The 115,343-nt window shown below is 56.4% G+C and carries 97 protein-coding genes and 1 pseudogene (1 of these 98 cut by a window edge); 60 read left to right on the top strand and 38 right to left on the bottom strand.

Features of this window, described 5'->3' with window-relative positions; genetic code table 11:
• The 8 genes from GSQ91_RS14365 to GSQ91_RS14330 form a co-directional block, all read left to right on the top strand.
• Positions 1-666: the 3' portion of a 7-cyano-7-deazaguanine synthase gene (locus tag GSQ91_RS14365; protein WP_158822456.1), read on the top strand. It extends 615 nt beyond the left edge of the window; 666 of the gene's 1,281 nt are visible here — the last part of the coding sequence; its start codon lies off the left edge, out of view; the stop codon is at positions 664-666.
• A gap of 104 nt (positions 667-770) precedes the next feature.
• Entirely contained in the window at positions 771-1,277 is a 507-nt protein-coding gene (locus GSQ91_RS14360; protein ID WP_158822455.1) for a hypothetical protein, read from the top strand.
• A gap of 88 nt (positions 1,278-1,365) precedes the next feature.
• Entirely contained in the window at positions 1,366-2,880 is a 1,515-nt protein-coding gene (locus GSQ91_RS14355; protein WP_158822454.1) for a restriction endonuclease, read from the top strand.
• 152 nt (positions 2,881-3,032) lie between these two features.
• Positions 3,033-4,187, top strand: a complete 1,155-nt coding sequence (locus tag GSQ91_RS14350; protein WP_158822453.1) for a hypothetical protein — start codon at positions 3,033-3,035, stop codon at positions 4,185-4,187.
• A gap of 242 nt (positions 4,188-4,429) precedes the next feature.
• A complete protein-coding gene (locus GSQ91_RS14345; protein WP_158822452.1) occupies positions 4,430-5,242 on the top strand; it encodes a hypothetical protein in 813 nt (270 codons plus the stop codon).
• Between the two features lie 246 nt (positions 5,243-5,488).
• On the top strand, positions 5,489-6,229 hold the full coding sequence (locus GSQ91_RS14340; RefSeq protein ID WP_158822451.1) for a hypothetical protein: 741 nt from the start codon (positions 5,489-5,491) through the stop codon (positions 6,227-6,229).
• An 18-nt stretch (positions 6,230-6,247) separates the two neighbouring features.
• Positions 6,248-7,045 carry a hypothetical protein gene (locus GSQ91_RS14335; protein ID WP_158822450.1) on the top strand — a complete coding sequence of 266 codons (798 nt, stop codon included), beginning with the start codon at positions 6,248-6,250 and terminating at the stop codon, positions 7,043-7,045.
• 2 nt (positions 7,046-7,047) lie between these two features.
• Positions 7,048-9,870, top strand: a complete 2,823-nt coding sequence (locus tag GSQ91_RS14330; RefSeq protein ID WP_158822449.1) for a DEAD/DEAH box helicase — start codon at positions 7,048-7,050, stop codon at positions 9,868-9,870.
• A 139-nt stretch (positions 9,871-10,009) separates the two neighbouring features.
• Here the strand turns inward: GSQ91_RS14330 and GSQ91_RS14325 are convergent, their stop codons facing one another.
• Both GSQ91_RS14325 and GSQ91_RS14320 read right to left on the bottom strand, forming a co-directional pair.
• Positions 10,010-11,824: a UvrD-helicase domain-containing protein gene (locus GSQ91_RS14325; RefSeq protein WP_216845253.1), complete on the bottom strand. Its 1,815-nt coding sequence runs from the start codon at positions 11,822-11,824 to the stop codon at positions 10,010-10,012.
• Positions 11,793-13,820: an ATP-dependent endonuclease gene (locus GSQ91_RS14320; RefSeq protein ID WP_158822448.1), complete on the bottom strand. Its 2,028-nt coding sequence runs from the start codon at positions 13,818-13,820 to the stop codon at positions 11,793-11,795. The genes GSQ91_RS14325 and GSQ91_RS14320 overlap by 32 nt, the downstream gene beginning before the upstream one ends.
• A 291-nt stretch (positions 13,821-14,111) precedes the next feature.
• Here GSQ91_RS14320 and GSQ91_RS26250 point away from each other — a divergent pair.
• The 3 genes and pseudogenes from GSQ91_RS26250 to GSQ91_RS14310 all read left to right on the top strand — a co-directional run.
• A pseudogene (locus GSQ91_RS26250) lies at positions 14,112-14,285 on the top strand (hypothetical protein); the annotation flags it as partial.
• 60 nt (positions 14,286-14,345) lie between these two features.
• Entirely contained in the window at positions 14,346-14,858 is a 513-nt protein-coding gene (locus tag GSQ91_RS14315) for a hypothetical protein (RefSeq protein WP_158822447.1), read from the top strand.
• A 120-nt stretch (positions 14,859-14,978) separates the two neighbouring features.
• Positions 14,979-15,749, top strand: a complete 771-nt coding sequence (locus GSQ91_RS14310) for a hypothetical protein (RefSeq protein ID WP_158822446.1) — start codon at positions 14,979-14,981, stop codon at positions 15,747-15,749.
• A gap of 19 nt (positions 15,750-15,768) precedes the next feature.
• On the opposite strand, the gene GSQ91_RS14305 is transcribed toward GSQ91_RS14310, so the two are convergent.
• Positions 15,769-16,608, bottom strand: coding sequence for a hypothetical protein (locus GSQ91_RS14305; protein ID WP_158822445.1), 840 nt, complete (start codon positions 16,606-16,608; stop codon positions 15,769-15,771).
• On the bottom strand, positions 16,608-17,105 hold the full coding sequence (locus tag GSQ91_RS14300) for a hypothetical protein (protein WP_158822444.1): 498 nt from the start codon (positions 17,103-17,105) through the stop codon (positions 16,608-16,610). The genes GSQ91_RS14305 and GSQ91_RS14300 overlap by 1 nt, the downstream gene beginning before the upstream one ends.
• Before the next feature lie 219 nt (positions 17,106-17,324).
• Here GSQ91_RS14300 and GSQ91_RS14295 point away from each other — a divergent pair, with 219 nt between their 5' ends.
• The gene (locus GSQ91_RS14295) at positions 17,325-17,561 is read left to right on the top strand and encodes a hypothetical protein (RefSeq protein ID WP_158822443.1); all 237 of its coding nucleotides are present in this window, start codon (positions 17,325-17,327) and stop codon (positions 17,559-17,561) included.
• Positions 17,562-17,662: 101 nt separating this feature from the next.
• Positions 17,663-18,985 carry a hypothetical protein gene (locus GSQ91_RS14290; protein ID WP_158822442.1) on the top strand — a complete coding sequence of 441 codons (1,323 nt, stop codon included), beginning with the start codon at positions 17,663-17,665 and terminating at the stop codon, positions 18,983-18,985.
• A gap of 537 nt (positions 18,986-19,522) precedes the next feature.
• Here GSQ91_RS14290 and GSQ91_RS14285 read toward each other — a convergent pair.
• Positions 19,523-19,957, bottom strand: a complete 435-nt coding sequence (locus tag GSQ91_RS14285; RefSeq protein ID WP_158822441.1) for a response regulator — start codon at positions 19,955-19,957, stop codon at positions 19,523-19,525.
• A 145-nt stretch (positions 19,958-20,102) separates the two neighbouring features.
• A complete protein-coding gene (locus tag GSQ91_RS26245) occupies positions 20,103-20,375 on the bottom strand; it encodes a carboxypeptidase-like regulatory domain-containing protein (protein ID WP_254064600.1) in 273 nt (90 codons plus the stop codon).
• Between GSQ91_RS26245 and GSQ91_RS25920 the strand changes: the two genes are divergently transcribed.
• The 5 genes from GSQ91_RS25920 to GSQ91_RS14260 all read left to right on the top strand — a co-directional run bounded on the left by GSQ91_RS25920 (position 20,356) and on the right by GSQ91_RS14260 (position 25,589).
• Positions 20,356-20,520: a hypothetical protein gene (locus GSQ91_RS25920; protein ID WP_254064602.1), complete on the top strand. Its 165-nt coding sequence runs from the start codon at positions 20,356-20,358 to the stop codon at positions 20,518-20,520. The genes GSQ91_RS26245 and GSQ91_RS25920 overlap by 20 nt on opposite strands.
• A gap of 284 nt (positions 20,521-20,804) precedes the next feature.
• Positions 20,805-22,028 carry a substrate-binding domain-containing protein gene (locus GSQ91_RS14275; RefSeq protein WP_158822439.1) on the top strand — a complete coding sequence of 408 codons (1,224 nt, stop codon included), beginning with the start codon at positions 20,805-20,807 and terminating at the stop codon, positions 22,026-22,028.
• A gap of 177 nt (positions 22,029-22,205) precedes the next feature.
• Positions 22,206-23,744: a glycosyl hydrolase family 39 gene (locus GSQ91_RS14270; protein ID WP_158822438.1), complete on the top strand. Its 1,539-nt coding sequence runs from the start codon at positions 22,206-22,208 to the stop codon at positions 23,742-23,744.
• A gap of 2 nt (positions 23,745-23,746) precedes the next feature.
• Positions 23,747-24,094 carry an L-rhamnose mutarotase gene (locus GSQ91_RS14265; RefSeq protein WP_158822437.1) on the top strand — a complete coding sequence of 116 codons (348 nt, stop codon included), beginning with the start codon at positions 23,747-23,749 and terminating at the stop codon, positions 24,092-24,094.
• Between the two features lie 58 nt (positions 24,095-24,152).
• Complete coding sequence (locus GSQ91_RS14260) at positions 24,153-25,589, top strand: arabinose isomerase (RefSeq protein WP_158822436.1); 1,437 nt, start codon at positions 24,153-24,155, stop codon at positions 25,587-25,589.
• Positions 25,590-25,899: 310 nt separating this feature from the next.
• On the opposite strand, the gene GSQ91_RS14255 is transcribed toward GSQ91_RS14260, so the two are convergent.
• The 14 genes from GSQ91_RS14255 to GSQ91_RS14190 all read right to left on the bottom strand — a co-directional run bounded on the left by GSQ91_RS14255 (position 25,900) and on the right by GSQ91_RS14190 (position 42,249).
• Positions 25,900-26,628, bottom strand: a complete 729-nt coding sequence (locus GSQ91_RS14255) for a PP2C family serine/threonine-protein phosphatase (protein ID WP_158822435.1) — start codon at positions 26,626-26,628, stop codon at positions 25,900-25,902.
• Between the two features lie 33 nt (positions 26,629-26,661).
• Entirely contained in the window at positions 26,662-28,821 is a 2,160-nt protein-coding gene (locus GSQ91_RS14250; RefSeq protein ID WP_158822434.1) for a family 16 glycoside hydrolase, read from the bottom strand.
• Entirely contained in the window at positions 28,818-31,568 is a 2,751-nt protein-coding gene (locus GSQ91_RS14245) for an ATP-dependent Clp protease ATP-binding subunit (RefSeq protein WP_158822433.1), read from the bottom strand. Before GSQ91_RS14245 ends, GSQ91_RS14250 begins: the two co-directional genes overlap by 4 nt.
• 27 nt (positions 31,569-31,595) lie before the next feature.
• Positions 31,596-33,386, bottom strand: coding sequence for a type VI secretion system baseplate subunit TssK (locus GSQ91_RS14240; RefSeq protein WP_158822432.1), 1,791 nt, complete (start codon positions 33,384-33,386; stop codon positions 31,596-31,598).
• On the bottom strand, positions 33,383-34,384 hold the full coding sequence (locus tag GSQ91_RS14235) for a type VI secretion system baseplate subunit TssG (RefSeq protein WP_158822431.1): 1,002 nt from the start codon (positions 34,382-34,384) through the stop codon (positions 33,383-33,385). The genes GSQ91_RS14240 and GSQ91_RS14235 overlap by 4 nt, the downstream gene beginning before the upstream one ends.
• Positions 34,375-36,066, bottom strand: coding sequence for a hypothetical protein (locus GSQ91_RS14230; RefSeq protein ID WP_158822430.1), 1,692 nt, complete (start codon positions 36,064-36,066; stop codon positions 34,375-34,377). The genes GSQ91_RS14235 and GSQ91_RS14230 overlap by 10 nt, the downstream gene beginning before the upstream one ends.
• 35 nt (positions 36,067-36,101) lie before the next feature.
• A complete protein-coding gene (locus tag GSQ91_RS14225) occupies positions 36,102-36,464 on the bottom strand; it encodes a hypothetical protein (protein ID WP_158822429.1) in 363 nt (120 codons plus the stop codon).
• A gap of 77 nt (positions 36,465-36,541) precedes the next feature.
• A complete protein-coding gene (locus tag GSQ91_RS14220; protein ID WP_158822428.1) occupies positions 36,542-36,991 on the bottom strand; it encodes a hypothetical protein in 450 nt (149 codons plus the stop codon).
• A 67-nt stretch (positions 36,992-37,058) separates the two neighbouring features.
• On the bottom strand, positions 37,059-37,535 hold the full coding sequence (locus GSQ91_RS14215; RefSeq protein ID WP_158822427.1) for a hypothetical protein: 477 nt from the start codon (positions 37,533-37,535) through the stop codon (positions 37,059-37,061).
• 45 nt (positions 37,536-37,580) lie between these two features.
• Positions 37,581-38,036, bottom strand: a complete 456-nt coding sequence (locus GSQ91_RS14210; RefSeq protein ID WP_158822426.1) for a hypothetical protein — start codon at positions 38,034-38,036, stop codon at positions 37,581-37,583.
• A 23-nt stretch (positions 38,037-38,059) separates the two neighbouring features.
• The gene (locus GSQ91_RS14205; RefSeq protein ID WP_158822425.1) at positions 38,060-39,400 is read right to left on the bottom strand and encodes a hypothetical protein; all 1,341 of its coding nucleotides are present in this window, start codon (positions 39,398-39,400) and stop codon (positions 38,060-38,062) included.
• Positions 39,401-39,403: 3 nt separating this feature from the next.
• A complete protein-coding gene (locus tag GSQ91_RS14200) occupies positions 39,404-39,904 on the bottom strand; it encodes a hypothetical protein (protein WP_158822424.1) in 501 nt (166 codons plus the stop codon).
• A gap of 10 nt (positions 39,905-39,914) precedes the next feature.
• The gene (locus tag GSQ91_RS14195; protein ID WP_158822423.1) at positions 39,915-41,390 is read right to left on the bottom strand and encodes a VWA domain-containing protein; all 1,476 of its coding nucleotides are present in this window, start codon (positions 41,388-41,390) and stop codon (positions 39,915-39,917) included.
• A 1-nt stretch (position 41,391) separates the two neighbouring features.
• Positions 41,392-42,249, bottom strand: coding sequence for an FHA domain-containing protein (locus GSQ91_RS14190; RefSeq protein WP_158822422.1), 858 nt, complete (start codon positions 42,247-42,249; stop codon positions 41,392-41,394).
• A 284-nt stretch (positions 42,250-42,533) separates the two neighbouring features.
• On the opposite strand from GSQ91_RS14190, the gene GSQ91_RS14185 reads away from it, so the two are divergent.
• From GSQ91_RS14185 to GSQ91_RS14165, 5 genes are read left to right on the top strand one after another with little or no spacing between them, the layout of a single operon-like run.
• Positions 42,534-43,622, top strand: a complete 1,089-nt coding sequence (locus GSQ91_RS14185; RefSeq protein WP_371417112.1) for a ThiF family adenylyltransferase — start codon at positions 42,534-42,536, stop codon at positions 43,620-43,622.
• Positions 43,622-44,350: a hypothetical protein gene (locus GSQ91_RS14180; RefSeq protein ID WP_158822420.1), complete on the top strand. Its 729-nt coding sequence runs from the start codon at positions 43,622-43,624 to the stop codon at positions 44,348-44,350. The genes GSQ91_RS14185 and GSQ91_RS14180 overlap by 1 nt, the downstream gene beginning before the upstream one ends.
• A 38-nt stretch (positions 44,351-44,388) precedes the next feature.
• Positions 44,389-44,649 carry a hypothetical protein gene (locus tag GSQ91_RS14175; RefSeq protein ID WP_158822419.1) on the top strand — a complete coding sequence of 87 codons (261 nt, stop codon included), beginning with the start codon at positions 44,389-44,391 and terminating at the stop codon, positions 44,647-44,649.
• Positions 44,650-44,652: 3 nt separating this feature from the next.
• The gene (locus GSQ91_RS14170) at positions 44,653-45,198 is read left to right on the top strand and encodes a ubiquitin-conjugating enzyme E2 (RefSeq protein ID WP_158822418.1); all 546 of its coding nucleotides are present in this window, start codon (positions 44,653-44,655) and stop codon (positions 45,196-45,198) included.
• On the top strand, positions 45,195-46,172 hold the full coding sequence (locus tag GSQ91_RS14165; RefSeq protein WP_158822417.1) for a serine/threonine-protein kinase: 978 nt from the start codon (positions 45,195-45,197) through the stop codon (positions 46,170-46,172). Before GSQ91_RS14170 ends, GSQ91_RS14165 begins: the two co-directional genes overlap by 4 nt.
• Before the next feature lie 427 nt (positions 46,173-46,599).
• Here the strand turns inward: GSQ91_RS14165 and GSQ91_RS14160 are convergent, their stop codons facing one another.
• On the bottom strand, positions 46,600-47,355 hold the full coding sequence (locus GSQ91_RS14160) for a hypothetical protein (RefSeq protein WP_158822416.1): 756 nt from the start codon (positions 47,353-47,355) through the stop codon (positions 46,600-46,602).
• 234 nt (positions 47,356-47,589) lie between these two features.
• On the opposite strand from GSQ91_RS14160, the gene GSQ91_RS14155 reads away from it, so the two are divergent.
• From GSQ91_RS14155 to GSQ91_RS14130, 6 genes are all read left to right on the top strand, one after another.
• Positions 47,590-49,089, top strand: coding sequence for a hypothetical protein (locus tag GSQ91_RS14155; protein WP_158822415.1), 1,500 nt, complete (start codon positions 47,590-47,592; stop codon positions 49,087-49,089).
• 498 nt (positions 49,090-49,587) lie between these two features.
• Positions 49,588-52,959: a carboxypeptidase regulatory-like domain-containing protein gene (locus tag GSQ91_RS14150; RefSeq protein WP_216845252.1), complete on the top strand. Its 3,372-nt coding sequence runs from the start codon at positions 49,588-49,590 to the stop codon at positions 52,957-52,959.
• A gap of 231 nt (positions 52,960-53,190) precedes the next feature.
• Positions 53,191-54,648, top strand: coding sequence for a hypothetical protein (locus tag GSQ91_RS14145; RefSeq protein WP_158822413.1), 1,458 nt, complete (start codon positions 53,191-53,193; stop codon positions 54,646-54,648).
• Positions 54,649-54,821: 173 nt separating this feature from the next.
• On the top strand, positions 54,822-55,967 hold the full coding sequence (locus tag GSQ91_RS14140; RefSeq protein ID WP_158822412.1) for a glycoside hydrolase family 27 protein: 1,146 nt from the start codon (positions 54,822-54,824) through the stop codon (positions 55,965-55,967).
• A gap of 9 nt (positions 55,968-55,976) precedes the next feature.
• On the top strand, positions 55,977-57,446 hold the full coding sequence (locus GSQ91_RS14135) for a hypothetical protein (protein ID WP_158822411.1): 1,470 nt from the start codon (positions 55,977-55,979) through the stop codon (positions 57,444-57,446).
• A gap of 387 nt (positions 57,447-57,833) precedes the next feature.
• The gene (locus tag GSQ91_RS14130) at positions 57,834-60,245 is read left to right on the top strand and encodes a glycoside hydrolase family 2 protein (protein ID WP_158822410.1); all 2,412 of its coding nucleotides are present in this window, start codon (positions 57,834-57,836) and stop codon (positions 60,243-60,245) included.
• A 355-nt stretch (positions 60,246-60,600) separates the two neighbouring features.
• On the opposite strand, the gene gnd is transcribed toward GSQ91_RS14130, so the two are convergent.
• On the bottom strand, positions 60,601-61,623 hold the full coding sequence (gene gnd / locus GSQ91_RS14125; RefSeq protein WP_158822409.1) for a phosphogluconate dehydrogenase (NAD(+)-dependent, decarboxylating): 1,023 nt from the start codon (positions 61,621-61,623) through the stop codon (positions 60,601-60,603).
• 402 nt (positions 61,624-62,025) lie between these two features.
• Here gnd and coxB point away from each other — a divergent pair, with 402 nt between their 5' ends.
• Genes coxB through GSQ91_RS14085 form a run of 8 tightly spaced genes read left to right on the top strand, consistent with a single transcriptional unit; the run spans position 62,026 to position 69,992 of the window.
• Complete coding sequence (gene coxB / locus GSQ91_RS14120) at positions 62,026-63,030, top strand: cytochrome c oxidase subunit II (protein ID WP_174240693.1); 1,005 nt, start codon at positions 62,026-62,028, stop codon at positions 63,028-63,030.
• A gap of 14 nt (positions 63,031-63,044) precedes the next feature.
• Positions 63,045-64,727 (top strand): cytochrome c oxidase subunit I, encoded by a 1,683-nt coding sequence (ctaD, locus tag GSQ91_RS14115; protein ID WP_158822407.1) that lies wholly within the window; start codon positions 63,045-63,047, stop codon positions 64,725-64,727.
• Complete coding sequence (locus GSQ91_RS14110) at positions 64,724-65,329, top strand: heme-copper oxidase subunit III (RefSeq protein ID WP_158822406.1); 606 nt, start codon at positions 64,724-64,726, stop codon at positions 65,327-65,329. The genes ctaD and GSQ91_RS14110 overlap by 4 nt, the downstream gene beginning before the upstream one ends.
• A gap of 33 nt (positions 65,330-65,362) precedes the next feature.
• Entirely contained in the window at positions 65,363-66,220 is an 858-nt protein-coding gene (locus GSQ91_RS14105) for a hypothetical protein (protein ID WP_158822405.1), read from the top strand.
• Between the two features lie 23 nt (positions 66,221-66,243).
• The gene (locus GSQ91_RS14100; protein ID WP_174240692.1) at positions 66,244-66,957 is read left to right on the top strand and encodes a c-type cytochrome; all 714 of its coding nucleotides are present in this window, start codon (positions 66,244-66,246) and stop codon (positions 66,955-66,957) included.
• A 49-nt stretch (positions 66,958-67,006) separates the two neighbouring features.
• Entirely contained in the window at positions 67,007-67,675 is a 669-nt protein-coding gene (locus GSQ91_RS14095; protein ID WP_158822403.1) for a ubiquinol-cytochrome c reductase iron-sulfur subunit, read from the top strand.
• On the top strand, positions 67,663-69,162 hold the full coding sequence (locus GSQ91_RS14090) for a cytochrome b N-terminal domain-containing protein (RefSeq protein WP_158822402.1): 1,500 nt from the start codon (positions 67,663-67,665) through the stop codon (positions 69,160-69,162). Before GSQ91_RS14095 ends, GSQ91_RS14090 begins: the two co-directional genes overlap by 13 nt.
• Positions 69,162-69,992 carry a cytochrome c oxidase assembly protein gene (locus GSQ91_RS14085; RefSeq protein ID WP_158822401.1) on the top strand — a complete coding sequence of 277 codons (831 nt, stop codon included), beginning with the start codon at positions 69,162-69,164 and terminating at the stop codon, positions 69,990-69,992. Before GSQ91_RS14090 ends, GSQ91_RS14085 begins: the two co-directional genes overlap by 1 nt.
• On the opposite strand, the gene rbsK is transcribed toward GSQ91_RS14085, so the two are convergent.
• Both rbsK and GSQ91_RS14075 read right to left on the bottom strand, forming a co-directional pair.
• On the bottom strand, positions 69,982-70,932 hold the full coding sequence (gene rbsK / locus GSQ91_RS14080) for a ribokinase (protein WP_158822400.1): 951 nt from the start codon (positions 70,930-70,932) through the stop codon (positions 69,982-69,984). The genes GSQ91_RS14085 and rbsK overlap by 11 nt on opposite strands.
• Before the next feature lie 19 nt (positions 70,933-70,951).
• Positions 70,952-71,944, bottom strand: coding sequence for an AcrB/AcrD/AcrF family protein (locus GSQ91_RS14075; protein WP_158822399.1), 993 nt, complete (start codon positions 71,942-71,944; stop codon positions 70,952-70,954).
• A gap of 132 nt (positions 71,945-72,076) precedes the next feature.
• On the opposite strand from GSQ91_RS14075, the gene GSQ91_RS14070 reads away from it, so the two are divergent.
• Positions 72,077-73,123 carry a LacI family DNA-binding transcriptional regulator gene (locus tag GSQ91_RS14070; RefSeq protein ID WP_158822398.1) on the top strand — a complete coding sequence of 349 codons (1,047 nt, stop codon included), beginning with the start codon at positions 72,077-72,079 and terminating at the stop codon, positions 73,121-73,123.
• On the opposite strand, the gene GSQ91_RS14065 is transcribed toward GSQ91_RS14070, so the two are convergent.
• The 4 genes from GSQ91_RS14065 to GSQ91_RS14050 form a co-directional block, all read right to left on the bottom strand.
• The gene (locus GSQ91_RS14065; protein WP_216845251.1) at positions 73,120-74,430 is read right to left on the bottom strand and encodes an amidohydrolase family protein; all 1,311 of its coding nucleotides are present in this window, start codon (positions 74,428-74,430) and stop codon (positions 73,120-73,122) included. The two genes, GSQ91_RS14070 and GSQ91_RS14065, sit on opposite strands and share 4 nt — an antisense overlap.
• Positions 74,431-74,677: 247 nt before the next feature.
• On the bottom strand, positions 74,678-78,169 hold the full coding sequence (locus GSQ91_RS14060) for a TonB-dependent receptor (RefSeq protein WP_158822396.1): 3,492 nt from the start codon (positions 78,167-78,169) through the stop codon (positions 74,678-74,680).
• Positions 78,170-78,477: 308 nt separating this feature from the next.
• Positions 78,478-79,584, bottom strand: coding sequence for a nucleoside hydrolase (locus tag GSQ91_RS14055; protein ID WP_158822395.1), 1,107 nt, complete (start codon positions 79,582-79,584; stop codon positions 78,478-78,480).
• Positions 79,585-79,646: 62 nt separating this feature from the next.
• Positions 79,647-80,774: a nucleoside hydrolase gene (locus tag GSQ91_RS14050; RefSeq protein WP_254064591.1), complete on the bottom strand. Its 1,128-nt coding sequence runs from the start codon at positions 80,772-80,774 to the stop codon at positions 79,647-79,649.
• 480 nt (positions 80,775-81,254) lie between these two features.
• Here GSQ91_RS14050 and GSQ91_RS14045 point away from each other — a divergent pair, with 480 nt between their 5' ends.
• The 6 genes from GSQ91_RS14045 to GSQ91_RS14020 all read left to right on the top strand — a co-directional run bounded on the left by GSQ91_RS14045 (position 81,255) and on the right by GSQ91_RS14020 (position 88,226).
• Entirely contained in the window at positions 81,255-82,844 is a 1,590-nt protein-coding gene (locus tag GSQ91_RS14045) for a TolC family protein (RefSeq protein ID WP_158822394.1), read from the top strand.
• Positions 82,841-83,101 carry a YtcA family lipoprotein gene (locus tag GSQ91_RS14040; protein WP_158822393.1) on the top strand — a complete coding sequence of 87 codons (261 nt, stop codon included), beginning with the start codon at positions 82,841-82,843 and terminating at the stop codon, positions 83,099-83,101. The genes GSQ91_RS14045 and GSQ91_RS14040 overlap by 4 nt, the downstream gene beginning before the upstream one ends.
• 9 nt (positions 83,102-83,110) lie before the next feature.
• On the top strand, positions 83,111-84,310 hold the full coding sequence (locus GSQ91_RS14035) for a biotin/lipoyl-binding protein (RefSeq protein WP_158822392.1): 1,200 nt from the start codon (positions 83,111-83,113) through the stop codon (positions 84,308-84,310).
• A 4-nt stretch (positions 84,311-84,314) separates the two neighbouring features.
• A complete protein-coding gene (locus GSQ91_RS14030; RefSeq protein WP_158822391.1) occupies positions 84,315-86,387 on the top strand; it encodes an FUSC family protein in 2,073 nt (690 codons plus the stop codon).
• Between the two features lie 140 nt (positions 86,388-86,527).
• On the top strand, positions 86,528-87,439 hold the full coding sequence (locus GSQ91_RS14025; RefSeq protein WP_158822390.1) for a helix-turn-helix domain-containing GNAT family N-acetyltransferase: 912 nt from the start codon (positions 86,528-86,530) through the stop codon (positions 87,437-87,439).
• Between the two features lie 262 nt (positions 87,440-87,701).
• The gene (locus GSQ91_RS14020; RefSeq protein ID WP_158822389.1) at positions 87,702-88,226 is read left to right on the top strand and encodes a DinB family protein; all 525 of its coding nucleotides are present in this window, start codon (positions 87,702-87,704) and stop codon (positions 88,224-88,226) included.
• 98 nt (positions 88,227-88,324) lie between these two features.
• Here GSQ91_RS14020 and GSQ91_RS14015 read toward each other — a convergent pair whose 3' ends face one another.
• Positions 88,325-89,095 carry a hypothetical protein gene (locus GSQ91_RS14015; protein WP_158822388.1) on the bottom strand — a complete coding sequence of 257 codons (771 nt, stop codon included), beginning with the start codon at positions 89,093-89,095 and terminating at the stop codon, positions 88,325-88,327.
• 47 nt (positions 89,096-89,142) lie between these two features.
• Between GSQ91_RS14015 and GSQ91_RS26075 the strand changes: the two genes are divergently transcribed.
• Both GSQ91_RS26075 and GSQ91_RS14010 read left to right on the top strand, forming a co-directional pair.
• Positions 89,143-89,271 (top strand): hypothetical protein, encoded by a 129-nt coding sequence (locus GSQ91_RS26075; RefSeq protein WP_256370384.1) that lies wholly within the window; start codon positions 89,143-89,145, stop codon positions 89,269-89,271.
• 543 nt (positions 89,272-89,814) lie between these two features.
• On the top strand, positions 89,815-90,720 hold the full coding sequence (locus GSQ91_RS14010; protein ID WP_158822387.1) for an undecaprenyl-diphosphate phosphatase: 906 nt from the start codon (positions 89,815-89,817) through the stop codon (positions 90,718-90,720).
• A 149-nt stretch (positions 90,721-90,869) separates the two neighbouring features.
• On the opposite strand, the gene GSQ91_RS14005 is transcribed toward GSQ91_RS14010, so the two are convergent.
• Together GSQ91_RS14005 and GSQ91_RS14000 are read right to left on the bottom strand one after the other, a co-directional pair.
• The gene (locus GSQ91_RS14005; RefSeq protein ID WP_158822386.1) at positions 90,870-92,420 is read right to left on the bottom strand and encodes a fumarate hydratase; all 1,551 of its coding nucleotides are present in this window, start codon (positions 92,418-92,420) and stop codon (positions 90,870-90,872) included.
• 14 nt (positions 92,421-92,434) lie between these two features.
• On the bottom strand, positions 92,435-92,974 hold the full coding sequence (locus GSQ91_RS14000) for a Uma2 family endonuclease (RefSeq protein ID WP_158822385.1): 540 nt from the start codon (positions 92,972-92,974) through the stop codon (positions 92,435-92,437).
• Positions 92,975-93,069: 95 nt separating this feature from the next.
• Between GSQ91_RS14000 and GSQ91_RS13995 the strand changes: the two genes are divergently transcribed.
• The 3 genes from GSQ91_RS13995 to GSQ91_RS13985 are packed head-to-tail and all read left to right on the top strand — an operon-like array spanning position 93,070 to position 95,945.
• Entirely contained in the window at positions 93,070-94,026 is a 957-nt protein-coding gene (locus tag GSQ91_RS13995) for an ABC transporter ATP-binding protein (RefSeq protein WP_158822384.1), read from the top strand.
• 18 nt (positions 94,027-94,044) lie between these two features.
• The gene (locus GSQ91_RS13990; RefSeq protein WP_158822383.1) at positions 94,045-94,902 is read left to right on the top strand and encodes an ABC transporter permease; all 858 of its coding nucleotides are present in this window, start codon (positions 94,045-94,047) and stop codon (positions 94,900-94,902) included.
• A 50-nt stretch (positions 94,903-94,952) separates the two neighbouring features.
• Positions 94,953-95,945 (top strand): NHL repeat-containing protein, encoded by a 993-nt coding sequence (locus GSQ91_RS13985; RefSeq protein ID WP_158822382.1) that lies wholly within the window; start codon positions 94,953-94,955, stop codon positions 95,943-95,945.
• Between the two features lie 7 nt (positions 95,946-95,952).
• Here the strand turns inward: GSQ91_RS13985 and GSQ91_RS13980 are convergent, their stop codons facing one another.
• A complete protein-coding gene (locus GSQ91_RS13980; protein ID WP_158822381.1) occupies positions 95,953-96,942 on the bottom strand; it encodes a YpdA family putative bacillithiol disulfide reductase in 990 nt (329 codons plus the stop codon).
• Positions 96,943-97,042: 100 nt separating this feature from the next.
• Between GSQ91_RS13980 and GSQ91_RS13975 the strand changes: the two genes are divergently transcribed.
• The 3 genes from GSQ91_RS13975 (at position 97,043) to GSQ91_RS13965 (ending at position 100,111) form a co-directional block, all read left to right on the top strand.
• Positions 97,043-98,365, top strand: a complete 1,323-nt coding sequence (locus GSQ91_RS13975) for a hypothetical protein (RefSeq protein ID WP_158822380.1) — start codon at positions 97,043-97,045, stop codon at positions 98,363-98,365.
• Positions 98,366-98,429: 64 nt separating this feature from the next.
• A complete protein-coding gene (locus GSQ91_RS13970; protein WP_158822379.1) occupies positions 98,430-99,227 on the top strand; it encodes a lipopolysaccharide assembly protein LapB in 798 nt (265 codons plus the stop codon).
• Between the two features lie 56 nt (positions 99,228-99,283).
• Positions 99,284-100,111: a lipopolysaccharide assembly protein LapB gene (locus tag GSQ91_RS13965; RefSeq protein WP_158822378.1), complete on the top strand. Its 828-nt coding sequence runs from the start codon at positions 99,284-99,286 to the stop codon at positions 100,109-100,111.
• Between the two features lie 50 nt (positions 100,112-100,161).
• Here the strand turns inward: GSQ91_RS13965 and GSQ91_RS13960 are convergent, their stop codons facing one another.
• Positions 100,162-102,924, bottom strand: coding sequence for a DNA translocase FtsK (locus GSQ91_RS13960; RefSeq protein WP_158822377.1), 2,763 nt, complete (start codon positions 102,922-102,924; stop codon positions 100,162-100,164).
• Between the two features lie 203 nt (positions 102,925-103,127).
• Here GSQ91_RS13960 and GSQ91_RS13955 point away from each other — a divergent pair, with 203 nt between their 5' ends.
• The 4 genes from GSQ91_RS13955 to GSQ91_RS26130 all read left to right on the top strand — a co-directional run bounded on the left by GSQ91_RS13955 (position 103,128) and on the right by GSQ91_RS26130 (position 107,171).
• Positions 103,128-104,225 (top strand): alginate lyase family protein, encoded by a 1,098-nt coding sequence (locus tag GSQ91_RS13955; RefSeq protein ID WP_158822376.1) that lies wholly within the window; start codon positions 103,128-103,130, stop codon positions 104,223-104,225.
• Between the two features lie 270 nt (positions 104,226-104,495).
• Positions 104,496-104,975 carry a PA2169 family four-helix-bundle protein gene (locus tag GSQ91_RS13950; RefSeq protein ID WP_158822375.1) on the top strand — a complete coding sequence of 160 codons (480 nt, stop codon included), beginning with the start codon at positions 104,496-104,498 and terminating at the stop codon, positions 104,973-104,975.
• A 115-nt stretch (positions 104,976-105,090) separates the two neighbouring features.
• On the top strand, positions 105,091-105,471 hold the full coding sequence (locus tag GSQ91_RS13945; RefSeq protein WP_158822374.1) for a DoxX family membrane protein: 381 nt from the start codon (positions 105,091-105,093) through the stop codon (positions 105,469-105,471).
• A gap of 161 nt (positions 105,472-105,632) precedes the next feature.
• Positions 105,633-107,171 carry an OmpA family protein gene (locus GSQ91_RS26130; protein WP_158822373.1) on the top strand — a complete coding sequence of 513 codons (1,539 nt, stop codon included), beginning with the start codon at positions 105,633-105,635 and terminating at the stop codon, positions 107,169-107,171.
• A gap of 357 nt (positions 107,172-107,528) precedes the next feature.
• Here the strand turns inward: GSQ91_RS26130 and GSQ91_RS13935 are convergent, their stop codons facing one another.
• Positions 107,529-108,320 carry a hypothetical protein gene (locus GSQ91_RS13935; RefSeq protein ID WP_158822372.1) on the bottom strand — a complete coding sequence of 264 codons (792 nt, stop codon included), beginning with the start codon at positions 108,318-108,320 and terminating at the stop codon, positions 107,529-107,531.
• A 115-nt stretch (positions 108,321-108,435) separates the two neighbouring features.
• On the opposite strand from GSQ91_RS13935, the gene GSQ91_RS13930 reads away from it, so the two are divergent.
• Together GSQ91_RS13930 and GSQ91_RS13925 are read left to right on the top strand one after the other, a co-directional pair.
• Complete coding sequence (locus GSQ91_RS13930) at positions 108,436-108,936, top strand: nuclear transport factor 2 family protein (protein WP_158822371.1); 501 nt, start codon at positions 108,436-108,438, stop codon at positions 108,934-108,936.
• A 95-nt stretch (positions 108,937-109,031) separates the two neighbouring features.
• Positions 109,032-109,808, top strand: a complete 777-nt coding sequence (locus GSQ91_RS13925; RefSeq protein WP_158822370.1) for an SDR family NAD(P)-dependent oxidoreductase — start codon at positions 109,032-109,034, stop codon at positions 109,806-109,808.
• On the opposite strand, the gene GSQ91_RS13920 is transcribed toward GSQ91_RS13925, so the two are convergent.
• From GSQ91_RS13920 to GSQ91_RS13910, 3 genes are all read right to left on the bottom strand, one after another.
• Positions 109,805-110,065, bottom strand: coding sequence for a hypothetical protein (locus GSQ91_RS13920; protein WP_254064590.1), 261 nt, complete (start codon positions 110,063-110,065; stop codon positions 109,805-109,807). The genes GSQ91_RS13925 and GSQ91_RS13920 overlap by 4 nt on opposite strands.
• Before the next feature lie 56 nt (positions 110,066-110,121).
• Positions 110,122-110,862, bottom strand: a complete 741-nt coding sequence (locus GSQ91_RS13915) for an outer membrane protein (protein WP_158822369.1) — start codon at positions 110,860-110,862, stop codon at positions 110,122-110,124.
• Between the two features lie 174 nt (positions 110,863-111,036).
• Complete coding sequence (locus tag GSQ91_RS13910; RefSeq protein ID WP_254064588.1) at positions 111,037-112,188, bottom strand: DUF481 domain-containing protein; 1,152 nt, start codon at positions 112,186-112,188, stop codon at positions 111,037-111,039.
• A gap of 206 nt (positions 112,189-112,394) precedes the next feature.
• Here GSQ91_RS13910 and GSQ91_RS13905 point away from each other — a divergent pair, with 206 nt between their 5' ends.
• Positions 112,395-112,862, top strand: coding sequence for a hypothetical protein (locus GSQ91_RS13905; protein WP_254064586.1), 468 nt, complete (start codon positions 112,395-112,397; stop codon positions 112,860-112,862).
• A 61-nt stretch (positions 112,863-112,923) separates the two neighbouring features.
• Positions 112,924-114,087, top strand: a complete 1,164-nt coding sequence (locus tag GSQ91_RS13900) for a lactonase family protein (protein WP_158822367.1) — start codon at positions 112,924-112,926, stop codon at positions 114,085-114,087.
• A gap of 86 nt (positions 114,088-114,173) precedes the next feature.
• Here the strand turns inward: GSQ91_RS13900 and GSQ91_RS13895 are convergent, their stop codons facing one another.
• Complete coding sequence (locus GSQ91_RS13895; RefSeq protein ID WP_158822366.1) at positions 114,174-115,220, bottom strand: NAD(P)-dependent alcohol dehydrogenase; 1,047 nt, start codon at positions 115,218-115,220, stop codon at positions 114,174-114,176.
• Between the last annotated feature and the right edge of the window lie 123 nt (positions 115,221-115,343).

The raw sequence follows: 115,343 nt of genomic DNA, 5'->3' as shown, positions 1-115,343 counted from the left end.
ACTCGCTCCTTCCTTTTCCTGACGCTTGCGGCCATCACCGCAAACCGCTTGGGTCGACGAGAGATTGTGGTGATTGCCGAGAATGGACAGATGGCCATTCACCTTCCCCTCAGCTCGGCGCGGATTGCGGCTTTTTCCACGCACACGGCACATCCGGACGTTCTGGCCGAGATGCAGCGCTACTTGCGGGGCGCATTCGGCATCGATTTTGTTATTCAAAACCCCTATGTTCTCAAGACAAAGAAGGAAGTCATCGAGCCAATCGTCAAGAACGCCCCGGAGACGATTCCCCACTCGAACAGTTGCTGGAAGAACTCGCGGATCAAGAAGGGTGCAACTCATTGCGGAGAATGCATCCCGTGTTTTATTCGGCGCATTGCAATTGAAAGTTACCAGCCCGACAAGACAGCGTACGGCAGAGATGTATTCAAGATGAAATTTGGCAGCCTCCAGCCGGCCGACGAAGGCCGCCGCAACCTCGCCGACCTTGCCGAACTCACATTGAAATTCGAGAAGATGTCGAATACCGAGTTATACGATGAATGGCCAGAGCTCTATTCGGAAAATATCGACGCTCCGGCAACAATCGAGATGTACAGGCGCGCGGCGGCCGAAACAAGAGCTGTTCTCTCCAAGTACCCCGCCTCTGCCGAGGTCTTGACATGAAAATCAGCCACAAGCAACTCGAGTCATGCCGCATAAGCCCGAAGAGCTGGGTGGCCTCCCGGCAGCCCGGAGCAGGGTGGGCCAGCTTCGGCTACAGACAAGCCTTGAACCTGGCGATCTCTGCTTTCCACAGTACGAACAATATCGGAACGGCCAAAGCCAAAGTCGACGGGTACGTTGCCAAGAATTTCAAAGACGCCAAGCGCATTGCCGATCTCTACGGGTACCTGGACGAATATGCAAAATGGTTTGCGACATCTGGAATTATCTCGGCTGATTCCAACGTATTGCTTGCCTACCCATTAACGAGCAACTGGCAGCTCGGCGGTCTTATCTCGAGAGTTGACTATCTCCAGTCGGGTTATCGAGCGGTACTGTTCGAAGGCATTGCTCCTGGGTGGGAAGACCAGCTTCGGATGCCTTTGATCCAAACGGCCATCGCCGTCCGTTACGGCCGTCCCGCTACAGAGGTCAAAGTTGGCTTCCAGGAATTAGACGGGAATACACTGACCGATACGCGTTACAACATCGCGCAGCGCAGCTCGGCCGAAGATGAATTCAAGAAAATTGGAGCCCAGGTTTGGAAGCTCTTGCCGAATCTATCTCCCTAGTTAGTAATTCCAGAGCTCGCTTTACGCCGTAGTCTGAAGCTCCACTTCCTCGCCGTAGCCATCATGGAAGTAGAATCACCTCTCAAGCATGAGACACATTGCAAAAACGCGCGAGCTATTCGAGCGTCTGCTCGAAAGTGAGGATGCTGCCGGCCGCGGGCTCGCGTTTGAGAGACTTCTCGGCGCGCGACTCACTGCCGATGGATTCACGGTGCACTTCAATCCAAAAACGGCTCGGCCACGACAGACCGATCTGGTCGCGATCCGCGAGTCCCAGCATTTCCTGATCGAGGCGAAATGGCGCAAGCGGAACATCGATGTTGGGGATGTAGATAACCTGCGGATGCGATTGAATCGCATCCCGTCCGACATCGTCGGTTGCATCTTCAACATGTCCGGCTACGGTTCCGGTGCGATCAAGCAAGTGGAGAGCGATCGCACGCGAGAGATCCTGCTCTTCAATGCAGCTGAGATCAATTCGATCTTCGCCGACCGGTTTGACGTCCACGAGCTCATCCGGCGCAAGCGCGAAATATTGCGTGTCGAAGGACGGGTATGGTTCGACGACCCGAGGCCTGAGTCGTCCGCCCGCCGCAAGAACTTCCCGCCGACTTGCCGGGAGTTCCGCACCAAGACCGGCGCCGCTCCTCTAGTCGCGTTTCCCTCCGATAACGACGAGACAACTTTCTTCCTCGATATTCCGGAGACCGGGGCGATCGATACATTTGTTTCCATGGAACTCCGGCTGGCCCTTCACGATACCGCCGAACTGGCCGATGTTCTCGAAACGATTCAAGAGACGGTGGGGCTTTCGGATCAGGGAACCTTCAGCATTCAGCAACTCTCGCACGCGTGGTACGGCTTCGGGGCCCAAAATTTCCTCGACGCGATTGGAAACTGGGAACGGCGCTATTCGGATGCGAGGCTGAAGTCCCCGCACCACTCGGAAGCTCTCGTCTTTCTCGATCGCTCCGGCGGTGCACTGATCGCGCTGACATCACGACAGAGAGTAGGCGACTCGACGTTCCTGCATGCCTCGGAGCTCAAGATTCAGCTGCCGGGCGTCCCGGTCGACTTATCGAAGATTCAGGAACTGGCACGCAAGACGGGCAATCCTGATGCTCTTTTTCAGACAAGTTTGGGAAGCGGACTGCACTCAGCCCATTTCAAGACCGGACAGATAAAGCTAGTGCCTCATTCGAAGATAGTCAGCGCAGACCATGGAGAGGAATGGGTCTCCGGGATCGTGGCAAAGAATCCATTCACGGCGAGCCGGATCAAGCGGCTTGCCGGAGGCCTCGGTGAGATTTTCCTGCGGCATCTCTCCGAGCCCAAGCACCTGCTTTGCGCCGTAGGCGACTGGTACCCGCTTCGCGACGAAGTCTCGAATTTTTCGGTGCGCAGTGTTTTCGGAACCAGTATCGGGCATGTGCCGGTTCTGAATGTTCGCTGCACCTGGGAAGAACATGTCCTGCGTTCGAAAGATACATCCGTGAATGAGGCTCTGCTCGCCGAGATCCCGGATGTGATCGAGCCGAATGACGAACCGGTCGATCGACTCAGTCACGACGCGCCGAAGCCCCCGAAGAAAAAGAGGCGATGAATGGCTCAACTCTGGTCGAAACCTCTCCATTGAGACATTGTTTTCGTCGGGCACCCCGGCCGAGAATGGTTCGGGTCTGCCATTTGCGCCTGAGCGCCTGGTCTACATCTTGAAGGCGTAGGCTAGAGTCATCCGAAATCAAGGAGCCATCCGTGCCGCAAATCAAGACCCAGCTCGCTGAACTGCTTCTCGAGTGCCGCTTCCATCAGCCGGCAGACAAGTTTCGCTCGCAGCGGCCATTTTTACCGGATATCGAGGCGGTTCAGGCTATCTTATTCAACCCGAAGCAAAGCCGCCAGGTAAAGATCGCGGCCTATCGCGGATGGCTCGAAAAGAACCAGCCCTGCGTTTTCGGCAAGACGGCTGCGACCAATAAAGGTGTGTACATCTGTCTCCTGGAAGAGCAGGAAATCCTCCGCATGGCGCGGGGAGACGCCGACGTCGAGGATACGATTCAGGATCACCGGCAGGCCTGGAAGAGGCTGGCGCTCGAAGGCCGCGTCTCCTCCTTCCTGATTCTGTTGACCAGCAAACAGCTCGTCTTGAAGGAACCGAACGACGCACTTAAGGAGATTTGCCGCCGGCTTCTCGAGCTCTACATGCGGATCAAAGTTCCCGACGACTCCTTCCAGACCGAGCGCGAGTATGTGTTTCTGCGAAGACCGGACAACACGCTTCTCAAATTCTCGACGCTCCCCAATATCTTCTGCGCCCAAGGGGATGGCCGTTGGTGGCACGACCACCGCACGCCGGGCGGAATCATGATCACCTCAAACGCGCTGGGCCACTTCGTCTATGCTCGCTCGAAGAAGACTCAGTTGGATGAGACCGCTTGTGCGTCGGCTCTGGAGCAAGCGATGCGCACGATCGCTAACGCGCGCAAGGACCCTTCAGACGGGAAGACGAAGTTCGCTCACTGTCCGGCGACGATGCTCGTCCCCAGAAACGCAACTGACCCCACGCCGCTGCGTCCGACCTCGGAGTTTAGCGGGTTTTCGACCGACCACTATGCTGGATACTTTCACACCGACCATCTGATTCCATCCGTCTTCTTCCAGAAAGAACGCGATCCCAGGACTCTCCATCGTTATGAGGATCTCGGCTTCCGCTACATCTTTGATCCCGCCGCAGATCCCGTGGGGCATGCCGAACTGATGGCCGGTATTCCCGCAAAATGGTTCGAAGCGCAACAGAGCATGGATCGGATTCCTGACTTCGCCGATCCGGAACATACCTCGATGACGGATTCCCGGCTGCGGGGCCGTTTGACGAGCTGGCTCGAAGATCGGATTCGTTCTCGATGTTGAATGTTGCGGAGTCGGGAGTTAGCAGTTTCGAGCGAATCATCATCTTCGCTGCGCGATTATGGGCTTAGGATCACCCCCCTCAATCGGCTCCCCGTATTGACTGGTCACATTTGAAATAAGAGTTCGTCTGATTCTCGGTCAGGAGTCGAGCCCCGTTCACGGATCCTGGGCTCCGCTTCAACGCGAGGCCACGACTGATCGGCTATCCGTTTTTCTAAGTTAGGCAGGTGTACGATTCCGTAATGCCCGACACTTGCATCTTCTGCGACAACGAAGCTGATAGCGACGAACACCTCTGGCCGGATTGGGTGCATGAGTTCATCAGGAAGAACGGCATCGAGCTGGGTGGCCTTCGAACGCAGATAGGCAATGGTCCTGAGGTCATCGAGTACGACCTCGAGAAGAAGATCGACACCGTTTGCCACAAGTGCAACAACACATGGATGAGCCAGTTCGAGCAGAAGAATCGACCCCGGTTCCTCAAGATGCTCCAGAACGAGCCGTTCACTCTCGACGCCGGTGGAATGAAGATCATTACCGAATGGGCTGTCCTGAAGTCCATGGTTTTGGAGTCAACAAAACCCCGACATGGCAATGATCCTTTCTACACACGGGAAGAGCGCATTGCCTTCCATGAACATCATGAGATTCCGGCACGAACGCGAGTATGGGTTGGTGCTCTCGACGGGTTCCATATCGGCGGCCACACCACGGATTTCACGATCAACGGCGATGGTGGGAAGACGAGGATTGGCACAGGCTTCGTCAGTACGATCTACATGGGTTATTTTGTCTGCCAGGTCGCCACGGAACATTTCTATCCGGGCGTTCCCGTTGACCAGATTCCACCGATAGACCCACCGCCCGGAAGCAGCAACTCAAAGCTCATTCAGATATATCCGCAGGTTTCAAAGAAAGCGGATTGGCCACCGGCGCCGTTCACAAATGGTGGACCGAATGGTATCGCGTACCTGATGCAGCGTTGGCGACAGGGCGAGAAGGTTTCGATGGTCACGAAGGACGGCGTTGTGAGATTGCCCGATCCTACTTCTTGAGTCGGTAAAGACCACGATCAAGCTTGATGAACAGAACCGAGTTGTTCCCCGGATTACCGTTGCAATGCTTCGGCAAGAACGTCCCTGCAAACCGCATTCCAAGCGTGTTGTTTACATCGGCCGCACGGAACTGCACAGGGATTCGGCCAGCGGCGACGGCATCACGGATCAGGCAGATCGTTTGGCCTTCGACCTTAGGTTGATTGTCTCAGATGAGATACTTAGCCTGCGCAGACGAGGCAAAGCATGGCTATTGATGACGAGATAGACGCCGCCCGGTCACAGATCGAGTTTGGGAAGACAGGTACCGCCCCGAAGGTCGTCACCACTGCGCTTGAGGGATTGGCAGCAGTTGGCATCCCCGGAACGAAACCGGCTGCCTATTTCATGAAGAAGGTGCTTGAGCAGCGAGAGGAAAATACTGCCTATCTCCTTGACGCCACCATTTTAAGGCTCCGTGGTCTCGAGGAGCAGGTCAAGACGCTATCTGACGCTCACAAACAATTCATCGCCGAACAGCTTCCTCTACTCTTGGCCGATGCGATGAGCAAATCGGAACGAACGGGATCGAAAGAAAGGATTGATCGCCTGAGCCTCATCGTTGTCCATACCGTGATGGGAGGACCAACGGCTGATTTGAAAGAAGCAGATGAGATGATGCGCGTCACTGTAGACCTGACCGACGCCGACATCGACATCCTCGCCAAAATCTATACGGTTCAGGGTGCTGAGCTGAGACGGACGGCTTTCCAGCCCGAGACGAACCTAGCAAACAACACCTGGCGGGAACTTCAGTCCGAAGACCCCATCTTCAAAACGTCTGAGATTCATAGCATCTGCGCCAAGTTGCAGAGCCTTGGTTTGGTAACGCAGGTTTCACCAATAGGGACTGTTCTCGACCTGACATCGATACCGTATGCCGTCTTGCGAAAAGGGGCCGACTACCTTGAAGCGGTCGGACGTTTCTCAAACAAGCAAGAGAGTTGAACCCACTGAAGTGAGATTGTGGCCCATTTTCACTTGCGGGCTGTGAACGCAATACACGGTTGGACCAACGATCAGGACCGCTGGAGTGGTACGTTGCTGACTTGGCAGACGCAATCCGGAGTTGTGCTGTGGAGCGGTGTGGACCCGTCGTGCCTTGCTCTCTACACCCATCTGCAAGCGTTCTTGCGTTCGCGCCAAGCGACTCTTCTCCCGGCGGGCGCAACGCTGAGCAATTCACAGAGGGGCAATCTCGGTGAATTCATTGCGTTCGTGATCGGTCACCAAAATGTCTTCGCCAGCCCATCCCACCGCATCGTGACCAACAATGCGTATGACCCTCTCAGTGGCATCTCTATGAGCGGACTGGATATCGCCTACGTTCATTTTCATCCGACTGACCCTCAAGGGGACATGCTCTTTATCCAGGAGGTGAAGACGACGGGAGATTCCTCCCTCGCGTATGGAGACGCACTCGTCGCCGATTACCAGAAGCTGTACGAGGGCGACGGCAGGACCGTCTTGGTGAATCGAGCGGCTGCCATCAAAAACCGGCTTGAGTTTGAACATCAGCTGTCGGACGACCTTCTGGCCCGAGTCGACGATCTCGTCGGTACTTCGCCGCAGAATAGCTCTCAAGTTCACCTTGTGCCTACCCTCGTTCACGAGGCTGCGGGTGCCGATCCGGTGACCAAACTCATCGCCGTTCGGACTCAGATCGCCGGGTTTGGCTGGGCCCACAATCAAATAACTGCCTGGAGCATCGCACTTGCTAATTTAGACACGAGCCTTGTGAAGCTCGCTACAGGAGGGTTTTAGCAATGAAGCTCGTGGACATCGATTTTCTGGGGGCCGCAGCGCGTTCGACCGCTGTCGCCCGCCTGTGTCCGATGCCAGAGTATTCAGTCGCAGAAACGCTGGCAATCGCCCGAAAGGCTGCTCTCCACTTCCAACAAACTCGCGGCCAGTCAGGGATACAGGCTCTGCACAATGAGCAGGCGACGCTTCCGCTGATCGCATCAGCGCGCACCTTGTTTTCTGTGGGATCGTATCTGCGCCGGCTTCCAGAAGGGGTCAGGTATGGGAATGCTAACGAGCTTCTCCTATCGGCGGCCGTTGCGTTTGCCATGTATGGCAATTTCCCCAGCGCCCACTCGTCCATCAGGCTTGTTGAGCCCGAATATATTTCCGGAAACGATGATCGTGTCGTGGCCGCGGCGCTGGCAGATCCCAGAAGCGTCAGCACGCTTCTTCAATATTCCATGCGTCCCGCGACAGCAGAACTACTGTTGACCTGGGAACGCTTTCTCCGAACGGGCGATGAGCGCATTGCTGAAACGGTAAAGGTGGCGCTCGAAAAGATCATGCTCCATTCCGATCTTTCGGAAGCCGCACTTCTCCGTAACGCGCGCGTCGCCATGCAGCAGGCAGTCGTTCTTTCGGTTGCGAGATCGTTGCGTAGGCCGGATGTGGGTCTTCCAGATGCTTTTGTTGAGGGCCTGCTCGACGACAACGTGCTCACCCTTTTACCTCCCCAACATCGCTTGCTCTCGGACGGACAATTCGCTTCTCGGACCGAGAATGCGCTTCTTAACCTGCCGACAAGTACCGGGAAGACACTTCTGGCCGAGTGCTGTGTAGCAGCCGTGTTGAGGAATGGGCCAGGACTGGCAGTGATCGTCGTACCGTACGTGGCGCTCGGGAACCAGATAACCGCAGCGCTCAAACGCCACCTGCATAAAACCGATATTCGGGTGACGGGAATGTTTGGTGGTTTCAAACTGGATTCCGCTCTTCAGCCGGCCCTCCGCCGCGAGGTGTTGGTGGCAACCCCGGAACGGTTCGACGCATGGCTGCGATATAACGGCACCGACGATTCGCTGAAACTTGTCGTCTTCGATGAAGCCCACAGTATTGCGAATTCAGCGCGAGGTGCGAGGCTGGAAGGCATCATTACGCGGTTGCGGCTCCGGCAGACTCAGCGCGGTGGCTTCAGAATGATCGCACTCTCTGCCGTGCTCGCGGACGCAAGTGCGTTTCTCGAATTTCTTGGCGTCGATGCCGCGAACTATTTCGTTGACAGTTGGAGGCCCACAGCGCGGCACCTTGCCATCTGGAGCACCACTGGCGACCTGATTTGGGTCTTCGGAAACGACTCCCTGCGACCGTCGCAACTGACTCCTCTGTCTACCTTGGGTTCACACATGGTTCAGTGGCCTCATTCAATCGAGGCACCACCGACCTGGCAGAAACCTGAGGCCCAGCCGAAACGAGAAGTGACGGTAGCTTCTCAGGACAACGTCGCATATTTGGCGCAATATCTTCTTCGTCTCATCGGCGGACCGATTTTGGTCATCTGTATGACGCGTGAGTCAACGCGTCTGATAGCGAATGCCATTTCGCTTCGCCTCCCGGATGACCCGACCAAGGCTCTCAGCAGGTCCCGACTCGCCCAGGTTGCCGCAACACTTGCGCCTTGGTATCCAACATTACCGGCAATGATTCTGAAGGGAGTGGCGTTCCACAACGCCAGCGTTCCCCCCGAGTTGAGGAGACACATTGAGGAGGCGGTGGGGCGTCGCGAACTCGATTTTGTTGTCTCTACGACGACACTGGCCGAAGGATCGGATCTGCCATTTCGAGTCACGTTGGTGGAGAGCTGGATTGTCGGTTTCGGAGCAGACGCCCGTCCGCTCGACGCACTGATGTTCAGGAACATCGCTGGACGATGCGGAAGGGCGGGCATGTTCACGGAAGGTGACACTGTCCTCTATGAAAACGTACTCGGTCCAGCTCACCTAACTAGCCAGCAAGCGACGCGAAGATCCGTCATCGCGTCGATGATTGGGAGTCCGCCCGCACTGCAATCAGCTCTTCCCATCGACGGTTTGAAGCACGATCACGACGCGCGATATGCAGCGTTATCGGCGCAGGTCATTGCAGCGATTCCGGAGAACCCAAGTGATGAGGCACTGGCTCAGCGGTTGTCGCAGTTCAGCTACGCGCGAAAGGTACTATCCCCTCAGCGAGTAGACCAACTCTTCGCCACCATTGTGGCCGACATGCTGAGCGAATCGGACGGAGAGCCACTCGCGAAAGCCGCAAGCCCTATTCGTCTCACTGATCTGGGGGCCGCAGTCAATCGAACGGGGTTGTCAACGACAACGGCACGTTCTTTGCGTTCCTTTCTGCGGAGAGAAACAACACCTTCCGGGTTTTACGAGTTGATTGTCGACATCATCCTCGAATTCGCCGCAGCTCCAGAACAGACCGATAGCTATTTGCAGAAACTGGTCGGCTCGAAAAAGCAAAAGGGATTTGCAACCATTGAAGACCTTCCTGCTATAACCGCAGGGTGGCTCGAACAACGCGATGCCATCACGATATTTCAATCAATGCCGCGTTATAAGGCTTCAAAAGCCAAGGAAGAATACAAACAAAGGCAGTTCGATAAATTCGTTCAAACGCTCGACAGCGTTTACGGAAACTTTGTGCCATGGCTCATGAGGGCCGCTAATCAACTTGCACCGTTTGGCGCGGAATGGTCACGCGCCGTTCGCTGGATGGACCTGGCCGAAAGCCTTGAAAAGCGGGTTGCTCCGGACAGTTTTGAGCAAAGCGAAGAAGCACTGGACCTCGCGTAAGACGGCTGTCACCTCTCTCTGACTCGATCTTCTTGCACGCCCGCTCATTGGCCCCAAGCATTTGGGGCGGGCTTCCATTTCAAGGAGGCCACCCGCATACGTCTGGGAGCGCGAGTCGCCTCGGTCGGTGAGTTCTCCCCTAGTCCAGACGATTCGTGACTGGAAATTGACCGCCGCCAACGTCGTGAACGTGATCCGCTCCAAACCATGCCCGTAAAACCTGCAGCGAGGGATTGGACAACACCTGTGTGAAGAGCAGTGCTAATCGAGTTGTCGGACGGGAGCAACAGACATAGAAGAGATTACGGTTGCGTTCGAAGAAGTCGCGTTTCTCAGCGGATATATTCGCGGGTGAAGCGGACAACTCCAAAAATTGATCGAAGTTGTATTGGTTCCAGCCACGGCCAAGTACCACCAGAACGTTCTCGAATTCGTCGCCCTTGACGCTATGCTTCGTGGCGAATGGGGTGTGGCCGTCAAGATACTTTACGAGTGCGATCATTTCAGAATAGGGGCGAGCCCTTATCCCTCGGACACGCGTAATGATTTCAGGTATTTCCTGACCGGCCTCGTCATGCCAAGCTTGCGCTTCCCGTTCCTGACGATAAACCTTCTCAGACAGACGGGGATATCCGGTGGCCATCAAATAGTCAACGACATCGCCGATGGTGCCAGTTTCGCGCAATCTCATGAGAGAGTCCATCGCGGCGGACCATCGGTCTTTCTCCGAATGGGACGACATGCGCGGTGCTTCGTCGCCGAGGATGTCAAACATTTCGCCGTAGCGCCGCCCCTGATAGGCAACGGACGCAGGCTCAAGCTTGTCAGCGAAGAATGCGACATGATCGTCTGTCTTCTTGGCGAAGAGGTCGTTATAGCGAAACACACGGGCGAGTTCGCCATATCCTTGCTCAGCGGCAAGTCCGTTATGCGTCAGCAGTAGTACCTTAGTCTTCTCTGGCGCGAAATCCCATCCCGACGCCTTTAGACTGTCAATACAGCCGCCAAGATATTGATGTGCGACTTCTGGTGGCAGATCACCTTTCCAGTGACCACCACCCGCACCCGTACGGCGCGTACCGACCCAGCTATTCGTATGGAATACATCAGCGACTCCAATAAAGCTTTCGTCTCTGAAAGCCTGCGGTAATTCCGGCCGAAGATTATTTAGGACCTTGACTACTGCAGTCGCGGAGCGAAAATTGGCTTTCTTGCCAATCTCCAGAAGCGTTTCGGCTGCGACGTGACCGCAGGTTTCGTCATATATCCGTTGCCAGTGGTCACCAAACAAGCCAACCAGCGGTCCACCGGCACGCGGAAAAAGATGGGTCTTGATACCCGCCATCATCTCGGAACTTGTGTCCTGATATTCGTCGATGAAAATGTATGGATAACGCCCGGCAAGGATGGACTGAAACTTCACATTTGGCAGAAACGTAGCCATCAACGTCAGCACATCGTCATGATGGATCGATATCACATCGTCCATGATTTTTCGATAGCCGAGGTCGTATTCGATAGCGCGAAGACCGAGGTCGGCAACTTCAGCAATCTTTTCTTGCCATGCCGGAATGTTGTGTAGACCTTTCCGCAAAGCAGGTTGGAAGGGCCTGATGACCGACCAACAGAATGCGTGAATGGTGCTGACAGCAACCAACTTGTCTCCATCGATGCGGCTGGTGATAACGGCAGTAGCTGCGTTTGTATAGGTAATGCAGGCAATCTGCTGATTGTTCTTGCGAAGTGTATTGCGCTCTGTCTTCAGAAGTTGTTTGAGCGCTTCGATAAGCGAGTAGGTCTTTCCAGCACCAGCACCGGCTTCCAGCAGAAAGTGATGCTTTTCCTCAAGGCAACGTGCAACCTGTGCTTCAGCCTGTTGCGCTGCCAAAAGGGCGGGGCTAGGAACAGCAGCTTGAGAAGCTCTAGGCATTTGATCCTCCGGCTGCGGGCGCAACGGTTACATCTGTCGCCCCGTCAGCGGCGAGCCAGACCAAGCCTTCCCGGATGTAGCGCGGAATGATCCAATCCGTATCACTGATGGCATGTTCAAGAGCAAAGTTTGATTTCTTGACGTCCCCGGCCATGTCGCCGGCCTCAACTTCAAGCGTATTTGCGGTCGTGGCCGTCATCGGAAACATTACAGGGTTCGCCAGCATATAGGCATCCTCAAAGCTCCGGCCGCAGGGACCTCCGGCTAGCTCGGGAACTTGATAGGCAATCCGCCTGTGTCCCGCTACTTTCTGATCGTCGAGGATGAGTGTTAGTTGCGCAGGGGTAGGGAGGGTCCCGCCGTTCGGAATCCATGTGTTGATGCAGCTATTGCTCGACCTTGTACCAGCATGAACCGGGCAGGCAGCATAGCGGTTTTTTGCATTGAGAGCCACTGAATCGATATCGGAGATGATGAGCGTGCGCAGCTCCAAGAACTCGATCAGGTCGAAGAAATGCTGGGCGTAGGCGCCACCCACCTCCACAACCGATAGATACTGGGTTCCCAATTGCTGGTCGGCCGCTTGTGTCTTGTCCAGAATTTCGATAATGCGAGGCATCAGAATCCGCTCGGTTGTGCCTTCAATCAAAATCGCTTTGTCAGCAAAGAAGAGATCACAGCGTGTCAGTGTCAGATACTGATGCAGAAAATCACGACTTGGCTGAGGTTTTCCCGCAAGGCCATCACGTAAATCTTTAACAACGGTTTTCAGTTCACCTGTTCCGTCATCTGGGGCGACCATGAAATAGCGAATGGTCTCAAAATGCGCTTCGTTCGCAATATGCGACGAATGGGTGGATACGACGAATTGCACGGGCCAGGGCGAAGCAATCTCTGTGCTGAATTCGTCCGCAATCTCGCCTAGCTTGCGAATAAAGACTTCCTGCATCTGCGGATGCAAATGCACTTCCGGCTCCTCAATAAAAATCAGATGGGCCGCCGGTTTGGGGTCGAGGGCGGTGAAGTCCTTAAAATACTGCCGTAGTTGCAGGAGGATCAGGATGATATTTCTCGCTCCGAGTCCGTTGTAGGACTCAGGCAGGTTTATGCCGTTTGAACCGGAATATCGCACCTTGGTGTGATTGGTCAGAAGGCGTTCAACATCAAGGGTGGTTTCGGTCAGAAGATGCGGGTCTGGAAGCCCGGGATAGCCAAAGAGCGATAGAGCTGGCAGCAGTTCGTTCAACTTGGTATTGAAATCGACGCCGATCTTTTCCTGAATCTCCAACACGGCCTGTTCAAGCTCTTCCGCGAGCGAATGGCCCGCAACATCGGCTTCATTCACTTTGGCAGTCGTGAACAGCTTTTCCAGGACCTTCCCTATGACGACGCGCTCTTTCTGGCTGACATCGTCAAGCCCACGCTGGGCGTGAATGCAGTTATTCGCACAGGCTGCACGAAGAGCTACGCTGGATATCGAACGCTGATTGGTTTCGTCATTCGGATCGACTGCGGCAATCCGGGTCGTGTAAAGCGCAGGGATGCGTTCACGCAAGGCGCGATAAAAAGCGGGTTTGGTTGCTTCGTCGGTGTCAGTGAGTTCGTTGAACAAGTCGTCAATTCTGCCCGCTTCAATTTCATAACGGATAACAACGAGAGCTTCAGTGCAATCCACATCGAAATCAAGAACGAAATCAGTCAATGTCCCCAGTTGTTCTTCGGTTCCATATTCGAAGGATAGACGGACTTCGATCGCCGGTAGCATGGGCCGCACTTCGTCGGCGGGCGTGCTATCGAGCTTTGCGAGGTAAGCATCCCAAAAGCAGCGGTGAGCGGCGCAGGAAAAATCTTCCAGCCTGAATATCGGATTCCCCTCGGTCAGGAGCCGGGTCATCACTTCGCTTAGTGAAGTCTTGCCGCTGTTATTGCGACCAACGATCACTGTAGTCTGCTTTTCGAGGAGAAGAGACGCTTCATGCAGCAGGCGGAAATTCTTAACTATTATTTTCTTCAAATGCATTACATATCCTCAATTCCACCGACAGGACGGACTCAGCGAGGTACAAGGCCCGGAATTACACAGAGATCAATAGATTGGAAGAGGTAACGCCCCACTCTAAACGATTGATAGCAAATCGGCCTATTGCTAAGCACTCGGACGGCGCATGACGGAACGGGCTCCTAAGCCGCGATATCGCGTCGTGGGTGCAGCACACTTCCGACCGTCTGGATCTGAAGGGGGCATTACTGAACAAAGCCGTCTGCAGCAGTCATCAATCCGGATTTCGTATAATGTAAATTGTCATTTGACGTGTCAGATTTCCCATTCTATTCTTGCAGTGTGGCTCTATTACGAGTATCCGAACTACGACCGTGGCTTCTCCAACGGTACGGGTCTGCAAGCGCCTTAGCCGCAGCTTTGGGGGTTACCCGTCAAACCGCACACAATCTTCTCACGGGGCGGACACTCCCCAGTCAGGAGAACTGCGAAAAGCTCGGGCTCAGCCCGGCCTTTCTGGTGCGAGAGACAGAGGGGACCAATGAGATGGCAAATTTGAATGACTTTCTGATGCAACGTGATCAGATGAGACAGTCCGAGGGTCTGGTATCGGAGGCGCAGTTGAATGCAGCATTGGTCGGAACACGAGGCGTTTCCATGATCAGAGAGTTGATGCGGGCCACGCACACTACCGCAGCACACGTCGGAATGATCGATAACATCCCTTTCGAATGGGACGATGGAGAATCTGGAGGAAGCTCTTCGCCGCTCTTGAAGCTGCAACCAGTGGGCGCGCAGTTCAAACCCGTCACGTCTGCGCCGCTAGGGGGTTCACTGCGTGGCTACCGCGTTGTCTTCGGCTGGGTTACGACTGTTTCTGACATGGGAAAGAAGGACCTGCCCGATTGCGTTTGGAATTTGACGCTTTCATCCAATGCCGGGATCCTAGCCTGGAACGTGAATCGTAACGAAATCATCGGCGCAACCTCGATCGAGCTGGCGGAGCAGGTTGTAAAGCGGCTGATCGAATATCGGGACGAGTACGGAAAAACCAATTAAACATGATGGGGAAATCACCGTAGACGTTCAGTGCTGGAAATCACTGGTATCGTCTGCGCCCTTGCCTCAAGAACCAAAAGAGGTTGCGCGACAATGTCAAAGCAGGAGCGTGAATCGGGTATGGCAAGCAGCGACAAGACAAAGACTCGGCAAGATCGGGTATACGGCAGAGTGAATATTGGCGAAGACCGAACGTTGACCGTCCACTATGATCCGGAGACAGACCAGGTCGAAATCGAAGGGGCCGAGCCTGGCTCGACGCGCACCGAACGAAGCTATGCTCGCGAAAGCGGAAAGCCGAAAATCGTTGCATCGGTTCCGTCTGCTGGGAAGAGCGCCTTCGCCGCGAAGGATGCATTGTTTGCCTATGAATGGGTTGTAGCCGTTGATACCAACACGAAGCCTCTCTTCGGCAAGAAATGTGGTCTCTGCGTCTCCTACTTCACGCCGAAGCCGCCCGCGTCATGCGACCGCGCTGTGGGAGTTCCCTTTGCCCATCTCGCTTCTTACCTCATGTTCGGTATTCGAGAAGGCGTAAATCCCGAACAAATCGGCTGGCACCTCACCATGACCAGGAACCTGGGTGCTCCTATCCCTAGTAGTCATCAAATAGCGTTCGTGGTTGACAGCGAGCTCGGTTCTCACCCCGATATCAATGCGCGCAAGATCGGCTATTACCGCGATCACTTGCTTCCGCCCCAGTTGACGATCGGCTACTCATCCTCCGATACAGACAACGAAACGCTGGGAGGACAGATGATCCGCATGTGCGATCAGGTGGCCTCAAAGCTCCTTCTCGAAGTCGAAAGACTCGGTGTGCTTCCATCGAACCATCTGCCGGGAAACGACGATTTTGAAGCACTGTATGCCGTCTCGGGGCGAAGGCAATAGCTCAAGACAGTTCCCCTCTTCACTTCAGCATGGGAACACGTATCTGTGTTGGGCAAACGGCCTTTGCAATCTTCACCCATCGCTTGTCACGCGTAACTAGCACCGTGCCGGGCTGGAGATAAGCAAAAGATTCGAAATCTCCAAAATCGTTAGCTTGGGGTGCCATTTCTGTTGCGCACCGAATGATGTACTCGCCGTACGCACCAATATAGGGGGCGAGCAGAATTTCTAACCGAGAAGCAACCTCCGATGCCGGCGATATCGGTCCGTTGTGAAGCCAACGAGTCCGCTCATACGTGGCCATCATCGTCATCACTTTGATTTCGCGAGATCGCATCGCGTCTCTGAATGGCACTCTAGCTTCCTTCGCCAATCTCACGAACCTGCCTTGGGCCCGTGCATCGGCATAGCCTGGTATCTGATCATTCAGAGCGTCGATTACGTCAGTCTGGAAGCCGCGCCAATGCTCTTCTCGCCAGTCGTGGACAAGCCCGACCTTCACAGTGCGTCGCGTTCGGGATGCAATGTCATCGACACCACTCTCCAGCTCCTGCTGTGTCGAAGCGCCAGCGATTGCCCGGAACCCGTCGATCCAAGGGAGGGATTCGCTATTGACGGCGGCTTCCCACAGCTTTGCTAGATGCGTCTCGGTATCGTCAGTCACACCTGTGCAGTAGCGGATAACCGCATCCGCGGCCCGCTTTCGCTCATCGAGGGCATGGTCATCAATCCCGGATGCGATCTCTAACAGGGAGATTGGTGTCGCAAACAGTCCCGTCTCAGCTTCGGAAAATTGCAATGGATCGATAATCCCGTTGCCGATGTCGTACCAGACGTTGGTGTCAGCAATTAACTTCATCAGTCACCCTCCGAGGGTCGCGAAAGCGCTGGGCCCTGTTCCATCTCCCACCCCTCGATAGCTCTCACGACTTCACCTTCGAATTCGCTTTGAGTTGCGAAGGAGTCAAACATGAGAACGCCATCAACGATTTCTAGAAGTCCCACTGTCTTGAGACTATGGACAATCGCTGCGAACGATTCACCATCGGTGAGATCGGCATCGGAATGCTCGTCGCTCAATACGTAAGAGCATTCGGAGATGATTTCGTCCAGATTCAGGTCCCACTCGATTTCAGGTAGGTATCGCGGCTCAGCTGCGAATGCAGTCGTGAACCTGTCCCGCGCAAACCATATCGCTGTTCCTGCGAGCGAGGCGATGACTGCCTGGACACTGGTATTGAATGCCCGCGTGTTCTCCTCGCTATTCGTTGTTAGTACCTGTAGCGCGAGCTGATTCCTAATTTCGATCAGCGACGAAGTGTCCGCGGGGACCCATTGAGAAGCGTCAGGTCGCACTCCACAAATCGTAAGAACTGGCATGAAGACAGGTTAGCAAACAGGCCATTCCAACTTCCGGATGGAGCTGCCGAAAAGGGCCGTCAATGATTCGCGGTGGACGATACCTCTTCGGTTTATCCCTGCCCCCTGTTCCCGCTTGCGTCCTGCCCCGCACGTCGGGTGCACGGATTTCTGTCCTAGTCCCCGTACTCACGACCTTCCATTAGACTCGGCCATATGAGTAATCTGGCCCTCGTCGCGAAACGTATCAATAATGGACAGTCGGAGATCTGGTTCGACCACAAGCCCAATCATCGCAGCATCGTGCCAACGAACGGGATCTTGTACCCCATCCGGACGATCTGCTCTCTGGAGGAGTCGGATGCTTTTCGCGAAGCATTTAACGACGGAATAGCGACGATTCCGCAGGCGGCTACAGACCAGCTCGCTGCGGACTTTGGGCTTGACGCCTAATTGCTGCTTCATCGAGTTGAATACGGCGACGATCTTCACCGCCGCCGGCGATGTACTCTTGAGTCCTGATGCCAATCTTCGGAAGACGGCAGTTACAGAGGATGTTCAATGAACTGGGACCTTGGCTGGACCTTGGCAAGGCCAAAGACCTTCTGAACCGTCTCGAGAATGTGAGGCCAAACCAAGCCCTTCCAGCGGAATATGAACTGGCAATCACTTGGGCGGTCTCAAAGATCGCCACTCTTGAAATCGACAAAATATCAGGATCAAGAACGCCAGATATCTATTCGCCCGATCTCCTTACGACCGGCCCTATGATTGCCGACGTCGCAGCACTTGATGACCTCTCGCTGTCGGGTGCTGATTCGATGAGGAGAGCCTGCAACATCATCAATGCGGAAGCAGACCGCATCGTATCAGGCAGTTCCGCCTACCTCCACTTCACCTTCGGTGAGAGAAGCGGTTACGAGAGATCAAGGAACGGGAAGAGATCATTCTTTCGTCACAGACTTGTGCGGCGAGACTTCCAACTCGATGAAGAACTCCGCAGCGCGCTCAAGAGTTGGCTTACCAATGGACAGCCCAATCAACCACTCGTGTTGAGGAACACGGTGATCAGTGTGGTGCTTGAACGTCGCTCTTATGTCCATCCCTTGGCCAATTACTTCTGCACCATGCCCTCCCTCGCCTACGACCTAAAGGACAACCCGCTGTACGCTGCACTGCGTTCGAAGTCCAAACAACTACGTTCGGCAGAAGGTGGAGTTCGTCGCGTCGTAATCCTTGGTGATGCGGGTTGCGGTCTGCTGAGGGAGCTCAAAACCCAAGGATCAACGTCTGACCACTTCACCGGGGGGCAGATCATTCTAAAGTTTTTGGACGATTATCCGGCGATCGACTTCGTGATTGTAATCTCTGCAAACCGGGACCGCAGCAATTCGGGAGGGAAGAGTAAGAGGTTTTGGCGAAGCCACGCTTTCGCCAGGCCGGGAAGAATATCCGACGACGATGCCGAGCGTCTGAATCGTATCCTGGAAACGATGTTGCCGCCTCAGCTCAGCGGCTACACGGCCTATGCGTGGCATGAACAAGGCATGTGCGAGGCGGATGCAATCGGAAATTATGTCCCAACAGAGATGGGGATTGGAGGGGAAAGAATGACGCTAAGGATTTCAGCGAGAGCAGTTCAGGACTTGATTGCAGGCAAATTGTCCTTCGAAATGTTTCAGAATCGGACGATGGGCAAAGACAACCAGGTGCGTCGCGAACTCGATGAGGGTCGAACGATTACTTCAGCCCGTTTTGAGCCTCAAGGAGATGACGAGGACGACGACTACCTCGTGCTCGAATTTCTGGACGACCCAGCCGCCAGAAAATTGAAGTTGCCTGCGCAGCTGAAGGGTAACCCTATGCCGAAGGGATGATTTAGATCGACACTGCAGTCGCCGAGAAAACGAACCGGCCACCATTACTTCAGAGAAGGCCACCACTGACGCCAACATCGATCCTCACCGATCCCCGACAAACAATACGCATTTGCCAAGAAACAAGCCTCATTTCATCAATGACTTATGGTCAGCTCAGCCGCGATATCGAGACGAGGATTCAGTACGATCCCGGTTGTCGGAACTCGGAAAGGGGTGTGTAGCACTGACCAAAGCCGTCTCTGGCCACCATTTATCTACTTTATAAATCCTAAACTTGCGGGAGGTACAGCAGAGCTGTACCAATTTTGTACCGCCATCAGAGTGAACCTTCTTGCATGGAGGTTTGGTCCGATGCCCACATCTACACCGCCCTCCGTCGGCGATGATCACGCCGATAACACACTCAACGGCGGCGCTGCCGCTGCCCAAATGGGTTGGGAGCGTTCTGTCCAATGGAGAGAACGTCCTTGAATCGGACGGAACAAAATCGACTCCCTCGCGCCCGGGGTAGCCGATTTTTGTTAAGCGGACAAGTCATCTATTGGCTACAGAGCTTACCTCTTCGACAACAAACGAACCGAGGATGAGGTGCACAGTAGCCAGCAGTTCAGGCAGAGAAAAAGGCTTTGCCAAGAATCGCCATCCCTGATGCTGCAACTGATCCCGGTGCGCAGGATCGAGGAAGCCTCCCGAAATCATCAATATCGGAAGATCCTGGCGCAACGCCTTTAAATCCTGTGCTAATTGCATGCCGGAACGCTCCGGCAGGTACAAATCGGTGATGAGCAGATCAATTTGCGGAGCGCTTCGAAAGACGCGAGTGGCACGCTCCGCATCGCCAGAGGTGAAAACACGGTAGCCTTCGTGCACGAGAAAAGTCCGGGCGAGCGAGCGTATATCTGGATCATCGTCCACCAGCAAAATGGTACCGTGCGGGGACGGGTGAGAGGTGTCTGAATTCAAGGGCATCAATCGATCATCCTGCGTGGGCCCGGTTGTTCGGGATCTAGCCTTGCTCGTTCTCTCCGGTCGCTGCGGCTTGAGAGAAGGTCTTGTGTTGCGTATACGTCCTGTGCCTTCCTCTATGGAGTGCATTGTTCCGTGCGGAGTTGCCTCACCCTCCTGCGAGGCGGTCGATGTTTGAGACAGTAGAGGTTGCACATCCTTCCTTGAATACAGAGACGCTGTAGCGACCCGGCTTCAATTGGGCAAAAAGATAGTTGCCATCACTGTCGGAGATCGCTTCAGCCTTAATTCCCGTATCTGTCGCTGTAAGGGTGACTCTGGCCCCTGGTACGACGGCACCACTCGCATCGCGCACTGTTCCTGGGATGTCACCAGTGATCGATTGAGCAAAGAATAATGGTGTGACCGCCAAGCACAACATGACGATCAAGGACAGCGCGACGATAACAGGTGACCTCAAGAATGAGGATCTTACCGAAGAACGCTTCAATGGCATTGGGGAGGCCTCGCTTTTTCAAACAGATTTTTTGAAGATCTTTCGCCGGAGATATTCGTTCCTCGGTTAGGCCCGAGAAGTTGATCACTCTTTGAAAGAGATTCACTGAGTCGAACCGGGTGCTGAGAGGCGTTTCTTGTTTTTGTCAAGGAAATTATTATTTCATTCAATGAAAATTGAAAGTAGCTTCAATTTTGTATGGAGAAATATTTATTGCGTTGAATAAAATTGACAAGCATTGAGAACAGACCCTATTCTCCTGACAATCGAGGATGATTAAGCCGATTCGCTGCATCAGGCGAATGCAGTCGGTAGAAGTGGATCGCGAAACAACCGACCAAAGGAGCAGCAGGTATGAAAGCTAGAAGTAAGGAAACACGCCCGAAAGAAAAGCAACTTCCTGCTGGAAAACCTTCAGAGACGAAGCGCGCTCCAGCTCAGTACCACGTCGACGTGCTAGGTAAGGGACTCGATGTTCTCGACAGTCTGCGAGGGTCCTCCGTCGAGTTGCGATTGACGGATATTGCGGAGAAAGTCGGACTGGACATGAGCACGACTTTTCGCATGCTTCATACCTTGGAAGCACATGGCTACGTCGTGCGGGACAGTGCCACCAAGAAATTCAGGCATACGCTGGGCCACAGGAGCTATCGTGTTGGCTATGCCCAGCTCTCCAACGAACAGCCTTTTGTTCGGAAGGTGACTCAAGGGTTGGTCAATGCCGCGGCGAAAGCTCAGGTGGAACTGCTGGTGGTCGATAACAAGGACAGCACCGAACAAGCCCTGAAGAATGCGGAATGGTTGATTGCGCAAAAGGTGGACTTTGTTATTGAGTATGAGTTCCATTCGGGAGTGGGACCCGCACTTGCCGATATGTTCCGCAAAGCAGGCATACCCTTGCTGGCGATCGATATCCCGATGCCCAGTGCGATTTACTTTGGAGTCGATAACTATGAAGTAGGCAGGTTAGGCGGAGAGGCGTTGGCACAGTTTGCCGTTGACCGGTGGAAGGGTCTCGTAAGCCGCGTCCTGCTGCTGGAACTGCCCGAAGCGGGTCCTATCCCCCAAGCACGAGTGCTGGGAACAGTCGATGGAATACGAAGCGTATTGCCCAATTTGAATGAGGGCAATGTGCTTCACAAGGATGGCAAGGGAACCGAAAAGGGAGGGTATGCAATTACCCGCCACATCGCCCAATCCTTAGGGCGGAAGGAGCATTTGCTGATAGCGGCCTCCAATGACAATTGCACTCGAGGGGCCCTTCGTGCAATTCGAGAGCTTGGGCGGGAGCGGTCTACAGCCATCATGTCGCAGGGGTGGGGACCGGACAAAGATCTTGAGGCCGAGTTGCAAAGCACCGATAGCCCTCTCATCGGTGCCATAGCCTACTTCCCCGAAGAGTACGGTGAGAAAATCCTACCGATCGTTCTTCAGTGCTTGAAGAGGCAACCAGTCTCTCCGTCTTACTATTGCGAACACAAGCTGATCCTGCCGGATCGGCTCTCCACTCGTCATAGTTCAAGAGGAGTCCCGGCAAATGATGAAGTGTTCGCTGCAGGCGCAAGAGTTCCAGGATGACTGCCCATCGACGCGTTCCCGCCAGGATTCGTCTAGGGAAAAGATATTCATCTCTAGGCCGTTCGTTTTCCTGTTGAAGTTTTCATCCCGCGATGATCTGGCGTCTCTGTTCAGGTGGAGACGCCAAGCGCAGTGCAATCGCCTAAATACACATGTTGTTAAAGAGGAGCGTGCTCTATGGGCATAGGATTTGTGACCAAACATCTGTCTCAGAATCACTGGATTGCAGGCCGATTCGGCCGGCTTTTTGTCGCGGGCTTCGCCTGCGTTGCGACGTCTGCTGCACTACAGGGTCAGCAGCCGCTTCAACTGACGATTCACTGGGACAAAACCTCGGTGGTCTCCAAGTCAACGCCTACGTTTCAAGTGGTAGTTAACCCACCTTTGCGGCGAGGTGAGCCGCTGAGCGCCGCATCCTACAAGGCAGTGAAAGAACTGGGCGCGGATTACGTACGTTATGTACCCTGGCTCCCCTATCCCAAGCTGGCAGTAGCCGAGCTGGAACCGCCTACGCAGCAGAAGACCTCGTGGGACTTCAGCCTCATTGACCCCATGACCATAGACTTTCTGAACGCGACCGAAGGTCATCCGACAGTCATGAATTTCAGCACTATGCCGACATGGCTCTTCAAGACCGATAAACCCGTAACCTATCCGGCCGATCCCAATCAGCCGGTCTGGAACTACACGCAAGGCACGGAATTGCGCGATCCCACCGGCAAGGAGATGGGCGACTACTACGAGCGGCTAGTGAGCTGGTACGTAGATGGTGGATTCACTGATGAGAATGGAGTGCGGCACGAGTCTGGATATCACTACAAGTTTCCGGTGTGGGAGGTGCTCAACGAAGTGGAAGCAGAACACTCCATGACGCCCGAGGATTACACGAAGCGCTACGACGCCATCGTTGAAGGGATTCATCGCGCCAGCCCGGATACAAAGTTCATGGGCATGGCATTAGCCGCACCGAGAGATCACCCAGAGTTTTTTGAATACTTTCTCAATCCAGCCAATCACAAGCCCGGCATACCGGTGGATTACATTTCCTACCACTTTTACGCATCTCCAACCCGCTCGCAGACTATCTCCGATTGGCAATACACGTTCTTTGACCAAGCGGATGGCTTCTTGAGCACGGTGCGCTATATCGATAACATCCGCAAGCGACTCTCGCCGAAAACGAAAACGGATCTCGACGAATTGGGTGTAATTCTGCCGACAGATAACACTGCAGCAGATAAGGTGCCCCCACCAGCCGCCTACTATAACCTGGCTGGGTCGCTGTATGCGTATCTCTATATCCAGCTTTCGCGGCTACAGATCGACCTCGTCGGCGAGTCGCAGCTTGTCGGCTACCCGACTCAGTATCCAAGCGTGAGCATGATGAACTGGACCAACAACAAGCCAAACCCACGCTTCTGGGTGCTAAAACTAATTAAGAACAGCTTCCATCCCGGAGATTCTCTGGTGGATACAAACCTGGGTGGTTCGGGCTCGGGTGACGTAGAAGCGCAGGCATTCGTCACGCCTACAGGCCGGAAAGTGCTACTCGCCAATAAGCGGGATCATGCTATCGAGGTGAAGCTACCGGATGCACAGAAGGCGAGCGCGCTGACAGTGGATGAGTCGACAGGGGATGAACCGGCCCGCAACGTAAAGCTGACCGACGGCTACATAAGATTGGAGCCCTTTGCTGTCTCGGTGGTCAGTTGGTGAATATGAACCCGGAAAGTGTCGAAGATCAGACGCTGAAGCGCTTCGCATTCATACTTCGACTACGCGAAGGCGCCGCCGAAGCCTATGAACAGGCGCACCAAGAAGTATGGCCCGAGATGCAAGATATGCTAAAAAACGGAGGGATCAGCGAATACTCGATCTTCCGCCGAGATAACTTGCTATTCCTCACCTTTACGGCGCCGGACTTCGAGACCACCTGGAGTCAGTTCGACAATCATCCTGTGAACCTACGCTGGCAGCAGGTCATGGCTCCGCTCTTCGTGCCGAATGAGGACTTACAACCCGGAGAACGATTCCCAATGATGAAAGAGGTCTTCTATCTGCCGTAAGACCAGCTATTCACTCAGGGCCGCGAAAGATTCAACATAATTAGAGGGAGGAAAGAAAGTGGCAAGGAGAAGCGAGCTACCGTTGCGCGTCGGCCTATGTGGGATTGGTCTGGATACTTATTGGCCGCAGTTCGCAGGACTGAAGGAACGTCTGGAAGGATACGTGGCACAGGTGGGGGTGCGGCTCTCACGATCAGGGGTGGAAGTTGTCAATCTTGGGTTGGTGGATTCTCCTGAGCGTTCACAGGAGGCTGGTCACCAATGCCGACGGGAAGACATCGATGTCCTGTTTCTCTATGTCACCACGTATGCGCTCTCGAATACGGTTCTGCCGCTGGTGCAGCGAGCTGGCGTGCCGTTGGTAGTCCTGAATCTACAGCCCGAAGCGGCCATCGATTACAGATCTTTAAAGCAACTAGAAGATCGCACGGCAATGACCGGCCACTGGCTGTCTTACTGTTCGGCATGCCCTGTGCCTGAAATCGCTAATGTGATGACCCGCGCCCGGATTCCTTTTCATCAGGTGACAGGTGTACTCAACGATGCAGCGACTTGGCAGGAGATTGAAGAATGGTTGGGAGCAGCTCAGGTGCGTGCCACATTGGCTTCTGCGCGGCTTGGGCTCATGGGCCACTACTACAGCGGAATGCTGGACATTATGACCGACGTAACATTGGTTTCGATCGTCTTTGGAACACATATAGAGATCGTTGAAGTAGATGAACTGAGTGCGCTAGGCACCGAGGTCACGGAGAAGACATTAGAGCAGCGGCTGAAGGACTTTTCTACGAGTTTCGATGTGCAACCGGATTGCTCTTCCGAAGAGTTGCGCAGAGCCGCGCGAACGTCAGTAGCTCTAGACTCATTTGTCGAGCGTTACAAACTTAACGCCCTGGCCTACTACTACAAGGGTTCCGGCAATGCAGCCAACGAGGACACCATGAGTTCGATCATCCTCGGGAGCTCGCTACTGACGGCACGGCACATTCCAGTGGCGGGCGAGTATGAGGTTAAAAATGTCCTGGCCATGAAGATAATGGACATCCTAGGCGCTGGAGGATCTTTTACCGAGTATTACGCCATGGATTTCAATGACGACCTAGTGCTGATGGGTCACGATGGACCGGGGCATATCGCCATCTCCGAGGGCAAAACCAAGGTGAGGCCGCTCGAGGTTTACCACGGCAAAGTGGGGAGTGGCCTTTCAGTAGAGATGAGCGTGAAGCACGGTCCGACAACGCTGCTCTCGGTTGTGGAAGACACGGAATCGCGCTTCAAGCTGCTTGTTGCAGAGGGTGATTGTGTGGCGGGTGAGATCCTCGAAATTGGCAATACCAACAGTCGTTACCGCTTCCCCATTGGTGCGCGTGGTTTCGTAAACGCATGGAATGCGCAGGGTCCAGCGCATCACTGCGCCATAGGGGTAGGGCATGTGGCGAGCAAACTAAAAAAAACGGCTGAGTTGATGGGTATCGGCTTCCACCAGGTATGCTGAGGTGAGAAAAGGTCATACACCGAGGTGCGGTTATGTACGAGCGTACTTTTCCAAGATCTTTGTCCCTCTAAGAGTTCAAGATCATCGGACTTTGCGCGTTGCCAATGAAAGCTTTCCATTCTCCATCACTCTGTTGCCTCCGCGCGGTGTTGATCTCCTTGGAGGGGTGCTGAGTCAAAAAGAATTGGAACCAGGCTCTCAGTAGGTTAGATGGAAAGTCTGTTCGGCCGAAGCTTGCTTCCGGTGATGCTTTTGTGAGGCAGAGATGTAATTCTGTGGGTTGCGCCTACGCAACATTGGATCAGTTTCACTAATCGATCTCCACTACGACACAGGTAGCGTTGTCATGCCCGCTGGCTCGATTGGCCGCATCTACCAGTTGCTGGCAGGCCTGCTCGGGAGTTGAAGTAGCTAACAGCAGCGCAAGCATCTCGCCATTGGAAAGAGCTTTGCAAACACCGTCTGTGGCGAAAAGAAAACAGTCGCCCAGGTGCACCTGGACCATGGTGACGGCCGGCATAACAAACTCCGAAGCACCAATGGCCTGGGTTAGAACACTGTCCCAACGAGCCATTTGCTCCGCTGTAATACGACGGTCTCCCTCGCGCAGCACCCGAGCCAACTGTGAGTGATCGTCGGTCAATCGATGCAACGATTGATTGCGCAACAGATAGGCCCGGCTATCTCCGACATGGGCAATCCACATGCGCGTTCCGTCAAAATGTGCGGCCACGATGGTCGTACACATGCCCTGGTAGAGCGGCTCGCGTATGGCCGCCTGATACACGGCACGGTTCGCTGCCTGAATCGCACGCTGCAGCTCCGGACCTCCTGCATTGGGATCGGTGACGGTATAGGGAAAGCGGCTCAACACACAGTCGACGGCAGCGCGGCTCGCAACTTCTCCTGCTGCAAATCCGCCAACACCATCGCACACGATGAAGAGTCCACGGTCCAAATCAAAACCGAATGCGTCCTCATTGGAACGGCGTTGCCGTCCTACATCGCTCGATGCCGCCGCCCGAATTCGAATCTCCATCTAGCCCTACTACTCTTTCGTGTTACTTACGTTTCAGTTGCCTGTCTTCGCACCACGGTCATAACCGAAGCGCAGTTCGACGGTATTGGCTAACAGAATGCGGCTTCCTTTGCGAAGTAGCTCCGGGCTGCCTGGCTTGATAGAAGTACCATTCAGACGCGTACCGTTAGAACTGTTCAGATCGTTTATGTAGAGTTGGCCATCGCGTTTAACGATTTCACAGTGAAAACGTGACACCGCGTGTTCAACGTCGCGAATGACAATGTCGTTCTTCTGGCCGCCGTCTTGCATAACCGCACCGATACGGACGGCGTCTTTGTCGAGCGGAAGAGTAAGCCCCGAGTCGAGCCCGCGTGTGATCTCAAGAACAGGAAAACGCTGCATCTTCCTACGACGCAGCCATAGCGTAACGATTCCCACGAGAGCCAGCAGGCCTGCACCACTGCCCAGAAAAAAGAGCCGCGAACGAAGCGATTGGGCCGCACTGATGCGAGCGCGCAAATCATGAGCAAGCGGATTGCTGGGCGACAAACGTTCTGCTACCGCGAGGGCAGTGCTGGCAGCGGCAAGATGTCCTGACAGGAAGGAGCTCTGCGCCTGCGATAACGAAGCACTGGTCTGCTGTTCGCGTGTTTGAGTATCCTGCTGTTGGCTCACGGCAGAGGTTGATGCTTTGACCTGAGCGTCCTGCTGGGCCTGCACTTTCTGCTGCGCTTCTTTATAGCCTTGTACAGCCGCGGTGTTCGACGGATCGATCTGAACCACCTGGCCATACGCATTCATCTGCTGCTGCGGGTCGGACGTTGCCAACGCCTGCCCCATGAGCGTCGCGACCCGCTGCTTATTCTGTTGATCGGTGGCGTCCTTCTTGGCAGCAGTCTGCTGTTGCTGGAGGATCGCGGTTTCCGCAGGAGATGGAGCCGTCGGCACAGGGGCGGTGGTAACGGGCTGCGCTACGGGTTGGACGACAGGAGGAGGCGGCGGCGGGGCATGTGCAGGCGCGCCATAGACCTTCGGCAGAATTGTCGCGTTGAATTTCTGCACGTCCAATTGCACGCTGCTGCTGGGCAACAACAGCGTTATGGAGCCGGCAGCGGTGCGCGCACCCTGTTCACTGTTGCCGCTTTCCGGGCGGGAGTCCGTATGCACAGTCGTCAGGGTGCCGTTGATCCATATTTCGATCGTGCGACCGCCGATGACGATAGTTTCATTCACCTGCGTCTCGGCTGTGCCGAACGCATGATTTTCGAGGTGCTCGATGCCTCCTGCATAAGGGCCGATTCCAACGGCATACCCACCGGCAAGTTGTCCCGACGTGTTGCGTAATAAGAGAGATGTGAAATTGTCCTTCTTTGTATCGCCTTTGACGGAAGCCACTAGTTGAATGACGGCGTCCTCGGCCATATTGCTGTACTCAAGGCCGCCGGGACCATCCTCTCCATGGATTGCACCACCACGGACCGACCATTTCGCTTCGTGCGGTTTTGTGCTGCCGCCGCCAATCCCCATGGTGAACGTCTTCTCAACAGAGTGGCCCAGACCACCCTTCGCATTCGGAGAGCGCGCAATGCTCTTCCAACCGCTAAGGTCAGTGCCGTTGAAGGGACTGCCGATATTGAGCGGGTTGAGCTTGATATTACGCAGCTGCAAAATTCCATTGCCACTGGCTTCAAACCCCATATAGCCGGCACGCGAACCGAGCCCTGACGCCGACCCCAAAGGCAGACCGTCTACGCGAACCGTCATCTGTCCGTGTGAGGCGTCTACCTGAACGCGATGCCAGGCAGAGGTCACAGTTTTGATCGAGGAAATCGAGATAGTCTCAATTCCACCAACACCCGCGGGGGCATCATTGGTATCGAGATCGATGGTGAGGCCGCCGTTGTTTTCGCGTGAGGCCCACACGCGCAGCTTGGCTCCAGTGGGAGCGCTTTCGAAGTACTCAAACTGCAAGTTGAAATCGGCAAACGGAACTGCGGTAAGCACGTTTCTGCTCCCAGTGCCGTTGCTTGTAAGTGTTCCGCCGCTCGCGCTCCATGTGCCATGAGCATTCCAACCAAGAAGCGAGGTTCCGTTGAAAAGCGTGAGCGATGGATCGGGAGCGGGCGCAGCGGACAGAGTGGTTGCAAGAGCGAAGACGCAGAAGATAGCAGCAAATCTTCTATAGTGCTGAGGTCGCAGAAACAGGCTCATAGGGCCACCTCCTCGGGCTCGGAATTAGATTGTTCCTCGACGTGTGATGTTTCCGAATCGTGAGGTTGAATAAGGGAGAAGATCATTTCCTGCGGCGGTGGCTCGTGGTCTTTGTCGGCCGAGTGCACTTCAAGCGGCGTAGCATCGACCGTAATGGTGGAGCCGGGGACAGCGTCACCTCCCAGCAGAAGCTCTGCGAGTGGCGACAATACCTCTCGTTGCATGACGCGACCTGCTGGGCGTGCGCCATACTCCGGATCATAGGAGAGCCGAGCCAGGAGATCGATTGCCGTTGGGGTGGCCTCAAGATGCAACTCGCGATCATCTTCGAGCTTGCGTGTGAGCGAGCGCAGATGCCCTGTGACAATACGCTCCAACTCCGGCATGCCAAGAGGATGGAAAGGGATGATCTGCCCAATACGGTTGTAGAGCTCCGGCCGCAGGTTGGCGCGGACCGCATCAAGGATAATCTGCTCGCGGAGAACGTTGTCTTCACCTGCCACCATGGATTCACGCACGCCGAGATTGGAGGTGAAGAGCACTACGGTATTGGTAAAGTCGCAAAAGCGTCCCTTGGCATCCGTGAGTCGACCTTCATCAAGCACTCCAAGCAGGAGGTCAAGGATCTCGGGATGTCCCTTCTCCACTTCATCGAAGAGCACGATGGAGTAGGGCGAACGACGTACCTGTTCGGTGAGGAATCCGCCTTCGTCGGAGCCGATAAGGCCAGGGCGTGAACCGATAAGTCCAGCAGCGGAGGCACTATCTTTGTACTCGCCCATGTCGATACGAATGAGTGCACTCTCATCGTCAAACAGTGCTTCGGCCAACGCTTTTGCCAGCTCTGTCTTGCCGACACCTGTGGGGCCAACAAAGAGAAAGGATGCAGGCGAACGCTTCAGTTGCAGGTCGGTGCGCATGCGGCGGGCTGCATCAGACACGGCGCGGATAGCCTCAGGCTGACCGTAGACGCGCTCGCCGAGGCGATCTTCGAGATGTAGCAGGCGGTCGCGCTCGCTTTCCAACATCCGCGAGGCGGGCACGCCACAGCGTTCGGCGACTACTTCGGCGATGTGCTCGGGCAGGACCTTATCGGCGATGGTAAGGTTGCCGCTTTCGCGTTGCGCCGCGAGCTGGGCTTCCAGATGAGCGCGCTGTTCTTCGAGATGCTTCAACGCGCCATAGCGAATCTCGGCAGCCCTGGTGACATCCCCCGCACCTTCTGCTGCAGCGAGCAGGCGAGTGTTCTCCTCGATAGCCTGCACCGTTTTCCCCAAATCGGTACGAGTGTTGCGCTGACGCTCCCAGGCTTCCGCATCGGCAGCGATGCGCGGTTGGAGTGTTGCGATCTCTGATTCCAAGGCTATTATTTGCTTATTCTGCGCGGCGCTGAGCTTGGGCAATGACCGCAGAGTCTCCAACTCCGCACGATGCCGTGTGAGCAGCCGCTCTTGCTGATCTAGCGCGGTAGGACGAGATTCGAGCTGCATGCGCAGACGTGCGGTTGCGGCGTCGATGACGTCGATGGCCTTGTCTGGCAGGAAACGATCGCGCATGTAACGACGTGAGAGTTTGATGGCAGCGTGCAGAGCTTCGTCTGTAAGATCAACGCCGTGAAAGGCAGCATATCGCTCGCGGATACCGCGCAGAATATAGAGCATCGACTCGTCGCTGGGCTCTCCTACCTGCACTCGTTCGAACCTGCGTGCCAGTGCACCATCTTTTTCGATGCGCTCGCGGTACTCGTCGAAGGTCGTTGCACCTACGCAACGCAGTTCGCCGCGTGCGAGCGCCGGTTTCAGAATGTTGGCAGCGTCCATGCCACCCTCTGTGCCGCCTGCGCCTACGAGCTGATGGATCTCATCGAGGAAGAGAATGATCTCGCCTTTGCGCAGACGGACTTCGTCCACAACAGCCTTAAGCCGCTCCTCGAACTCACCGCGATACTTCGCTCCGGCGACCAAGCCCATCAGGTCGAGCGCGATCACGCGGCAGCGTTTCATGCTCTCGGGCACATCCTGCGCGGCGATGCGCAGCGCGAGACCTTCGACAATTGCGGTCTTGCCTGTACCGGGATCTCCAACCAGCACCGGGTTGGATTTCGTCTTGCGCAGCAAGGTCTGAATGAGTTGCCGCACTTCCTCATCGCGACCTACTACTGGCATCAACTCGCCGGCGACCGCAGCAGCTGTAAGATCTCGACCGAAGCGCTCCAGCATCTTTGCGCCGCCCGCAAGCTCCGTTTCATTGGCACTCTGCGGCACCTGCGGAGAGATGCCAGTTTGCGCTCGTGATGCCTTTGCCGTAGTAGTAGCTGCGGGCTGCTCGATATCTTCAACCGTAAAGCCAGCCTTGCGGAAGTCGTTGCGCAGATCGTTCGTACCCGTTGTTAGCGCAGCTTCGAGTACATCAATCGCCTCGGCAGAGGGCCGAGCATGTCGATCGGCGATCTTGAAGGCGTCCGCCAGAAGGGTGCGGAGCGCCTGTGATGCGAGAGGCCGACGGAGTTCATCCAGGCGCTGCGCCGAGAGAGTATCAGCCCGGCGCGAGAGCGCGTCCAGCAGCGGAAGAAGCGCGACGTTCTTGCGTTCGAGGATCGCGCGCAGGCTCGAGCCGTCGCTGTCAATCAGTAGAAGCAACAGATGCTCCGGCTGAATCAACGCCTGGCGACGTTGCTCGGCCAGCAACCGCGCACCCGAAAGGGCCGATTCCATTTCATCGGAAAGTTTGCTGAGATCCAGGGCCATGTAACTCCTTTCTGCGGCTGGCGCGGGCTATTCCAAACGGCGACGGCGGGGACGATTGGTGGCATCTTCATTGGTCGCACCATTCGTGGGGTTGTCGCGAGGCATCCACGGTGGCTGGATGGCGACAGTCGTGGGTGATGCAGATGGGATCTCGCTACCCTCAAGCCGCTGCGATGGTGGCCTCGGCGGCGTCTCGGTGGCGCTCTCCTTCGTGGCGCTTGCAGGCACAGGTGCCGTGCGTAGTGGAGTATTGCTACGTTCCGGTTCCCGAGCGACGGTACGAGCCTCCAGATTTTCCTGGCGGCTGGCATAGAAACGATGACGCAGGAAAAGAAGTGCGGTGTGCACCGTGTGATACGCAGGCACAGTCACACGAAGATCTGTGATCGTAGGAACGTCTGGCGCTTCGAAGTCCAACTCGATGTTGTTTTGCTCGTCGAACTTCACGTCGCCGGTAAGAATGAGGCTTTCGCGCCGGAAACCTGAGCCCTCATTCAAGCGAATCTCCGCGCCAATAGACGTGCCGCGAAGCCACGGCGTCGCCCGATCACCAACGAGAATGAGCCGATAGCGATCACGACCTTCGAGCCGCAGGTTCGAAAAGATGATAGTCATCTCGTCCGCAACGCCCTGAACTCTGGACGGACGCGCTGCCAGTTTGTACAGCGCCTTGCCGCCTCGGTCGAAGATGAAGTTCGTGCTTTCGAGGGATGCACTCTTGCGGAAATCGATGTACTTGCCTTCAAGTGCGCGCTCAAGCTTTTCAAGCCCTACGAGCGACTGGAGCATCTTGCGCACTTCAAGTCCGAGGTCTTCATCGAGCCGCAAAGTGCGACCAAGTTGAAGGGCATGCTTTTGCAGTTCGATCAGTCCTAGCAATTCGCTTTCACCGGTCTCCCGGAGTGTGTCGTAATACTGATGCATACCGGTGGCAAGATCGAAAAAGATAGCAGCAGAGTGCAGCATACGGCGCATACGCCCAAAGAAGTGTTCGGGACTTTGGGTACGATCGAGCAGCTCATACGCGGTGTCCTGCAACTCGAGCACCATACGCTCGGCAAACGCCATAGAATCACGGTCTACTTCTGTTTCGAGTCCGCGCTCTGTGAAGATGACCATGAACTCACGCATGGCACGGTGCAACTCCGCATAGCCGGAGGCGAGGCGATTGATGGCATCCAGAATGCGCCTGGTGCCGGTCATTAGCTCGGAGTGGCCAGCGACCGAAACGCATGCAGGAATAAAACCGGGATCCGCTTCAAAGTACATGCCGGTAGCAGGACGGCGTATACGTCCTACAGCAAGGCCAGTCGCCCGCTCAGCAGCCGTGACGTTGAGAGCAATACGATAGCTGGGAATGCGCTCAGTACGCATCTGCGGATTAAAAGAATCAACGACGCCGTTTGCTTTTATACGTGTTGACGGATCGAGGACAACATAGACCACAGACTCGGCGACGCCTGCGAGTTGCTCTTTCGGAAAACGATTCGAGATGCTGCCGGCCGTCTCGACATCTACGATTGTGCCAGAAGGTGTGATGCCCCGAGCTCGCGACACGGAGATGTCAAGATGCTCTGCCGTTTCACTGAGCGTTACTTCTGGGTCAAAACGTACGGTGCCAAGATCGCTCTCGGGAATTCGTACACCACCGCCTACCAGGCCGTTGCCTGCGGCAAGATAGCGCAAGCCCCACGCCGAAAGCGATTCGAGATACTGCTCCTGCCGCAGAAAATGATCGGGCGTCAGGAGCATGCCATGCTCCCAGTTCACCGAGCGCAGATTCAACAAATTGCGTGCTTCGGGCCGCGGTTCGTTCATGCATTGCTCCAGCTATTAGATTCTTGCGGCTTGTTCTTTTGCGATTCAGATGCTCCAGATACGAGCGACATTCCCATGTGCGTATTGATGCCAAGACGGGCGTTGTGCTCTTTCATCCCGAGACGGGGGGTACGGTTGCGGTCTAGTACGGACCAGCGCACGTCATAGTGCGTAGAGACGGGCATGATCATTTCGAGGGAGCGGCGCAAGAGCGCCATACCCTCTTCACTTTCGGTGTAATGTTCATACATTTCGAGCGAGACTGGGCCAATTTCTATCTGCAAGGTTGCGAGGTCTTCCACCGAATCGCCCATCAACAGATCAACACCGAGACGTGAAGCATGTGTTCCCAGAGAGGAGAGCGCCGTCGAAGGCAAAGCGGAAACCGACGGACGATACGAGAAACTCTGCACTGGGAGATCGAGCAACGCGTGCAGAACAAAGGCACAGCCATCCTGCGAGCAACTGAGCTGCGAGACGCTGGCAACCAGCGAAGCGAGTCGATACCAGAGCGAGCTTGGCCAATCAGAGGCTTTTATGCCGAAGAGCCGCAGCCAGCGGACGCATGCCGCAGGATCTTCCGGCGAGATGCGAAATAGCGGCGCGCCCTCGTGGAACCAGTGCCTCAACTTTTCAAGAGGATCGTCGAAGGGCTCGAGGATCTCGCGTGTGCCCGCATGAGTCTCACCACCGGAGTCCCACATGCCGACAGGAAGCGAATGCGAAAAGCCGAGACCTGCGATATCAAGATGAACAGAGGTATCGGGAAAGATCGGCATGCCGGGCGCGGGCTGTTGACGCACCACCGTACCGGCTGCCACCGACTCTCGGCCCGTGCATCGCACCACGATGCGATGCGGACTGACGCCCAGCGCAGTTAGTGAGGCGAGCGCTGAGTGGATGGAGTGGCTATGTGCGTGGGTGCCTTCGGCGAACGCTGGCATCCGGCGTAGAGGCGCTGCCGGAATACTGGAAGCGGTAGCGGAGGTCAGTTCCATGTGAACTCTACCTCCAGTTCCAGCCCCTGCACGAGACGCGCACCGAGTGAGGCCTCGATCTGCGATTTCAACGCAGGCAGTTCAATCTCGGGTTTCGAAAATGCATGCGAATCTAGCGTGAGCTGCAGACGTTCCACGCGTCGGATGCCTTCGTCTTTACGTACCATACCGGAGTCCGTAATCACGTCGAGAATGCGGCGGTCTACAGCGAAAGCGGCGGTCTCCAGATCTTGACGTGTAACGATGCGACCGCGCGTGAGCAAAGCATCGGCGAAGCGTCTTTCTTTGCTGGCAATGTGTTCTCCATCGGAGCCGCCCGACGCCGCCGTAAATGGAGCAAGCCTAATCCCTGTAAGCGCGGCTGCATTGGCAAAGCTAGTAATATCGCCAGGACCAACACGATTACCAAGCGCACCGTTGGTAAGCCAAAGACGAATATTGGCAGCGGTGTGTGGAGTGCCATTGCTGTGCATGCCGGGGTAGAGCGTCAAACGATTGTTGTGCAGCTCAAAACGACCGGCAGAGGCGTCCGCTCCGGGGCGTGTGGCTGCCTCGTAAGCGTGATTGTCGACACTCATTACAGTGAGTGGAGCCACGAGATACTCCGGTGTGCCACCTTCTTTGACTACAGGAATCGAAATACCATCACGCTCGAAGCGAATCGTCTGGTTGCGCGCGAAGACGTTGGACGCCGTCATGGTGTGCAGCAAAATGCCATTAATCGCGTGATGCAGTGCCGGTATGTTGGGCGGCATCGGAATCTTGATCCACAGACGCGGCTCAGACAGTAAATGACCTGCATCCCGATTGAGAATGCGCGTGAGTGCCGGCTCCAATAGGCGCGGAACGCGGCATAGCAGCGGCTGTCCAGCATGCATTGGGGGAAACAGGTATTGCCGGCCGGTGTAAAACCCGTTAGGAATCGATGGCAGTGGCGCGTCGAGCATGCCGACCGATTCATTGCCACCCAATTGAAACTCCAATTGATAGACACCACCATTGATGCGCTTGGGACGCAGCAAACCTTCGCCAGCAAGATCGCCATCCTCACCAAAGATCCACCATGGTTCATGGCAGAGTGCATGTTGTACCGGATAGGTGCCAGGACCTAATTCAAAGAAAAGGCTGTGGCGATTGAGCAGCCCCGCCGATAGATTTTCAATAGCAATATAAAGAGCCGGCTGAGGCCCGAGACTTACAGGGACTGGGTCAGAGGACGGGCGCATTGCCTGGATCGTGTCACTCATCTCCACGCCTGTAAGCAGACGCAGGGTCTGGTCTTGATAACTGAGCGCGAACGCAATGCGTGCCTGCGAAACTTCGAACGTTGCATCGAGACCGAATGAAAGACGCTCACCAGTTGAGGCAACAGCGTTCAATTCTGTACCCGCGCGAAGCACGCGCGGCTCGCTGAGGTCGTTAATCAGCCGGACCGCCGCTTGTGCCGGTGTCGCGAGATACTGCTGCACCTGCAGGCCGCTCATCAACTCATGGAGTAACGACTGCCGGAGCTGTGCAGTGTCGCTATAGATCTGATCGATCTGCTGTGCCACGGTACGGAAGAGCACGGCAAGCAGCGGATCGGTCGTCTCAGTACTAACACCGAAGTCCTTCACGCGACGGCGGAAGTCGTCGCGCAGCTTGCGATCGATCTCGAGAACATTCGGTGTGTGGCTGCTCATCGGCTTCCTCCTTTCTACGTGGTTCTATGCTTAAGCTATTGCTCGTGTGCGATATACGTGGTGAAAGTCTCTGTGTTTGCGGTGTTTTCGAGCGTGATGGAGTACGTGTCTGTCTCACGACCGGGACTTATTTCGCGCACGACTTCGGTGACCGTATAACCATCGATTCCAAGATCTTCAAATGTTTCGTTGATACGTATGGCGGCAAGCCGTGCCACATCAGCACGCTGCCGGCTGTTCTCGAATAGATCGCGCAACCCAAATGTTGGACATGCAATCCAGGATCCAGCGGGTGTACGTGCCATCATCTGCAGAAGCGCGATGATCGAAGCGGCTTTGTCGTCGCGAAGCAGAAGCCCGTTTTCCTGAAGTCGCATCGGGAAAGCGATAGATTGCACTCGGTTAACTCCGTATATTTGAAAAGTACGAACTTCAGGGCCCGGAGCATATCGCCCCGGGCCCTGAAGGCACGACTCTAGTTGCTGAGTGAGATGTCCCGGAAGTTCTGCTGGTTCATCTGTGCTTCGAGATCAAGCACCAGAATGTGGTTCACGCCAGCGTGGTCTTCGCCGCTGAGTTGCGTGTCGCTCTGGTAGGGATTGAGGGTGTGGAAACCGCTGATCCAGCCATTGAAGCTATACGAGGCCAGTGAGTCCTGATGCGCATCGTCCTTCCAGAATTCGAGCTTAATCGGCTTTACCTTATCCTTTGTCACCACGTTCGACAGGCTGAAGAGATTGCTCATGGTGGAAAAGGGGATGTTGGTATCGTCATGGAAATCGACGTACACGCGGATGTCAGTAGCCAGGGAGCCCATCTGGGGCATGCCGGCGCGGTCTTTGTCTGTGCTAAAAGCTACTGAGATAGAAAGGCAATCGAACTTATTGCCGTCTATGGTGCAGGTGCTACGAGAGGGAGTTGCCATGGAATCGATCCTTTCGGGTGGCCCGGCTCGGGGTATGAATGCGTAAAGGCACTACGAAGCGCGAAGCTTAGTTGCTCATCTGTACAGCCTGGAAGTTCTGCTGATTCAATGCAGGCTCGATGTCGAGGACCAGCATGTGATTCAGGCTGGGAGCAGCGCCTTCGGCCAGTGCGTCTTCGGTGGTGATGGATTGCGCCTTCGGAAGGAAGTCGAGCGGGTTAGAGGTTTCAAAGCGACGAATCCAGCCGTTGAAGCTATAGGAGATCAGCGCATCCTGCTGCGAGTCATCCTTCCAGAACTCGATCTTGACGGGCTTGATCTTGTCGCGGGTCACTACGTTCGATAGATCGAACAGATGTTTCACTGTCGAGAAAGGGAGGTTCTGATCGTCGTGGAGATCGGCCCATACACGAATCTTCGTGGCGAGCGAACCCATTTGGGCAACGCCGGAACGGTCTTTTGCGGTGTTGAACTTCACACTGGTTGTCACTGCCTGAAACTTCTGGCCATCGATGGTGACAGTTGTGCGGTATGGACTTGCCATAGGTTGCTCCTTAAGGGTGAGAGTTGGGGTTTGGCGTAAGACAGTTTAGGACTTATCGGTTGTATCGCCCGAAGAAAAAAGCGACTGCACCAGCGTTTGGAAACGGCTCGCGGCAAGATTCAGCGGACCAGCGCGAGACTGTTCGGGATTGCTGCCTCGTTTTTCGGAGGGCAGCATCTCGGGCATGCATTGTGCCGCTGATAGTTCGGGCCGCGCAGGTGCGTCAGCTAGCGGCGCTGGCGCACCTGCACTATTCAACACGCCCCGTGTGACGGACGTATTACGAGTTACCGTTCCGTTTTGACCGCGCAGAGCAAATCCTGCAACGGTTGGAGTCGAATACCCGCTGGCAGCCCTTTCTGCTTCGGCTGCGCGCGCAGCCGAGCCAGCCTCCGGAAGGACGAGCCGTCCAGAGGCAGAGTCAAGACTGTTTTCATCTTCTGCATTACGTGCTGCAGAGCCAACACGCGGTACACCTATCTGAAATCGCACCTGGTTCATCGCAATCCACCTCGTCGTGGGGCCTAATTCTTTGCGGGCTCCTGCCGGCTGAACTCTGGTACATCGATTTTGAGCACGAAGGTTTCAGCAGGTCCAGTTGGCATCACGTTCAGCGTGATGTCGCAGATGCCCTGCATACGCTTGTTGGAATCCTTATCGACAAACAGGTCATAACCAAGGATCGTGCCCTGCTCTACCTGCTCGTCTAACAGGCGCTTCAGCGGTGTTTCGATCTGCTGGTCCATGAAGTCCCGCGTCAGCACTTGGCCCGCGACCTGCAGCAGGTAGTGACGGCAGCAGCGTTCCAAGTATCGCAGAATACGATATGAAGTAAAGAACTTGAGCACTCCATACGGATCGTCAGCCTGGGTCCGGCAACCGTAAAAACACAGGTGATTGTCTGCATCACGGATGATGGGGATCAGCTGTCGTTCCATGGAGAGATGCTCCATCTGTCCGATAAGTGGTTCTATCCGTGCTTTAGCCGCGCCGTTGACTCTGCCGAATCGTGAACCGACGGGACCCTGCGCCATACCCTGCGCGTCGTCCGCCCGCGCAACCGCACCCGCAAAAACCATCGAAGGTGGGCTGTAGAGGCCATCGCTTACATCGCTATTCTTTTCGAACCAGTGAGCTGAACGCACCTGCAAATAACCCATCAGGCAAACATCCGCCGCCGCCTGGTCTTCGGGCCGTTTAAGGAACTCATACTTACCGCCGGGCAGGAAATTGCGCTCAACGTTTTTGAAGGACGTCTCGTCATCAAGATCGCCGATCAGGAGCATACCCCAGGCGTTCGCTATTTGCTCAAATTTCTCGCGAATGGACTGTGGGTAATAGCCGGGAATGACAAGGTTACAGATGTCATCACGGAAGTTGAAGTTATCATTGCGCTGAACAATAAAGTGTTCAAGCGCCGCAATGTTCATCGAGAAGATGTCCTGCATCGCCTTCGGATCGGCGTTGAGGATGAAAAGCTCGACGGGTTTGCGAATCTTACCGTCGCCCACCTTTGAGTTTTCGAAGAAGAGCTGGATCTGGCGGTACGAGAGTTCTATAGGCCGGATCTGATCGAATATCTGCGCAAGCAGTTGATCGCGTATGCCTTCGGCACTGTCGATCTGGCCCTGAAGCTTTTTGACAGTCTGCTCGTAGCTATCGTCAGCGCTGATTAACTGCTCGAAGTTTGTGAGCTGGCCGAGGAACTCTTTAGCCGACTGAGCGGAAAAGATGCTCGCAAGATCACGCTTCTCGTTGGTGAGACCGGGGTGAAGGTCAGCGAAGATATCCTGAAGCAATTCGCGAGCCGGACTGTTACTCAAAATCTGCTCGGTTGTGCGATTCAATGTGGGTGTCTCAGCCATGGTTTACTTTTCCCCCTCTGCAACACGCTCGAGTTCGGTGCGCAGCTTGCCAAGTGCATTGACAATTTCCTCACGCTGACTGGCATTGCCCCACGCGCGTCGCACCGCAGGCAGCTTCCAGCGATCTTTTAACCGATAGAGTAAGTCAATGTTTTGCTTCAAGTCAGCAAGATCGTTACGCAGGAAATGGGATGTACCATCTGCTCCCTTGGCCTCCTGGCGCTTTTGCAGATTCTCAGGATCGAAGTCCTTGATAGAGCGGAACTCGAATTCGGAGCGGAACTCCGTCTCCTCGGGACCAGCATAGCCCCGAAAGCTCAGTTTCGGTTCGAACTTCCGAAACGCGTCGCCGAGGTCCTCTACCTTCGTAAGGTCTTCCGTTTCGGATACGGCTTCGCCACTAACGCGATTCAGCGTCATGGGAAGCATAGCGGCAGCCGTCGAGGTGGGGACCTTACGAACGGCGGGTGTAACTCCTTTTCGAACAACTTTTATCAGAGGCATACAGGGTCTCCTATTTCAACGAGTTCTGATCAAAAGTAAGGCGTGTGCGGGAAGCTTCGCTACGCGGTTGAACTTGTGTCGTCTGTGCAGCGGAACGGCGCAACGGACTGGCGGATTCGAGTTCCGGTGTAAAGCCTGCGGGAAGGCTGGAGGTAGAACGTACCTGCACGCCGGACGCAGAGGTAACCCCCGAGCGGTCGCTGCTCCAACGTCGGGAACGGCCAGGAACGGAACTCGAATATTGTTCACCCCAAATCAAACGCGGCACCCAGAACCATAGTATGAGCAAGATAACCGCTGCGCCCAGATAGAGCAACAGGTGGACGAGAACACTCGACCAACCAGACGTCGCGGGAGGATGGGTAGCGATCAACGCCTGTAACTCCTCCGGTGAAGCTCCACGGTCATAGACTGGGGCATTCGTGGCCGGAACAATGAGGCGAAGAGGGTCACCCAGAAGTACCGACCCATCCTCCAGTTGCAGGCGCGGTGTCCAGACCTGATCATGGCCCATCAGGGCGACTCGATTGGCTTCCGGTAACGGCCAAGTGAGCTGGATGGAATGACTTACCGCCGAACGGCTAACATGCAGAGCTGCAAGTAGTTGCGCGGCGTCCGCCGCATAATAGAAGCGCTTCGTGAGGCTTTTCAATGCATCTGCATCGATGTCCTTCTGGTCGCCAAAGCCGATACCGATCGTATCCAAGTGCGAGACCTGCACTTGCTCCACAGCTTGCTGCAGACCATGGTCACCGTTCAATAACCCCGGATCGTCGCCAGGCTCCACTTCATTCTTACCGTCAGTCATGACGATCAGATGCGGCTGTAACTCCGCAGCAGTCACGCCATCATGCTGCAAAGAGGCGAGTTCACCCTTTAGTGAATCTACTCCGGAGAAAACGGCCTGATAGAGCGCCGTATTGTTCTTAGGCCCCGGTGAGCGCAACGCATTAAGCTGTGCCAGGGCTTCGACTCGATGTGTCGTAAAAACCGCAGACCGGATGGTTGAGACTACATCGTGACTCTCGAAGGGAACGATCGCAACGCGGTCTGAACCGTCCTGCATCCCCGCCAGAAACTGCGCGATGGCACTCTTGAGCGCTTCAAATCGAGAACGGCTGCCCGCCATCGGCTGGTTCATGCTGCCGCTGATATCGACGAGCATCAGGACGACGTTCGTGTGCTGACCAGCATCAGGGCCTAGTCCAGCACTGACGTAGAACGGCTTCATGTCCCCGGATGCGCTTTGCAGCGTAAACGCATCAGTCAGTTGCGATGCTTGAGGCAACACGAAGGGTGCGGGCTTGCCTGCCGAATCGCCTGGTGTAACGGCAGCGGACATGCACGGAGACTGCATTACAGGAGCGCAATCCACCAGCTGGGGCGGAGATGTCAGCAGCAATCGGGACGGCTTAGGAAGCTCCTGCGCGCTAGCAAAGGTTGCTGCGGCACAAACGAGAACTGCGAGATGTTTGATGATCTTCACGCTATTCTCCTTGCTTTCTGCTTTCGAAGCGGAGAGCGGTGCGACCGATCAGAAGGTCATCGGTAGGATGCAGCTCCTGTGAGCTGACAACCGTTTTACCTTTGATGCGAAGAACATACTTCGATATGCCTTCCGGACCGGACGCATCCGGGTGCCGTGCAATAAAATAACGACCGCCTTTATGAAAGATAACGGCATGACGCGGCGCAACGGAAGAGTCAGGAATGCAGATGTCCGCACCTTGCTGAAAGCGGCTTCCGCCCTGTGCTGTCGGCGCGCTGCCGAGAACATAGGATTCATCCATATCAAGGTCCCAGAGCGTTTTGTTTTTGCCAAGTTTGTTCTGTGCTCGTGCATCGCCGGAACTAATGAAACGCATGATGCCTTCGCGCACCAGTACAGGAGCGATGCCGCTCCCAAATCCTATTCCCGCTCCTGCCAGCATCAGGCTGCACATGGAGATGCCGGCAGACAAATGCGGAGTGAAGAGGATGAAGACTAGTCCCCCCAGCAAGCCACCAGCCAAGCTACCGGCATAGGTGTGGAGAACGCGCCCGCGATTGCTTCTCGCCCAACGAAGCCCAAGGCCAAGGCCGATGAGGGAAAAACAAAAAGCCCAAACTGTCACACGATAAAGCGTGGGGGATGTGGAGGCAATACTGGTTCTAAGTCCGTATGCGAGCGCAGCAGCGGCAGCGGCTGAAAAAGCGCCAAAGAGAAATCCAAATCCTATGGAGGACGCGCGGATCTTACCCAAAAGTACGCGATCGAAGTGAAAATACAGCAACAAGCCGACCAAGAGGCCAAAGACTATTAGCGTGATGCTATCCGGCAGCCATCGCAAGCCGGTGTTTGCCATAGGTATCGACAGTAGAACAGTGCATAGCGATGCGAGAAGGCCACCTATTGCACCAATCAATGTTGAGAAATAAAGCCCACGATAAATACTCATCTTGCCAATCGGAAACCGGGGTCAATTCGACAGAGATACCAAGCTACTCTATGTTCGGTACTATTCTGTGTTGTGTAAAGTGTATTGGAAGTATAAGAAAGGCATAAGGTTGTATTCGAAAATTATCAATTAAATATTGAGGACGCCCAGCGTTTTGGGGGCACACATCCTGTAGTTCTATCGGGGAACGCTTGAAAGGCTTGAATTTAGCGGTAATTGGGGCTGGCGCGCTCGGCTCCGAAATATGCAGAATACTGGCCGAAAACGCCTTTCTGAATGTTCTAATAATCGATCCTGATTGCCTCGAGCCACGCAATGTCCCCCTTAGCTCACTGTATGGGGACGTTTTTTCCACATGCGGCGCTGGGGTCTTTGCGCACTTCAAAGCAGAGTTACTCGTTGATGCGATCTGGAAACAGTATGCGCTGGCGTGGAACGGTATTGCAGCAGAGATCGCTGATGTTGGTCTTGGCAGGCTGGCGGCATGTGATCTTATTATCTCCTGTACTGACAGCACCTTAGCTCGGCTAGAGACCTCAATCGCAGCTCGTATATTGGGCTTGCAGATGTTGGACGGCGGAGTAATGGGAGAAGGTATCGCAGCTGGACGGGTATCCTGGTTTTCGCCAGCGCGTGAAGCTGCCTGCTACCTGTGTGGTATCTCAGAGATACGGCGTGCAGAGCTGCTGTCATATGCCGTTTCTACATCCCTGGGCTGCAGATTGGTTGAGGAAACGTCCAACATGACCGGCACGCACGATGCTTTGAGAGAAACAGCAGCAACCATGTTTCGATTGATTGAGGCGTTTTCTGTAGGTGGGCGTCCTTTCGAGAACTCCTTTTCTACTCGCCTGGACGGTAGTCGTGCCATGGAGCCATGGATTCATAAGGACCTGAAACTGCCTCGAAGCGTTAGCTGTCCATGGCACGACGTTCCCGAAGGCGAGTGGCTACCCTTGGCTTACGATCGACCGATTCGAGAAGCATTGAGTGGAAACGACTTACGATTACAGACGGTTTGGCCACAATGTTTGGAGGCACGCTGTCGTCTGTGCGGCCACCGCACTTTCCCAAAAAGGCGCGTCGCCCTGATTCGTCGTAAAACAGTCTGTACGCAGTGTGGCGCCATCGGCAGTTGCGAGCCTACTAAGATAGTCAGCAGCCTCGGCAGTGGGGATACGGCCTCGGATTTCACCCCGCGGCAGCTTGGATTGCCTGAACAGCATCTATATCAATTCCGTCGTACTTTTGCTCCTGTCAATGATGAGGAAGGAAGTTGATGAACCGGTCGCTTGAACGTTTTGCGCTGCTTGCCGGTGTGATTATTCTGCTCTGCTCCGCGCAATTCGGCGCCTGCCTGGCCGGCGGGCCTGTTGCGCTGCCGGTCGCGTTGCTTTTAAGTGTTGGAGTTACGCTGTTGTGGGCGCACTTCGATCTTTCTTCGGATCGCCCATGGCTACCGCCATTAGTGTGCGCCGGAGCCGTGCTATTGAGTGTTCTTCTGGCAGAGTTCTCCTTCCGCAGTGACTTTGCCGAGTGGTTCAGTTTTCTGTTCGCTGCGGCGGGCAGTGGACTAACCATGTTCGTATTACTGCGTAGCCGGGTACGTTGCGCGTTGTGCAACCGCCGTCTGGCAACGCAGGCCTTGAGCTTTAAATGTCCACGTTGCCACATGCAGGTCTGCGATGAGGCCTGCTGGAGTTTTGAGCACAGACGTTGCACCCTGTGTCTGGAACAGCGCGTTCCCGTATTGCCCACGGGAGAAAAATGGTGGACGCGGGTCGCAGGTCCTCGCTCCGCCTATGGACGTTGCCAGATTTGCCTCGGCTCTGCCGAGCAGGTAGATTTGCGGATCTGTCCGCACTGCCGTCGTCCACAATGTCGGGAGTGCTGGGACTTTAATAATGGGGAATGTCAGCGTTGCGGTACAGCTCTTCCCGATTTACCTGCATCGCTTACTATGACGGTGGTACAAACTACCGAGAATATTGAGATCCATGGTGCGTAAATATACCGCGCCCAACCCTGAAGGTGAATGAGCCTGCTATGCCCAAATATCAGATCTATTTCGAAACAATCAGCGGCGAGACAAAGTACAGCGTTGATATCGACGAGGGAGAGACCCTCAACATGGTGTTAGAGGAAATCCTCTTCGACCTGCGCGAACGCGGGAATGTGCTCAAGGGCGAAGGAGAGCCCGAGGTGATCTGGAATGGATCTAGTCTCGATTTCGCTGCGCCTTTAGCACAGCAGGGCGTACGCCCGAACGATGTGTTGCGTGTCTCCACTGTGGCTACTAATGGATAGGCTGTGACTAACTTTGAGAGAAGACTGCAAGCAGAATGGGAGCTGCTGCAGAGGCTTGCACGGTTGAATCCGAGCAGGCTTACTGACCTCTCAGTAGAGGACAGGCTATTTCGTTTGACTCTGCGTGAAACGTCTGCCCGGCTGGCGCGCGCTATACCCGATGGGCCGGTCACCGTACACCATTTGCGCGTAATCTATCCAACGTACTTTCCCGCCGTACCACTAGAGGTTTATGTAGACAACGCTTTCTGGCACCCTAATGTCCATCCTGAAACAGGCTTTGTTTGTATCTGGGAGCAGCACCGGGTCGACCACACCGTCGAGCATGCTTTGCATAAAGTGGTCGCTATGGTGGGTGGGCGTTTATACAATCGCGAGGCACTGCATGTGATGCAACCAGGGGCGTTGGACTGGATAGAACAATGGAACGACGGAGACCTCACTCGTGATCGAGTAAAACCACTTATAGGCGTCGCGCATGATACCTTTGCGCTGGATCGCTTTGCGGCGGATCAGGGAATACCAAAAAGGAGACGACGGCTGTCGTGATCGCTTTAGGGATAAACCGAGCAATCGCTGCACCATCGACCGGGGACAATGGTTCGGACATCCCCGACATTGCAGCACGCCTGCAGATCATTTTTGGCAGCCGCTTTGAAGTACTGCAACCCATTGCCATCGGCGGCATGGCGACCATTTTTCAATTGCGCCACCGTCTGCATCGAGGCCTGTTTGTCGCGAAGGTGCTGCACTCGCGACTCGCCAGCAAGCCTGGGATCATCCGCAGCTTTCGCGCGGAGGCGGCTCATGCTGCGCGTCTTGGTGGTCATCCGAATGCTGTACCCGTCTTCGATTTTGGCGAACTGGACGGTCTGTTCTTCATCACAATGCCCTATATCGAAGGCGAGGACGTCGATAAGCTGCTACAGCGCACTGGTTCACTATCTCGCTCCGAGACACTCAACTTTGCCGCACAGATCTGCAGTTTATTGTGCTTTGCCGAGACTGAAGGAATCGTTCACTGTGATCTGACCCCTGCTAACTTTCGACTTGATATCTTCGGACGGTATCGCTTGTTTGATTTCGGAATATCGCACTCAGAGGCTTTCGGTCCTGAACGCTCTTTTATCGGCGGCACTCCCCTATATACCAGTCCTGAACAATTGCGCGGCGAGACTCCGGATCTCCGCAGCGATCTCTACGCACTCGGCGCAATCCTCGCAGAGATGCTGACAGGAAAACCGTTGTTCCATGCCGAAACGCTGACTGAGATCGACCGAAAACATCTCAATGGAGACTGGCAACTACCCTCTGTCGTGAAGGATGACAAAGGAATAGGACGCTTACTGGAAAGATTGCTTGCGACCAGACGCGAAGATCGCTTTCAAAGTGCCTTTGAGGTGTCGGGAGCTCTAGATGGTCTCGGTTTTTCGCGGCCTGAATTTCGAGATTGTCCAGCTTTGCATACCGTATCGAGGGCGCCGGTTCAGATCGTTCGCCGTACTCGCTTAAGCGCCGACTAAATTCTGAATCCCCTTTCGTGAGCCTCCAGCCCGTCGTTTCCTAACCCACCGTTTGCTTCAGATTCTTAGCATTGACTTCCAGACATTACCAGACAAACTGGATTGGAGCTGCGCTCTTCGCTCAGCACTATACTGATGTGCCTAACTTAGCGAGCTCAGCATTGGCAAAGATAAAAAGAACGAGTTGCCATGAGATTGAACGCAAATACAGGAGAGTCATCCACTACAAAGATGATGATCGCTGGCCTCTCAAGCTGCTCTGCCATGCAGCTAAATATGCATCCTCAAAGTCCAGGGCCACAACAAGATTCAAAGGTTAGGTTGCCCATTTCTATTCAATCCAAACAATTACGACATGTAGTCAGACAAGCACTGGGAACGCACCTCTTCTGCCCATCACTGAGAGCGACTAACTCGCAGACAGCCTTCAGACGTTCTTCTTATCGCTCAGTTCCGCGATCGAATCGGCAATAGCCCAAGCCGCGCCGACAAGCGCGAGGTTCACCGCATTCCCTGCCCACACCATGTGTGTCTCAGGAAGAGTGAAGAGTTGAGGCGCCCAAACAAAGACGCCGAACCCGATGAGCATTGCAGTGAACAATCGCGCAGCAAGAAGCGCCTGAACTCCTGAGACAATGGCGATCCCTGCCAGAACATGAGCTGCGCCCGTGGTGAGCGCCCACATCCTCTGTCCTGGTGGAATCCACCGCGGGACCATTGCTGCGGTCTCGGACAGATACACGAAATGTGCCACGCCAAAGGCGATGGCACAGACGCCGAATATGATCCGGCCTAGCAGGGCCAGCCGCGCAGCAAGCGCTCCCCCTTGCGGATCGAGCGACGCATAGATCGCGAGTCCTCCCATAACGAGGGCAAGCTGCTCGGCAGTTCCAGACCAAGTGCCGAATATGTGTGGGGAGGCTACAACTTGGCGCAGCCAGAAGAGGGTAAAGATCGAGTAGAGACACATCAGCACAACGCTTCCTACGCGGGCTGTTCGGCGCCCTTGCATCGCGACGCCCGCTGCCAGGAACGCAATGGCGACGATATACGCTAAGATCTTACGTCCAGGCATACCGTCCGGAACAGGCTGCCATACCGCAGCAAAATCGTCCCACCACAGTCCGACGAGACCGAACACGATGGCGGCGATTCCGTAAACGCGACTGCCCAGTTTGATCATTTCGGAGTAAGTGTAAGCGGAAATCTATGAATTTACGAGGAGATTTAAATCTCCTTACCCAAGGAGACACCTTAACCTGCGACCACTATCTCAGGTGAAAATCTCATGAGTAGCATTCGGAGCTATATCCAGGCAGATGAACGATGAACTCCTCGCTGGTTACTTGTGTTCTACATCTGCAAGCTGCTAGACTCACGCTCACAATATATCTTTGAGGGAGTTGGGTTGGCATACGTGGATACTTCAGCAACCACGAAGTGTGACGCGCCTTCTGCCGAGCAATGTCAACAGCAGATCCACCGAATTATTCACTCCACTACCTTTCGAAATGCCTTAACACTGCAACAGTTGTTTCAGTTTGTAGCCGATAAGGCGATTACTGGAACTACGGAAACTCTTAAGGAATACACGATCGGCGTAGAGGCCTTTGGGCGGAAGCAGGATTTTGATCCTAAAACTGATCCTATCGTCCGAGTTCAGATTCACAGACTAAGGCAGAAGCTGAAAGAGTATTACGATGCCGAAGGCAGCCATGACCCTATCGTGGTTGAGATTCCCAAAGGGCATTACCTTCCGAGCTTTGAAAGCATTACAGCTCGAGCGACTGAGCTCAATGATGTTACTACCCCAAAATCGGATACGACCGTCTCCGGTGAAACTCGACTTTTTGAACACCAGGTTGAGGGTAACGGCCCCGTCCTGCCTGCCCAAAAACAGTTGGGCAGATGGTTTTCTTCCACCCATGCAGTAATCGCCACGGTATGCATTGTCCTCTTTGCCACAGGCATCTGGGTTGGGAGCAGACAGCTGCGAAACAGTACTGGAGTCGAAACTGGTTCCTCCAATCCAGAATCAGCTCTCGGCAAGTCGACCGATCCGGTGAAAGTATTTTGGGCGAGCTTTCTCGGCAATGATTCAGCTCCCGTCATTGGGTATCCGGATGCAGTCTTCCTTTTGGACGACTCCAATGACCTATTCCGATTCCGCCAGGGAGCGAGCGATAGCCGAGGCGCTCGGGTCGACCCACACCTGGCGCGGGAGCTCGCCTCAAACCCATCACTTGTTGCCAAAGCTGGCCAGCTCTACTACGAGAATGGATACACAGGTACCGGTGAACTCCAAGGTGTCGCGATGTTGTCGAACCTTTTTGGGCAGATGGGGGTGAAAGCAACCATCAAACCCAGTCGCGACATCACTCCTGATGATCTCAAGCAACATAACGTCATTTTGCTTGGGTCTCCGTTCCAGAATATTGCCGTCGCTCAACTCCTTACCATGGGAGAGTTCACCTTCGAGAACCCCGATTCTCGACACGAACAGTGGAGAGCTCAAATTCTGAATGCTCATCCCCGAGCAAATGAGGCTGCGACCTACCATACGGAGCGCGACCCGACGACTCAGGTATTGAAGACAGATTACAGCGTCATATCCATACAGCCCGGCGTTGTTCCAGGAAGATATGTCGCAGTGTTGGGCGGTCTGGACACCAAAGGCACTGAAGGTGCAACGATGTTCGCAACTTCAAAGCCAGGAGTTGAAGAATTGTCCAAGGCATTAGCAGCCTCTGGTGAATCCACCGCAAAAGGCGATACACCGGTGTTTCAGGCCCTGGTACGTGTCCGTCTTGAGAAAGGCTACCAGGTCTTGGAAGCCAATCTGATGGCAGTACACAAGCTCCACTCTCAGAATGCTAGCGGAGTCGGCGGCGCAGTTCCCCAGACATCTGCTCATTAGCTGAAAAACTTCTAGCAACATCACGTTTGAAAAATTCCTCTGTCGCTTCTCGGTCAAAGCGACAGAGGGCGCCTGCGCGCTTACTAAATGTCTTCTACACCCCCAAAAAATGAAGCTCTCCCCAAGAGCTGCGTAACGTGCGACAGCACACCCCACGCTGAACCGTCTAAGTTGCGTCGAAATCTCGGTGTAACACGCCGTGTAACGTCGATGAAACATCTGCAAACCCCGCGTGCAACAAGTGTGTTTCAGATCTCCGTATCCCTCCCGTAACTAGACTGTCGTTGCCTTGTCCCGCTACCGTTTGCAGCGTTGATGAAGGGGCCATTTTTGCAAGGATGCAAGTTTTGTCTCGGGCTGCACGAACCACGAGGTCTTAGGTAAGGTGCTCCGCTCTCTCACGGCCGCACGTGCCCTGAAAGACCTGGCTGGGAATGCTCGATGACAAGTGCACAGTGAAGTCACAACGAATGAAGAAGAAAGCCCTAAGGAGGCTTTATGCAATCTGAAATTTCAATTTATAAAAGGACCGCCAAACTCAAGCGGCTAAAAATATTCTCTGGCAAACTGTTGCCCCTATTTTGCTTGCTCACGATCTCATCTGTAGCTTTTTGCCAAGGCGTCAGCGGGCACATCGTCGGGACGGTCCACGACGCGACCAACGCGGTGATACCAAACGCACAGGTGACAGTCACTAACCAGGACACGGGTATCGTCACCCGCACCAAGTCCAACGCCTTCGGCGAATACCGCTCAGACAACCTGCAGCCCGGTACCTATAGGGTCAAAGTCGACGCACCCGGCTTCCGCGAGACGATTTCGACCGGAAATATCGTAACGGTCGACAACAACAACCGCGTCGACGTTAATATGCTGGTCGGCACATCGGATCAGACGGTTGAAGTGACGGCGTTGAACCCGCTGGTCGATACCACCGGATCCTCCCTCGGCGAAGTGATGAACGAGCATGACATCCAGAGCCTTCCCTTGAACGGGCGCATTTACTCGCAACTGATCGTCACCGTTCCGGGTGCCGTAGCGAGCGGCTGGTCGAGTGCGCCGGAAGCGGCCGCTGGCGCGGGCGCGCAAACGGCCATCACGGCATCGGTGAACGGCCTGCCCTGGGCAGGCACGACCTACACGCTGGACGGCGTCAGCGATATGGAATTGCTGAACGCCTTCATGACGGTCACGCCACCACTGGACGCGCTCCAGGAAGTCAAGGTTTCAACGGCAAACTCCGACGCAACCGTGGGTGTATACGGCGGCGCGCAGGTAAATGCCGTAGTGAAGTCCGGTACCAACAAATTCCATGGATCGGCATACGAATTTTTCCGCGGCGACTCGCTGAACGCCACCCAGTGGGATGCAACATCCAAAGCCCCGGATCGGTCCAACCAGTTCGGTGCGTCGTTCGGCGGCCCAATCATTCGGAATAAAGCGTTCTTCTTTGCCGACTACCAAGGCCTGCTTCTGAACAACGGTGTTTACTATACGGGATACACGATGCCAACGGACCTGATGAAGCAGGGCTACTTCCTGACCAGCCAGTTTCCAGCAATCTATGACCCGCAGACACAGGCTCCTTTCCCGATCGTAAACTCATCTCAGGGGCCGGCTTACCAAATCCCCACATCGCGGTTCGATCCCGTAGCGGCGAATATGGTCGGCTCAGCCAACATCTGGCCTGAACCCACTTCTCCCAACGTCAGCGTCGCCAATTACAGTGCCAGCAATACTCAGGCTGACGACACCCATCAATTCGATGCCAAGGTCGACTATCAGTTCAGCGACAAAAATCGGATCTTCGCGCGCGAGTCGTATCAGCATCGCAATCTGACAGCACCGTCGCCGGGCACGCGCTGGATTAGTATCAGCAACGTCAATTCGCAAAACCGCATGCATAATGCAGCTGTTGGTTACGATCACACCTTTTCGACAACCGCGACCAATGAACTGCGTTTCGGTTTCAATCGTTTCTATACGGTGGACTATGGCAACGATTACCTGACCAACGAGAACACAGCGCTCGGAATTCCGAACGGCAACGTCGACCAGTTCCCGAATGCCACCGGACTTGCGATTATCGATGCCGGCAATATTGCGCAGACAGGCTCGCAGGGTTATACCGATGCACACCGCATCACCAACATCTACCAGATCACGGACAACTACACCAAGGTGCTGGGCAAACACACCCTCGTCTTTGGTGAGGACTACCGTCGTCTACAGGCGTCGTTGACGAACGCGAATCAGAGTGGAAACGGCCAATTCAATTTCAGCACGGATTACACCAGCAGTTGCGCCGGAAATGCCAATTGTTCCAAGTCAACCGGTGGCAACGAATTTGCCAGCTTTCTGTTGGGACTTCCCTCATCCATCACCCGTGGCTTCGTGAACACTGACCCGGCGACCCGTGCCAATCTCTGGGGCATCTATGGGCAAGACACGTACGCAGTTAGCAGGCAACTGACGCTGAATGTCGCCGTGCGCTGGGATGTTGTGACCCAGCCCGTTGACAAGTTCAACCGCCAGTCAAACTTCGACACGACCACAGGTCTGCTCGATATCGCAACAGCGAACAATCGCGCTCCCAACGTGGACAACTACTACGGCAATGTCGATCCCCGGATTGGGTTCTCGTATTCACCCAATAATGGCAAGACCGCGATCCGCGGGGCCTTTGGCATCACGACATTTACCGCCAACGGTGGTGGCATCGGTGGAAGCCTGGAACGCAACTTCCCGTTCTTCGAGCAATACTCCGTGACCCAATCGTCTGCCTATACTCCATGGGCAACTATGGGGGGTGCCGCTGGCGTCAATCCAGCCTACGCGGACTACTATCACGGTCTGCCGGCTTTCGTGCCACTGTCCACGGCCGCACCCGTCACTCCGCAACCTAATTCGACCGCATCGTTGATGTCGCTACACTTCCGTCCCGACAACGCCAATGCGTGGAACTTCGGTATCCAACAGCAACTCACTGCAACCACTGCCTTCAGCCTGACATACGTCGGAACCAAAGGCTCGCACATCTTCAGGGAGCGGAATATCAACACTCCGCAGCCGGGACCGGGCGCGCAGGCGCCGCGGCGTCCGTTCTACGATCTGTCGCCGAACGTTTCGACACTCAACTATTACGGCTCCGACGGCAAGTCGAACTACGACGCGCTGCAGGCTGAATTCACCAAGCGGATGTCGCATGGCCTCTCCGGCCGTATTGCATACACCTGGTCGAAAGAGCTGGACAACACGAACGTGTTCGACCCGCTTCCAGGGCAGGACCGCCTGAACTATGGTGTGGGCAACGAACAGGCGCCGAACGTGCCGCAAAACTTTGTGGCCAGTCTTACGTACCAGCTTCCCTTCGGACACGGCCGAGAGTGGCTGACAAACAGCCCCCGGGCAGTAGAGACGCTCATCGGAGGATGGCAGGTTAGCACGATTACCACGCTGCAATCAGGCCAGCCGATGACGATCCACCTTACCTCGGACAACCTGAACAACGGCATGAGCAACCGTGCCAACTCCGTTTGTTCTTCCGTGCGAACACTCGGGAAGACGTCGGAATGGTTTGATACCAATTGCTTCACGACTCCTGCGCTCTATCAGATCGGCAACTCCGGCCTGGATAAGGCTGTCAGCCCTGGCTATGCGGACTCCGACATCTCGTTGTCCAAGACTGAGAAGATCCATAACCAGATGAACCTCGGCGTGCAGATCGACGCGTTCAATGCGCTCAATCATCCCTATCTGGCGCACCCGAATACCACTTGCTGCAGTGCCAGCAATCCGTTGTTTGGTGTGATCACTGGCACGAACGGTCCGCCACGCAATCTTCAATTGGGAGCTCATCTTACCTTCTAATACCACGTTGGATCAGGCACTGCCGGTCGCCTCCGTTTCAAGGTGCCGGCAGTTCTTCTTCGACGAACATCGAAAGCGTCGCCGGCGGCATAGCTATATACAAGGGATGAAGGGGAATGAATGGTTGACCGGAGGGGGTTCCTGGCTGCAGTTATGGCTACCGCCGTCCTATCGAAGACAGGTGGGTTTGCGGAAGATTTCATTGGGACAAGAAGGATAGGAAAAAGCCTGGTGCCCGAGGAGCCCTGCAGCAAGCCAAACTATTGGTGCACATGGGCTGCACAAAACTATATGTACGGTCAGAACCTTCCCGACCTCAATCCCGAAGTATTGGAAGGTGATTCAGGAAGTCGCCTGGCTCACAATGCAATGACAGAGGAGACCCTCTTTGGAAAGACAGGATGGGCGGCGAACCTCTTTCCAAGGGTTCGTAAGGATTTATTTTTCCTCCTTGATGACGGTTGGGAGGTTGGAGGCACAGCAACCTTCGAGCTTGATACGAAGAAGTTCCCCTCCTTTACAGGATCCTCTGCTGACCGACTTGGGAAGTTGAACCGGTCCATCCGAGATGCAGGATGGCGTAGTTTAGGCCTGTGGTGCCGTAATACACCAGGGGGAGATGCGGATCGCAGCCTCGAGGCTCATAGTCAATCTGCTGAGATTAAGTATTGGAAGATCGATATAGGCGATCCGACCTTCAATCTGGTGCGGCTCCGCAACGAGACACATATCCCACTTACGTTGGAGCATGTGCACGGCGAATTGCCCGTAAACGGGGACTGGAGAAAGGACGGACGATTCGGTTCGCAGCCCTGGGGTTCCATCCGCATGGAGATCCTGCGACATACGGATGTCTATAGAACATACGATGTCACATCGATCCTGTCTTTGCCGACGACCCTTGACCGAGTCGCCGAGATGCTGAAGGGCGCTGAAGGGCATTCTGAAGTTCGCGGCCTGCTGAACGTGGAAGATGAGGTCTATGTGGCTGCGGCCATGGGATGCACCATGGGGGTTATGCGGCACCCTCTTGTGGGAATGAGACCCGGTAAAGACGTGGATCTATTTTTCAATGGTCCCAGACAAACCAAGAAACGTATGGATGAAGTTGTGCGGGCACTTCGCTGGCAACGGATTGCACCACCATTCTCTCCAGGAGTGGGGTCCGTAACGCTCAGTGATGAGGTACTGACCGACAGCTGGAACTTTGAGAGAGGTCAGACCTGGCAAAACGAGATCATAGGGGCGACGGTGAGGCAAGGAGCCCCAGCTTGTCTTGCTCGCAACTTAAGCCTGCCTTCTGTGAGAGCCAATGGGGACAAGCCGTTTGTCTTCGCGACGAGGTTTCCAAATGGCGCGGTCGCGATTGCAGCGCAGGAGCGGACTCAGGCCGACAAAGGCTGGTATATGCCTGCCTGTGATGTGACTCTGGATATCGGAAACGCCCCTGGACCTTATGGTGTTTTCGGCTATTTTGAGGGCCTGACACTGGTCTCGGATAAACCTTTTCAGGGGAAACGGGTTTTTGCCCAGGACCTGGCAGGTGATGAGGCTATCGATGTCACGAGCCTGGTGCAGATTCGGAGCAAAAATCTATATATCCCCGGTAAAGTGATTCGCCGGGTCGGGCTTCAGAACGCTACGCCAGGAGATCTTTCCGCGCCTGGGCTGGTGGTGGCTATTGGTTGATAGCATGCCATGGGGTGCGTTTTACATAAGATGACAGACGCGTAGCCTTTGCAGCTTCGGTAACATGGCTGTCATGCATAGAGAAGTCTCAAATTGAGGGCCCTATGCTCAACCAATCTGCTGTTTTTACGCTCAAGGAGAAAAACGTGATTAGAAGTTGGAAGTTGTGTTGGATGATAGCGCTTCTGTCCCCCATGGGACTGACTGCCCAGAATGTTCCGACGGCTGCAACGCCACCGATGGGGTGGAATAGCTGGAATCACTTTGCCGAGAAGGTGACTGACGCCGATGTGCGTTCGGCAGCGGATGCTCTGGTGGCAAGTGGAATGCGGGATGCCGGGTACGTGTATGTGAATATCGACGACACGTGGGAGGGCAAGCGCGACGCGCAAGGTGTCATCCACACCAATGAAAAATTCCCTGATATGAAAGCGCTTGCAGACTACGTCCACTCGAAGGGGCTCAAGCTGGGGATCTACTCCTCGCCAGGGCCGAAGACATGCGCCGGCTATGAAGGCAGCTATGGTCATGAGGCGCAGGATGCGCAGACATACGCGGAATGGGGCATCGATTACCTGAAATACGACCAGTGCAGCTTCGGAGACATTATCCGACAGGAAACGGGAGACGATCTGGATAAGGCTGCGGCCATGCAGAAGGCAGCTTACGAGAAGATGCACGTTGCCATCGCTAAGACAGGTCGCCCTATGGTGTACAGCTTCTGCCAGTACGGGTTGTATTCAGTGTGGGCGTGGGGGCCGGAGAAGGGCGGAAATCTTTGGCGGACAACAGACGATATCAATGACCACTGGGACCGCATGAGTTTGATCGGATTCCAACAGGCCGGGCTTGAGAAGTTCGCTGGACCAGGTCACTGGAACGATCCGGACATGCTCGAAGTTGGCAATGGTGGGATGAACAACACAGAGTATGAGCTGCATATGAGCTTGTGGGCGATGCTGTCCGCTCCGCTTCTGGCCGGCAATGATCTGAGCAAGATGACTCCGGAGACGAAGGCGATCCTCATGAATCGAGACGTCATCGCTCTGGATCAGGACGCACTCGGGCATCAGGGCAGAAGAGTTTGGGAAGAGGGTCCAAAGGAGATATGGGAGAAGGACCTGTCGAGAGGCCATAAAGCGATCGCGTTCTTCAATCGCGGCGAATCCACGCTGGACTTTGATCCCAACCTGAAGGTGCTTGCCGATTTCAGAGGCAAACATCTGCTGGATCTCTGGACGAAGAAGGAAGTCGCCATCGACGGCAGCACCAAACTTCGCGTTCCGAAGCATGGTGTTCTGTTGTTGGAGCAGCGCTAGATCGTGCCCATGGGAACAGTCTTGTATCGAAGCCTTCTGCTATTCAGTCTGGCATCCAGCATGGCTGTCCATGCCCAGGCTGTAACTCCTCTATCGAGCCTGCAGTTCGAGTCTTCGGATAAGAGGCTGGAGCAGTCCTTCCAATGGGCAAAGTCGCAGGCGTTGGCTTATGCTCACGATGGCTCTGAACCAGCAGGACCGTGGTATGAGGCTGCTCTTCCCGGGCGCGATTCCTTTTGCATGCGAGATGTATCGCACCAGACCACAGGAGCGGCGGCTTTAGGCTTATACGCGGCGAATCGCAATATGCTAACGCGATTCGCCGCCGCTGTTTCTCCGGACCGGGATTGGGCAGGCTATTGGGAGATCGATAAGTACGGGCATCCCTCTGCAGCCGACTACCTGAACGACAATGACTTCTGGTACAACCTCCCGGCGAACTTCGACGTTCTCGACGGCATCGTTCGCATGTGGCGATGGACAGGTGACGATCGTTATTTGAGCGATCCCTCTTTCCAGAGATTCTTCAAGACGACCTCTACCGATTATGTGAATGCCTGGGATCTGCAACCAGATGTGATTCTGAAGCGGCCCAGGATCATGAATCAACATCTGTCCCAAGGTAAGTTCATACATGCGCGCGGGATCCCAAGCTACACGGAGGGCGAGAACAACTTCAACCTTGGGACAGACCTGCTCGCGGCCGAGTATCGCGGCTTTGAGTCTCTCCAGCTTGTAGCCGACAGTCATCATGAGGCAAGCCTCTCTCAGCAGTATGCAGATACGGCGGATAAACTCCTGAGTCTTGTTGAGCACAGAGCCTGGTCTGAAAAGGATCACCATTTCATGGGTTTCTTTTCGCAGGATGGCAATACTCATGGCTCCGGCGATGCAATGGTTCTTTATTTCGGAGCCAGCAAGGATCCAGTTCATATTCGAGCAGCGCTCTCCTACATCGAATCGGCTGGGTATCTGAATAGCATCGGAATCGAAGAGGAGAGCTATCTGGCGCAGACCTTCTATCGCTATGGAGAAAACAACGCTGCGTATGAACGCATCATGGATCTCACTCGGCCCGATAAAGACAGGCGTGAATACCCGGAGGTCTCCTTCTCCGTGATTGCAGCCCTTGTGACAGGAACAATGGGCCTCGAAGTGGTCGAAGGCGGCAATCCAGAACGTCCGCTTCTGCACTCCATCTCACGACTCCCGAAGAGCTCCGATAACGCAACATTAACGGGCGTTCGGATACGAGAGAATGTGGTGGATCTGGAACATAACGGAAACCGAAGAAGCACCTTGACCAATCGTTCCGGGCCGACCGTTCATTGGCAGGCGGCATTCTCAGGTAAAATTCCGTTCTTGATGGTGAATGGTCATTCCGTTCGCGCCAAAGTATCTTCGGACGCAGCAGGAGCGCCGATCAGTTGGATCATCACCGATGTTGCCTCTGGAGCAAGTGCCGTTGTTAGCCAATAGCAGTTGTATGTGGATCACTTCGAGGGTTTGCCGGTACAAATCTGCCCTCCTCTATTTCTAAACCCGCCACAAAAATCGTCATCCTGAGCGGAGCGCTGCACATATGTATCACATAGCGAAGCGTTCAGCAGCGCGCAGTCGAAGGATGTATCACGCGATACATACATGCAGCGCTCCGCTCAGGATGACGATTTTTGTGGTGGTTTAGAAATGCAGAACGACAGATACACCGGGCCTTCGGCCCTGAACCTTCGACGCTCCTACTTTTGTGATCCACTTAGAACTCCTGTGAAATTATTCTTGAGTTGAATGCGCACACTGTTCTCTATACCCTCTAATCGAACCTGACGAAACGCTGTACCTTGCCGAGAAGGAAAGACCCCATCTATGCGTAGACGTGATTTCATCAAGACCACAGCTGCCTTGTGCGCCACCGCTACTCTCCCTGGCGCCTCAGCTTTTGCACTTGCACCCGCCCAGTCCTCTCGACGAATTCTCTCCATCAATCGTGGCTGGCGATACAAAGCGGCAAAGATAGACGGCGCAGAATCACCGGAGTTCAACGATGCCGGATTCGAACGCGTGGTCATTCCCCACACGAATGTGCGGCTTCCCTGGCACAACTTCGACGACAAGGCTTACGAGTTTATTTCAACGTATCGGCGCAGGTTCAAATACCCTGCGAACGCCGAGGGCAAGCGCATCTTCGTGGACTTCGAAGGCGTGATGACGGCTTCGACCGTATGGATCAACGGACATGCTCTTGGCGAATACAAAGGAGGGTTTACACCGTTTACGTTCGAACTGACTCCTCATCTGCGTAAGACAGGAGAGAACGTGCTCGTCGTGCAGGTGGATTCGACAGAGCGCGACGACATTCCTCCCTTCGGTAATGAGATCGACTACATGACCTTTGGAGGTATCTACCGGGAAGTTTCACTGCGCGTCGTCCCCGATACATTCCTCGACAACATCTTCGCGCGCCCCAAAGACGTCCTTAGCGCTGCCCCATCGCTTGATGTTGACTGCTTTGTTGCTGGATCTGGGAAGACGAGCGACACACTGTCTCTTGAGGTCGAACTGAGAGATCAAGATCGTGTGGTAGCTAAGGCCTCGCATGCTGTAACTTCCGCAGAAGCTGCGGATCCAGATGCGGCGATGGATCCAACGGCCAATGCACCGGTCTACCTGAGCTCGGAGACTGTGCACGACTCAGCCAGGCATACCGTTTCTCTCACTCAGCTAACTGGCATTGAGCTGTGGCAATTGGACAAGCCTAAGCTCTACACCGTGCACGTAAAGCTGATTCGCGGTGGTCAAACGATCGACGAAGATGTGCGCAGGATCGGCTTCCGAGAGGCTGTCTTTACAGATCATGGCTTTTCTCTAAACGGCAAGATCGTAAAGCTGCGCGGACTGGATCGGCATCAGACATTTCCATTCGTAGGGCAGGCCATGCCTGCTCGCGTCCAGCGCCAGGACGCCAAGATCCTGCGTCACAATCTGCATTGCAATATCGTGCGAACCTCGCACTACCCGCAGTCGCGGCATTTCCTCGACGGCTGCGACGAGATCGGATTGCTGGTGCTGGAAGAGATTCCCGGATGGCAACACATTGGCCCTGAGCCGTGGAAACAGGTTGCGATCGACAATGTAGGCCGCATGATCCGCCGCGACTGGAATCATCCCTCCATTATTCTCTGGGGTGTTCGCATTAACGAATCGCAAGATGATCATGACTTCTACACACGCACCAACGCTCTGGCGCACGCACTGGATGGCACACGGCAGACTGGAGGAATTCGCTACCTCAGGCATTCAGAGTTGCTGGAAGATGTGTTCACGATCAATGACTTTGGCTTTCCACTCCAAGAGCCGAATCATCCGCTCTATTTGAATACCGAGTTTGTCGGTCACACGTATCCCACCAAGACCACCGATGACGACGAACGTCAGCGCGAGCACACCCTTCGCCATGCACGTATCCACGATCAACTGGCATCGAACCCGCAGTATGCAGGCGGCATCGGCTGGTGCGCCTTCGATTACAACACGCATGCCAACTTTGGCGCCGGCGACCGTATCTGCTACCACGGTGTAACGGATATCTTCCGCGAGCCTAAAGCCGCTGCCGGTTTCTATAAGTCGCAATGCTCTCCCGCAGAAGAAGTCGTCTTAGAGCCCGCTTTTCATTGGGCCAAGAGCGATGAGTCGGTTGGCTTCAGGAAAGCAGTGTTCTGCACCAATTGCGACCACCTCAAGTGCTACATCCGGGAGCGCAGCCTGCCTTCCAACCCATGGAAGCTCATCGCAGAGATCGACGCGGACCGTACTGAGTTCAAACATCTCAAGTATCCGCCCTTTGTCATGGATATGGATGTTTTGGACAAGAACAACCTTTCCTTCCGATGGGGAGACCTGCGCGTCGATGGTTATATCGACGGCAAGCAGGTGATCTCGCGTTCCATGTCCGGCAATGGCGTCGACAGCAAGTTTGTACTTGTACCCGACGATCAAAGCCTCCTGGCGGATGGGGCGGATACAACTCGAGTTGTTCTGCGTGTCACGGACGAATTTGGGAACGTCCACCCTTCGGCCAATGACCCCATCGTCTTTACGCTGGAGGGCCCGGGCGAATTGATTGGTGACAATCCCTTCGCCCTCGTCGGTGGAACAGGTGCGGTCTGGGTACGAGCACAGGAGAGGCCTGGGGTTGTGCGGCTGACGGCACGGCATCTGCGACTTGGGACGCAGGTGGTTGAGTTCACGCTAAAGGCTGTGGCGCCGGAAGAGGTTTGATAAAGAGCTAAGACATTTTCATAAATGGTGCGATGCCTGAATGAACCGCCACAGAATTGTCATCTCGACCGGAGCATGATGGCTTTATCGTCATGCGGAGTGGAGAGACCTGCAGTTTGCTTGCACAGGCGATGGTGCCACTACCAGCAAGCTGCAGGTCTTGACGCAAAGCGCGCCACAAGCATTTGCATCGCGCTCTGCAACCTGCAGGTCTTGACGCTACGGCGGCAAAAAAACGCCGCCTTCGGTCGAGATGAAAGTTCTGGGGTGGTTCATTTCGATGCTAGAGGTAAATACGCGCGCTAACGGCGAAGACAAAAGGAAAGCCCCCGCAGGAGCTCTCCTTTTTCCTGTCCTACTTAGGAGCCGTCTTTTCGAGATGGCCGCCGAACTCATAGCGAAGCGCGGAGAGAAGCTTGTTGGAAAAGTCCGCATCTCCTCGCGAAGTAAATCGCTCATAGAGCGAGGCGGTTAGAACCGGTGTGGGCACGCCCTCATCGATTCCGGCCTTGACCGTCCAACGGCCCTCGCCCGAGTCGGAGACGTGGCCTCCAAACTTTACGAGTTGCGGATCTTCCGCCAAAGCGGACGACGTCAGATCCAGCAGCCAGGAGGCGATTACGCTGCCGCGACGCCACACTTCAGCGATATCCGGCAGATTGAAGTCGTACTGATAATGCTCAGGATCGCGTAGCGGAGTCGTCTCTGCATCGATCTCACCGGTTTGTTTGCCGATGTTCGCCGCCTTCAACACGCCCAGGCCCTCCGCATAGGCCGCCATCATTCCGTATTCGATACCGTTGTGCACCATCTTAACGAAATGGCCGCCACCGCTTTCTCCACAGTGGAGATAGCCCTGTTCCGCCGTGTCGACCAACTTCTCACGTCCGGGAGTGGGCGAGATGTCTCCTATGCCAGGAGCGATCGTCTTGAAGATGGGATCGAGATGCTGCACCGCAGCCTTCGGACCGCCGATCATCATGCAGTAACCGCGCTCCAGTCCCCACACGCCTCCGCTGGTTCCCACGTCGACGTACTGAATCCCCTTGGGAGCAAGCTCCTTGGCACGGCGAATATCGTCGATATAGTAGGAGTTCCCTCCGTCAATCAGAATGTCGCCGGCTTCCAGATAAGGAACGATCCCGGCGATGGTCTTGTCCACGAAGCCGGCTGGGATCATCAACCAGATTGCACGCGGCTTCGCCAACTTGCTCACCAGATCCTCCAACGAGGAGGCCCCGGTGACACCCTTCTCTTTCGCCAGTTCTTCTACTACCTTCGGCGACACGTCGAATACCGTGCATTCGTGGCCGTGTGCGACCAACCGCTTCACCATATTCGCGCCCATTCTTCCAAGCCCTACCATTCCAAGTTGCATCAGTTCCTCTCCCTCTTCCAGTTGTCTGGTGAATCGTTGAACGTCACGTCTGGTGGACCGTTGAAACTCGGCATATGTCACCGTGATACCACATCTATTTCTGCAAATCGCCTGTGAGAATCATATGACTCCCGCCGGTCCTTTTCGGTTGGCTGGAACGTCTCACCTTACATAAGCGGTAGGATGCTCCGATACTCGAACTTGATTCGACCAGGGTTTAACCGCAAGACTCTCGTTTGGTTTAGCATCGTCTCAGACGCAGGTATTTGTTAGGTTCTTTCAACCACTCAACGCCTTCGGGGTCAGACTGCTGTGTCTCTCTTCTCCAGATGTTCGGCGATACGTTCCTGCCAAGGCGGGCTTCGGCGCTCCGCTTCCTACTGCACTCGTGCTTTCCGGAGGATGGCGTTCCTCGCCCCTCTGTTTGCTGTTACGGCTCTTGCGCAATCTCCCACGAACATCTTCGCTCCCGCTGCTACACCGGCGCATTCGATCTTCGGCCTTTCGATGCTGGTGCTTTCAGTCACCTTCGGCATCTTTCTTGTGGTGGGCGGTTTGCTGCTCTATGCCCTGATCCGCTATCGGCATCGTCCCACGGACTCCGATCATGAGCCGGCGCAGATCTACGGAAGCAACCAGATTGAGCTTTCCTGGACGGTCATCCCGATCCTGATCGTGGTGATGCTGTTCCTCACGACCACGCGGGTCATTCTAAGGACCGAGGCTATCCCTAAGCCTGACAATACGATGGATGTAACCGTCATCGGCCATCAGTTCTGGTGGGAGTATCGCTACCCGAAGCTGGGAATCGTGACGGCCAACGAACTTCACATCCCTACCAGCGACAAGGCGAACCCCAAGCCGACGTACCTTACGATGTCATCGGCCGACGTGTCCCACAGCTTCTGGGTACCACGCCTTGCGGGGAAGATGGATGTGATTCCGAACCGCGTCAATACCATGTGGATCGACCCACCAGACGCGGGTCTTTATCTCGGACAGTGCGCGCAGTATTGCGGAACGCAGCATGCGAAGATGTTGCTGCGTGTCTATGCGCAATCACCGGAGGACTTTGCGGCGTGGGCCAGCCAGCAACAGAAGCCGGCGCAACAGGATTTCACAGGGAATCCGACCGCTGCAGCAGGCCAGACCGTCTTCATGCACAATGCCTGCATCAACTGCCATACGGTCAAAGGAACGGTAGCGACGGGGCGGTTCGGACCCGATCTGACACATCTTGCCATCCGCGACACCATTGCGGCGGGAGCAGTTCAGAACAATCCTGAGAATTTAAGAAGATGGATCGACGATCCAAACACGATGAAGCCCGGTTCGTTGATGCCAGCGATGCACCTGAACGATCATGATCTGGATTTGATTACGGCCTATCTCACACAGCTTCACTAGAAAGAAGCAGCATTATGGCAACTCCTGTGCTGGAAGCAATCGATCAGACGCAAGCGCCCCCACAGGGCCCTCCGCGGCCGAACGTGATCTACACGTGGCTTACGACAGTCGATCACAAAAAGATCGGCCTGATGTATATTGCCTACGCTCTCGTGTTCCTTCTGGTCGGGGGCGTTGAAGCGATCCTGATGCGCATTCAACTTGCGGTGCCCAACAATCATTTCATCTCGCCCCAGGTCTTTAACCAGCTCTTCACTATGCACGGCACGACGATGGTGTTCTTCGTCGGCATGCCGATCCTGTTCGGCTTTGGGAACTACCTGGTTCCGCTGATGATTGGCGCACGCGATATGGCCTTCCCGCGGCTTAATGCGTTCAGCTTCTGGGTCTCGGCGTTTGCCGGGCTGCTGCTCTACTTCAGTTACTTCGGTGCGAGTGGACTTTACGCCGCAGGGTCGGCTCCGGACGTAGGCTGGTTCGCCTACGCACCGCTGACAGCGAAGGTATTTTCACCCGGCCACAGCACGGATTACTGGACACTGGCAGTCTTTCTCAGCGGTGTGGGATCGATTGGGACTGCGCTCAACATTGTGACCACCATTCTCTGCATGCGGTGCAAGGGGATGAAGATGAGCCGCATGCCGCTGCTGCCATGGCTCTACCTGGTGATGGCCAGCCTGGTCTTCGTCGCGGTCAGTCCCCTGACGGCAGCACAGATCATGCTGACGCTGGACCGCTACATTGGCTCGCACTTCTTCGATACCCAGGCGGGTGGTTCGGCTGTACTGTGGATGCACTTCTTCTGGATCTTCGGTCACCCTGAGGTCTACGTCCTGGTGCTGCCGGCGTTCGCCTTCGTCAACGAGATCGTCCCCGTCTTCTCTCGCAAGGCCATGTTCGGCTATCCGGCCATGGTGGCGGCATCGGTCTCCATTGGCTTTATCAGCCTGAGCGTGTGGGCACACCATATGTTCACCGTCGGCCTGGGCGCAGCGGGCAATACATTCTTTGTCTTCGCCACAATGGTGATCTCCGTACCGACGGGGATCAAGATCTTCAACTGGCTGGCGACCATATGGGGCGGCAAGGTGATCTTCGCGACACCCATGATGTTCTGCGTCGGCTTCCTCTTCCAGTTTCTGATCGCCGGGCTTACCGGGATCATGCTCTCGGCGGCTCCGTTCGACTGGCAGCTCGGCAACTCTTACTTCGTGGTCGCGCACTTCCACTATGTGCTCGTGGGGTCGATCCTGTTTGCGATCTTTGGGGCCTTCTACTACTGGTATCCCAAAGTGACAGGCAAGATGATGAGCGAGACGCTGGGCAAGTGGCACTTCTGGCTCTTCCTGATCGGCTTCCATCTCACCTTCGACTTCATGCATGTGCCCGGCCTGCTGGGCATGCCGCGACGCATCTATACCTACGAGGCCGGGCGCGGGTGGGGAGGGTGGAATCTTATCGTCGGCATTGGAGCCATCTTCCAGGTTGCCGGTCTTTTATTTTTTGTCTATAACCTGGTGCGGTCTTACTATCGCGGTAAGGAAGCTGGCCACGATCCGTGGGATGCCTGGACACTGGAGTGGGCTGTGCCGTCTCCGCCACCCGTCTATAACTTTGCGATTGAGCCAACGGTCAACAGCCGCCGGCCTCTATGGGACCTGAAACATCCTGAAGATCCAGACTCGGACTACGAATGATGAATACTTCCAGCACAATTCCCGTTGAAGGCGCGATTGAAGCCCCCTGGACGCTGCCGTATCGCGGCACGGTCGGGATGGCCTGCCTGATCGTGGCCGAAGCCGCGATCTTCATCATCTTCGTCGTCGCCTACATCTTCTACATCGGCAAGAGCCTTAGCGGGCCTACGCCGGCGCAGGTGCTGGAGTTGCCGATCTTCGGCACCATCTGCCTGCTCTCGAGCAGCATCACCGTTCACTTCGCCAGCAGTGCGCTGCGCAAGAACAATCTGCGCGGCTGCACGGCCTTTCTTGCGGGGACCGTTCTGCTGGGAGCTATCTTTCTGGCCACAACCGCTCGCGAGTGGCATCACCTCATCTACGACGAAGGGTTGACGATTCAAACCAACCTCTTCGGAACGACCTACTACTCGCTCGTCGGTCTTCATGCGACCCACGTCATTGTGGGCCTCATCCTGCTTTCGACAACTCTCGCATTCTCACTGACCGGACATCTGAAAGAAGAACACGAAAAGAAGCTTGAGGTGCTCTCGCTGTACTGGCACTTCGTCGACGCGGTATGGGTGGTTGTATTTCTGGTTGTCTATGTTTTGGGTAGATAGTTCGCTGATTTTCTAAGGACAAGGAGGAGCGCCATGGAACAAGAGAATCCGCAGGATCAAAGCCACGAGCATCGTAGCGACACGATCCTCCTTCCAGCGTCCACGCCCTGGCCGATGGTCTTTGCTCTTGGCCTCGCGTTGCTGATCACCGGGATGGTGACGCACTGGGTCGTCAGCGTGCTCGGCCTTGTGCTGGTATTGCGCTCAATCTTTGGCTGGTTCTTCGATATGTTTCCGCATGAACAACATGTCGCGGTTCCTATTCAGGCTGGAGTTATTGAGATCACCAGCACTCGCACCACCCGCTCCCAACTGCCGGTTGGAGTCGATCATCGCAAGCTGCTGCCGATCGAGACCTTCAGCATTACAGCGGGACTCAAGGGCGGCATCATCGGCGGCATTGCGATGATCGTACCTGCAGCGCTCTTTGGCCTGATCCGCTATCACAGCGTCTGGTATGCGGTGAATCTGCTGGCCGCGGGCGGCTTTGTGCACTGGGCTGGCGAGAGCGACGCCTTTCTCGCGCAGTTCCATCTGCATGGACTCCTCGCCGCGACCGCCATCCACGGACTCACTTCGATCCTCATCGGCCTTCTCTATGGCGCCATGCTCCCGATGTTTCCGCGAAAACCCATCCTCACGGCGGGATTCGTTGCTCCTTTGCTATGGACGGGCATTCTCTACTCAGCGCTTGGCGTTATCAGCCCTATTCTTAATGCACGCATCGACTGGCTGTGGTTCGTCATCTCGCAGATAGCCTTTGGCCTGGTCTGCGGCTTCGTCGTGAATCTGCAGGTCAAGGTTCGGACGCCGCAGTTCCGTGCCCTTCCGTTCTCCGTTCGTGCCGGTATTCACAGCGATCAATCTCACAAGGAAGACGACTCTCAATGAGACCTGCCTCTCGAAGACTTACGATGCTCGGCACTCTCATGCTGTCTGTGGGCGGTATGGTCCTCACTGGCTGTGACCACATTCATGGCCGGCCCGGACCGGGGCCTGAGGTCGTGCGTCCTGAAGAAGTCCTCGACTTCCCTACCCTCTATCAACAGAACTGCGCTGCGTGCCATGGAACAAATGGCAAAGGTGGAGCAGCCATCTCACTCGCGAATCCGGTCTACCTTGCAGTCAGTGGAGAGGGGCCGTTGCAGAACACGATCGCAAAAGGAGTCTCCGGCAAGCTGATGCCTCCCTTCGCACAGAGTGCCGGCGGCATGTTGACCGATAGGCAGATTGAGGTGCTGGCTAAAGGCATTCTGCAGACCTGGGGGACGCCGAATCTTCTTGCCGGGCAGAATCCACCACCCTACGTAGCCACTCTGACGGGCGATGCAGAGCATGGACAACAGGCCTTCACCACATCCTGCGCGCACTGCCACGGAGATACAGGAGAAGGAACTAAGAGCGGCTCCCACAAGCTCGGCTCCATCGTCGACCCGTCGTATCTCTCGCTCATCAGCGATCAGGACCTTCGCAGCATCCTCATCGCCGGACGGCCCGACGAAGGAATGCCGGACTGGCGCTCCGATTCCAGTCAACCGCTAACAGACCAGCAGATCACCGACATCACTACCTGGCTTGCCTCCAAGCGTGTATCCGATCCCGGCCAGCCCTATCGGACACACCCGTGAACTGGGACTACTATCGCCAACGTGAAGATGAAACAGGAGTGGAAATAAAATGACACCGAATGAGCAGACTCCCAACGATCAGGTCACGACGACCGAATCTGCGACGACTCCGGCGTCTGCGCCTGACAAGAGCGCCGGCCACTCTCGCCGCGTCTTTCTCTTCAAGCTGTCGCTGCTGGTCAACGGAGCGGTCGGCGCTGTTCTCGCAGTGCCCATCCTCGGCTATCTTCTGGGGCCTGCGTTGAAGAAGAGCTCCAGCGATAACTCGTGGATCAATCTTGGTCCGCTCAACGATTTCCCCGAAGGCGAAACGCGTCTGGTCAACTTCCGCAATCCAGTAACGACCTCATGGGACGGCCAGACGGGTGATATTCCCTGCTGGGTTCGCCGTGTCTCCGGAAATACGTTCCAGGTATTCGCCATCAACTGTGCACACCTTGGCTGCCCGGTTCGCTGGTTTGCGCAGTCCAAGCTGTTCATGTGTCCCTGCCATGGTGGCGCGTACTACGAAGATGGCTCACGTGCCTCAGGTCCGCCGGAGCGAGGCCTCTTCGAGTATGAGTACAAGATCGTCTCGGGGAGCCTTGTCATCAGCGCCGGCAAGATGCCGACGCTCGCCAACCAGGCAAAGAGCGAATCGCCATTGATACAGCTTGAGGGAACCAGCGCTGCAACAGAGACACTCCCGAAACCGAGGTGCAGCTCATGCCAGAGCTAAAGCGACGCAGCATCGAGGTCTACAACTGGTTCGAGCAGCGGCTCGGGCTGGGCGGCCCAGTCATCGAAATGGCAGAGCACGAGGTTCCCTCCAACACAGCTAGTTGGTGGTACGTCTTCGGCAGCGCCGCGACGGTCATTCTGGTCCTCCAGGTCATGACGGGGATTCTGCTCGCACTCGTCTACGCCCCTACTGCAGGCCATGCGTGGAACAGCCTTGAGTTCCTGGACCATAACGTCAAACTCGGCTGGTTCCTGCGTGCCATGCACGGCTGGGGTTCCGACTTCATGGTTGCCATTGTGCTGATCCATATGGCACAGGTCTTTCTCTTCGGCGCGTACAAGTTTCCCCGCGAACTTACCTGGATCATCGGCGTCTTCCTTCTCCTTCTCACGCTCGGCATGGCCTTTACCGGACAGGTGCTGCGCTTCGATCAGGACGCGTACTGGGGGCTCGGCATCGGCGCGTCCATTGTCAGCCGTATTCCCTGGATCGGCGGCCCGCTCGTCAACCTGATGCTCGGTGGCCCGATCATCGCCGGGCCTACACTCTCCCGATTCTTTACGCTGCATGTCTTCGTCATTCCCGGCATCCTGCTGGCAATGGTTGGCCTGCATATCTGGATGGTGTTGCGTCTCGGCATCAACGATTGGCCAATGCCGGGGCGCCTCGTCAACAAAAAGACGTACGTCCGCGAGTATCACCAGCTCACCGAAAAAAGCGGCATACCCTTCGTTCCCGATGCCGCATGGAAGGACTCACTCTTCGCGGCGGCTATCATGCTCGCCGTCATGGCTTGCGCGCTGTGGTTCGGTCCCTTCGGCCCCACCGGTCAACCGGATCCCACGATCATTCAGACAGCACCGAAGCCTGACTTTGCCTTCCTCTGGATCTATGCCGTCCTGGCCTATCTGCCGCCGAGCCTTGAGACGCCCGTACTCTTCATCGCTCCCGTCCTGGGCATCGGTGCCATGCTTCTACTGCCACTCGTCTCAGCCGAGGGCGAAAAGCACTGGTCGCGGCGCCCTGTAGCGGTGCTGATGGTGGCCGTGATCGCTGTCATTCTCGGAGCCTTCACCCGCCTCGGTATGTATACGCCGTGGAGTCCCGTGATGAACGCCTGGACCAGTGATCCAGTTCCTACGGCTTATCTGAAAGACCGCACTCCGCTCGAGCGGGAGGGCGCGCTCGTTCTGCAAAACAAGCAGTGCCGTAACTGCCACTCCATCGGCGGAGCGGGAGGGATGCGCGGTCCTGCACTCGACTCGGTTGCTTCGCACATGACCGAAGACCAGATCATCCGCCAGGTGCTGCAGGGCGGCGGGAATATGCCCGCCTATGGCAACGCGCTCAGCCCTTCTGAGACCACTGCGCTCGTCCGGTTCCTGACCACACTGCGCGGCAATGATCTGGCTCCTGCTGTCGATGCCTCTCAGCGCCTGACGTCGTCCAGTGAGCCGCCGGCAGCGCCCGCCAAGGGGCATTAATGCCTCCTGAATACCGGGCTATCTTTGACGATTGGTCACCGCCCATCTTCCTTACAACAGCAATCCTGCTTACGGCCATCCTCTACACGCGCGGCTGGTTTGCCATACGGAAGACACGGCCAACGCTCTTTCCGGCATGGCGGCTGGGTGCGTTCCTGCTGGGCCTCGCTATCATCTGGCTCGCGATCGGTTCGCCGCTCGATGGCTTTGCCGATGCACTGCTCAGTGCCCACATGGTGGAGCATCTGCTCCTGATGTCCTTCGTTCCTCCACTGCTCCTGCTTGGATATCCGGCCGTCCCCTTGCTGCGCGGCCTGCCTCGCGTACTCGTCCGAACGCCGCTAAGGCCGCTGCTTCGCTCGAGGCTGCTGCGCGCGCTGGGGCACTTTCTCATCCGTCCATGGGTGGCATGGCTCGCGATGAACCTGATCTTCCTGGGCTGGCACGTACCCTCCGCCTATGACTTCGCGCTCGAACACGAGCATTGGCACGAGTTCGAACACATCTGCTTCCTGGGCTCGTCGATCCTCTTCTGGTGGCCGCTCATCCGCCCCTGGCCGACGAACGCACGCTACCCAGGGTGGTACATGCTGCCCTACCTGGTTGCTGCAGACATCGTGAACACGGCGCTCTCAGCGTTCCTGGCCTTCTGCGACCGGCCGATCTATAGCTACTATGTGGAACAGCCAAACCCATTTCATATATCGCCTCAGGCGGACCAGGTCACCGGCGCGGTCATCATGTGGGTCGTCGGCTCAATGGTCTTCTTAATCCCTGCAGTCTTCGTTACGGTCAAACTCTTGCAGCAGGAGACAAGATCTAGAGCTTGACGTCAGACTGTCCTGACAGCAGCGCCATCACTTCATCTGCCTTCGGCATAGAGGCCTGCGCGCCCATGCGCGTTACTGAGATCGCCGCTGCCGCTGAGCCAAAGCGACCACTCCACTCCACATCGCGGCCTGCGGAGAGCGCCGCTGCGAAGGCCCCGTTGAAGGTGTCTCCGGCAGCCGTTGAATCAACCGCAGCTACCTTGAAAGACGGTATCTGGAAGGCGCTTCCTCCGGTTTGTTCGATATAAGCTCCGAGTTCTCCCAGCTTCAGAACAACACCGTGGGTACCGGTTTTCAGCAAGGCTGCAGCAACTGCGGAGGAACTCTTGCTATGCGCATCATCCGCAGTACCCCTGGCATAGAACTGAGCCTCAGTCTCGTTGGGAGTTATCCAGGAACACAGAGAAAGAAGCTCACCAGGAAGTTCTCTGGCGGGTGCAGGATCGAGCATGAGTGGCACATCTTCCTCATGGCATATCTGGCCCAGGCGAAGTACCGATTCCATCGGAATCTCAAGTTGGGCAAGCACCATTCCCGCAGTCTTAATGACATCGCGATTGGCTTCGATAAACGCGGGTGTTACAGCCGCATTGGCCCCGGGAATGACGACGATCGTATTCTGGCCGCCGGTCCCAACAGTAATGACAGCTATACCTGAATCACATGGTTCCACCGCTATGTGTGTGCAATCAACTCCACTGGCCGTCAACTGACGAATCGACTCTGCGCCAAAGGAGTCGGAGCCAACCTTGCCTACCATGATCGCTTTGGCTCCGAGTTTCGCGGCGGCTACGGCCTGGTTGGCTCCCTTTCCACCTTGAAACGTGTGAAAGGAATTGCCTGTGATCGTCTCTCCTTTGAGAGGCAGACGGTCAGCGTGTGCAACGAGGTCGGTATTGATGCTGCCCACAACAACTACCGGCTTGGAACCAGCGAACATAGATACTCCAGGTGTTGTATTAGAAGATCGGACTCGCGGCGAGTGCCCCTAGTCCTAAGAGAAACAGGAGAAACATGGCAACAAGATATCGGTTTGCCTTAGAGGGAGCTCCAGCGAACTCCTTCCATACAAACACACCCCAGATAGCGGAGATCATGGTGGCACCCTGTCCAAGAGAGTACGAAACTGCCGAGCCAACCGAGTGGGCTCGCGAGGAGACAAAGCTGGCAACTCCACCGGTTGCCCAGATGATACCGCCAAGAATTCCGCAAAGATGCCACAGAGGTTTGGCGCTAAAGTACTCGGACATATTGAGGGACGCAGTTCCATCGACAGGTTTCTTCATAAAGGCGAAGTTCACCGGAATGTTGGAGAGCGCGGCCCCGCAGATAAACAGAAACGTAATCGCATAAGGACCTGGGACTCTCCCTGCACCCGACATCGATCGCGTCACCAGCGGATAGAACGTCCCCATCAGCGCACCAGCGATCAGGCTGACGACGATCCCTCGTGTCTGAACGGAAGCCACCGGGCTCGAGCGTACGCGGTAGGCCAAGGCGTCGCACACAATGGCCGCGATCACAAGAAAGACCCCGCCGAAAACCAGATAAGGATTGCCGACAGGAGCAATCACATATCCGCCAATAGAGCCGATCACGAGCGCCAGGCCTATACCGATAGGAAATGCCACGGCCATGCCTGCGATATCGATAGCAGCGACCAACAGCAGATTCGCCAGACTGAAGACGGCCCCGCCTGCCGCGGCCCACAAGGCCCGAGCTGGCTCGATATGCCGCAGATCGTCGAGAAACGAGGCACCGACTGCACCATGACTCCCCAGCGTAAAGCCCCAGAGCAGTGCCCCAAGGATGAGCCCAATCGAATAGTCCCAATAGAAGAGCTGAAACCGGAAGCGCGGACACAGCTTCAAGGTGTTGGCCCACGAACCCCAGCAAAGCATGCTGGTAATCATGAAGGCCAGGACGATCCAATACTGTTCAGGCTGATACATCGTTCACACCGCCTTTACCGATACTTCACTTGATCTAGAAGATGAAAGCTTTCAGGTCCCAAACCATAGTGCTCTATACTGGCCGCAGTCAACAAGTCTTATAAATAAGGTGGTAAGAGCCCATTGGCGAACATGAAGGAGATCGCGCGGCTTGCCGATGTCTCCCTTGGAACCGTCTCTAACGTCTTAAGCGGCCTGCCCACAGTTCGTGAGCCTCTTCGCAAGCGCGTGCTGGAGGCAGTGCAGGCGCTTGGCTATCAGCCGAATCAACTGGCACGAGGCCTGCGCCGCGATAAGACGAACATCATTGGGATGGTCATCTCTGATGTTTCGAATCCTTTCTTCGCTGCCGTGGTCAGAGGCGCGGAAGATACGGCCTTCAAAAATGGCTACAGGTTGTTTATCTGCAACTCCGATAATGACTTCACCAAAGAGCAGACTTATCTCCGCGAGATGCAGACCTATCTTCCTTCGGGTCTGATCATCATGACCTCCAACATAAAAGGTTCCCTGGCTCTTGCGGAGGAGTATCGCAAAGCTGGATCCGCTGTAGTGTATGTGGATCGGCTTCCCCATCACTGGACAGGCGATACAGTGACCAGCATGCATGAAGATGGCGCCTACCAGGCCACGAAGCATCTGATCGGGCTCGGCCATAAGCTCCTGAGTATGATCGGCGGCTCCTCGCAACTGACCAACTCCGGCGAACGCGTTGCAGGCTTTCGCAAAGCTCTGCGTGAGGCCAGGATCACGCTTAAGCCCGAATACATCCAGGAAGGAAAGTTCGATAAGGAAAGTGGATACCAGAAAGCCACACTGTTGCTCAACATGAGCCCACGGCCGACAGCTGTCTTTGCCGCAAACGACCTCCTGGCGTTAGGCGCATTGAATGCTATCCGGCACTTCGGTCTACGCTGCCCGGAGGACATCTCCGTTATCGGCTTCGACAATCTCGATGTCGCAGAGTTCGTCACACCGTCTCTGTCTTCGGTGGAGCAATCGGTATATCAACTAGGCGCAGTCGCTGCACAGATGATCGTCGATCGCATTCAGGGCGATACCGGACCGCGCAAAGAACGCGTCCTTACCACGGCGCTTCGCCTGCGGGCTTCCGTCGCTCCGCCGCCCATGCAGGATGCCGCTAAGCGAGCCAGGCATAAGCCTTCTGGAAAGAACTAGTTCTTCCGCTTGATCGAAGCCTGGATTTGCTCTTTATATTCAGCAGCCTTTCGGAGAATCGTCTTCTCATCCAGTGTGAGCATTGTGCGATCTTCCATGACGAGCCTGCCTCCAATAATGGTCGTACGCACGTCTTCGGCCTTTAGCGCATACACGATCTCCGCGTAGACATCGTACATAGGAGTGGCGTGCGGGGCAGACGTATCGATCACGATCATGTCCGCCTTCTTCCCCACCTCAAGTGAGCCAATCTCAGAGTCGAGGTGAAGCGCTCGTGCTCCTGTGATCGTCGCCATAGCCACCACTTGTTCGGCGGGCAACACCGTAGGATCCATATGCCCAAACTTCTGTAGCTTTGCAGCAAGATCCATCTCTTCGAACATGTCTTGATTGTTGTTGCTCGCCGCACCATCCGTGCCGATACCCACGGCCACATTCGCAGCCAGCATATCTACGGCCGGCATGAGTCCCGCCGCTGTCTTCATATTGCTGGAGGGGTTGTAGGAGCAGCCAACCCCGTGGCTTGCAAGCGTACGAATATCCGCCTGATCCACCCAGATGCAATGCGCTCCCACCACGTCAGGCCCCAGCAATCCAATTCGATCCAGATACTGAACGGTAGACTGCCCATGCTGATGACGAGACAATTCGATCTCAAATGGCGCCTCTGCCATGTGGATCAGAATGGGGGCATGATAGCGACGGGCAAGCGCTGCTGAATCCATCAATATCTGCTCGGGACACGTATAGATCGAGTGGGGTGCAACAGCAGGAGTGATGAGCGGATCGTTCTTCCAGTGATTAAGAAACTGCTCCGTATATTGAAGGGCTGCTGCCAGCGTCTTATTGTCTGGCGCAGGAAAGGCAATAATTGTTTCTCCCAGCACCCCGCGCATCCCAGCCTCTTTAGCAGTCTGAGCGACAGTGTCTTCGAAGTAATACATATCCGCGACCGTAGTTGTGCCTCCGCGAAACATCTCGAGCAGGCTCAACTGCGTGGACCACTTCACAAACTCCGGAGTGACATTGCGACTCTCGGCAGGAAAGATGTACTTGTTCAGCCAATCAGACAGCGACTGGTCCTCTGCCAGCCCACGCAGCAGGCTCATGCCCATGTGGGTATGAGCATTGATCAAACCGGGGAGGAGCAGACCACCCCTCGCATCGACAATCTTTCCAGCTACAAAATGCTCCCGGATGAACGCGGTTGTATCCACCGCAACAATCGCATCCCCCTGGACGGCAACGGCTCCGTCATTTAAGAGGCGATGCTCTTTGTCCATCGTTACGACGGTTGCATCCGACACAATAAGATCAACGCGCTGCTTTGTCTGGCCGAAAGCAACAGGACACATCAACAGAAGTAGCCAAACATGCACCCGGGTAGTTCTTGATCTTCGTCTGAACACATTACCTCTTTATTAGGCGCACAGAGTTCGAGATAAGGATCTCTGCTTCATGCTTTGGCTGGTTAGAGATTCCACACTAATGCGATCCGTCCATGTGACGGGGTCGCCAATCGGGCTGCAATGTTCTGATAGCAGCAGGAAACTGCTAAAAATTAATTCTCCCGGCGAACTGGATAATGCGCGCAGGATACGTTGCCAACACCTCGCCAAAAGTCGAGCCTTGATCGTCGATATTTGTATCTGGGTTCTGATACTGCACATTATTCGGAGCATTGAAGAAATCGGCACGGAGCTCAAAGCTGCTCCGCTCGCGCGAGAGGAAGAACTTTTTAGCGATGGTCAGGTCAAGGTTCCGACGTCCAGGCCCGCTGAAGGAGTTGCGTGGCAGGGTACCGTAGGTGAGCGTTCCGATAGCAGGCGCAACACCATACTCGTCCATCTGAGATAGCTGGGAAGCATCGAAGTTACCCTGCTGGAAATAGATTCCTCCCACTCCATCGGGACCGACCTGTTTTCCTGGAGACTGTGTAACGACGCGGCTGCCCACCAGATTGGCGCGCACCAACTCCTGATCGCCGGCTCCACTCGGTCCCGGAGTTCCGAGAGATGTCGCAAGTCCTGCAAGGACGTCCAGCGGGAAACCAGACCGGAAACTGGCAATAGGATAGAAGCTCCAGCCTTTGGTGACCACGCGCGGACCGGACTTCCACAGTTGATCGAAAGGCAGGTCCCATCCGCCGGAGAGTACCAGCCGCTGTGGAACGTTGGCGTCCGAAACTGAGTAAAAGCGTCCGGGGTTGTAATACGGCACGTAGGAGTTGCGCTGCCGGAAGCCGGACACATTATCCATGTTTTTGGAAAAGGTGTATGAGATGGTGAAAAACGTGTTCCCAACATATGGCGACGACGTAATGTTCTTCTGCAACTTAGCCTGCAGGCTGTTGTAGTTGCCGGTGGTGGCGTTCGTGAATGTGTCCAGCCATGCGTAGGGTGGCGGATTGTCGGAAGAACCGTACCCGTACCCGTTGGTCGAGCTATACCCATTGGCTACAGAAAATATCTGGTTGAGATTAGGATCGCCCAACACATAGGGATTGATGTCCTTCAACCCAGTCAGCTTATGGGAGACATTTCCCACATACGAAACCTCGCTGGTGAGTCCTTGAGCCCATTCGTGCTGCAAGCTGAGGTTGAACTGCTCGGTATAGGGTGTGCGCAGATGCGGATCGACAAAATACTGACTGTTGGCTCCGAAAGGGAGATAGTTGTCAAAAGAGACATTTTTTGTCGGAGGCTTCGAGGGAAAGGGATTGTTCAGATCACTCCCGGTAATAGACAGGTATGGATCGCTTAGTATGGCTGGCGAAGCGGTCAGGCCACTGAAGATACCAGTGGAACCCGCAATGCTGGAAGAAAACAGCGATGTCGATGAAAAGAAGGGCGCCTGGCCGTTGAACTGGAGATTGTCTTCTCCCTTGAGGATGTCGAAGAAGATGCCGAATCCACCGCGAATGCTGGTTTTTCCGTTGCCCCAGGGATCGAAGGCAAAACCGAAACGGGGTGCGAAGTTCGTCCTGTCGGGGAAGTTCACGCCTTCGGGTGCGCCCTTATCGTCAGGGTAAATCAGACCTTCGGGTGAATTCACGAATCGCGTCGACTGATTACCGGCCACCAGGCTGTAGCTACGGCCCTCGGTGTCCTTCTTGGGGCTGAAGTACTCGTAGCGCAGCCCAAAGTTAAGGGTCAGACGGCTGGTTATACGATACTCGTCCTGGCCGAAGATATAGGACGACGCTGTGCGGATGTTGGAGGGAGCGCGTGGTGACTGGTTGTATTCATCCGGAAGCCCCATCACGAGATCGGCATAGGGATTTCCTGAGCCGACGCTGCTGCCCGCCTGGCCATTGCCGAACCAGGTAAAGTAGCCATCTACCAGGAAAGAGTAGATCGTATTGTCCTGATAGGGTTGATATCCCCCGCCGAACTTCAGGGTGTGGGGCCCCTTGGTCCAGCTCAGCGCCTCGTCATAGACAAACGTGTTGTCTACGATGGTCTGCGGTCCGGCGTAGTTGAAGCCGACATAGTCCGGACCGTAGGCGAGGATGCTAGGGCCAGTTGACTGGTCCGGCGTGACATTAACGCCGAACGAAGAGGGGCTGCCCAGCGGGGTGATTGGCTTGTAAGACGTAGCGTTAGTACGCTGCGCGGTAAAGCGCAGCTCGCTGAGCAGGTTCGGCGTGATGGTCTTTGTCCAGGTCACCCCGACAAAGGAAATAGTGTTGTCATTGCTGATGGGAAAAGGAATGGTGGCTCCGCCGAACGGGTCCGTTGCCGTGTTCGGCTGCAGCGCGAGCGATACGCTCAACAGATCAGATGAAGTCAGATGAAAGTCGAACTTGCCGCTGTACTGATCGAAATTGGTTTTAGCCACGCCTGTGGCCAACAGGAACCCGGAGGGGCTCGAGGGCATCAGCCCGGCCTTTGTATAGTTCTGAATGACCGGATCAATGGTCGTGGGATCGATGATCCCTTGAGCAGCGAGGGTGGGATTGGACTGATAGTACGGATTCGCCTGCAGGAATGCCGCAACCGGATTTGGCTGCGGTAGTGCACTGAAGTCTCCATTCATCTCTGCCGTCGTGGGAACGGCCACGCCGCCGATACCATTGGCACCGTTATCTTCCGTTTCCTGCTGGCGTTGCCCCTCATAGGAGAAGAAGAAGAAGAATTTGCCCTTCCGGTCGAGAATATGAGGGATAAACAATTCTCCACCCAGCGTGCCGCCAAACTGATGGCGCCGTAGCGTATCGCGCGGAACATCTGATCGTTTGTTGAAGTAGCTGTTGGCATCGAAGGCGCCGTTGCGGGCATAGTCGTACAGGCTGCCGTGATATTGTGCGGTGCCGGATTTGGTCACCATGCTGATGATGCCACCGCCGTTGCGGCCATATTCAGCGGCATAGTCGCTCTCAATGACGCGGAACTCCTCGACCGAATCAGGGTTCGGAGTAAACACCACACCATTGTTAAGCAGATCATTATTGCCGCCGCCGTCAAGCAGATAGGTAACTGAATCGGACCGCCCACCGGCGATAGAATAGCTTCCCGCACCACCGTTGTCAGGGTTGGTATCAAGAACTCCAGGCATCAAAGCCGCTAGATCAAGAGGGTTGCGTCCGTTCAACGGCAGATCGACGATGGAGCGGTCGGTAATGGAATAGCCGATGGTCGAACTTTCCGTTTCAACCTGTGAAGCTTGAACGCCTACGCTCACTGTGGTGCTGACGCCGGCGACCGGCAGCTTAAAATCGACTCGCTCTGCCTGGTTGATTTCCAGCTTGTATACCGGAGTAGTTATGGAGTCGAAGCCATCATGCGTGGCGGTCAGTCTATAGCTGCCGATCGGCAGCGCGGGCACTAAATAACTACCCTTTTCACCGGTTTTGACGGTCTGCTGAACTCCCGTATCGACGTTGGTCACCGTGACGGTCGCACCAGGGAGCAAAGCATTCTGCGGATCTGTTACCTGCCCCAGAATTTTTGCGGCAGCGCTCTGAGCCTGCATCGCGCAATCAAAGAAGAAGCTCAAAGAAAGGAATAGGAGAATAAAAAAGAAGACAAGTCTTTCTGATTTCACCGACCCTCCAAAATAATTTGGCGTTAGTCTACAGTTTTTCCGATTATGAAACAGGATTATAACCTCTATCGAAGAGGTTGGTGTCGATAGTTAGATTTAATCCAGGGCCATGTAAAAAGCCAAGGAAACGCTGCACAGCCTGATTGACCCTATAGGCCGGATAGAGGCGATACGCTGTTTTGTCTGGCCGAAAGCAATAGGACACATCAACAGAAGCAGCCAAACATACACCGAGACGGTTCTTGATCTTGTCTGAACACATTACCTCTTTGCCAGGCACACGGGGGTTCGAGATAAGCATCCCCGCTTCATGCTTTGGTAAGTCGAGGGATCAGCAATTCGAAAAAACGGTCGGAGTTCACGCCGACCGCTACTTTCGCATTCGGCCGAAGCGCTGCATCGGATACCCTGCTGACGTCTGCGGCATCCTTCATCGGAGCGGAGCCTCGAACCGGATTATGTTTATAGCCATAGCTCGCTCCGGCGGAGTAGAGACCTGCGGTTTCTATCTTGACGAGGTAATCTTCGAGGCGGAGAATCTCGCTGTCGAGGAGCGAAGACATCGCTAAGGGATCATGCATATGAAAGCCACTCGCGCCGCGCTTTCTAGCCAACCCGAACTCCTGGCGGGCGATCTTTGCGGCGGCCATGCTCACAGGCCCGTTAGCTGCCTCCAGCATCGCCAGATGCTTTTCAGTGAATGTCACCTTCTCAGTCACATCCAATCCCACCATGGTGATGGGAACACCAGACCGGAAGACGATATCCGCGGCTTCCGGATCGACGTAAAAGTTGAACTCCGCAGCTGGACTAATGTTCCCACCAGAGAGAGAGCCGCCCATCATCGTGATCTGCGCTATCTTTCCAGCTAACGCAGGATCCGCCTGCAGCGCCTGCGCAATATTTGTGAGTGGGCCCAGGCAGACAAGTGTTATCTCTCCGGGATTCCTGCCAATGATCGCCCGGAGGACGTCGACAGCAGGTTCGGAAACCGGCTTGACAGAGGGCGCGGGGAACTCTGCCCCTGCAAACCCATTCTGCCCATGAACATCCGTTGCAGAGATGAGGCGACGCACCAATGGAGCAGTAGCACCGGCGGCCACCGGAATATCCGTGCGGCCGGCAATCTCTACCAGCCGAAGCGCGTTGGGAAGAGTGAACGAAAGAGGCACGTTCCCCGCAACTGCAGTAATGGCCTCAATCTTCAGTTCTGGGGAAGTTATCGCGAGGAAGATAGCGAAGGCATCATCGACCCCAGGATCGGTATCAATGATGATCCGTCTTGGCCCTGCGCTGCGGCTGGCAATCATTGAAGCTCTCTCGATCTGTCCGAATGTTGTTGATGAAGCAATGCTGGTTGCGGCGAGTGTGAGGCACCCCTGAGATACGAAGCGGCGACGGTTCATAGAATGCATGGCGGAACGAGCCTCTTGAATTTCTGCAGGCTTTACTCTTTCCATCAGACAGCGCATGCCTGTTATGGCTTTGCAGGCATAAGAGGGTTAGTTTCACCCGGCGCGGGCTTTGACAGCAACTCGTAGAACTTCTTTTCCAGCTTTGGAAAGTCGACGTTCATTTGTGCGTGGACCTTCTGAAGCGTGATGACCGGCTTATCCTTATCGTTCCAGATCAACGTGTTCCCATAGGTTGGACCGCGACTGGTGTCAACATCCATATAGACATAACGTTCGCTGGTAATGACCGAGGGATCGAGCCACGCGGCGGCAGCCAGCTCATCCCACATGTAGGATCCGACAGGGTGCGTCGTGTACTTGACCATGTACCGCGCAGCAGGAGAGTCCAGATGCTCCCAGGAGGCAATCATCTGCTCCGTGGGTTTGCTCTGGAGGGAGACGTCGACCGTAGTGTCGATGATCTTTGCCCAGAGAGCACGCAGCGTGATGCTTGCAGCTTCAGGATCGAACCAGAAGTTGAACTCGTGGCGTGGATCGTCAGTGAACTCCTGGTCTGACGTCTGCGGATTAAGGCTGCCACCCATCACGACTAACTCTTTAGCCAGCCCGGCAAACTGTGGATCTATCCGGATAGCCAGGGCGATATTGGTGAGCGGGCCAGCAGCATAGATCGTCACTTGATGCGGATACTGATGCACCATACGGATCATGAAATGCGCAGCATCTTCTTCCGCGGGCTTGGTGGACGGCGCACCTTCGGGCATGGGAGGAATGACGTTGGCAGCATGACCATGAGGACTCCACGCGCCCAGCCACGCAGACCGCCCATAGAGTTGCTCGCTAATGTGGGTCTCCTGCTGGGTGCGGACCAGGGGATACTCGGCACCCGGGTAAACCTTGACGTCGGTGCGCCCGACCAACTCCAGAAGACGAAGGGTATGAGCCATCTCTTCCTCGCGCCACGCATCTCCTGTAACGACGGTGATACCCAGCAGCTTGACCTGGGGAGATTGCAGGAAGACCAGCAGCGCCATCATGTCGGAACCCGCCGGGCCTGAGGCATCCTGATCCACGACGACATACCTCTGCTCCTGCGCGCTCAAAGGGGAACAAGCCATAAAGGCCGGGATTAGGCCGCACAAAGAGAAGGTACAAACTCGAAGCAAAGTACCGCGAAAGGGATTGATCATAAAGAGACAACTTCCTCTAGAAACGCGTCAGCTTATACCAGCATCATCGAAATCCGAGACTGGTTCCAGTTATGCAATTGTGCTGCTCAAACGTGAAATCAGCGAGCAGTGCCTACATTTAGAACTATTCCCTATAGGTGTGGACTAGTTATACATCTTGACCCATCGTTCAAAAAACCGGAATCCGCAAGATCGATCCACGCCCAATACATAGAGAAACGTTCCTAAAAACAAATACTTAAAGACGGATTGAATCTGTCGCTCATTATTTACGGTAGAAGAAATGGCTCCAAAGGGTATCCGATATTAAGTTTTTATGAATCGTTTCACACACAAGATTTCATGGTTGCCACTGCCTGTCAACCAGCCCCAGATACGCCCCCCGAGAGGGCTCTTCGCGGCCCGCATTAAGAAAAATTCTTCTTCGTTATGTAGTCGCAATTGGGTTTTGAGGTGAGTGTTGGCTATGATGCACTCTACATGGATCTGGGGGAATGCTTTGTGTTGATACGAGCCATCGCGCGAAGCTTAATCACGCGTTACTCGCACTTGACTGCGCGTCTAGAACAGCGCAGACCGTGCCTGCCGTTATGGGGGGTTCTTCTCGCCTTCACCTGCCTCAGCCCTACGAGCACACAGGCTCAATGCGCTGGCACCGCCTCAACGCCGAGCGCCGCAGCTGACTGCGCCGCGCATGCGATTCCTCTGGATGGAGTCGCCCAGCTTGATCCGGCCCACTCCTACACCCTGGCCGAGTTGATCGACATCGCCGAGCACAACAATCCCCATACCCGCATCGTCTGGGAACATGCCAAGCAGAAGGCCGAAGAGCTCGGGGTCGCGAAGAGCGCCTACTTCCCTGTCCTTGCAGGAGTCGCAGCTTTTGCAGACGAGCGCATCGTCAATCCTTTTCCAAAGCCTCTCTCTCCCCGTGGCTACAACATGGTGGAAGTCCCGGCAGTCGTGCCCGAGGTTACGCTGGACTACCTCATCTTCGACTTCGGCAAACGCGAGGCGAAGGTAGATGCCGCGACGGCTGAGAAGCTGGCCGCCGGCGCCAACTTCATCCAGGCGAACCAGCAGGTTGCCTTCGCCGTCGCCAGCGCGTACTACAAACTTCTCACGCAACAGGAACGGCTTGAGGCTGCACGACAGACGCTGAAGACCGCTCAAACCACCCAGGATGCCGCCGAAGCACAGCTCCTCAATGGGCGCTCCACACTGCCTGACGTCTTGAATGCACGCGCAGAGACCTCGCAAGCGGTCTTCGACCTGGAATCAGCCGACGGCGACGAGAAGATTGCGCGCGTAACCCTGACGGAAGAGCTCGGCGTCGAGCCTTCACCGGATATCACCATCGACGGACAGAAGAATGCTCCTCTTCCCGATGCGCTGACCCTACCGATCGACGAGTTGATCAAACGCGCCATGGCGGACCGTCCCGACTTGATGGCGCAGGTTGCGGAGATACGAGCGGCCGACGATGCTATTCGCGCCGCGAAGTCCGAGTACCTTCCGAAGATCTCCCTCTCGGCCAACGCAGCGCAGACCTCCGTCTGGCCTACTGCTGACTATGGCCAGCTGGGCAATGCAAGCGAGCCAACCTGGTCGGCAGAGCTGGCCGTGGAGTGGCGGCTGTTTGACGGAGGCGCACGCAAGAACGAACTCGCCGCTGCCCGATCGAGGAAGCGAGAGGCTCAGGACGAGTTGCGCGAGAAGCGCGACCAGACCACACGCGAAGTCTGGACAGCCTACATCGCCTTCCGGTCTGCGCTTCGAAAACAGCAGGCGGCCGTGGCTCTCCTCGATTCCGCCAACTCCTCCTACTCGGCCTCGCTCGAAGCCTACAAATATGGAGTGAAGAACCTTATCGACGTCGTGACCGCTGAGAGACAGTTGGCGCAAGCTCGTTCCTCCGGCGTCTCGGCTCGTTCACAGCTCTTTCTCGAAGCCGTCGACCTGGAGTTCAGCACCGGCAACCTGCTGCGGCCGCTGCCACCCGCAACGAAGACAGCAACAACATCAACCCCGGCATCAACTACGCAACCTCAGGATGGCCAACCACGATGACCCGAAGAACTCTGATCTTCGCTTCAACGATCTGTCTGCTTTGCACCGGCTGCGGCCGTGCGCCGTCGGTCGATATCATCGGCTCTTTCTTCCCCGTCTGGATGGTGTGCCTCACCATCGCCATCGTTCTCGCGTGCATCGTGCGGCTGGTATTGCTGCGTTACAAATTCGAGTCGGAGATCGGGCCGGTCGCTCTCTTCTACCCCGCCCTGGTCATCCTGTTCAGCTGCCTGCTGTGGTTGATCTTCTTTCGCTAAGGACATCCTATGGATCAAGAGACGCAAAGCACTCCTCGCAAACGACTCGGCCGCTGGATTCTCATCGGCGTTGTCGTCGCTGCGGCATTCACTCTTCTGCTGTCCATCTATCAGGTCGATCTCCATCCGCGAACCGACGACGCCAATGTATGGGCCAATTACATTGAGATCGCGCCGGAGGTCAGCGGACGACTCGTCGAGCTGCCCATCAAGGACAACGACTTCGTGAAGAAGGGTGGCCTTCTCTTCGTCATCGACCCACGCCCCTATGAGTATGCGCTGCAGCAGGCGCTGGCGGATCAGGAGCTGCTCGAGCAGCAGATCATCGACGAGAACCGCAAGATCGCTGCGCAGAACAGCGCTGTTGACGCGGCTGGCGCTGCGCTCCATGTCTCACGCACAGGCATTCAAACCGCCAGCAGCAGCATCGATCTGGCCAAAGCCGCTGTCACCCGCGCTCAGGCAGCCAGTGCGGCTGCCGAGGCCAGGTTGAAGTACGCAACCAACGACCTCAATCGTATCCAGCCCTTGCTGCAAAAACAGTACGTCACGGTAGACCAGGTCGACCAGGCCAACACCGCTGTGCGAATCGCCCAGGGAAACTACGACGAATCCCAGGCTGCACTCCTTCAGTCACAGGCTTCGCTCAACCAGGCCATACTGCAGCACGAACAAGCCGGGAACACGGCCGTCGAGTCGCAGGCTCGACTGGGACAGGCCGTCCACACGGTGGACCGCGTAGAGACCTTGCTGGCACAGAGGCCGGCCAAGGCGGCCAAGGTAGACAGCGCGCGGCTCGATCTTGAGCGCACGCGTGTGCTCGCTCCCTTCGATGCCTATGTCACCAACATGAATATCTCCGAAGGCGCTTACGCCCGTCCTGGCGCTCCGATATTCACTCTGATCGATAGCCGCAACTGGTACGTCGTCGCCAACTATCGTGAGTCCAAGCTGAAGAACATCCACCTGGGCTCGCATGTCGACGTCTACGTGATGGGGCACCCCGACCGCAAGTTCGGAGGCCACGTGGAGAGCATCGGCTACGGTGTCTTTCCCGAAGACGGCAGCGTAGCCGGCGGCCTGCCCAACATCGAGCGCACGCTCAACTGGGTGCATCTCTCTGCAAGATTTCCTGTCCGTATCCACATCGACGATCCCGATCCGAACCTGTTCCGCATTGGAGCCACAGCCGTTACGGTCGTGAGGTAGAAGCATGGCCGCAAGCCCCGGAACTGCAAGCCTGAGTACATGGGTCGATCGCTTCTGGCAAGACCTGCAGCCGACACCAGGACGGCTGAACAGTTCCCTGCGCATTGTTCTCTCCACCGTCATCACGCTCCTTCTTCTAATGACCTTGAGGATGCCTTCTGCCTCGATAGGTCTTTACTTCGTCTTTCTCGTGGGGCGTGACTCACCTTCTGTCTCTCTGCGCTCCGGGCTCTTTTCCGTAGTGGCGTTCGCCTTTACGGTGGCTACCGTCATCGCAGTCGTTGCCCTTTCGGACAACAATCCCATGGCGCGGCTGCTGAGCGTCTCGATCGTCGTCTTCCTCTCCGGAATGTTGATGCTCTCCACGAACATCACAGTGCTGGCCTCCACCTGGGGGTTCATCTACTGCACGCTGATCGCATTCTGGGAGACCCATGCCCCGTCCGGCTTTCTCGTCAAGCAGTCGCTCTACATCATCGGAACGGTGTCGGTTGCGGTTCTGTGTTCGGTCGCCGTGGAATATTGCTTTGGAGTCAGGAATCCTGCCGCAGAGCTGCAGAAACAGCGCAGGATTCGCTACGAGGCACTGAGCAAGATGTTCTCGCTCTATGCCCAAGGAGCTTCGCGGGAGCAACTCGTACCCGCTGTTATCGGCGTTTCGCGTCTCGCCGCCTCCGGACAAAACGGGATGCTGCAGCTCTACAACATCATCGTCGACCGAAAACTCGATCCAGGCGCGCTGCCCATTGGGACGCGCGTTCGCATCACCATGCTCGCGCAGTTGATGGATGTCTCCGCCGCCTTCGGAACGCAAAACATCGCGGTCTCGGATCCTGAGCTGCAACGGCGCTGCGGCCACATCGCCGCACTCTGCCTTGACCTGATCCATGACATTCGACCAACGCCCGAGGAGCTGGAGGAACAAAAGTTTGTAGGGTCCATCAATCTTCTCGACCGCGTCGACGAAAACCTGCACGCCATTCTCTCCATGCCCGCAGATATCGCAGGGGAGAAAGACAAAGAGCTGGTTGCGTTGCCGTCTAGCAAAGTGCCTCTCTTTATTCCCGGTGCTTTCACGCGGAAGGAGACCGTCGCCTTTGCGCTGAAACTCAGCTTGTGCGCTACGATCTGCTACATCATTGTCCGCGCCGTGGACTGGCCGGGCATATCCACCTCCGTCATCACGGTTGTGATCTCCGGCCTCAGCACCAGCGGAGCCATCAAGCAGAAACTCATCTTCCGCCTCGTTGGCGCTATCATCGGCGGCCTCATTCTGGGACTGGGAGCCACGATCTACCTCTTCCCACACATGGATTCCATCACCTCGCTGGTCCTGCTCATCGCCGCCATCGCGATGCTTTCAGCGTGGTGGGCGGCTGGACGCCAGTTCAACTATGTGGGGCTGCAGATCGCGTTTGCGTTCTACATCGTAGCCTTCGAGGGTTTCAGCGCACCGATTCAGCTCGCTCCGGCGCGCGACCGTCTCATCGGCATCCTGCTGGCGCTCGTGGTCATGGCCTTCGTCTTCGACCTGCTCTGGCCGGTGCGCACTGTGACGGCGATGCGAGGCTCGCTGGCCTCCATGATGGACATTGCGGCAGAGTATCTGCGGATGACCAACTCGACCAGCAATCTCCGCGAACTTCGACAGCAGGCCGATGCCCTGCGCGATCGGATCGGCAAAACAGTGGGTACTGTCCGAACCATGAGCGAAACGGTGGAGTACGAGTTCGGCGTCGATGTGAAACAACATCTCCTCTCCAGCGAGATGATTCTCAATGCTTCGCTGACTTTGGTCGCTTTCTTCTGGAATCAGTTTGCAGTTCTTCACCGCGAAGAAGATCTCGACTTCCTCAAGCGCCCCGAACTGATTGCGATGCGGAGCAGGATGGCGGAAGGCATGGATACGATGGCGAAAGCCACTGTCAACAAAACGGAGTTCGCTTTGATCGCCCCCCACTCTCTGGTCGATGCCTCGCTTCTGAACCATCCCATTTATGGCGAATTCGCTCGAAACACGGTCGATCGCTACTGCGAGCTGGAGATGGTCGTATCGCGTCTCAGGACGCTGGCGTAGACGCTATGTTTAGCGAATCCCGGCATGAAGAACAGAAGGGCATTCTGTTGGACTGTGCCGTAAAACGGCCTGCCGGAATCAGCCGATAGGGGCGGCTTAAATAGTTGCTTTTGGCAACTATTTGCGTTTAAACTCTATCCATGACGGTCAGCAATCTCCAGGAAGAGGAGCAGATCTCCGCGGTTCGGGAGTTCAATCGTTTCTACACGGCGCGCTTAGGCCTGCTGCGGAAGCGACATCTCGACGGGGACCTCTCTCTGACAGAAGCTCGCATCCTGTACGAGATTGGAGCTCGTCCCGGGCTGACGGCGTCCTCCTTGCGGGAGACTCTTGGACTGAATGCCGGATACATCAGCCGAAGTCTTGCTCTGCTCGCCAAGCGAAAGCTGGTGCGGCAGACGGCCTCCAGGCAGGATGGCCGGGAGAAGCTGCTTACGCTCTCGCCTGCGGGAGAGAACACGGTGGCGTGGCTGAACGAGCAGTCGGCGCTCCAGATACAAGGGCTGCTGGCGAATGTAAGCTCAACGGACCGCGCTGTGCTGTTGGATTCGCTCGCTAAGGTTCGCTCCATCCTGAGCGAAGCTAAGGGAGGTTCGGTTCGAATCGTTCGCTTATCCAAGTCCAACGACGACGCGATTCGATTGCTGCAGGAATATTACGACGCAGTTCACGTCGTCCAGCGGGACACTCCCGAAGCGATTCAGAGGATCATCGACGACCCTTGTTCCGGCGTGTGGCTCGCCTATCTGGAAGAAGAGGCTGTTGGGTGTGTCGTGCTGAGAAAGCTCGCATCCATTCCGTTCGCCGGAGAGTGCAAGAGGCTCTATGTACAGCCTGCAAGCCGGGGGCATCGCATTGCAGAAAAGCTGCTGGATGCCCAGGAAGATTTTGCGCGCGACCAGGGTCTGCGGTGGATCTACCTGGATAGTTATGACGATTTGAAAGTTGCCATCGCTCTCTATCGGAGACGAGGGTACGTTTCGTGCGAACGCTATAACGACAACCCACAGGCGACCGTCTTCCTTCGTAAAAACATCACTCCTCGGGAGTGATGCGCTCGGCATCTATCCCAGCACAACGATGAGGTGGCGAGCCAGGTTATATGACAAAAGCTTTGACGCAACGGTCGCAATGGTTCGCGACGATACGCAACGGTTGTAGTGCTTAGGGCGAGCATTTTTCCCAAATACAAATGCCATCGCGTTCCTTTGCGAACCGTCGCGACCGTTGCGTCAGGGCTTTTCTGTGGAACGATGGCAAGAGTTGATGACGTGCCCTAGGATTGTTGAATAGGCAATGCAGAAAGGCAACTTAGTGAGTCAGATACCCCTTTGGTTTGAGCGCAAGTTTGAGTTTACGTTTCCTGTGGAGCTGTATCCCAATCTGTGTGCGCGTCTGCGCGGCACTCCGGCCAGGCTGGAAGAGACGTTTCGTGGCCGTCCTCACAAAATCCTGATCGAGAAGCCGCAGAAGAAGTGGTCGGCCCAGGAACAGGTCGGTCACCTGCTGGATCTCGAGCCGCTGTGGCTGGCGCGAGTGGAAGACTATGTGGCAGCCAGCAATCAACTCACCGTGACGGATCTGCAGAATCGCAAGACCGATGAGGCGAACCACAATGCGCGCCCCCTGGAAGAGATCCTGCTCGGCTTCCGTGCTGCAAGGGAGAAGCTGCTGAAGCGTTTGAACGAACTGGACTCGTCGCTATTGTCTGGAGCCATTCCGCACCCTCGTTTGAAGACACCGATGCGGCTTGTGGATCATTTGTACTTTGTCGCCGAACACGACGATCACCATCTCGCGCGAATATGGGAGCTGGTTGGGGACATAGAGCCGTCATGAGCGAATGGAAATATTTTCTAGCTAGATAGGCATCGTTCACCCCTGCGCTGAAGCGCCGCTGGCGATGACCTGCGCGGCGACGTCTGGGCTGTCAGCGATTATTCCTTCCACGTGGTGTTATAGCTCTTGCCCTCTACGTTGCTGAGACCCTCGTAGTGGTCCGTCAGCGACGGGTTGACGGCCTGCCTGGTGTGGTGCTGTAGCAGAACGCTCGTGGCGAGCTGTTGCAGGTCGGAGATCGATCCCTGCAAGGATTGCGCTTCGGTCTGCCAGTGCTCCCAGTAGACGACGTACTGGCTGGAGACGCAGGCAATGGCGCCATCGAGACCAGTCGCCGGTTGCTTCTGTTCCTTTTGCAGGAATGCCGTGAGTTTCGCAACGAAGTCGGAGACGCTGACGGATTCGGGGCGCACGCCAACGAAAACCTTTGTGAAGCCTTGCTGCCAGTCGACCGCGTTCTGAAAGAGAAAGTACGGTTGATCGAGCGAGACTGTCGGACCAAGCAACACCGGGAAACCGCTCAGGCTGGCTGGGAATGCGAACACGGTTTTGTGCAGTGAAGAATACGCGCGGCCGGCGACGATTTTTGAGGTGTCCGTATACGACTGCTGCTTCTCGTAAAAGACGAGCGCGATCTCATCGGGAACGCCGGCCGGCTTGCTGGTAGGAAGCACCGTCGGCAGGTAGGCGGTGAGGAAGTAGAGGCGCTGCAACTGGACGGTCACTGGAATGAAAATCGTGCCGAGTGCGGTGAGGAATTCGGAGGACGTGAGTGTGTCGAGTCGGAACCCTCGCCAGACGCGAACGGCGTCCGGAGGCACGGGCCTAGGTGCGGTGGTGGACTGCTTCGATGGTGAGGTCTTAGGCATAACACAGGCTCTCCCTGGTGCTCAACGATGAGGGCCCGGCGAATCAGATGAAGATCAGCAACGTCTTTCCGCCCACGACGACCGGAGTCATGGAAAAAACGGTAGCTGTGGTCTTGGTCAACGGCATGTCGATGGATGATCTCTGGAACCAGATGATTGAGGTTGAAGTGAATTAATGTCAACAAATTCAGATGTTGGCAAAAAGGGTGTCTTTACATTCAGGAGAGGGGCAAGGGTTTCAAACCATCATCCAGAGGTTGCCGAGCCACGCGAGGTCACTCGATCAGGCGCTCTAAGTCCTAGTAATAAAGGAGATAGACTTTTTGCAGATGTGGGTGCGCGTCCAGGAAGGTGGTACTGTTCTGGTCATGACCTCGACCACAGACCGTGGCTTATAGGAAATGCATGCGGCCATATATGTTTCTTATAAGCCACAGAAATGACGAAATCATCCTCGCAATTTGGTCGACCGTGACCGGTGAAGACCGTCCGCTATCGACGCGGGTCTTCATCCCAACGTCCATTCCTTTTCGGAGATGTTGAACTTCAACCTTGAATCCATACCAGTACGTGGCTCAAGCCGCGCTGCAGTAGAAGCATTTGCGGCACCCGTCCAACAGCGCTCAGGGCAGGTTTTAAGTCCGTACCCTTAGCAAAACAGGCCTTAGTTCCTATGGCGTATTTGTGGATACGTCATAGAAGCAATTTAGAATTTACGTATGTCTCTCCTGAAGGTTTTGATCCTGGCCATCGTTCAGGGCCTCGCCGAATTACTGCCCGTCTCCAGTTCCGCCCACGTCGTCGTCGCAGAAAAGCTGCTGGGGCTCGATCCTTCCTCACCAGAGATGACCTTGGTGCTGGTGATGCTGCATACCGGCACGATGTTCGCCGTCATCTTCTATTTCTGGTCGCAGTGGAAACGAGCCTACTTCTCCAGCGGCGACGCCTTCAGGCGCTTCGCCATTCGCGCGATCTGGGCGACGGTGCTGACTGCAGTCATCGGCTATCCTCTGCAGAAGATCATCGCGAAGCTCGCTTTCCCCAACGCTCCCAAAGCGCAGATCGAAGATCTCTTCGGACGCCTCGACCTGGTCGCATACGCGCTGTTTGCCGTTGGCCTGTTGATTCTGTGGGCAGGCATGAAGGAGCGCGAGGCTAAGACTGTCGCGACCAATGCGTATGACCGTTCCGTCGCGCGCTCGGGCGACAACGTCACCTTTGCTCAGGCCGGCTGGATGGGAGCCGTCCAGGGTTTGAGTCTTCCCTTCCGCGGTTTCTCGCGTTCGGGCTCGACCATCTCTACCGGCTTGCTGACCGGAGCGAACCGGGAACGCGCGGAGCGCTTCTCCTTTGCGCTGGCCGTGATTCTCACACCGGCGGTCGTCGGCCGCGAGGCACTGCGTCTGTTGAAGGCTTCGCATGAAGCGGCCGCAGCAGGGGTGACGATCAACCTGCACGCCAGCCTAGTCGCTTCCCTGCTCGGCATGGTCTTCTCGTTCTTCGCCGGGCTCGCCGCGCTGCGGTGGCTGAGCTCATGGCTGGAGAATGGGCGCTGGTATCTGTTCGGGGTTTATTGCCTTGTAGCCAGTTGCGCGGTGTTCTATCTGCACCATATCGGGTATTAGCGCACGTACAAAAATGGTGGATTTGAGCCGCCCCTGTTTGCTCTCCGACATTTCAATGTTGGGGAGCAAACAGGGGCTCTCAAGTCCTGGGTGGAAGCCCCTGAATCGACGGCACAAAGGAAGATAGAAGGCACTACTGACTACACAACCTACTGCCCGAGGATCGGTACCCCACCCACCGCCAGGCTGCGCGCAATACGTTCCTTCCACTCTTCAGGTCCGGTGATGTGAACGCTGGAGCCCTTGGTGTCGACCGCGACGGTTACCGGCATATCGACAACCTCAAACTCATAGATCGCCTCCATCCCAAGGTCCTCGAAGGCAACCAGCCGCGAGTGCTTGATCGCCTTTGAGACAAGGTAAGCCGCTCCGCCGATGGCGATGAGATACACCGCTTCATTGTCGCGGATGGCGTCGATGGCCGCGATACCGCGTTCGGCTTTGCCAACCATGCCCAGCAACCCAGTCTGTTCGAGCATCTGGCGTGTGAACTTGTCCATGCGCGTCGCCGTGGTCGGGCCGGCGGGGCCGACAGCTTCGTCACGCACCGCATCGACCGGGCCAACGTAGTAGATGAAGCGATTCTTGAAGTCGACCGGCAGCTTTTCACCGCGGTTGAGCATGTCGGTCAGGCGCTTGTGGGCGGCGTCGCGGCCGGTGAGCAGCTTGCCGTTGAGCAAAACCACCTCACCCGGCTTCCACGTCTTCACCTCGTCGTGTGTCAGGGTGTCGAGGTTGACGCGCCTCGCGCCCTGCACATCATAGGTCAGCTTTGGCCAGCTCTCCAGCGAAGGCGGAGTGAGCGAGACTGCGCCGTCTCCGTTGAGCACGAAGTGCGCGTGGCGTGTGGCGGCGCAGTTGGGAATCATGGCGACGGGTAGATTGGCGGCATGGGTTGGCCACTCGTTGATCTTGACGTCGAGCACAGTCGTGAGCCCCCCGAGGCCCTGCGCTCCGATGCCAAGCTGGTTGACCTTGTCATGGATCTCGACGCGCAGCTTCTCAATGTTCGTCTGCGGCCCGCGCTGCTTGAGCTCCTGCATGTCGATGTCTTCCATCAGCGCCTGCTTGGCCAGCAGCATGGCCTTTTCGGCCGTGCCGCCGATGCCGATACCGAGCATTCCCGGCGGACACCAGCCTGCGCCCATGGTGGGAACGGTCTTGAGGACCCAGTCGACGATGGAGTCCGACGGGTTCAGCATCACGAACTTCGACTTCGCCTCACTGCCGCCGCCCTTGGCGGCAACGGTCACGTCGACCGTATTGCCTTTGACCAGCGACACCTCGACGACGGAGGGCGTATTGTCCCTTGTGTTCTTGCGGCTGAAGGCCGGGTCGGCAAGGATGCTACCACGCAGCTTGTTGTCCGGGTCGAGCCAAGCACGGCGCACGCCTTCGTCGCACATCTCTTGCAGGCTCAGAGTGGCCGGGCTTCCATCTTTGCCGACGAGATGGCACTCCTGGCCCAACTTGATGAAGACGGTGACGATCCCTGTGTCCTGGCAGAGAGGGCGATGGCCCTCAGCGCACATGCGCGAGTTGACGAGGATCTGCTTCATCGCGTCTTTGGCGGAGGGTGATTGCTCCAGCTCATAGGCTCGAGCGAGGTTTTCGATGTAATCGACGGGGTGGTAGTAGCTGATGTATTGCAGCGCGCCGCGCACGCTTTCGATGAGGTCGTCTTGCTGGATCAAAGTCATAGAAGCACCACTATCTATGATAAGTCCAGTACTCCAAAGACGTCCGCCAACGAAAGTTCGATGGGTGTCCCCTCAAGTCGCAGTGAACCGTCACGATGTGTGATCGTCTTCTCATCTGGCTGCAGTACATAGGCGATACGGTTTGCTGGGTCGAATATCCAGACTTCTGGCACGCCCATCGTAATGTAATCCCGGTATTTCCGAACGGATAGGCTAAAGCGATCTTCTGGAGACAGGATTTCGATACACAGCAGAGGTGGGGTGCGGACGATCTGTTCTCGTGGCCCGGAGGCGGAAACCACACAGACATCGGGCACACGGAAACGCGTTGCAGAAGTTTGAACGCGGACCTCGGGTACAGCACGGATTCCCCAGGCTTTGGCCTGGCGTCTCAAGATGCTGATGATTTCACCTTGCAGATCGCTGTGATCCCACTCCCCCACGTTCCGCTCCTCGATCCGTCCGTCAACGTAATCCACATCTGGTTCGTAACTTGTATGTAGATACTCGTCCACGGTCAGGTAGGGAAGGCGAACTACCGTCGCTGCTGCCATCTCTCACCTCCTGCTAGCTTTCAGCCTACACCTGGTTTCATACCAATTCCAGCAGCTTTGCCCCATATAATCCAACATGTTGGGGTGCCTGAAGCGTGAGCGAGACGATCGTTGAAATTAGGGGCCTGCGTAAGGTCTACAGTGGTAAAAACCCGGTTACTGCGGTCGATGGAATCGATCTGAGTGTGTCCGCGGGGCAGATCTACGGGCTGCTCGGGCCGAACGGCGCGGGCAAAACGACAACCATCTCCATTGCGACGACGCGGGCGCTCCCGACTGCCGGTTCGGTGCGGATCGCTGGCGTGGATGTCGTTGCGCATGCAGCGGTCGCGCGGCGATCGATCGGGGTGGTGCCGCAGTACAACACGCTGGATCGCTCCTGCACTGTCGAAGAGAACATCTTCTTTCACTGCCTCTACTTTGGAATGTCGCGCGTCGAAGCTCGGGCCCGCACAGCGCAGTTGCTGGAGCAGTTCCGCCTAAGCGACCGTGCGAAGGCGTATCCGCAGGCCTTGAGCGGAGGTCTCGCGCAGCGTCTGCAGATCGGGCGTGCCATCGCGCACCGTCCCAAGGTGCTGTTCCTTGACGAACCCAGCGCTGGCCTCGATCCGCAGAGCCGCATCGCCATGTGGGAGGCTGTGAGCGGCCTTCGCAACGAGGGGATCACCGTGGTGCTGACCACGCACTACATGGAAGAGGCCGACGAGTTGTGCGATCGGCTGGCCATCATCGACCACGGAAAGATCCTGGTCGAAGATACTCCGACTGCGCTGAAGGCGAGCGTTGGCGGAGACAAGATCTATGAACTGCGTCTGCACGACGGCGACCGCAGCGGACAGTTGGAAGCGCGTCTGCGCGGCCTAAGTGGCGTGAACGGCGTTGAGTCCATCGACAACGGCGGCGGTCTGCGCGTGCTCGCCAAGGCGCAGGATGGGCTGCTGGCGAGCGTCGTTACAACGGCCAACGAGTTTGGATTGCGCGATGTGACGACGGCTGAGCCGGGCCTGGAGACGGTGTTTATCCGGCTGACCGGCCGCGATCTGCGCGAGTAAGGATTGAGGATGAGCGATATGGCGACGAGCGTTGCAGTAATGAGTGAGACAAGCCTGAACCGGCGCACAACCTACACCCGCGCGTTTGCCGGTCTGATGCTGCGCGACCTGCGCGTGCTGGGCCGCGAGCTTGCTCCCTTTCTGATTCGTGTGGCTATGAACCCACTGCTGTTTCTCTTCATCTTCACCTACGTGATGCCTCACATGACCGGCGGTGCAGGACAGAATCCGACGGCACAGATGGCAGGAGCCGCCGGCGGTTTCGGCACGGTGCTGCTGCCGGGGTTGATGGCCGTGGGGATCATGTTCTCCGGCATAGCGGCGGTGGCGCTGCCCTTAGCGCAGGAGTTCGGCATTACGCGCGAGATCGACGACCGCGTGATGTGTCCGCTGCCGATTGCAGCGGTGGCCGCGGAGAAGATCATCTTCTCTGCCCTGCAGAGCCTGATCGCGGCGGCTGTTGTCTTTCCGCTGGCCTACTACATTCCGAGCACGCCGGTGGCGGCGCATGTATCGAGCTGGTGGTTTCTGGGCACGGTACTCGTGCTGGCGAGCCTGCTTGCAGGGGCCCTGGGCCTGACGATCGGCACCGCAGTGCAGCCGAAACAGATTGGTCTGATCTTCGGCGTGGTGATTATGCCGATCACGTTTCTAGGCTGTGTCTACTATCCGTGGGCTGCGCTCACGCACCTGCGTTGGCTACAGTATGGCGTGCTGATCAATCCAATCGTGTACATGAGCGAAGGCCTGCGTGCGTCGCTGACTCCGTCGCTCGGCCATATGCCAGACGCGATGATTCTGGCGATGCTGTGCTTCTTCCTCGCGCTGCTGACGTGGCTGGGGATCAAAGGATTTCGGCGTCGGGTTCTAAGCTAAGCAATCTTCGCTCCGGTTGTTAGCGCCAACTCGATTGAGGTCCCAAGGCTATGCTGGTTGATCGTTCATTTGTTGGCCGTGTTGGAGGTACTGGTTTTCTCGTGCTTCTGGCGATAGCGGTGCTATGTGGGTATTTTCTAATCGCAGGCTCGCATTACATCGCGTACAGGGTGGGACGGCGCGTTGTGGTCGATAAAGGTTTGTATTACCCCTACAGCGTGGCCGTTGATAGCCGTGGAAACGTCTACGTTGCCGATTCCCGTCACAATCGCGTGTTGAAGGAGACGCCTTCCGGCGATGGCTATATCCAAAGCGATGTAGTGGTTGGCCTGGCCGTTTCCTATGGTACTGCTGTGGACAACGATGGCCATATGACGGAGGGCAAGGAACGCGGCAAGGTGGACCGTCCCTATGGAGTAGCCGTGGATGGCAGCGGGAATGTTTACATCTCCGATTATGGCAATAGCCGTGTGCTGAAGGAGACGGCCTCCGGCAACACCTACACGCAGAGCGTTATTACTACCGATGTAGAAAGTCCCTATGGTCTTGCCGTGGACAGCCACGGCGCCGTCTATATTGCGGACTATAGCCGAAACCGTGTCATAAAGGAGTCTCCCTCTGGCGATAGTTACGTCGAGAGTCTCGTAGCCTCATCTGGCTTAAAGGATCCGCTGGGTGTGGCGGTGGATCGCCAGGGAACTGTCTATATTGCCGATTCCGACAACTACCGTGTGCTGAAAGAGTCTGTGTCCGGTACCGGCTATGTCGAGAGTACGCTTGCCAGTGATCTGGACAGTCCTCGTGGTGTCGCTGTAGACGATAGCGGGAATGTCTACATCGTGGGCTATGGGGGCGGCTTCATCTACAAGGAGACCTTCTCCGGTGGACAATATGTACAGACCCATCTGGGCTCGATGCTGAGCCTGTACTACCCCCGTGGCATAGCCGTGAGCGGCAGCGGCAGTCTTTACATCGCTGATTCCGGCAACCACCGCGTGCTGAAGCAGCAGCGCACGCAAGGGTATGCCTGGGTCGCGAAGTAGAGATGTATTAGGCCAGCTTCGCCGCAAGGTCCTTCGCGATCAGGTCCCCGTGAAACCGCCCGTTCTCGATAAAGATCTCATTCGTGCGCTCCCCCGCAACGATGACGCCCGCAAGATAGATTCCCCGCACATTCGATTCGTGCGTCTTGGGATTGCAGATGGGGCAGCGTGCGTTGGAGCTGTCGAGCTTCACTCCCAGCGACTCGATGAAGGCGAAGTCCGGGTGGTAGCCCGTCAGTGCAAAGACAAACTGGTTGGGCAGCACCTTCGGTCCGCCCGGCGTAAGCAGTGTCACCGAGTCTTCGGTGATCTCGCTGACCGTCGTTGAGAAGTGCGCGGTGATCTCGCCGTTCTTGATCCGGTTCTCAATATCAGGCTTGATCCAGTACTTGATATGGCGATGCAGCTCCGCGCCGCGATGCACCAGCGTGACGCGCGCGCCATGCCGCCACAGGTCAAGCGCCGCGATGGCCGCGGAGTTCTTGCCGCCGATGATCAGCACATCCTGCGCGAAGAACGGGTGCGGCTCATGGTAGTAGTGCTTCACCTTGGGCAGGTCTTCGCCGGGAAGGCCAAGATAGTTCGGCAGGTCGTAGTAGCCCGTGGACACGATCAGCTTGCGCGCGCGGTGGGCGAGCTTGCGGCCGAACTGATCGGTGGTATGCACGGTGAAGTCGCCATCCGCGCCGCTGATGCGGTCGACGTTCTGGTACTGCCGCACGTCGAGACGGTAGTGCTCGGCAACCTTGCGGTAGTACTCCAGGGCCTCCGAGCGCGTGGGCTTCTGGTTCGGCGACGAAAACGGCATGTTGCCGATCTCCAGCAGCTCCGGCGTGGTGAAGAACGTCATATGTGCCGGATAGTGGAAGAGCGAGTTGGTCAGGCAGCCCTTGTCCACGAGGACAACGCGCAAGCCGGCATTCTGCGCGGCGATGGCACAGGCAAGACCGGTAGGACCGGCGCCGATGACGAGGACATCGTGGAGAGTTTCGCTCATATGTTCTATTGTATGGATGCTCCAACGGGCAAGAAGCTTCACGGCTGCTGCCGGGTAAGGATAAAGTAGTGGCCATGGCGGAGATGCGCTGGGCGCCCCGATGAAGACGTCACTCACGCTGGTCGCGGCGCTGCTTTGGCAGATGGCAAGCGTGTCCGCCGGCCCGATCTCGGACCCGCGGCATCTTCGCTATGAGCGAGCGGTTGCCTTGCCCGATGGGTCCGCAGGGCAGGCCTGCGTGATGCTGGACGCCACGGTATTTGCTCATGCCGCTACAGAATCCCTGAACGACCTGCGGCTCTATGCGAAGAATTCAGGCGTTGAAGTTCCCTTCACGCTGACCGAGAGCGAGACCCAGCACCCGGAAGAGGAACCGACGCAGGTGCGGAATGTGGAAGGCCGCAACGGCGATGTGAGCTTCGATATCGTCATGCCGTCGCGCCCTTACACCGCTGTGGTGCTGGATCTCGCGGCAAAGGACTTTCTGGCTACGGCGCAGGTCTACGGGATGCAGGGTATCGGGAAGAGAACGGATCTGGGCAGCTTTGCGTTGTTCGACCTCAGCGCGCAGCACCTCTCTCGTTCTACGACTCTGCCGCTCCAGGAGTCGTCGTTCTCCGAGCTGCACGTCGTGCTGCATCTGGCCCCAGCCCCAGGCTCGCAGAACCACAATCTTGGCCCGGCAATCGTGAAAGCGGCGAGCGTGCCGCCGAGCCGCGAGGCTCAGACGCTCTACACAGCGGTTGCGGAGACAACGACGTTCGCACAACGCGGTCATGAAAGCCTCGCTGCGATCCGCGTCCCCGCGCATGTTCCGGTGGAGCGCGTCTCGCTGGCTCTCGACTCCGGCTTCGATAAGAACTTTGCACGCACAGTAGATATAACAGCAACGCCGGATGCAACTCGGGACAGAGAGGCCATCGAGACGATCCATGGAGAGATCTCGCGCGTGAAGTTGGCCGCTGGCAGCAGCTCAGGCGTGCCGGGTGTTCCTATCGATAGCCGCGGGATGAGCGTCGATGCCGTGCTCGGAGCGAACCTCCGCAACGGCGCAACGGTTGATCTTGCGATCGAGAATGACGGGAACCAACCTTTGCCGTTGCGGTCTGTGCGATTGGAGATGCGGCAGCGCAAGATTTGCTTCGACGCTGCAGCCAACAGCGCACCTTATATCCTGATGTATGGAGATGCGGTGTTGCGTGCTCCGCTCTACAACTATGCTCGGCTGTTTCACTCGGCTGCGCAGCCGGTCGTTGCAACGCTGGGTCCAGAGCAGGTAAATCCCAGCTTCATCGCACGGGTAGACAGGCGGTCCTATAGTGAGAGGCATCCTGAGCTGCTGTGGACTTTGCTGCTCGCCGTGTTCGCCGTTTTAGGCAGTATTGCTCTGCGCAACAACCGAAGGCATCGGCAGCGGAACTAAGAAGATCAATAGACTCAACACCGCCGCTCACCAGTGGCCGTGCACAGAGTCATTCGAATGAGGGATGAGAAGCATGCAGGGTGTTTGCCGGGTTGTGGTCGCGTTGATGATGGCGGGAACGTTTGCGGTTCCCACGCCTATGACAGCGCAGGCGAGTCCAGTGCCGTCGCGGAACGCGATTGTCGAAGGCAAACGTGCCCTGGCAGCGAAGCAGTTCTTTCAGGCTAAGACGACGTTTGCGGGGTTCCTGCTGGAGCATCCCGACAGTATCGAAGGTCAAATCGGGCTGGCCGATGCAGAGCTTGGACTGCATGAGTATGAGGCGGCCGAACTGCAGTACCGGCGCGTCGTCGCCGTGCAGCCGGAGATGTGGAGCGCGCACAAGAACCTGGTAGTCGTCGAAGCCGCGTTGGACCGGTGGGACGAGTTCGATCGTGAGCGTGCGCTGCTGCGCGGGGCTCGCCAGCGCGGCGCACCGGGCATTACCGCCCGCGAGAGTGACGTGATCGACGGCTTTATGGTCCGCGGCCAGCGCTGGATTGTGCGGGAGTACTTCGAGCCTGTCGGACGTTCGCTGACCCGCTACAACTTCGAGCACTTTTCACCCGACGGCAAAGCCGAAGAGTACATCTCGCTGGAATCCGCCGAAGCCGCGCAGAGGGCGCTCACAACCGGCGATGTCCGCATCGGTACCGACCCCGGCGCTGTGGTCATAAAAGACTTCGCGCTCAACTGGTACACCGGCAAAGCCCACGGCACAGTGGCACGCTACGCCTCTGGCGAGCCGAGCTACGAGCGGGTGCGTGCGGATGTGTTGCGCTGGCTGCGCAGATCGATTGCCACAAAACCAGCCGATAAATAGATAGAGTCGCGAACACTTTTGGTTTTACGATGGTCTGGATCAAGGAGGGAAGGTCTATGCGAGGCTGGATATTCCAGGCGGTTAGCAGCGTGTGTGTGATAGCGGCTTTTGGACTGCTCGAGCCCGTAGCATTTGCTCAATCAACTACAGGAACAGCAACGGTCGACCCACTCGCTGTCGGAAAAGCCGCGCTAGGAAAAGAGGATTATGCGAGCGCACAGCAGTTCTTCGAAAACGTTCTGAAGGACAACCCGAAAGATGCTGAGGCCATGTTTCTCGAGGGCAACGCGGAACTGGGGCTAAAACATTATGCCGAGGCCGAGAAGATGTATCGCTCGGTGCTGGCACTGGATCCCGGCACGTGGAGTGCTCATGTCAATCTTGTGCTCCTTTATGCAGAGCAGGAGCGTTGGAAGGATTTTGAGGTTGAGCGCGCGCTTATTGCGGAGGCACGTGCCGAGCATAAACCCGGATTGGCTGCCCAGGGCACGGATGCCATCGATACCTTCTATGTAAATGGGCAGCGTTATGTTGTTCACGAATACGATCCACTCCTGGGCAAGTTCCATACGAAGTACAACTTTGCCCATGTCGATAGCGAACGAAAGGCCGATAGCTGGATAGCCTGCGAATCGGATGACGTCGACCAAACCTCCTTTGCAAAAGCTCATCCGAAGGAAGCGGCAGAGGGCAAGCGCAGTTTTTCGCTCGACTCATACAGTGCGATAAAGACGCTGCCGAATGGCAATCTTACGCAGACGCATGGAACCATCAAGTTCTACAGCGACGGCGAACCAAGTTACGAAACAGTGCGTACGGATGTCATTCAAACGCTCTCTGGCAAATCGGGGCCAATGAGTTCGTCGACAACAAACCAAAAGTAGACCTATGAGATGGGCCACCCGGTTCCGCGGCTCTTCCGCGGTTTCGATACTTACCGTGTCGCCGCATCCACCTCGGCAAAATAACTGGGCGACTTGAGAATCTCGCGTGGCTTCGATCCATCGGCTGGACCTACCAGGCCGTCGCGCTCCATCATGTCAATCAGGTGCGCCGCGCGGCCGTAGCCGATGCGGAGCCTGCGCTGTAGCAGCGAGGTCGAAGCCTTGCCGAACTCGAAGACCAGGCGGACTGCGTCGTCGAACATGACATCGTTGTCTTCGCCATCGTTCGCGCTTCCACCTTCAGGATTGCCCTTGTCGTCCTTCGGCCCTTCGAGGAAGCCTTCAACGTACTCGGCAGTGCCCTGTGCCTTCCAGAATTCGGTGACGGCGGAGATCTCTTTCTCCGTGACGAACGGCGCGTGCACGCGCTGCAGGCGCGAGGTGCCCGGCGGCAGAAAGAGCATATCGCCGCGTCCCAACAGGCTCTCCGCGCCGTTGGAGTCGATGATGGTGCGCGAGTCGACCTTGGTTGCCAGGCGGAAGCTCATACGCGTTGGGACGTTGGCCTTGATCAGGCCGGTGATGACATCCACGCTCGGCCGCTGCGTGGCAAGCACGAGATGGATGCCGACGGCACGCGCCATCTGCGCCAGCCTGGTTATGGCCTCTTCGACGTTGGCACGGTCCAGCATCATCAGATCGGCGAGTTCGTCGATGATGATCATGATGTAGGGCAACGGCTCCTGGTTCACGTCCTCGAAGAGGTACTCGCTGCCGTGCTCGAACAGTTTGTTGAACTGATCGATGTTGCGCACATGATTGGCGGCGAGCAACTTCAGGCGCCGCTCCATCTCACGCACGGCGTTTCTAAGCGCGTTGGCTGCGAGTTTGGCCTCGGTGATGATCGGCGTGAAGAGATGCGGAATGCCCTCGTACATGCCGAGCTCGACGCGCTTGGGGTCGACGAGGATCATGCGCACCTGCTCGGGCGTGCTCTTGAAGAGCACGCTCATGATCATGGCGTTGATCGCAACCGATTTACCGGAGCCGGTCGAGCCGGCGATGAGCACGTGCGGCATCGAAGCCAAGTCGCCGGTAACGATGCGACCGCTGATGTCTTTGCCCAATGCAACCGGCAGCCTCGACTTCGACTGCGCGAAGCTCTCGCACTCGACCACATCGCGCAGCCAGATGGTTTCGCGATTGTGATTTGGTACCTGGATGCCGACGGTGGACTTGCCTGGCATGCGCTCGATGAGAATGGACTCGGCCGCCATGGCGAGGCAGAGATCGTCGGCCAGCCCGGTAACGCGCGAGTACTTTACTCCAGCGTCGGGGCGGAACTCGAAGGTTGTAACCACGGGGCCGGGATTGATCTGCTCGACCTTGCCGTCGACGCCGAACTCGGCGCACTTTTCTACCAGCGTGCGAGCCTCCTGGCGTAGTTCGTCCTCGCGCACCTGGGCATGCTCTTCGCTGCGATACAGCAGGGAGCTTGGCGGCAGCTTGTAGCCGCGGATCGACTTGGTGGTCATCGCAACGGCGCGGATGTCCGCATCGGCACGCTTGCCGAAAGCGATGTTCTGCGCGGCGATGTCCTGCATCGGAGAGGGCATCGCTGGCGGGGTTGGCTGCACCAGCTGCGGCCTCGGCGTTGGAACGCGTGCCGGCGGCGGCTCAGGGATGTCGAATGTGGCGAGCGAAGGCGCAGGCGAAAGCACGGTTTTTGGCGCGCTGCGTTCAGGGGCATCCAGCCAGCCATCGTCCTGTGCGGGGGGGGGGATGCTGGGCTTGTTGCGGGCGAAGGGAAGTTCGGATTCGCTGCCGGCTGTGCGCAGAGGCACAGCGGCGGCGGCAAGTTGTGCGGCATAGGGCGCCGCGGCGGCGGCGGCCGCGCTCAGACCGCTCAGGGAAACTTCGTCCACCATAGTGCGCGGCATGGTCTGCCACATCGAGGGCGACTCTGCGGCAAAGTCGGCGCGGTCGCGCGGGTCCTCGGCGAGGTCATCATAGTTTTTGCGCCTGCCGAACCACCCCAGGAAGCTTGAGAGCAGAGAGGTGCTGGCCGGTTGGCTAGTAGGGATGGCCTTCGGGTTTTCACTCGTGGCGGGCTTCTGCGTGCGGCTGCGAGCCTTTGCCGCGGCCCGCTCACGCTTGGTCTCATACGCGTGGATAACCTGGTCGGCCTCTTTCTCCTTGCGGCGATCCTTCCATGCGGCGTAACGCTCCCGGGCATTGCGGATAAACGCAAAGTGCGAGGCAAACCACTCGCTCGCGTTTGTGAACATGAAGGTGGTCGTCAGGTAAACCGAGAGCGCGACCATCAGCGTAGAGAGAAGCAGGGCTCCGGGCAGATTCACGAAGCGGACGAGGGTGTCGCCAATCATGCCGCCCAACACTCCGGAGAGGGGTAGTGTATGTTTCCAGAGCGGATGGCCGGGCAGCAGTGCGATGGCTGCGGGAGCGAAGATAAGCCACAACGCCAATCCGAACATCTTGGTCTTGGTCGAGCCGACGGCCCGCGACTTCATCCAGGAGAGGCCCAGGCGGATCAGCATCAGCGGAACAAAGAAGACGGCAACGCCCAGCGTCTGCAGCAGCAGGTCGGAGATATACGCTCCGATCAAGCCGGTCCAGTTGTGAGCCGCATGTGGCCCCGTGGCTCCGCTGACGGTGTTGAACGAGGGGTCGGTCGGCGTATAGGTAATGAGCGAGAGGAGAAAGAGGCCGGCAGCGACCAGGACGACGAGACCCAACATCTCGTTGAGGCGGCGGCTGCGAGTAGGCGAGTATACGAGTCTCTGAGGCTTCATAGGGAATGGACGCACACGATCACGTTCGCCTGTCGGTGCCAGACCTCGGCTGCAGGAACGAGAACAACGAGACCGGGAACCATCAGAGCACTTTTTATTGTTCCATAGCAGGCTGTGCGGTGCGGATCTGTGGGGGGTGGAACCATAGTGGTGACGGGTACCTGCGGATGGGTAGGATGGTAGCGTTCGGCAGGAGGCTGGCGATGGGTAAGGGTAGGAATCTTGGCTTGGCAATCTTCTTCGGTGGCGTCGTGACCGCCCAGGCACTCGCGGCAACCCCGCCCACGGGCTGGGCGATCTTCTCGTCCGAAAGCGCGGCGAAGCTTCACACTCAGGCGGGGACAGAGGCAGGCCGCAAGGTTTTGCAAACGGCGGAGGAGTTCGTCAACGAAACGCCACACCCCATGGCCCGTATCCACACCGAGGGGACCCTTCCGCATCAGGGCATCCGTGACGAAAGCCTTGCCGCCGAGAGAGATTGGTCCGCCATGCTGGCACTCGGGCTCGCCTATCGCCTGAGCGGAGACAAGAAGTTTCTCGCAGCGGAAGACCGCTATCTCTCGGCCTGGACCGCGATCTATCACGCGAGCTTCAATCCCATCGACGAGACCAACATGGACCAGCTCATGATGGCCTACGACCTTACCCGAGGCGATCTCTCGCCGAAGACAGAGGCGCAGGCTTCAACTCTCTGGCAGTCGATGGCTGTCGGATACATCGAGTGGATGGAGCGCAACGGCGAGAAGGATCTGAGGAACTGGTCGAGCCATCGGGTGAAGCTGGCGGTCATGGCCGCCTATGAGACAGGGGATCCCAGTCTTGAGGCGCGTGCCGCGCAGGTCTTTCGCGAACAGGTGAAGCGCAATATTCGCTCCGACGGGTCGGTCCAAGACTTCTATGAACGCGATGCCCTGCACTATGTGGTCTACGATCTCGACCCACTCCAGATGGCGGCGTTGGCGGCAAAGGTGCACGGCGAGAATTGGTTCCACGAGGGCGCCGACGGCAAGAATATTGCTCACGCCGTCGACTGGCTGGTGCCTTACGCCATCGGGGACAAGAAGCATGAGGAGTTCGTCCACTCGCAGGTTGCCTTCGACGCCGCACGCGACAAGGCCGGTGAAACAGGCTACTCCGGGGAATGGGACCCCGCTGCCGGGGTGCAGACGCTTACGCTGGCAGCGTTGCTCGATCCTCATTACGCTGCGGTTGCGCAACAAAGCATTACCCACGGCGGCCACGGCCCGCAGCCATGGCAGTTGTTGTTTGCTGCGGTCGCCATTCATCCCACGCAGCCTTGAGCCCACGCATCTTTGAACCCACGCATCTTGGAGCGTTATTTTCGGAGCGTTATTTTTTGGAATGTCGACGACGAGCTAACGCGGGGGGCACGCTCTGCATCTAGTTTGTGAGAAGTGGGAATGCGCAACTCCGCGAGGGAGCGCATTCCCTTCAGTTGCGGCGGTTGGGGGAGCGGGATTTTCGCGATTTCTCTCGCTTGCTGCCGGTGCAGGAGAATCGCGCACAGCCGGCAGACCCCGATCGTTGCCTACTAAAGAATGAGGGCCATTATGTCGAACACAAACACTGTGGATGGATCGGTTAAGAACCAGGAGACCGAGAGCGTCCTTTTGGACGTGATCAAGTCTCTGCAGGATGGGCAGAAGGGTTTTGCCGAGATCGGCGAGCATCTGAAGGACGCGAACCTGAAGCGTTACTTCCTCGCCGAAAGCTTGAAACGGGCAAACTTCCGCGCTGAGATTGAAAACGAGTTGCACCGGGCAGGTATGGCGGATGTGAAGGAATCAGGCACCGTATCCGCAGCGATACACCGCGCGTGGGGCGGCCTGAAGGCCAAGCTGGGTGGTGGCGATCATGCCCTGCTCGAAACAGCGGAGCAGGGCGAAGATGAAGCGGTACGTGCCTATAAGGACGCGCTGGAACATGAGTTGCCGCTGCCGGTCCGGTCCCTGCTGGTAGAGCAGCAGGATCACGTACTGGGTTCGCACGACTATGTGCGGAATCACCGGGACGCGCTGGTGGTGAAGTAGTTCGTAAGGGTGGGGCCTCGACCCTGCCGTGGAAGTCGTCTTGATAAAGGTCCCTGCCTGCTTGCAACGCGATGCGCCGCAAACAGGCAGGGACCTTGCTTTAGGATCGGACTCAATGCGTATCGGTCGAATCGTGATGGGCGTGTTCTACATCGTGGCGGGCACGGGCCACTTTGTCGTGACGCGGCTGTACGAAAGCATCATGCCCAGCTATCTGCCCGCGCACCACGAACTCGTACTGATCAGCGGGGGCGCCGAGATCGCCGGCGGTATCGGCGTTCTTCTACCGCAGACGCGTCGTATTGCAGCCTGGGGCATTGTCCTACTACTCGTCGCCGTGATGCCCGCAAACATTTGGATGGCACAACACCCAGAGCTGTATCCGAACATCCCGCTCTGGGCTATCTGGCTCCGGCTTCCGCTACAGCTACCCCTGATATGGTGGGCCTGGAAATGCACGCTGACTGAGCCGCACGCATCTTCAGATGCCATCTAAGGCCAGACAACCCTTACATAAACCCCTTTGGTTGCCTGATTTAGACATTTATTTTCCGGATACCTTTTGTTCTAAGTCGGGCATCCGACCTTGTTGTGGCGCTTTATCGCCTTAAGTGCCGTTGCGTTCTGCAGCGGCCAGTCAGCAAGGAGAACGGGACAATGCTCAGCAAGAAGCAGGTTACAAGTGTAGTTTCATCCGCAGCGATTCTGGCAGCTATGTGCCTTGGCGCGGCAGCGCAAGAGCCTAATCCAACCACGTTAGCGCCGGGAGCTCGCACAGGCGAGGTCACCGCACATGGACCGGATGGCACCTATGTATTCCACGTCAAGGTCGTAGAACACGATCTCGACGCCGTGAACTACTTCCATCGCAGTGGCTCGACGCACATCAACTTCGACGGCACGAATCTTCTGCCCGGAGCGAAGGGCGAAGCTAAGGTAACCAGTGAACGCGGCGGGCTGCACATCTCGGCTGAGTTCAAAGGCCTCACTCCAGCCAATGGATTCGGGGCTGAGTATCTGACCTACGTGCTGTGGGCGATCTCCGCCGATGGCCGCCCGCAGAACCTCGGTGAAGTGCTGCCCGCAGGAACCAAGAACAACATCGAGGTTACGACTTCTCTGCAATCGTTCGGCTTGATCGTGACGGCTGAGCCGTACTTCTCGGTCTCCATGCCGAGCGACGTCATCGTTCTACAGAATGTCTTCAGCGATAAGACGCAGGGCGTACTGGAGCACGTAAACGTGCACTACTCGCTGCTGCCACGCGGCCTCTATGCCGCCACCGAAGGCTCGAAGTCGGTCTTCAATCCCATCACGCGCAACGAGCACGCTCCGCTTGAGCTGTACGAGGCGCACAACGCGGCTCGCATCGCCCGCATGTATGGCGCGGACAAGTATGCTCCCGACATCATGCAGGACGTAACCACCGATTTGCAGAACGCGGACAACATGGATGGCTCCAAGCATCGCGACGAGAAGATGGAGATCACCTACGCTCGCGAAGCGGTGCAGAAGGCCGAGGATGCCCGCATCTCGTCTCTGCGCAAACAGGCGACTGAGCGCCAGCAGCAGGAGCGTGCGGACAAGGAACAGGCGCAGGCCGATGCGGCCCAGTCGCAGGTCGCAGCAGCCAACGCACAGGCACAGGCTGAAGCAGCAGCGGCAGCGAAAGCTCGTGCTGAGGCCGATGCAGCCAACGCTCGTGCTGAAGCGGCTGAGGCTCAACACAGTGCCCAGAAGAGCCAGGAAGATGCTTCTGCTGTGCGCGAGAAACTGCGCGCACAGTTGAACTCCGTACTCGCAACCAGTGAGAGCGCGCGTGGCTTGATCGTCAACATGAGCGATGTGCTCTTCGATACCGCGAAGTACACGCTGAAGCCCGGAACCCAGGTGAGCCTCGCGAAGGTCGCGACGATCCTGCAGATCTATCCGGGGCTGAAGGTGCAGGTCGAGGGCTATACGGACTCGGTCGGCGGCGATGAGTACAACCAGAAGCTGAGCGAGAACCGCGCCAACGCCGTGCACGACTTCCTGGTGCAGAACGGCGTTCCCGCAGCCAATGTAACGGCTACCGGCTACGGCAAGAACAAACCCGTAGCGGACAACGGCACGGCCGCGGGTCGCGCGCAGAACCGCCGCGTGAACCTGGTCGTCTCAGGCGATGCGATCGGCGTACAGACAACCAACCCAGAATAAGTTGACCACTGGTTGAAGCAAGACGAAGGCCGCGATTCAGATCGCGGCCTTCGTGCGTTGGAGTTGTTCCGCAAATACTCGGTGAAGAGGCATTTTCACAAACAGTATGATGAGGCTCTTTTCGATCCCACCCATACTGTGTCATCTCGACCGGAGGCGGCGCCTTTTGCCGCCGCAGCGGAGAGACCTGCATGTTGCAGAGCGCGATGCAAATGTTTGTGGCGCGCTTTGCGTCAAGACCTGCAGCTTGTTTGCATTGGCACTATCGCCTGCGGAGGCAAGCTGCAGGTCTCTCCACTCCGCATGACGATGAAACCATCATGCTCCGGTCGAGATGACAGTTCTGTGGTGGTTCATTCACACATCACACTTATTCGTGGAACGTGAAGCGAAGCCTTGATGAGGCCAGCTTATGAGAACGCTCAGGGGAAAGAGAAGATAGATCGAGATCGCCGAGATCCAGTGGGAGACTTCTCCATAGCGATGCAGGCCAGCGCGACCAAAGAACTCGAAAAACATAAAAGAAGTCAGGATAAGCAGGAAAATCTGGCCTGCCCTTGTGTGGGGGAAGAAGAAGTACATGGCTCCCGGAAGAATTCTTGTGAAAAAGTGCCACACAGCCATGCAAAAGGGGATGCCCAGCACAATAGCAACCCACCATGGCGAGATATTCAAGCCTTTCTCTACGGTGAACATGTCTGCATGGGTTGTGAATGTCCTGGTGGGCACATACGAGATAAAGTTACCTGCGTTCATCATGCAGAAAAGGAACATAAAGAGAGCCAGCATGCGCTTTCCATGCTCTTTGGCTGTGGTGTAGAGGCGTCTGGACAACAGGTAAAAGATACCGTTGCCGAATAGAACTCCAGCGACGGCGATCAGAGACGCAAGCGGTCCCCGGCTCGCAGCGAAGATGGGGTCGTAATCGACATTCTCATCGATATCGCCCAGAGTCAGGACGTTGTCCAGACTCAGATGTCCGTAGTTGAGTGCCAGCGGATTCGCTTTATAGCGGAGACCCCACGCCACAAACGAATGAGCATACTCATGCACCAGGTATCCCAAAGCATGGGCAAGCCAGAAGAGAAAACTGAAGGCAAGAACAGCACAGACCCGCTTCCAAAGGATGCGTCCTCGATCTGATGACATGCAATCAGTATGCAGGGTTGGGCTCTCACGTCCAAACATTGCATTCTCCCAACTAACGGTGGAACCGGCGCGCCCTCCCTCGCGTACTGGCAATCATCTCCTGGAGGAATTCAGCATGAACGCTCACCTTGTCCTGCGCAGATTGGTTATCGGCATCTGCATCACGCCACTTGCGCTCACCTGCAGCTTCGCCCAGTCAGCGCCGACGCCTACAGAAGCCAGCCCGACGCTGTTCCAGACGATCTCCGCGCAGGATAGTGTGCTGTTCAACGCCGTAAATACGTGCGACATACCAACGGTGGAAAGCAAGTTTGCGGAGAACCTGGAGTTCTATCACGATAAGAACGATCCGCAATACGGGCGCAAGACAGTCATCGACGGTATCAAAAACAACCTCTGTGGCAAAATTCAGCGGGAGCTGGTACCCGGTTCGCTGGAGGTATACCCGATTCAGGGCTATGGGGCGGTCGAGATCGGAGTTCATCGCTTTCACCACATCGGAGCCCAGGATCGTGATGTCGTCGGGGAAGCCAAGTTCATTCACCTCTGGCGCCTCAAGGATGGCGTATGGCAGATAACGCGTGTCATTAGTTACGATCACGCCACCGCGAAGTAAGCCTCCGCGAAATCGTACATACTAGTGGAATGACGCAGACCGCGAACGACTTGCGGTCTGCGTGCATGAGCTGAACAGAGCTTTGGAGGTTCGTTTTGGGCATTTCCCTGAAAAACAAGGTAGTTCTGGTAACCGGTGCGAGTTCCGGCATTGGCGCGGCGACGGCGATGGAGTTCGCAAAGCTTGGAGCGCGGCTTCTGCTCTGCGCGCGCAGGCATGACAAGCTGCATGCGATGGAGCCCAGCCTGCTCGCAGCAGGCGCGGCCGCGGTCTTCAGCTTTGAGCTGGATGTGCAGAGCCGCAATGCCGTGGAGATGGCGTTCCAGACCCTGCCCGATGCGTGGAGCGAGATCGACATCCTGGTGAACAACGCCGGCCTGAGCCGGGGCCTTACCAAGCTCTACGAGGACGACATCCAGGACTGGGAAGAGATGATCGACACCAACGTCAAGGGACTGCTCTACGTGACACGCGCGGTCGTTCCCGGCATGGTCAAACGCGGCAGCGGCCATGTCCTCAATCTGGGTTCGATCGCCGGGCATATGGCCTACCCGAATGGCGGCGTCTACTGCGCGACAAAGGCTGCGGAGCGCTTCATCAGTGATGGCCTGCGTCTTGACCTGAATGGGACGCCGGTGCGCGTCACCTCGATCGACCCAGGCATGGTGGAGACAGATTTTAGCAAGGTGCGCTTCCGCGGCAATGAAGAGCGAGCGGCAAAGACCTATCAGAACATCGATCCGCTGCTCCCGGAGGACATCGCGGACGCCATCGTGTGGGCCGCAACCCGGCCCGCTCACGTAGGCATCCAGAGCGTTGTACTGACCTGCGTCGCGCAAGCCAACCCGTTCGTGATTACACGGAAGGCCTAGAGCTTAATCGACCAGCCCAACTGTTCAAGCTCGCGCTCGATGGTCGCAAGGGCAAGCTCCAGCGCGCTACGGCGGTGCGGGCTTGAGGTGCGCTCCGAGAGAACACGCTCGCGTGTCATCTCGAGGGCCTGGACACGGCGCTTACGCTCGGCTTCGGCGGCCTTTACCGCAGGGTCATTCTCCGGAAGGGCTGCTTTAGGCACCGCAGCTTCCGCCTGCTGTTCTTCGACGCTTTTCGATTCCCAGCCTTTGGACATAATTTTATTTTACGCCCAGACCCGCCGAATCTGGGCGTGTTATAGGACTTTCGCCCTTACTTGTGGCCGAAGCGATACACGATACCCGCGTTGAATCCAAGATTGTTCTGGATAACGCCTGTGCTCTTGTTGGTGGTTACGTTCAAGGAAGAAAAGGTAGTAGCCACGTAGGTAGGGGTGAAGCGAACGGCAATATTCGGATAGACGTTGTAGTCCACATTGAGGCCGACCGAGAAGGCAGGCTTGAACCCGTCCTGCCAGATACCGATCTGCGGACCGGTCAACCCTTTGGCGCCGCCGCTGAAGATACCCCAGCCCACACCGCCGAGCCCTTCCAAGCTGAGGGCGACCTTTTCCTTGGCATAGAAGCGGTAATTGGCACCGCCCATGAAGGTGTACTCGTTAATCTGAGGATTAGGTGCCTGGCTTTGGAAATTGTCGTTGTTCAGGAGAGGATGGGCGTTGCCAAAAGAGCCGCGAACATCGCCAACGATAGCGAACTTCGGGTTCAGGTAGTAGTTGGCTGCCGTGGCCCAGGTTACCTCGTTGTTCTTCTTTAGGTAGTCTCCGCTGCGGAAGCGCAGGTAGCCGCCGCCACCGAAGACCTCCCAGCGGTGCGAATAGGTGTAATTGATGGTGCGCTGGATGCGGGCCTCACGGCTGGCATTCGTCTCGCGGCGGGCATGCTGCTGCTTCTTATTCTTCTGGGCATTCGCTGTCGCCAAAGCACCGGAGAACACACCGGCTGCCAATCCCATTACCACTAAACGCACTACCGACTTCCGTACATCACACATCGATCTCAAACTCCTGGGAACACTCGCAAGCTGCAAAGGCCCGCATCTCTTTATTAGAACATCTCTGGCGGGCGGAAAGGGGGTCTGTTCGGGATTTGAGGGGTGCCCCAGACAGGAAGGGCATGGCCGCAGCCATGCCCTTCCTGAACAATCTGCCCAATGAGGTAGCACACTTTAGTGCAGCGTATAGGTGACACCGGTGACGAACTGGTAGGAGTTCTTGTTGTAGCCCGGCGCGGGATTATTGAGGAAGTTGTCGGTGGTCGAGAACGACGCGCTCAGGCGCTTATAGACAGGCAGCGCAATCGTCGCAGTCGCATTCGCCGAATAGGCCTTCGTGTCGGACCAGCCCGGCAGGATGTCGCCCACCTCAGTAAACAGTATCTTGTGCGGAAGATTACGTAGGTAGGTTTCGGCAAAGGTCGAGCCGATGAGGTTCACGTTAGGAACGTTAGCTGTGCCAGCCGTTTGAATGAACTGCTGCGATTCGTAGTGGATATCTGCCTTTAAGTCGAGTTCCTGCTTGGCGTCCTTGATGGGCGTCCAGCCGATGCCGCCGCCGTAGACCTGCTGGAACTGCAGGCCCTGCGAGAAGTTGTGATCGAAGGAGAGGTCTCCCAGAGCATATAGCCGGGGGCTGAAGTACTCGTCGCGCTCAGCATCGGTGTGGAAGATGCTGGTCTTGACGTCGGAGGCCGGCGTAGTCCCGATGGCTGGTGTACTCAACTTGCCATAGCTCTCCATGAGGTTGAACGTGGTCCGATTGCTGGGCGGAAGCCAGGACACCTGAGGGATTATCCGGACAAGATTGATCCCCGCCGTGAGCGTGGTTCCGGTCTCCGTGGCACGAACTAGCGTAGCGCCACCCGTCACGACACCATTCCAACCGTGAAGGAACCCAACCTTGTTGTTGACTTGTTTGTCGAAGGAGGGCTTGTCGACCATATAGTCGACGTCTTTGGTGGGAACAGTTTCAGGAGCCTGGGCGACAGGTGTAAGCACGACGTTGCCGTCTGCCACCTGCACTGTACCGGAGGGCACAGTATGCTCGGTCTTCTTGGTAAGCGGAATCCCCTTGCGAAGCAGCGCAAACTGCTCGCCGGAGTGGAGCTCTTTGATCTTGTCGAAGGAGATGGTGAGTTCGCCGGCCATATCGCTCTTGAAGACGACATTGCCGCCTGCTACGCGTTCGAGCTTACCCGTAAGCTGGTCGCCGTTGGAAAATACCAGGACATCGGGTTTGGGCTTGGGAGCGGGGGTCTGGGCTAGTAGCAGGCCGGACAGGCAGAGAAACGCGGAAACAACAGGGGCCGTAAGTCGACGCAAGGTATTCATCTCCTTATTTAAGACAAGTGCAGGATAAACGGGACCCTCGCTCATCTCCAAGTGACAATTCGGTGTCACTTGGCGCCTTTCCGGAGCACTTTGAGCCTTTTTCCTGCCGATATCCTGCAAAAACGAAAGGATTCACACCCCTATTCCCTCAAGAAAAAGACACCCGAAAACTTATCCGGGTACCAGGAACAGGAGAAATGCTCTACCCTAAGATTGCCATGTATGAAGACTTCGTAGCGACCGACCGTTGGACCGGAGAACCCCAGCACTGCGTTTGGAAGGGCACCATCGTCGCGATTGCGACACGCCACGCCGACGCCACCGACATCCGCTTCGCGGTGAACGGGCGTCCGCTATGGGTTGCCATGCCCAACATGGCGTGGATCGAGCAGAAGCGCCTCAACGGCAAAGTCATCACGGACTACCTCGCAGCGCAGGTCGCCGGACGCTACCTGAAGCACGCCATCGAAAGCGGCTACGACAACGGCCGCGAGATGTACACCATGACCGTGGACGAGGTCCTCGAACACACGGCAGCGGTGGTGAAGGAAGTCGGCCATACCGACAACCTGCCCAGCCTTCCGGTCATCAATTCGGACGCGCACCCCACCGAGCTGGACTTCAAGCTCCCCGGCGAGCCCCAGACGATCGCAGAGGCGATGTAAGCGGTCTCTGACAACTTCCGCGACATCGACTCACAAAATTTCGTACACTGGCGCTGCCCGTATGACACAGATACTTTCTTCGCGCCGCCAATTCCTTGCCGCCTCCGCTGCTCTTCCCTTCGCCCTGCGAAGCTTTGCGCAAACCCCCACCGAGCCCCACTGGGTCTTCCTTGGAACAGGTGTCCAGGGAATCTATCGCGCCCCATGGAACGCGGCCACAGGCGAACTGGGCGCCATTGAACTTGCCGTCGCGACCGATCGCCCGACCTTCATCGCGATGCACCCCAAACTGCCCCTGCTCTATGCCGCCAACGAAGCAGCTAAAGGGGACGGCGCATTTTCGAGCTTTCATGTCGACGCCACGCAAGGAACGCTGAAACTGATCCAGCAGGTAAGCTCGCGTGGCGGTGCCCCCTGTTATGTCTCGGTAGACAGCACGGGCAGGAGCGCCTTTGTGGCGGACTACATGGGTGGAAGCATGGCAGCATTCGCCCTGGGTCCTGCCGGTGAGATTACGGATGCAGGCGGCCTCGACTGCCAGCACAACCCAGCGTGTGGCGTGCTCGGGCCCGTGAAGGACCGGCAGGAAGAACCTCATCTGCACTGCGCCACCATCGCGCCCGGCAACGACTTCCTGCTGGTATGCGATCTCGGAGACGATGCGATTGAGGTGTTCCCGATCGCTCCTGGCAAGAAAGATCTGGTCGGCGCTCCGGTGCGCGTGCAGGCTCGCGTCGGCTCCGGGCCGAGGCATGTGGTGTTCCATCCCAACAAACGCTGGGTGTACTGCGTCCACGAGCTCGACTGCACCATCGATCTCTACGACTGGCATGCGCATGGCCGCAAGGCCACGCTGACGCTGCGCGAAGGCAGCACCATCTCCACACTGACTGCGGGATCGGAGATGGCCGGCAATACGGGCTGCGAAGTTCTCGTCAGCGAGGACGGACGGTTCATCTACACCTGCACACGCGGCGAGGACACAATCTCGGTATACCGCGTGGACGCGACAACGGGGCTATTGACCGAGCAGCAGCGCTTTAGCTGCGGCGGCAAGATTCCGCGCATCATCGCGTTCGACCCCTCGCGCAAGTGGCTGGTGAGCTGCAATCAGGGCGGTGATGGAAGCGTGACCGTGTTTGCGCATGAGCCAAAGACCGGACACTTGAGTGAGACGCCAAAGACGTTTGCCGCGCCCAACCCCATGTTTGCGCAGTGGGTGTAGGCCGAGGGTATTCCAGCGCAAGCGATATCTGAAGACAGACGAAAGGCTCCGCGCACTGCGGAGCCTTTCTGGATTTAAGAACTCATCTAGCTGCGCAGCGTCTTGAGATCGAGAACGAAGCGATACTTCACATCGCCTTTGACGACGCGATCCCAGGCCTCATCGAGCTTGTCGAAGCTGGTCATCTCGATGTCGGAGACGATGTTGTGCTCACCGCAGAAGTCGAGCATCTCCTGCGTCTCGGCGATGCCGCCGATCATGGAGCCAGTGAAGGTCTTGCGTCCCAGGACGGAGAATGCCGCGATCTTGACTGGATCTTCCGGCACGCCGACCGTGCAGAGCACACCATTGCGCTTGAGCAGACCGAGATAAGAGTTCACATCATGATCTGCAGAGACGCAGTCGATGATGAGATCGAAGCTGCCGGCGTGCTTGCCCGCCCAACCTGCCTCTTTCGTAAGGATGACCTCATCGGCGCCGAGCTTCTTCGCGTCCTCCACTTTGGAGGCGGAGGTCGTGAACTGCACCGTGTGCGCCCCAAAGGCATGCGAGAACTTGAGCGCCATGTGGCCCAGGCCACCAAGCCCGACGACGCCGATCTTCTTACCCGGCCCCGCGTTCCAGTGCTTCAGCGGGGAGTAGGTCGTGATGCCCGCGCAGAGCAGCGGCGCTGTAGCTGCTGGGTCGAGGTTCGCAGGCACCTTGAGCACGAAGGCTTCGTCCGCGACGATGTTGTCGCCATAGCCGCCAAAGGTGATATTGCCCTGCTTGTCGCGGCTGTTGTAGGTAAAGATGGTGGCGTGGTTGTCGCAGTACTGCTCCTCGCCAGCCTTACAGCTCTCGCACACTCGACAGGAGTCGACCATACAGCCGATGGCGGCAAGGTCGCCGACTTTGAACTTCGTCACTTCAGAGCCAACAGCCTTGACCGTGCCGAGGATCTCATGGCCGGGAACCATCGGATAGATCGCATTGCCCCACTCATTGCGGGCCTGGTGGATGTCGGAGTGGCAGATGCCACAGAAGTCGATGGCGATATGAACTTCTTTGGGGCCGGGATCGCGGTATTCGTAGTCAAACGGCACGGGAGAAGTGGTAGCGGACTGAGCGGCGTAACCGTGGGTCTTAATCATGGTGTGGGTGTCTCCTGTTTGTAATTGAACTCATAGCCCCAAATAGCTCTGACAGCATGATCAATGCCCTACGTTGTAGTAGACCATGATCGTTGTATCAACCTCCGTCTGCACGCCTTTCAA

It is taken from the genome of Granulicella sp. S156, assembly GCF_009766105.1.
GTDB lineage: Bacteria > Acidobacteriota > Terriglobia > Terriglobales > Acidobacteriaceae > Granulicella.
Note: the sequence above shows the minus strand (reverse complement) of the source record. Positions and strands in the feature narration are given on the sequence as shown.

Excerpts from the sequence above, each read along its gene's own strand:
- GSQ91_RS13965 (WP_158822378.1), top strand. The coding sequence starts at position 99,284 with ATGCGAGGCTGGATATTCCAGGCGGTTAGCAGCGTGTGTGTGATAGCG.
- GSQ91_RS14205 (WP_158822425.1), bottom strand. The coding sequence starts at position 39,400 with ATGGCTGAGACACCCACATTGAATCGCACAACCGAGCAGATTTTGAGT.
- GSQ91_RS14140 (WP_158822412.1), top strand. The coding sequence starts at position 54,822 with ATGATAGCGCTTCTGTCCCCCATGGGACTGACTGCCCAGAATGTTCCG.
- GSQ91_RS13900 (WP_158822367.1), top strand. The coding sequence starts at position 112,924 with ATGACACAGATACTTTCTTCGCGCCGCCAATTCCTTGCCGCCTCCGCT.
- GSQ91_RS14105 (WP_158822405.1), top strand. The coding sequence starts at position 65,363 with ATGGAACAAGAGAATCCGCAGGATCAAAGCCACGAGCATCGTAGCGAC.
- GSQ91_RS14275 (WP_158822439.1), top strand. The coding sequence starts at position 20,805 with ATGAAAGCTAGAAGTAAGGAAACACGCCCGAAAGAAAAGCAACTTCCT.
- GSQ91_RS14135 (WP_158822411.1), top strand. The coding sequence starts at position 55,977 with ATGGGAACAGTCTTGTATCGAAGCCTTCTGCTATTCAGTCTGGCATCC.
- ctaD (WP_158822407.1), top strand. The coding sequence starts at position 63,045 with ATGGCAACTCCTGTGCTGGAAGCAATCGATCAGACGCAAGCGCCCCCA.
- GSQ91_RS14055 (WP_158822395.1), bottom strand. The coding sequence starts at position 79,584 with ATGCATTCTATGAACCGTCGCCGCTTCGTATCTCAGGGGTGCCTCACA.
- GSQ91_RS14090 (WP_158822402.1), top strand. The coding sequence starts at position 67,663 with ATGCCAGAGCTAAAGCGACGCAGCATCGAGGTCTACAACTGGTTCGAG.
- GSQ91_RS14045 (WP_158822394.1), top strand. The coding sequence starts at position 81,255 with ATGGATCTGGGGGAATGCTTTGTGTTGATACGAGCCATCGCGCGAAGC.
- GSQ91_RS13905 (WP_254064586.1), top strand. The coding sequence starts at position 112,395 with ATGCTCTACCCTAAGATTGCCATGTATGAAGACTTCGTAGCGACCGAC.
- GSQ91_RS14240 (WP_158822432.1), bottom strand. The coding sequence starts at position 33,386 with ATGAACGAACCGCGGCCCGAAGCACGCAATTTGTTGAATCTGCGCTCG.
- GSQ91_RS14290 (WP_158822442.1), top strand. The coding sequence starts at position 17,663 with ATGTTCAATGAACTGGGACCTTGGCTGGACCTTGGCAAGGCCAAAGAC.
- GSQ91_RS13980 (WP_158822381.1), bottom strand. The coding sequence starts at position 96,942 with ATGAGCGAAACTCTCCACGATGTCCTCGTCATCGGCGCCGGTCCTACC.
- GSQ91_RS13950 (WP_158822375.1), top strand. The coding sequence starts at position 104,496 with ATGTCGAACACAAACACTGTGGATGGATCGGTTAAGAACCAGGAGACC.
- GSQ91_RS14075 (WP_158822399.1), bottom strand. The coding sequence starts at position 71,944 with ATGTATCAGCCTGAACAGTATTGGATCGTCCTGGCCTTCATGATTACC.
- GSQ91_RS14050 (WP_254064591.1), bottom strand. The coding sequence starts at position 80,774 with ATGATCAATCCCTTTCGCGGTACTTTGCTTCGAGTTTGTACCTTCTCT.
- GSQ91_RS14030 (WP_158822391.1), top strand. The coding sequence starts at position 84,315 with ATGGCCGCAAGCCCCGGAACTGCAAGCCTGAGTACATGGGTCGATCGC.
- GSQ91_RS13930 (WP_158822371.1), top strand. The coding sequence starts at position 108,436 with ATGAACGCTCACCTTGTCCTGCGCAGATTGGTTATCGGCATCTGCATC.
- GSQ91_RS14100 (WP_174240692.1), top strand. The coding sequence starts at position 66,244 with ATGCTCGGCACTCTCATGCTGTCTGTGGGCGGTATGGTCCTCACTGGC.
- GSQ91_RS14085 (WP_158822401.1), top strand. The coding sequence starts at position 69,162 with ATGCCTCCTGAATACCGGGCTATCTTTGACGATTGGTCACCGCCCATC.
- GSQ91_RS14310 (WP_158822446.1), top strand. The coding sequence starts at position 14,979 with ATGGCAAGCAGCGACAAGACAAAGACTCGGCAAGATCGGGTATACGGC.
- GSQ91_RS14305 (WP_158822445.1), bottom strand. The coding sequence starts at position 16,608 with ATGAAGTTAATTGCTGACACCAACGTCTGGTACGACATCGGCAACGGG.
- GSQ91_RS14180 (WP_158822420.1), top strand. The coding sequence starts at position 43,622 with ATGAACCGGTCGCTTGAACGTTTTGCGCTGCTTGCCGGTGTGATTATT.
- GSQ91_RS14230 (WP_158822430.1), bottom strand. The coding sequence starts at position 36,066 with ATGAGCAGCCACACACCGAATGTTCTCGAGATCGATCGCAAGCTGCGC.
- GSQ91_RS13960 (WP_158822377.1), bottom strand. The coding sequence starts at position 102,924 with ATGAAGCCTCAGAGACTCGTATACTCGCCTACTCGCAGCCGCCGCCTC.
- GSQ91_RS14295 (WP_158822443.1), top strand. The coding sequence starts at position 17,325 with ATGAGTAATCTGGCCCTCGTCGCGAAACGTATCAATAATGGACAGTCG.
- GSQ91_RS14210 (WP_158822426.1), bottom strand. The coding sequence starts at position 38,036 with ATGAACCAGGTGCGATTTCAGATAGGTGTACCGCGTGTTGGCTCTGCA.
- GSQ91_RS14070 (WP_158822398.1), top strand. The coding sequence starts at position 72,077 with ATGAAGGAGATCGCGCGGCTTGCCGATGTCTCCCTTGGAACCGTCTCT.
- GSQ91_RS14025 (WP_158822390.1), top strand. The coding sequence starts at position 86,528 with ATGACGGTCAGCAATCTCCAGGAAGAGGAGCAGATCTCCGCGGTTCGG.
- GSQ91_RS14355 (WP_158822454.1), top strand. The coding sequence starts at position 1,366 with ATGAGACACATTGCAAAAACGCGCGAGCTATTCGAGCGTCTGCTCGAA.
- GSQ91_RS13970 (WP_158822379.1), top strand. The coding sequence starts at position 98,430 with ATGAGAAGCATGCAGGGTGTTTGCCGGGTTGTGGTCGCGTTGATGATG.
- GSQ91_RS14215 (WP_158822427.1), bottom strand. The coding sequence starts at position 37,535 with ATGGCAAGTCCATACCGCACAACTGTCACCATCGATGGCCAGAAGTTT.
- GSQ91_RS14040 (WP_158822393.1), top strand. The coding sequence starts at position 82,841 with ATGACCCGAAGAACTCTGATCTTCGCTTCAACGATCTGTCTGCTTTGC.
- GSQ91_RS13955 (WP_158822376.1), top strand. The coding sequence starts at position 103,128 with ATGGGTAAGGGTAGGAATCTTGGCTTGGCAATCTTCTTCGGTGGCGTC.
- GSQ91_RS14340 (WP_158822451.1), top strand. The coding sequence starts at position 5,489 with ATGGCTATTGATGACGAGATAGACGCCGCCCGGTCACAGATCGAGTTT.
- GSQ91_RS14000 (WP_158822385.1), bottom strand. The coding sequence starts at position 92,974 with ATGGCAGCAGCGACGGTAGTTCGCCTTCCCTACCTGACCGTGGACGAG.
- GSQ91_RS13915 (WP_158822369.1), bottom strand. The coding sequence starts at position 110,862 with ATGTGTGATGTACGGAAGTCGGTAGTGCGTTTAGTGGTAATGGGATTG.
- GSQ91_RS14160 (WP_158822416.1), bottom strand. The coding sequence starts at position 47,355 with ATGATCAAACTGGGCAGTCGCGTTTACGGAATCGCCGCCATCGTGTTC.
- GSQ91_RS14330 (WP_158822449.1), top strand. The coding sequence starts at position 7,048 with ATGAAGCTCGTGGACATCGATTTTCTGGGGGCCGCAGCGCGTTCGACC.
- GSQ91_RS14315 (WP_158822447.1), top strand. The coding sequence starts at position 14,346 with ATGGCAAATTTGAATGACTTTCTGATGCAACGTGATCAGATGAGACAG.
- GSQ91_RS14245 (WP_158822433.1), bottom strand. The coding sequence starts at position 31,568 with ATGGCCCTGGATCTCAGCAAACTTTCCGATGAAATGGAATCGGCCCTT.
- GSQ91_RS14010 (WP_158822387.1), top strand. The coding sequence starts at position 89,815 with ATGTCTCTCCTGAAGGTTTTGATCCTGGCCATCGTTCAGGGCCTCGCC.
- rbsK (WP_158822400.1), bottom strand. The coding sequence starts at position 70,932 with ATGTTCGCTGGTTCCAAGCCGGTAGTTGTTGTGGGCAGCATCAATACC.
- GSQ91_RS13975 (WP_158822380.1), top strand. The coding sequence starts at position 97,043 with ATGAAGACGTCACTCACGCTGGTCGCGGCGCTGCTTTGGCAGATGGCA.
- GSQ91_RS14200 (WP_158822424.1), bottom strand. The coding sequence starts at position 39,904 with ATGCCTCTGATAAAAGTTGTTCGAAAAGGAGTTACACCCGCCGTTCGT.
- GSQ91_RS14270 (WP_158822438.1), top strand. The coding sequence starts at position 22,206 with ATGGGCATAGGATTTGTGACCAAACATCTGTCTCAGAATCACTGGATT.
- GSQ91_RS26245 (WP_254064600.1), bottom strand. The coding sequence starts at position 20,375 with ATGTTGTGCTTGGCGGTCACACCATTATTCTTTGCTCAATCGATCACT.
- GSQ91_RS14095 (WP_158822403.1), top strand. The coding sequence starts at position 67,007 with ATGACACCGAATGAGCAGACTCCCAACGATCAGGTCACGACGACCGAA.
- GSQ91_RS14150 (WP_216845252.1), top strand. The coding sequence starts at position 49,588 with ATGCAATCTGAAATTTCAATTTATAAAAGGACCGCCAAACTCAAGCGG.
- GSQ91_RS14255 (WP_158822435.1), bottom strand. The coding sequence starts at position 26,628 with ATGGAGATTCGAATTCGGGCGGCGGCATCGAGCGATGTAGGACGGCAA.
- gnd (WP_158822409.1), bottom strand. The coding sequence starts at position 61,623 with ATGCAACTTGGAATGGTAGGGCTTGGAAGAATGGGCGCGAATATGGTG.
- GSQ91_RS26075 (WP_256370384.1), top strand. The coding sequence starts at position 89,143 with ATGAAGATCAGCAACGTCTTTCCGCCCACGACGACCGGAGTCATGGAA.
- GSQ91_RS13990 (WP_158822383.1), top strand. The coding sequence starts at position 94,045 with ATGGCGACGAGCGTTGCAGTAATGAGTGAGACAAGCCTGAACCGGCGC.
- GSQ91_RS14035 (WP_158822392.1), top strand. The coding sequence starts at position 83,111 with ATGGATCAAGAGACGCAAAGCACTCCTCGCAAACGACTCGGCCGCTGG.
- GSQ91_RS13935 (WP_158822372.1), bottom strand. The coding sequence starts at position 108,320 with ATGTCATCAGATCGAGGACGCATCCTTTGGAAGCGGGTCTGTGCTGTT.
- GSQ91_RS14235 (WP_158822431.1), bottom strand. The coding sequence starts at position 34,384 with ATGGAACTGACCTCCGCTACCGCTTCCAGTATTCCGGCAGCGCCTCTA.
- GSQ91_RS14130 (WP_158822410.1), top strand. The coding sequence starts at position 57,834 with ATGCGTAGACGTGATTTCATCAAGACCACAGCTGCCTTGTGCGCCACC.
- GSQ91_RS26130 (WP_158822373.1), top strand. The coding sequence starts at position 105,633 with ATGCTCAGCAAGAAGCAGGTTACAAGTGTAGTTTCATCCGCAGCGATT.
- GSQ91_RS14345 (WP_158822452.1), top strand. The coding sequence starts at position 4,430 with ATGCCCGACACTTGCATCTTCTGCGACAACGAAGCTGATAGCGACGAA.
- GSQ91_RS14250 (WP_158822434.1), bottom strand. The coding sequence starts at position 28,821 with ATGAGCCTGTTTCTGCGACCTCAGCACTATAGAAGATTTGCTGCTATC.
- GSQ91_RS14015 (WP_158822388.1), bottom strand. The coding sequence starts at position 89,095 with ATGCCTAAGACCTCACCATCGAAGCAGTCCACCACCGCACCTAGGCCC.
- GSQ91_RS14285 (WP_158822441.1), bottom strand. The coding sequence starts at position 19,957 with ATGCCCTTGAATTCAGACACCTCTCACCCGTCCCCGCACGGTACCATT.
- GSQ91_RS13945 (WP_158822374.1), top strand. The coding sequence starts at position 105,091 with ATGCGTATCGGTCGAATCGTGATGGGCGTGTTCTACATCGTGGCGGGC.
- GSQ91_RS13895 (WP_158822366.1), bottom strand. The coding sequence starts at position 115,220 with ATGATTAAGACCCACGGTTACGCCGCTCAGTCCGCTACCACTTCTCCC.
- coxB (WP_174240693.1), top strand. The coding sequence starts at position 62,026 with ATGGCGTTCCTCGCCCCTCTGTTTGCTGTTACGGCTCTTGCGCAATCT.
- GSQ91_RS14220 (WP_158822428.1), bottom strand. The coding sequence starts at position 36,991 with ATGGCAACTCCCTCTCGTAGCACCTGCACCATAGACGGCAATAAGTTC.
- GSQ91_RS14110 (WP_158822406.1), top strand. The coding sequence starts at position 64,724 with ATGATGAATACTTCCAGCACAATTCCCGTTGAAGGCGCGATTGAAGCC.
- GSQ91_RS14005 (WP_158822386.1), bottom strand. The coding sequence starts at position 92,420 with ATGACTTTGATCCAGCAAGACGACCTCATCGAAAGCGTGCGCGGCGCG.
- GSQ91_RS13920 (WP_254064590.1), bottom strand. The coding sequence starts at position 110,065 with ATGTCCAAAGGCTGGGAATCGAAAAGCGTCGAAGAACAGCAGGCGGAA.
- GSQ91_RS14190 (WP_158822422.1), bottom strand. The coding sequence starts at position 42,249 with ATGGCAAACACCGGCTTGCGATGGCTGCCGGATAGCATCACGCTAATA.
- GSQ91_RS14175 (WP_158822419.1), top strand. The coding sequence starts at position 44,389 with ATGCCCAAATATCAGATCTATTTCGAAACAATCAGCGGCGAGACAAAG.
- GSQ91_RS13985 (WP_158822382.1), top strand. The coding sequence starts at position 94,953 with ATGCTGGTTGATCGTTCATTTGTTGGCCGTGTTGGAGGTACTGGTTTT.
- GSQ91_RS14320 (WP_158822448.1), bottom strand. The coding sequence starts at position 13,820 with ATGCATTTGAAGAAAATAATAGTTAAGAATTTCCGCCTGCTGCATGAA.
- GSQ91_RS14265 (WP_158822437.1), top strand. The coding sequence starts at position 23,747 with ATGAACCCGGAAAGTGTCGAAGATCAGACGCTGAAGCGCTTCGCATTC.